128 protein-coding genes, 5 tRNA genes, 1 other RNA gene and 1 pseudogene (2 of these 135 only partly in view) are annotated in these 106,861 nt (G+C 65.4%); 60 read left to right on the top strand and 75 right to left on the bottom strand.

Annotation, left to right across the window (positions count from 1 at the left end; all coding sequences use genetic code 11):
* The 7 genes from AC4PTO_RS09960 to AC4PTO_RS09990 all read left to right on the top strand — a co-directional run.
* Positions 1 to 353 carry the final stretch of an ABC transporter substrate-binding protein gene (locus AC4PTO_RS09960; RefSeq protein ID WP_492728084.1) on the top strand. Its footprint begins 697 nt before the window's first position, so the window shows 353 of its 1,050 coding nt (coding positions 698-1,050); the start codon falls outside the window, past its left edge; it ends in the stop codon at positions 351 to 353.
* Positions 354 to 423: 70 nt separating this feature from the next.
* Positions 424 to 778, top strand: a transfer-messenger RNA (tmRNA) gene (ssrA, locus tag AC4PTO_RS09965).
* Between the two features lie 105 nt (positions 779 to 883).
* The gene (locus tag AC4PTO_RS09970; protein WP_492728086.1) at positions 884 to 1,312 is read left to right on the top strand and encodes a nuclear transport factor 2 family protein; all 429 of its coding nucleotides are present in this window, start codon (positions 884 to 886) and stop codon (positions 1,310 to 1,312) included.
* Between the two features lie 142 nt (positions 1,313 to 1,454).
* Positions 1,455 to 1,904 carry an SspB family protein gene (locus AC4PTO_RS09975; protein WP_492728088.1) on the top strand — a complete coding sequence of 150 codons (450 nt, stop codon included), beginning with the start codon at positions 1,455 to 1,457 and terminating at the stop codon, positions 1,902 to 1,904.
* 99 nt (positions 1,905 to 2,003) lie between these two features.
* Positions 2,004 to 3,395: a class II fumarate hydratase gene (gene fumC / locus AC4PTO_RS09980; protein ID WP_492728090.1), complete on the top strand. Its 1,392-nt coding sequence runs from the start codon at positions 2,004 to 2,006 to the stop codon at positions 3,393 to 3,395.
* Between the two features lie 74 nt (positions 3,396 to 3,469).
* Positions 3,470 to 3,649, top strand: coding sequence for a DUF4169 family protein (locus AC4PTO_RS09985; protein WP_492728091.1), 180 nt, complete (start codon positions 3,470 to 3,472; stop codon positions 3,647 to 3,649).
* Positions 3,646 to 3,888 carry a ribbon-helix-helix domain-containing protein gene (locus AC4PTO_RS09990; protein WP_492728093.1) on the top strand — a complete coding sequence of 81 codons (243 nt, stop codon included), beginning with the start codon at positions 3,646 to 3,648 and terminating at the stop codon, positions 3,886 to 3,888. Before AC4PTO_RS09985 ends, AC4PTO_RS09990 begins: the two co-directional genes overlap by 4 nt.
* Here AC4PTO_RS09990 and AC4PTO_RS09995 read toward each other — a convergent pair.
* The 4 genes from AC4PTO_RS09995 to AC4PTO_RS10010 all read right to left on the bottom strand — a co-directional run bounded on the left by AC4PTO_RS09995 (position 3,867) and on the right by AC4PTO_RS10010 (position 6,204).
* Positions 3,867 to 4,031: a hypothetical protein gene (locus tag AC4PTO_RS09995; protein WP_492728095.1), complete on the bottom strand. Its 165-nt coding sequence runs from the start codon at positions 4,029 to 4,031 to the stop codon at positions 3,867 to 3,869. The genes AC4PTO_RS09990 and AC4PTO_RS09995 overlap by 22 nt on opposite strands.
* A gap of 218 nt (positions 4,032 to 4,249) precedes the next feature.
* A complete protein-coding gene (gene olsA, locus AC4PTO_RS10000) occupies positions 4,250 to 5,089 on the bottom strand; it encodes a lyso-ornithine lipid O-acyltransferase (protein WP_492728097.1) in 840 nt (279 codons plus the stop codon).
* The gene (gene olsB, locus AC4PTO_RS10005) at positions 5,086 to 5,871 is read right to left on the bottom strand and encodes an L-ornithine N(alpha)-acyltransferase (protein ID WP_492728099.1); all 786 of its coding nucleotides are present in this window, start codon (positions 5,869 to 5,871) and stop codon (positions 5,086 to 5,088) included. Before olsB ends, olsA begins: the two co-directional genes overlap by 4 nt.
* 153 nt (positions 5,872 to 6,024) lie before the next feature.
* Positions 6,025 to 6,204: a DUF3553 domain-containing protein gene (locus AC4PTO_RS10010; protein ID WP_492728101.1), complete on the bottom strand. Its 180-nt coding sequence runs from the start codon at positions 6,202 to 6,204 to the stop codon at positions 6,025 to 6,027.
* Between AC4PTO_RS10010 and AC4PTO_RS10015 the strand changes: the two genes are divergently transcribed.
* Complete coding sequence (locus AC4PTO_RS10015; protein WP_492728103.1) at positions 6,203 to 6,847, top strand: histidine phosphotransferase family protein; 645 nt, start codon at positions 6,203 to 6,205, stop codon at positions 6,845 to 6,847. The genes AC4PTO_RS10010 and AC4PTO_RS10015 overlap by 2 nt on opposite strands.
* A 22-nt stretch (positions 6,848 to 6,869) precedes the next feature.
* On the opposite strand, the gene AC4PTO_RS10020 is transcribed toward AC4PTO_RS10015, so the two are convergent.
* The 5 genes from AC4PTO_RS10020 to AC4PTO_RS10040 all read right to left on the bottom strand — a co-directional run bounded on the left by AC4PTO_RS10020 (position 6,870) and on the right by AC4PTO_RS10040 (position 9,699).
* On the bottom strand, positions 6,870 to 8,135 hold the full coding sequence (locus AC4PTO_RS10020) for a glutamate-5-semialdehyde dehydrogenase (RefSeq protein WP_492728104.1): 1,266 nt from the start codon (positions 8,133 to 8,135) through the stop codon (positions 6,870 to 6,872).
* Positions 8,136 to 8,212: 77 nt separating this feature from the next.
* On the bottom strand, positions 8,213 to 8,440 hold the full coding sequence (locus tag AC4PTO_RS10025) for an RND transporter (protein WP_492728106.1): 228 nt from the start codon (positions 8,438 to 8,440) through the stop codon (positions 8,213 to 8,215).
* Positions 8,441 to 8,466: 26 nt separating this feature from the next.
* Positions 8,467 to 8,543 (bottom strand) — tRNA-Asp (locus tag AC4PTO_RS10030).
* A gap of 33 nt (positions 8,544 to 8,576) precedes the next feature.
* Positions 8,577 to 8,653, bottom strand: a tRNA-Asp gene (locus AC4PTO_RS10035).
* A gap of 107 nt (positions 8,654 to 8,760) precedes the next feature.
* Entirely contained in the window at positions 8,761 to 9,699 is a 939-nt protein-coding gene (locus AC4PTO_RS10040) for a pirin family protein (RefSeq protein WP_492728108.1), read from the bottom strand.
* A gap of 265 nt (positions 9,700 to 9,964) precedes the next feature.
* On the opposite strand from AC4PTO_RS10040, the gene AC4PTO_RS10045 reads away from it, so the two are divergent.
* The 4 genes from AC4PTO_RS10045 (at position 9,965) to AC4PTO_RS10060 (ending at position 15,564) form a co-directional block, all read left to right on the top strand.
* Positions 9,965 to 10,831: a helix-turn-helix domain-containing protein gene (locus AC4PTO_RS10045; RefSeq protein ID WP_492733598.1), complete on the top strand. Its 867-nt coding sequence runs from the start codon at positions 9,965 to 9,967 to the stop codon at positions 10,829 to 10,831.
* A 120-nt stretch (positions 10,832 to 10,951) separates the two neighbouring features.
* Positions 10,952 to 12,472, top strand: a complete 1,521-nt coding sequence (adh, locus tag AC4PTO_RS10050; RefSeq protein ID WP_492728110.1) for an aldehyde dehydrogenase — start codon at positions 10,952 to 10,954, stop codon at positions 12,470 to 12,472.
* A gap of 73 nt (positions 12,473 to 12,545) precedes the next feature.
* A complete protein-coding gene (locus tag AC4PTO_RS10055; RefSeq protein WP_492728112.1) occupies positions 12,546 to 12,974 on the top strand; it encodes a DUF779 domain-containing protein in 429 nt (142 codons plus the stop codon).
* A gap of 76 nt (positions 12,975 to 13,050) precedes the next feature.
* Positions 13,051 to 15,564, top strand: a complete 2,514-nt coding sequence (locus AC4PTO_RS10060) for a cation:proton antiporter (protein WP_492728114.1) — start codon at positions 13,051 to 13,053, stop codon at positions 15,562 to 15,564.
* Positions 15,565 to 15,648: 84 nt separating this feature from the next.
* Here the strand turns inward: AC4PTO_RS10060 and AC4PTO_RS10065 are convergent.
* The 5 genes from AC4PTO_RS10065 to AC4PTO_RS10085 form a co-directional block, all read right to left on the bottom strand.
* Positions 15,649 to 15,724, bottom strand: a tRNA-Val gene (locus tag AC4PTO_RS10065).
* A 90-nt stretch (positions 15,725 to 15,814) separates the two neighbouring features.
* Positions 15,815 to 15,889: transfer RNA gene (locus AC4PTO_RS10070), tRNA-Val, on the bottom strand.
* Positions 15,890 to 15,908: 19 nt separating this feature from the next.
* Complete coding sequence (locus tag AC4PTO_RS10075; RefSeq protein ID WP_492728116.1) at positions 15,909 to 16,358, bottom strand: HU family DNA-binding protein; 450 nt, start codon at positions 16,356 to 16,358, stop codon at positions 15,909 to 15,911.
* Between the two features lie 177 nt (positions 16,359 to 16,535).
* A complete protein-coding gene (gene lon / locus AC4PTO_RS10080) occupies positions 16,536 to 18,944 on the bottom strand; it encodes an endopeptidase La (protein ID WP_492728118.1) in 2,409 nt (802 codons plus the stop codon).
* Between the two features lie 186 nt (positions 18,945 to 19,130).
* A complete protein-coding gene (locus AC4PTO_RS10085) occupies positions 19,131 to 20,465 on the bottom strand; it encodes an ATP-binding protein (RefSeq protein ID WP_492728120.1) in 1,335 nt (444 codons plus the stop codon).
* Positions 20,466 to 20,507: 42 nt separating this feature from the next.
* Between AC4PTO_RS10085 and AC4PTO_RS10090 the strand changes: the two genes are divergently transcribed.
* Positions 20,508 to 21,386, top strand: a complete 879-nt coding sequence (locus AC4PTO_RS10090; RefSeq protein ID WP_492728122.1) for an MBL fold metallo-hydrolase — start codon at positions 20,508 to 20,510, stop codon at positions 21,384 to 21,386.
* Between the two features lie 70 nt (positions 21,387 to 21,456).
* Positions 21,457 to 21,531 (top strand) — tRNA-Asn (locus tag AC4PTO_RS10095).
* 430 nt (positions 21,532 to 21,961) lie between these two features.
* Here the strand turns inward: AC4PTO_RS10095 and AC4PTO_RS10100 are convergent.
* The 17 genes from AC4PTO_RS10100 to AC4PTO_RS10180 all read right to left on the bottom strand — a co-directional run bounded on the left by AC4PTO_RS10100 (position 21,962) and on the right by AC4PTO_RS10180 (position 34,063).
* Positions 21,962 to 22,516: a hypothetical protein gene (locus AC4PTO_RS10100; protein ID WP_492728124.1), complete on the bottom strand. Its 555-nt coding sequence runs from the start codon at positions 22,514 to 22,516 to the stop codon at positions 21,962 to 21,964.
* A gap of 315 nt (positions 22,517 to 22,831) precedes the next feature.
* The gene (locus AC4PTO_RS10105; RefSeq protein WP_492728126.1) at positions 22,832 to 23,050 is read right to left on the bottom strand and encodes a hypothetical protein; all 219 of its coding nucleotides are present in this window, start codon (positions 23,048 to 23,050) and stop codon (positions 22,832 to 22,834) included.
* 161 nt (positions 23,051 to 23,211) lie between these two features.
* Positions 23,212 to 23,580: a hypothetical protein gene (locus AC4PTO_RS10110; protein ID WP_492728127.1), complete on the bottom strand. Its 369-nt coding sequence runs from the start codon at positions 23,578 to 23,580 to the stop codon at positions 23,212 to 23,214.
* Positions 23,581 to 23,908: 328 nt separating this feature from the next.
* Complete coding sequence (locus AC4PTO_RS10115) at positions 23,909 to 24,322, bottom strand: hypothetical protein (RefSeq protein WP_492728129.1); 414 nt, start codon at positions 24,320 to 24,322, stop codon at positions 23,909 to 23,911.
* Complete coding sequence (locus AC4PTO_RS10120; RefSeq protein ID WP_492728130.1) at positions 24,319 to 24,663, bottom strand: hypothetical protein; 345 nt, start codon at positions 24,661 to 24,663, stop codon at positions 24,319 to 24,321. The genes AC4PTO_RS10115 and AC4PTO_RS10120 overlap by 4 nt, the downstream gene beginning before the upstream one ends.
* 124 nt (positions 24,664 to 24,787) lie before the next feature.
* Positions 24,788 to 25,207: a phage tail protein gene (locus AC4PTO_RS10125; protein WP_492728131.1), complete on the bottom strand. Its 420-nt coding sequence runs from the start codon at positions 25,205 to 25,207 to the stop codon at positions 24,788 to 24,790.
* The gene (locus tag AC4PTO_RS10130; protein WP_492728132.1) at positions 25,207 to 27,438 is read right to left on the bottom strand and encodes a phage tail tape measure protein; all 2,232 of its coding nucleotides are present in this window, start codon (positions 27,436 to 27,438) and stop codon (positions 25,207 to 25,209) included. Before AC4PTO_RS10130 ends, AC4PTO_RS10125 begins: the two co-directional genes overlap by 1 nt.
* Before the next feature lie 89 nt (positions 27,439 to 27,527).
* Entirely contained in the window at positions 27,528 to 27,818 is a 291-nt protein-coding gene (locus AC4PTO_RS10135) for a hypothetical protein (protein ID WP_492728133.1), read from the bottom strand.
* On the bottom strand, positions 27,815 to 28,273 hold the full coding sequence (locus tag AC4PTO_RS10140) for a hypothetical protein (protein WP_492728135.1): 459 nt from the start codon (positions 28,271 to 28,273) through the stop codon (positions 27,815 to 27,817). The genes AC4PTO_RS10135 and AC4PTO_RS10140 overlap by 4 nt, the downstream gene beginning before the upstream one ends.
* 287 nt (positions 28,274 to 28,560) lie before the next feature.
* Positions 28,561 to 29,088 carry a hypothetical protein gene (locus tag AC4PTO_RS10145; protein WP_492728136.1) on the bottom strand — a complete coding sequence of 176 codons (528 nt, stop codon included), beginning with the start codon at positions 29,086 to 29,088 and terminating at the stop codon, positions 28,561 to 28,563.
* The gene (locus AC4PTO_RS10150; protein ID WP_492728138.1) at positions 29,085 to 29,507 is read right to left on the bottom strand and encodes a hypothetical protein; all 423 of its coding nucleotides are present in this window, start codon (positions 29,505 to 29,507) and stop codon (positions 29,085 to 29,087) included. Before AC4PTO_RS10150 ends, AC4PTO_RS10145 begins: the two co-directional genes overlap by 4 nt.
* 54 nt (positions 29,508 to 29,561) lie before the next feature.
* Positions 29,562 to 30,017 carry a hypothetical protein gene (locus tag AC4PTO_RS10155; protein WP_492728140.1) on the bottom strand — a complete coding sequence of 152 codons (456 nt, stop codon included), beginning with the start codon at positions 30,015 to 30,017 and terminating at the stop codon, positions 29,562 to 29,564.
* Positions 30,010 to 30,444, bottom strand: coding sequence for a DUF6074 family protein (locus tag AC4PTO_RS10160; protein WP_492728142.1), 435 nt, complete (start codon positions 30,442 to 30,444; stop codon positions 30,010 to 30,012). The genes AC4PTO_RS10155 and AC4PTO_RS10160 overlap by 8 nt, the downstream gene beginning before the upstream one ends.
* A 279-nt stretch (positions 30,445 to 30,723) precedes the next feature.
* Positions 30,724 to 31,830: an AAA family ATPase gene (locus AC4PTO_RS10165; RefSeq protein ID WP_492728143.1), complete on the bottom strand. Its 1,107-nt coding sequence runs from the start codon at positions 31,828 to 31,830 to the stop codon at positions 30,724 to 30,726.
* A gap of 3 nt (positions 31,831 to 31,833) precedes the next feature.
* Complete coding sequence (locus AC4PTO_RS10170; protein WP_492728145.1) at positions 31,834 to 32,025, bottom strand: helix-turn-helix transcriptional regulator; 192 nt, start codon at positions 32,023 to 32,025, stop codon at positions 31,834 to 31,836.
* 95 nt (positions 32,026 to 32,120) lie between these two features.
* The gene (locus tag AC4PTO_RS10175; protein WP_492728147.1) at positions 32,121 to 32,804 is read right to left on the bottom strand and encodes a hypothetical protein; all 684 of its coding nucleotides are present in this window, start codon (positions 32,802 to 32,804) and stop codon (positions 32,121 to 32,123) included.
* Positions 32,801 to 34,063, bottom strand: coding sequence for a tyrosine-type recombinase/integrase (locus tag AC4PTO_RS10180; RefSeq protein WP_492728148.1), 1,263 nt, complete (start codon positions 34,061 to 34,063; stop codon positions 32,801 to 32,803). The genes AC4PTO_RS10175 and AC4PTO_RS10180 overlap by 4 nt, the downstream gene beginning before the upstream one ends.
* A 366-nt stretch (positions 34,064 to 34,429) precedes the next feature.
* On the opposite strand from AC4PTO_RS10180, the gene AC4PTO_RS10185 reads away from it, so the two are divergent.
* Positions 34,430 to 34,699: a hypothetical protein gene (locus AC4PTO_RS10185; RefSeq protein WP_492728149.1), complete on the top strand. Its 270-nt coding sequence runs from the start codon at positions 34,430 to 34,432 to the stop codon at positions 34,697 to 34,699.
* Between the two features lie 12 nt (positions 34,700 to 34,711).
* Here AC4PTO_RS10185 and AC4PTO_RS10190 read toward each other — a convergent pair whose 3' ends face one another.
* The 18 genes and pseudogenes from AC4PTO_RS10190 to AC4PTO_RS10275 all read right to left on the bottom strand — a co-directional run.
* Complete coding sequence (locus tag AC4PTO_RS10190; RefSeq protein ID WP_492728150.1) at positions 34,712 to 35,104, bottom strand: hypothetical protein; 393 nt, start codon at positions 35,102 to 35,104, stop codon at positions 34,712 to 34,714.
* 321 nt (positions 35,105 to 35,425) lie between these two features.
* Positions 35,426 to 35,617 (bottom strand): hypothetical protein, encoded by a 192-nt coding sequence (locus AC4PTO_RS10195; RefSeq protein ID WP_492728151.1) that lies wholly within the window; start codon positions 35,615 to 35,617, stop codon positions 35,426 to 35,428.
* The gene (locus tag AC4PTO_RS10200) at positions 35,617 to 36,024 is read right to left on the bottom strand and encodes a hypothetical protein (RefSeq protein WP_492728152.1); all 408 of its coding nucleotides are present in this window, start codon (positions 36,022 to 36,024) and stop codon (positions 35,617 to 35,619) included. Before AC4PTO_RS10200 ends, AC4PTO_RS10195 begins: the two co-directional genes overlap by 1 nt.
* Positions 36,025 to 36,048: 24 nt before the next feature.
* Entirely contained in the window at positions 36,049 to 36,228 is a 180-nt protein-coding gene (locus AC4PTO_RS10205) for a hypothetical protein (RefSeq protein ID WP_492728153.1), read from the bottom strand.
* A 9-nt stretch (positions 36,229 to 36,237) separates the two neighbouring features.
* Entirely contained in the window at positions 36,238 to 36,474 is a 237-nt protein-coding gene (locus AC4PTO_RS10210) for a hypothetical protein (RefSeq protein WP_492728154.1), read from the bottom strand.
* Positions 36,474 to 36,767: a hypothetical protein gene (locus tag AC4PTO_RS10215; protein WP_492728156.1), complete on the bottom strand. Its 294-nt coding sequence runs from the start codon at positions 36,765 to 36,767 to the stop codon at positions 36,474 to 36,476. The genes AC4PTO_RS10210 and AC4PTO_RS10215 overlap by 1 nt, the downstream gene beginning before the upstream one ends.
* On the bottom strand, positions 36,764 to 38,041 hold the full coding sequence (locus tag AC4PTO_RS10220; RefSeq protein WP_492728157.1) for a site-specific integrase: 1,278 nt from the start codon (positions 38,039 to 38,041) through the stop codon (positions 36,764 to 36,766). Before AC4PTO_RS10220 ends, AC4PTO_RS10215 begins: the two co-directional genes overlap by 4 nt.
* Positions 38,042 to 38,046: 5 nt before the next feature.
* Positions 38,047 to 38,283: a hypothetical protein gene (locus AC4PTO_RS10225; protein WP_492728158.1), complete on the bottom strand. Its 237-nt coding sequence runs from the start codon at positions 38,281 to 38,283 to the stop codon at positions 38,047 to 38,049.
* Complete coding sequence (locus AC4PTO_RS10230) at positions 38,280 to 38,555, bottom strand: hypothetical protein (RefSeq protein ID WP_492728159.1); 276 nt, start codon at positions 38,553 to 38,555, stop codon at positions 38,280 to 38,282. The genes AC4PTO_RS10225 and AC4PTO_RS10230 overlap by 4 nt, the downstream gene beginning before the upstream one ends.
* On the bottom strand, positions 38,552 to 38,767 hold the full coding sequence (locus AC4PTO_RS10235; RefSeq protein WP_492728160.1) for a hypothetical protein: 216 nt from the start codon (positions 38,765 to 38,767) through the stop codon (positions 38,552 to 38,554). The genes AC4PTO_RS10230 and AC4PTO_RS10235 overlap by 4 nt, the downstream gene beginning before the upstream one ends.
* Complete coding sequence (locus AC4PTO_RS10240; protein WP_492728162.1) at positions 38,764 to 38,946, bottom strand: hypothetical protein; 183 nt, start codon at positions 38,944 to 38,946, stop codon at positions 38,764 to 38,766. The genes AC4PTO_RS10235 and AC4PTO_RS10240 overlap by 4 nt, the downstream gene beginning before the upstream one ends.
* A gap of 104 nt (positions 38,947 to 39,050) precedes the next feature.
* Positions 39,051 to 39,302 carry a hypothetical protein gene (locus AC4PTO_RS10245; RefSeq protein ID WP_492728164.1) on the bottom strand — a complete coding sequence of 84 codons (252 nt, stop codon included), beginning with the start codon at positions 39,300 to 39,302 and terminating at the stop codon, positions 39,051 to 39,053.
* On the bottom strand, positions 39,293 to 39,853 hold the full coding sequence (locus AC4PTO_RS10250; RefSeq protein ID WP_492728166.1) for a hypothetical protein: 561 nt from the start codon (positions 39,851 to 39,853) through the stop codon (positions 39,293 to 39,295). The genes AC4PTO_RS10245 and AC4PTO_RS10250 overlap by 10 nt, the downstream gene beginning before the upstream one ends.
* A complete protein-coding gene (locus AC4PTO_RS10255; RefSeq protein ID WP_492728168.1) occupies positions 39,853 to 40,104 on the bottom strand; it encodes a hypothetical protein in 252 nt (83 codons plus the stop codon). The genes AC4PTO_RS10250 and AC4PTO_RS10255 overlap by 1 nt, the downstream gene beginning before the upstream one ends.
* A gap of 108 nt (positions 40,105 to 40,212) precedes the next feature.
* Complete coding sequence (locus AC4PTO_RS10260) at positions 40,213 to 40,863, bottom strand: hypothetical protein (protein ID WP_492728170.1); 651 nt, start codon at positions 40,861 to 40,863, stop codon at positions 40,213 to 40,215.
* Entirely contained in the window at positions 40,863 to 41,045 is a 183-nt protein-coding gene (locus tag AC4PTO_RS10265) for a hypothetical protein (protein ID WP_492728172.1), read from the bottom strand. The genes AC4PTO_RS10260 and AC4PTO_RS10265 overlap by 1 nt, the downstream gene beginning before the upstream one ends.
* Before the next feature lie 17 nt (positions 41,046 to 41,062).
* The gene (locus AC4PTO_RS10270; protein ID WP_492733691.1) at positions 41,063 to 41,554 is read right to left on the bottom strand and encodes a hypothetical protein; all 492 of its coding nucleotides are present in this window, start codon (positions 41,552 to 41,554) and stop codon (positions 41,063 to 41,065) included.
* A 3-nt stretch (positions 41,555 to 41,557) separates the two neighbouring features.
* Positions 41,558 to 41,674 (bottom strand): annotated as a pseudogene (locus AC4PTO_RS10275) (hypothetical protein); the annotation flags it as partial.
* Positions 41,675 to 41,769: 95 nt separating this feature from the next.
* On the opposite strand from AC4PTO_RS10275, the gene AC4PTO_RS10280 reads away from it, so the two are divergent.
* Positions 41,770 to 42,066, top strand: a complete 297-nt coding sequence (locus AC4PTO_RS10280; RefSeq protein ID WP_492728174.1) for a hypothetical protein — start codon at positions 41,770 to 41,772, stop codon at positions 42,064 to 42,066.
* Between the two features lie 5 nt (positions 42,067 to 42,071).
* Here the strand turns inward: AC4PTO_RS10280 and AC4PTO_RS10285 are convergent, their stop codons facing one another.
* Positions 42,072 to 42,752, bottom strand: a complete 681-nt coding sequence (locus tag AC4PTO_RS10285; RefSeq protein ID WP_492728176.1) for a DUF4145 domain-containing protein — start codon at positions 42,750 to 42,752, stop codon at positions 42,072 to 42,074.
* On the opposite strand from AC4PTO_RS10285, the gene AC4PTO_RS10290 reads away from it, so the two are divergent.
* The 37 genes from AC4PTO_RS10290 (at position 42,742) to lysC (ending at position 74,111) form a co-directional block, all read left to right on the top strand.
* Positions 42,742 to 42,933, top strand: a complete 192-nt coding sequence (locus tag AC4PTO_RS10290) for a hypothetical protein (RefSeq protein WP_492728177.1) — start codon at positions 42,742 to 42,744, stop codon at positions 42,931 to 42,933. The genes AC4PTO_RS10285 and AC4PTO_RS10290 overlap by 11 nt on opposite strands.
* Positions 42,934 to 43,173: 240 nt before the next feature.
* Positions 43,174 to 43,470, top strand: coding sequence for a hypothetical protein (locus tag AC4PTO_RS10295; protein ID WP_492728179.1), 297 nt, complete (start codon positions 43,174 to 43,176; stop codon positions 43,468 to 43,470).
* Positions 43,463 to 43,792, top strand: coding sequence for a hypothetical protein (locus AC4PTO_RS10300; RefSeq protein WP_492728181.1), 330 nt, complete (start codon positions 43,463 to 43,465; stop codon positions 43,790 to 43,792). The genes AC4PTO_RS10295 and AC4PTO_RS10300 overlap by 8 nt, the downstream gene beginning before the upstream one ends.
* Positions 43,785 to 44,894, top strand: a complete 1,110-nt coding sequence (locus AC4PTO_RS10305; RefSeq protein ID WP_492728182.1) for a hypothetical protein — start codon at positions 43,785 to 43,787, stop codon at positions 44,892 to 44,894. The genes AC4PTO_RS10300 and AC4PTO_RS10305 overlap by 8 nt, the downstream gene beginning before the upstream one ends.
* Positions 44,895 to 44,898: 4 nt before the next feature.
* On the top strand, positions 44,899 to 46,092 hold the full coding sequence (locus AC4PTO_RS10310; protein ID WP_492728184.1) for a DUF7146 domain-containing protein: 1,194 nt from the start codon (positions 44,899 to 44,901) through the stop codon (positions 46,090 to 46,092).
* Between the two features lie 58 nt (positions 46,093 to 46,150).
* The gene (locus tag AC4PTO_RS10315) at positions 46,151 to 46,456 is read left to right on the top strand and encodes a DUF6525 family protein (protein WP_492728186.1); all 306 of its coding nucleotides are present in this window, start codon (positions 46,151 to 46,153) and stop codon (positions 46,454 to 46,456) included.
* Between the two features lie 4 nt (positions 46,457 to 46,460).
* The gene (locus AC4PTO_RS10320; protein WP_492728188.1) at positions 46,461 to 48,527 is read left to right on the top strand and encodes a hypothetical protein; all 2,067 of its coding nucleotides are present in this window, start codon (positions 46,461 to 46,463) and stop codon (positions 48,525 to 48,527) included.
* A gap of 441 nt (positions 48,528 to 48,968) precedes the next feature.
* Complete coding sequence (locus AC4PTO_RS10325; protein WP_492728189.1) at positions 48,969 to 49,613, top strand: hypothetical protein; 645 nt, start codon at positions 48,969 to 48,971, stop codon at positions 49,611 to 49,613.
* Entirely contained in the window at positions 49,610 to 49,834 is a 225-nt protein-coding gene (locus AC4PTO_RS10330) for a hypothetical protein (RefSeq protein WP_492728191.1), read from the top strand. Before AC4PTO_RS10325 ends, AC4PTO_RS10330 begins: the two co-directional genes overlap by 4 nt.
* The gene (locus tag AC4PTO_RS10335; RefSeq protein ID WP_492728193.1) at positions 49,831 to 51,645 is read left to right on the top strand and encodes a hypothetical protein; all 1,815 of its coding nucleotides are present in this window, start codon (positions 49,831 to 49,833) and stop codon (positions 51,643 to 51,645) included. The genes AC4PTO_RS10330 and AC4PTO_RS10335 overlap by 4 nt, the downstream gene beginning before the upstream one ends.
* 1 nt (position 51,646) lies before the next feature.
* Entirely contained in the window at positions 51,647 to 51,889 is a 243-nt protein-coding gene (locus AC4PTO_RS10340; protein WP_492728195.1) for an Acb2/Tad1 domain-containing protein, read from the top strand.
* Positions 51,890 to 51,892: 3 nt separating this feature from the next.
* Entirely contained in the window at positions 51,893 to 52,162 is a 270-nt protein-coding gene (locus AC4PTO_RS10345; protein WP_492728196.1) for a hypothetical protein, read from the top strand.
* A complete protein-coding gene (locus tag AC4PTO_RS10350) occupies positions 52,162 to 52,437 on the top strand; it encodes a hypothetical protein (RefSeq protein WP_492728198.1) in 276 nt (91 codons plus the stop codon). Before AC4PTO_RS10345 ends, AC4PTO_RS10350 begins: the two co-directional genes overlap by 1 nt.
* Positions 52,434 to 52,586, top strand: a complete 153-nt coding sequence (locus tag AC4PTO_RS10355) for a hypothetical protein (protein ID WP_492728200.1) — start codon at positions 52,434 to 52,436, stop codon at positions 52,584 to 52,586. Before AC4PTO_RS10350 ends, AC4PTO_RS10355 begins: the two co-directional genes overlap by 4 nt.
* Positions 52,583 to 52,831 carry a DUF2312 domain-containing protein gene (locus tag AC4PTO_RS10360; protein ID WP_492728202.1) on the top strand — a complete coding sequence of 83 codons (249 nt, stop codon included), beginning with the start codon at positions 52,583 to 52,585 and terminating at the stop codon, positions 52,829 to 52,831. Before AC4PTO_RS10355 ends, AC4PTO_RS10360 begins: the two co-directional genes overlap by 4 nt.
* Positions 52,832 to 52,833: 2 nt before the next feature.
* Entirely contained in the window at positions 52,834 to 53,151 is a 318-nt protein-coding gene (locus AC4PTO_RS10365; RefSeq protein WP_492728204.1) for a hypothetical protein, read from the top strand.
* Entirely contained in the window at positions 53,148 to 53,672 is a 525-nt protein-coding gene (locus AC4PTO_RS10370) for a hypothetical protein (RefSeq protein WP_492728206.1), read from the top strand. The genes AC4PTO_RS10365 and AC4PTO_RS10370 overlap by 4 nt, the downstream gene beginning before the upstream one ends.
* A gap of 3 nt (positions 53,673 to 53,675) precedes the next feature.
* Entirely contained in the window at positions 53,676 to 53,864 is a 189-nt protein-coding gene (locus AC4PTO_RS10375; protein WP_492728208.1) for a hypothetical protein, read from the top strand.
* Complete coding sequence (locus tag AC4PTO_RS10380; RefSeq protein ID WP_492728209.1) at positions 53,861 to 55,537, top strand: portal protein; 1,677 nt, start codon at positions 53,861 to 53,863, stop codon at positions 55,535 to 55,537. Before AC4PTO_RS10375 ends, AC4PTO_RS10380 begins: the two co-directional genes overlap by 4 nt.
* Entirely contained in the window at positions 55,534 to 55,839 is a 306-nt protein-coding gene (locus AC4PTO_RS10385) for a hypothetical protein (protein WP_492728211.1), read from the top strand. Before AC4PTO_RS10380 ends, AC4PTO_RS10385 begins: the two co-directional genes overlap by 4 nt.
* Position 55,840: 1 nt before the next feature.
* A complete protein-coding gene (locus AC4PTO_RS10390) occupies positions 55,841 to 56,830 on the top strand; it encodes a hypothetical protein (RefSeq protein WP_492728213.1) in 990 nt (329 codons plus the stop codon).
* A 3-nt stretch (positions 56,831 to 56,833) separates the two neighbouring features.
* Positions 56,834 to 57,040: a hypothetical protein gene (locus AC4PTO_RS10395; RefSeq protein WP_492728215.1), complete on the top strand. Its 207-nt coding sequence runs from the start codon at positions 56,834 to 56,836 to the stop codon at positions 57,038 to 57,040.
* A 9-nt stretch (positions 57,041 to 57,049) separates the two neighbouring features.
* On the top strand, positions 57,050 to 57,277 hold the full coding sequence (locus tag AC4PTO_RS10400; RefSeq protein WP_492728217.1) for a winged helix-turn-helix domain-containing protein: 228 nt from the start codon (positions 57,050 to 57,052) through the stop codon (positions 57,275 to 57,277).
* A 204-nt stretch (positions 57,278 to 57,481) separates the two neighbouring features.
* Entirely contained in the window at positions 57,482 to 58,414 is a 933-nt protein-coding gene (locus AC4PTO_RS10405) for a phage capsid protein (RefSeq protein ID WP_492728219.1), read from the top strand.
* A gap of 60 nt (positions 58,415 to 58,474) precedes the next feature.
* The gene (locus tag AC4PTO_RS10410) at positions 58,475 to 58,933 is read left to right on the top strand and encodes a hypothetical protein (protein ID WP_492728221.1); all 459 of its coding nucleotides are present in this window, start codon (positions 58,475 to 58,477) and stop codon (positions 58,931 to 58,933) included.
* A 63-nt stretch (positions 58,934 to 58,996) separates the two neighbouring features.
* Entirely contained in the window at positions 58,997 to 59,593 is a 597-nt protein-coding gene (locus AC4PTO_RS10415; RefSeq protein ID WP_492728223.1) for a phage connector family protein, read from the top strand.
* On the top strand, positions 59,590 to 61,869 hold the full coding sequence (locus tag AC4PTO_RS10420) for a phage tail protein (RefSeq protein ID WP_492728225.1): 2,280 nt from the start codon (positions 59,590 to 59,592) through the stop codon (positions 61,867 to 61,869). The genes AC4PTO_RS10415 and AC4PTO_RS10420 overlap by 4 nt, the downstream gene beginning before the upstream one ends.
* Entirely contained in the window at positions 61,870 to 62,391 is a 522-nt protein-coding gene (locus AC4PTO_RS10425) for a hypothetical protein (RefSeq protein WP_492728228.1), read from the top strand. It begins immediately after the preceding gene.
* Positions 62,388 to 64,469, top strand: a complete 2,082-nt coding sequence (locus AC4PTO_RS10430; RefSeq protein WP_492728231.1) for a hypothetical protein — start codon at positions 62,388 to 62,390, stop codon at positions 64,467 to 64,469. Before AC4PTO_RS10425 ends, AC4PTO_RS10430 begins: the two co-directional genes overlap by 4 nt.
* Complete coding sequence (locus tag AC4PTO_RS10435; RefSeq protein WP_492728233.1) at positions 64,466 to 67,849, top strand: hypothetical protein; 3,384 nt, start codon at positions 64,466 to 64,468, stop codon at positions 67,847 to 67,849. The genes AC4PTO_RS10430 and AC4PTO_RS10435 overlap by 4 nt, the downstream gene beginning before the upstream one ends.
* On the top strand, positions 67,846 to 70,335 hold the full coding sequence (locus AC4PTO_RS10440) for a hypothetical protein (RefSeq protein WP_492728235.1): 2,490 nt from the start codon (positions 67,846 to 67,848) through the stop codon (positions 70,333 to 70,335). The genes AC4PTO_RS10435 and AC4PTO_RS10440 overlap by 4 nt, the downstream gene beginning before the upstream one ends.
* Positions 70,332 to 72,347, top strand: coding sequence for a phosphodiester glycosidase family protein (locus AC4PTO_RS10445; protein ID WP_492728237.1), 2,016 nt, complete (start codon positions 70,332 to 70,334; stop codon positions 72,345 to 72,347). Before AC4PTO_RS10440 ends, AC4PTO_RS10445 begins: the two co-directional genes overlap by 4 nt.
* Before the next feature lie 87 nt (positions 72,348 to 72,434).
* Entirely contained in the window at positions 72,435 to 72,788 is a 354-nt protein-coding gene (locus AC4PTO_RS10450; protein WP_492728238.1) for a hypothetical protein, read from the top strand.
* The gene (locus tag AC4PTO_RS10455) at positions 72,788 to 72,922 is read left to right on the top strand and encodes a hypothetical protein (RefSeq protein ID WP_492728240.1); all 135 of its coding nucleotides are present in this window, start codon (positions 72,788 to 72,790) and stop codon (positions 72,920 to 72,922) included. The genes AC4PTO_RS10450 and AC4PTO_RS10455 overlap by 1 nt, the downstream gene beginning before the upstream one ends.
* The gene (locus AC4PTO_RS10460; protein WP_492728242.1) at positions 72,919 to 73,548 is read left to right on the top strand and encodes a peptidoglycan-binding domain-containing protein; all 630 of its coding nucleotides are present in this window, start codon (positions 72,919 to 72,921) and stop codon (positions 73,546 to 73,548) included. The genes AC4PTO_RS10455 and AC4PTO_RS10460 overlap by 4 nt, the downstream gene beginning before the upstream one ends.
* A 103-nt stretch (positions 73,549 to 73,651) precedes the next feature.
* On the top strand, positions 73,652 to 73,939 hold the full coding sequence (locus tag AC4PTO_RS10465; protein ID WP_492728244.1) for a hypothetical protein: 288 nt from the start codon (positions 73,652 to 73,654) through the stop codon (positions 73,937 to 73,939).
* On the top strand, positions 73,887 to 74,111 hold the full coding sequence (gene lysC / locus AC4PTO_RS10470; protein WP_492728246.1) for an Rz1-like lysis system protein LysC: 225 nt from the start codon (positions 73,887 to 73,889) through the stop codon (positions 74,109 to 74,111). Before AC4PTO_RS10465 ends, lysC begins: the two co-directional genes overlap by 53 nt.
* A gap of 398 nt (positions 74,112 to 74,509) precedes the next feature.
* Here the strand turns inward: lysC and AC4PTO_RS10475 are convergent, their stop codons facing one another.
* The 4 genes from AC4PTO_RS10475 to AC4PTO_RS10490 form a co-directional block, all read right to left on the bottom strand.
* Positions 74,510 to 75,817: an FtsX-like permease family protein gene (locus AC4PTO_RS10475; RefSeq protein ID WP_492728247.1), complete on the bottom strand. Its 1,308-nt coding sequence runs from the start codon at positions 75,815 to 75,817 to the stop codon at positions 74,510 to 74,512.
* Positions 75,810 to 76,517, bottom strand: a complete 708-nt coding sequence (locus tag AC4PTO_RS10480) for an ABC transporter ATP-binding protein (RefSeq protein ID WP_492728248.1) — start codon at positions 76,515 to 76,517, stop codon at positions 75,810 to 75,812. Before AC4PTO_RS10480 ends, AC4PTO_RS10475 begins: the two co-directional genes overlap by 8 nt.
* Positions 76,495 to 76,920, bottom strand: coding sequence for a hypothetical protein (locus AC4PTO_RS10485; RefSeq protein WP_492728250.1), 426 nt, complete (start codon positions 76,918 to 76,920; stop codon positions 76,495 to 76,497). The genes AC4PTO_RS10480 and AC4PTO_RS10485 overlap by 23 nt, the downstream gene beginning before the upstream one ends.
* Positions 76,921 to 76,998: 78 nt before the next feature.
* Entirely contained in the window at positions 76,999 to 78,492 is a 1,494-nt protein-coding gene (locus AC4PTO_RS10490; RefSeq protein WP_492728251.1) for an alkaline phosphatase, read from the bottom strand.
* 533 nt (positions 78,493 to 79,025) lie between these two features.
* On the opposite strand from AC4PTO_RS10490, the gene AC4PTO_RS10495 reads away from it, so the two are divergent.
* Positions 79,026 to 81,407: a sensor histidine kinase gene (locus tag AC4PTO_RS10495; RefSeq protein ID WP_492728252.1), complete on the top strand. Its 2,382-nt coding sequence runs from the start codon at positions 79,026 to 79,028 to the stop codon at positions 81,405 to 81,407.
* 51 nt (positions 81,408 to 81,458) lie between these two features.
* Positions 81,459 to 82,070: a response regulator transcription factor gene (locus AC4PTO_RS10500; RefSeq protein WP_492728254.1), complete on the top strand. Its 612-nt coding sequence runs from the start codon at positions 81,459 to 81,461 to the stop codon at positions 82,068 to 82,070.
* A 105-nt stretch (positions 82,071 to 82,175) separates the two neighbouring features.
* Here AC4PTO_RS10500 and AC4PTO_RS10505 read toward each other — a convergent pair whose 3' ends face one another.
* The 3 genes from AC4PTO_RS10505 to AC4PTO_RS10515 form a co-directional block, all read right to left on the bottom strand.
* On the bottom strand, positions 82,176 to 82,508 hold the full coding sequence (locus AC4PTO_RS10505; RefSeq protein ID WP_492728256.1) for a PepSY domain-containing protein: 333 nt from the start codon (positions 82,506 to 82,508) through the stop codon (positions 82,176 to 82,178).
* Between the two features lie 175 nt (positions 82,509 to 82,683).
* Positions 82,684 to 83,349: a cytochrome b/b6 domain-containing protein gene (locus AC4PTO_RS10510; protein ID WP_492728258.1), complete on the bottom strand. Its 666-nt coding sequence runs from the start codon at positions 83,347 to 83,349 to the stop codon at positions 82,684 to 82,686.
* A gap of 4 nt (positions 83,350 to 83,353) precedes the next feature.
* Positions 83,354 to 83,659 (bottom strand): PepSY domain-containing protein, encoded by a 306-nt coding sequence (locus AC4PTO_RS10515; RefSeq protein ID WP_492728260.1) that lies wholly within the window; start codon positions 83,657 to 83,659, stop codon positions 83,354 to 83,356.
* 143 nt (positions 83,660 to 83,802) lie between these two features.
* Between AC4PTO_RS10515 and AC4PTO_RS10520 the strand changes: the two genes are divergently transcribed.
* Both AC4PTO_RS10520 and AC4PTO_RS10525 read left to right on the top strand, forming a co-directional pair.
* The gene (locus AC4PTO_RS10520) at positions 83,803 to 84,462 is read left to right on the top strand and encodes a response regulator transcription factor (RefSeq protein ID WP_492728262.1); all 660 of its coding nucleotides are present in this window, start codon (positions 83,803 to 83,805) and stop codon (positions 84,460 to 84,462) included.
* Positions 84,459 to 85,790, top strand: a complete 1,332-nt coding sequence (locus AC4PTO_RS10525) for a sensor histidine kinase (protein WP_492728263.1) — start codon at positions 84,459 to 84,461, stop codon at positions 85,788 to 85,790. Before AC4PTO_RS10520 ends, AC4PTO_RS10525 begins: the two co-directional genes overlap by 4 nt.
* A 35-nt stretch (positions 85,791 to 85,825) precedes the next feature.
* On the opposite strand, the gene AC4PTO_RS10530 is transcribed toward AC4PTO_RS10525, so the two are convergent.
* The 5 genes from AC4PTO_RS10530 to AC4PTO_RS10550 are packed head-to-tail and all read right to left on the bottom strand — an operon-like array spanning position 85,826 to position 90,227.
* Positions 85,826 to 86,590, bottom strand: coding sequence for an aldolase/citrate lyase family protein (locus AC4PTO_RS10530; protein WP_492728265.1), 765 nt, complete (start codon positions 86,588 to 86,590; stop codon positions 85,826 to 85,828).
* 11 nt (positions 86,591 to 86,601) lie between these two features.
* Positions 86,602 to 87,399, bottom strand: coding sequence for a 2-oxo-hept-4-ene-1,7-dioate hydratase (gene hpaH / locus AC4PTO_RS10535; protein WP_492733599.1), 798 nt, complete (start codon positions 87,397 to 87,399; stop codon positions 86,602 to 86,604).
* Positions 87,396 to 88,262: a fumarylacetoacetate hydrolase family protein gene (locus AC4PTO_RS10540; protein ID WP_492728267.1), complete on the bottom strand. Its 867-nt coding sequence runs from the start codon at positions 88,260 to 88,262 to the stop codon at positions 87,396 to 87,398. The genes hpaH and AC4PTO_RS10540 overlap by 4 nt, the downstream gene beginning before the upstream one ends.
* Before the next feature lie 55 nt (positions 88,263 to 88,317).
* Positions 88,318 to 89,826, bottom strand: a complete 1,509-nt coding sequence (hpaE, locus tag AC4PTO_RS10545) for a 5-carboxymethyl-2-hydroxymuconate semialdehyde dehydrogenase (protein WP_492728269.1) — start codon at positions 89,824 to 89,826, stop codon at positions 88,318 to 88,320.
* Between the two features lie 11 nt (positions 89,827 to 89,837).
* The gene (locus tag AC4PTO_RS10550; protein WP_492728271.1) at positions 89,838 to 90,227 is read right to left on the bottom strand and encodes a 5-carboxymethyl-2-hydroxymuconate isomerase; all 390 of its coding nucleotides are present in this window, start codon (positions 90,225 to 90,227) and stop codon (positions 89,838 to 89,840) included.
* A 99-nt stretch (positions 90,228 to 90,326) separates the two neighbouring features.
* On the opposite strand from AC4PTO_RS10550, the gene hpaR reads away from it, so the two are divergent.
* Positions 90,327 to 90,806 carry a homoprotocatechuate degradation operon regulator HpaR gene (gene hpaR / locus AC4PTO_RS10555; RefSeq protein WP_492728273.1) on the top strand — a complete coding sequence of 160 codons (480 nt, stop codon included), beginning with the start codon at positions 90,327 to 90,329 and terminating at the stop codon, positions 90,804 to 90,806.
* Positions 90,807 to 90,830: 24 nt separating this feature from the next.
* Here hpaR and AC4PTO_RS10560 read toward each other — a convergent pair whose 3' ends face one another.
* The 13 genes from AC4PTO_RS10560 to AC4PTO_RS10620 all read right to left on the bottom strand — a co-directional run bounded on the left by AC4PTO_RS10560 (position 90,831) and on the right by AC4PTO_RS10620 (position 105,051).
* Positions 90,831 to 91,631 carry an ABC transporter permease gene (locus AC4PTO_RS10560; RefSeq protein WP_492728274.1) on the bottom strand — a complete coding sequence of 267 codons (801 nt, stop codon included), beginning with the start codon at positions 91,629 to 91,631 and terminating at the stop codon, positions 90,831 to 90,833.
* Complete coding sequence (locus tag AC4PTO_RS10565) at positions 91,628 to 92,410, bottom strand: ABC transporter ATP-binding protein (protein WP_492728276.1); 783 nt, start codon at positions 92,408 to 92,410, stop codon at positions 91,628 to 91,630. Before AC4PTO_RS10565 ends, AC4PTO_RS10560 begins: the two co-directional genes overlap by 4 nt.
* Before the next feature lie 4 nt (positions 92,411 to 92,414).
* Complete coding sequence (locus tag AC4PTO_RS10570; protein ID WP_492728278.1) at positions 92,415 to 93,230, bottom strand: ABC transporter permease; 816 nt, start codon at positions 93,228 to 93,230, stop codon at positions 92,415 to 92,417.
* 3 nt (positions 93,231 to 93,233) lie between these two features.
* Positions 93,234 to 94,196, bottom strand: coding sequence for an ABC transporter substrate-binding protein (locus AC4PTO_RS10575; protein ID WP_492728280.1), 963 nt, complete (start codon positions 94,194 to 94,196; stop codon positions 93,234 to 93,236).
* Positions 94,197 to 94,602: 406 nt separating this feature from the next.
* Positions 94,603 to 95,511, bottom strand: coding sequence for an FAD:protein FMN transferase (locus AC4PTO_RS10580; protein ID WP_492728282.1), 909 nt, complete (start codon positions 95,509 to 95,511; stop codon positions 94,603 to 94,605).
* A 3-nt stretch (positions 95,512 to 95,514) separates the two neighbouring features.
* Positions 95,515 to 96,075, bottom strand: a complete 561-nt coding sequence (locus AC4PTO_RS10585; RefSeq protein WP_492728283.1) for a nitrous oxide reductase accessory protein NosL — start codon at positions 96,073 to 96,075, stop codon at positions 95,515 to 95,517.
* Complete coding sequence (locus AC4PTO_RS10590) at positions 96,072 to 96,893, bottom strand: ABC transporter permease (RefSeq protein ID WP_492728285.1); 822 nt, start codon at positions 96,891 to 96,893, stop codon at positions 96,072 to 96,074. The genes AC4PTO_RS10585 and AC4PTO_RS10590 overlap by 4 nt, the downstream gene beginning before the upstream one ends.
* Entirely contained in the window at positions 96,890 to 97,786 is an 897-nt protein-coding gene (locus AC4PTO_RS10595; protein WP_492728287.1) for an ABC transporter ATP-binding protein, read from the bottom strand. The genes AC4PTO_RS10590 and AC4PTO_RS10595 overlap by 4 nt, the downstream gene beginning before the upstream one ends.
* Positions 97,752 to 99,083, bottom strand: a complete 1,332-nt coding sequence (locus AC4PTO_RS10600; protein ID WP_492728289.1) for a nitrous oxide reductase family maturation protein NosD — start codon at positions 99,081 to 99,083, stop codon at positions 97,752 to 97,754. Before AC4PTO_RS10600 ends, AC4PTO_RS10595 begins: the two co-directional genes overlap by 35 nt.
* A 3-nt stretch (positions 99,084 to 99,086) precedes the next feature.
* Positions 99,087 to 101,027: a TAT-dependent nitrous-oxide reductase gene (gene nosZ, locus AC4PTO_RS10605; protein ID WP_492728291.1), complete on the bottom strand. Its 1,941-nt coding sequence runs from the start codon at positions 101,025 to 101,027 to the stop codon at positions 99,087 to 99,089.
* Between the two features lie 11 nt (positions 101,028 to 101,038).
* Entirely contained in the window at positions 101,039 to 103,228 is a 2,190-nt protein-coding gene (locus AC4PTO_RS10610) for a 4Fe-4S binding protein (RefSeq protein ID WP_492728292.1), read from the bottom strand.
* Positions 103,225 to 103,797, bottom strand: a complete 573-nt coding sequence (locus AC4PTO_RS10615; protein WP_492728294.1) for a hypothetical protein — start codon at positions 103,795 to 103,797, stop codon at positions 103,225 to 103,227. Before AC4PTO_RS10615 ends, AC4PTO_RS10610 begins: the two co-directional genes overlap by 4 nt.
* Positions 103,798 to 104,163: 366 nt before the next feature.
* A complete protein-coding gene (locus AC4PTO_RS10620) occupies positions 104,164 to 105,051 on the bottom strand; it encodes a LysR family transcriptional regulator (protein ID WP_492728296.1) in 888 nt (295 codons plus the stop codon).
* A 187-nt stretch (positions 105,052 to 105,238) separates the two neighbouring features.
* Between AC4PTO_RS10620 and AC4PTO_RS10625 the strand changes: the two genes are divergently transcribed.
* Complete coding sequence (locus AC4PTO_RS10625; protein ID WP_492728298.1) at positions 105,239 to 106,240, top strand: hydroxyacid dehydrogenase; 1,002 nt, start codon at positions 105,239 to 105,241, stop codon at positions 106,238 to 106,240.
* 12 nt (positions 106,241 to 106,252) lie between these two features.
* A protein-coding gene (locus AC4PTO_RS10630; RefSeq protein ID WP_492728300.1) for an RraA family protein crosses the window boundary here: on the top strand, positions 106,253 to 106,861 show its 5' portion. 72 nt of this gene lie beyond the right edge of the window; 609 of the gene's 681 nt are visible here — the first part of the coding sequence; its start codon is at positions 106,253 to 106,255; the stop codon falls past the right edge of the window.

Consider the following 106,861-nt stretch of genomic DNA (forward strand, 5'->3'; position numbering starts at 1 on the left):
GCGTCGCCTACCTTCAGGACGACGACTATCCCGTCGCCTTCCAGCGCGAGGCCACGGAAGGCTCGTCCACCTGGTTCTGCGGTTTCGTGAACCTCAAGGACGGCCCCGGCTCGGAAGAGAAGGTCTATGACTTCATCAACGCCTGGCTGCGCCCCGATGCGGGCCCCGAACTGCTGGATGCGATCGGCTATGGCCACACCAACACCGCCGCGATGGCGAAGGTGTCCGAAGAGGACCGCGTGACCGCCGGCCTGACCGAGATCTCGGCGCCGATCCTTGCGCAGACGCCGAACGACCCCGGCCTGCGCGAACGCCAGCTGGCCGAGTTCGAGAAGATCAAGGCCGGGTTCTGATCCCGACGGATCAATGCCCTGCACGATCACGACGCCCGGACGGAAACGTCCGGGCGTTTGCCGTTGCGGACCGCTTGCAGTCCCCCCGCCGCCTTCCTATATTCGAACCGTTCGGGTTCGCCCGGACTATGGGCATAAACGCGCTCGTAATAAACGGATCGGACCCGGGGGCGGTACCCGGCGGCTCCACCAAAATCCCTCGTTGGGGGCGAATGGGGCCGAAACAGGATCGACGAACGTCTAAAGGGGTTATGCTTTGCCTCGGTGAGCTACCACCGTTATCGGTGCAAAAGTACAGTTGCCAACGACAACCGTGCTCCGGTCGCTCTGGCTGCGTAAGCAGCTCGGGTAACCGAAACCTTAAGCCCTTACGCCTAGCAGCCTAAGGCGGGGCCCGCAGGAGCCTGGCAACAGAATCCTGCACCTTTCCCCGGTTTTTGCAGAACGCACTCTCGAATTGCAACGCGTTAACCCTGTCGCAACCCCTCTGTGGCAGCGTGTTCCCAGGCGATTGAAATCAGGGAAACGAAATGTCCAGCAAAACCGAGATGTTGCAAGACTGGTTTAACCGGGTCTGGATCGGCGGTGATCTGTCCGCGATCGACGACTTTTTTGCGCCCGCCCCCGTGGCAAGTGGCCTCATGAGCGGGCTGAACATGCAGCCGGCCGAATTCCGGGAGTTGATCCCGGCGCTGCAATACATGCTGACCCCACCAGAGATCACCATCGCCCGTGCCGTCGAAACCGAGGACTGGCTCTGGGTTCTTGTGATGGTGCGCACGAAGGCCGCACACAGCCAGAAACCGGTGGAGTTTTCGGGCCAGATGATGATCCGCTTCGAAGACCGCCGCTTCGCAGAGGCCTATAATCACTTTGACATGATGACCATGTTCGAGCATGTCGGCACCCTGCCCCCCGAGGCCATGGCCTTGTGCCTTTCCGGCGAACGGCTTAGCTGATCTTGTGGCTTCCGCGGGGCCATTTCCTTCGTCGGACGCCACTCCCGAGCGCCGGCGAACGGCGCAGGCACGGCAGGTTCGGCGCCTCTTCCCTTATGCAACGAATCCCCTATGCTGTGCGCGAAAGCGGGAAAGGGCAGCGATGACGCGCAGCATTGACTACGGCAACCTGATGCACCGTGCCATGCGCGGGCTCATCCAGACCGTGCTTGAGGATATTGCGCAAAACGGCCTGCCCGGCGAACACCATTTCTTCATCACCTTCGACACCCGCCACCCGGACACCCGGATCGCGGACTGGTTGCGCAACCGCTACCCGCAGGAAATGACCATCGTGATCCAGCACTGGTTCGAGGATCTCGACGTGGGCATTGACGGGTTCTCGATCACGCTGAACTTCGGCGACAGCCCCGAGCCGCTTTACATCCCCTATGACGCGATCCACACCTTCGTCGACCCCTCGGTCGAATTCGGGCTGCGCTTCGAGGCGCCCGAATACGACGAAGCGGAGGACGAGCCCGAAGACACCCCGGCCGAACCAGCCGAGCGGACCGAGGCGGAAGTGGTCAGCCTCGACAAATGGCGCAAGTAGCGGGCCGGGAACGGCCCCGGCGCTGTATACCTCCGCATACCGATTGCAAAATGGCCTTCGGCGTCTTATGACGCGCATGACATTTTCATGGAGGCCCCCATGTCCGCTACCCGTACCGAAACCGACAGCTTTGGTCCGCTTGAAGTTCCTGCCGACAAATACTGGGGCGCGCAGACGCAGCGCTCGATCATGAACTTCCCGATCGGCTGGGAACGCCAGCCGGTTGCGATCATCCGCGCGCTTGGCGTCATCAAGAAGGCCTGCGCGCAGGTCAACAAGGCGCAGGGCGACATGGAGCCCGAAATCGCCGAGGCCATCGCCGCCGCCGCGACCGAGGTGATCGAGGGGAAATTCGACGACAATTTCCCCCTTGTCGTGTGGCAGACCGGCTCGGGCACGCAATCGAACATGAACGCCAACGAGGTCATCTCGAACCGCGCGATCGAGATGCTGGGCGGAGTGATGGGCTCCAAGAAGCCCGTCCATCCGAACGACCATTGCAACATGGGCCAGTCCTCGAACGACACCTTCCCCACCGCGATGCATGTGGCCATCGGCATGATGGCGCGCGATGTGCTGCTGCCGGGCCTGCACAAGCTGCACGCGGCGCTGGTGGCGAAATCCGAAGAATTCAAGGACATCATCAAGATCGGGCGCACCCATACGCAGGACGCCACGCCCCTGACGCTTGGCCAGGAATTCTCGGGCTATGCCCATCAGGTCGCGCAGGGCATCAAGCGGGTAGAAATGTGCCTGCCCGACATCTACGAACTGGCCCAGGGCGGCACGGCCGTCGGCACCGGGCTGAACACCAAGAAAGGCTGGGACAGCCGCGTCGCGGCCGAGATCGCCGCGATCACCGGCCTGCCCTTCGTCACCGCGCCCAACAAGTTCGAGGCACTGGCCGCGCATGACGCGATGGTCATGTTCTCGGGCGCGCTGAAGACGGTGGCGGCAAGCCTCTTCAAGATCGCCAACGACATGCGGCTTCTGGGCTCGGGGCCGCGCTCGGGCCTGGGCGAGCTGATCCTGCCGGAAAACGAGCCGGGCTCGTCGATCATGCCGGGCAAGGTGAACCCGACGCAGGCCGAGGCGCTGACCATGGTCTGCGCCCATGTCATGGGCAATGACGCGGCCGTGGGCTTCGCAGGTTCGCAGGGCCATTTCGAACTGAACGTCTACAACCCGATGATGAGCTACAACGTGCTGCAATCCATGCAGCTTCTGGGCGACGCGGCGGGCAGCTTCACCGACAACATGGTGGCGGGCACCCAGGCCAACACCGCGCGGATCGACAAGCTGATGAAGGAATCGCTGATGCTGGTGACGGCGCTTGCCCCCACCATCGGCTATGACAACGCCACCAAGGTCGCCAAGACCGCGCACAAGAACGGCACCACGCTGAAGGAAGAGGCGATCAGGCTTGGCTTCGTGGACGAGGCCACCTTCGACCGCATCGTCCGCCCCGAGGACATGATCGGCCCCAAATAACCGGGGGCGGATTTCGGCAAAGGGCGGCGTCAGGCCGCCCTTTTCTTTTTGCGCGGTCCGGCTATCATCGCCGCATGAGCAAAGTGGTCAATCTGAACCAGGTCCGCAAGCAGAAGTCCCGCGCGAAGAAACGCGCGGAGGGCGATGAAAACGCTGCGAAATTCGGCCGCACGAAAGCGCAGCGCGACGCCGAAAAGCAGCAGGCGGAACGCGCGCGCGCCCATCTGGACGCGCATCTGCGGGACCCGGAATGAGCCGCCCGGCCAAACGCTCGCTCACGCTTGACGGGCACCGAACCTCGGTTTCTCTGGAAGATGCGTTCTGGCAAGCGTTCCGCGAGATCGCGGAAGAGCGCGGCCTTGGCCTGAACGCCCTTGCCGCCCGGATCGACCATCAGCGCGATCCGCAGACCGGCCTTGCCACGGCGATCCGGCTGTTCGTTCTGGCGGAATATCGGCGCAGGCTGGAAGATCAGCGCAGTTCAGGATCGTAAAGCGCGCTACGGATACGCCGGGCGCGCTCCAGCTCCGCCTTGTCCTGCTTGCGCAACGAAAGGCCCAACTCCTTCGAGAACAGCGAACGGATCTGCTCTTTCGTAACGCCGGAGGTTTCGGTCTCGGACGCCTCCTGCGTCATGTGACGACTCCGGCGCCAGGGAAGAAGGCTTCCCCGGTATCCGTTATTGGCAGCGCTTGTCTTGGCAGTATCCCGCATTCTCGTGCTTCCCCGTAGCGCGCCGCGGGCGCGGCAAGTTATCCACAAAATACTGACGTGAACGTAAACATCAAAGGGGAAAAAACGAAAACTTGCACCAGTTTTATGCTCTGGGTTGCAAATGCCGTAACGTCAACCCGTCAGGAAACCCGATCTGTGCCCAAGGATTCGTCAATCGCGGAACGCACGCATGCCTCGCACCAGGCCGCGAGCGCCTTGCGCGAGGCGAAATCCTGCACCCGCACCGGATCGTGAAAGACGATCTCCACCGCGCCCTGCCGTGGTGCGGCCAGCACCCGCAGAAGGTGCGGCCCGAAGGCCATGTCCCCCCACCAGCCGTAAAAGCGCGGATCCTCGCCCTTGGGCGCGTGATAGATCACCGAGACCGGCTGGATCTGCATCACCCGCTCGAGCCCGTGGTCATGGAAGGGCTGGAACAGCGTGGGTTTGAAGGGCAGCACCCGCAGCCCGTCGGTCGAGGTGCCTTCCGGAAAGAACAGCAGGTGGTGACCCGCGCGGATGCGGTCATGGAAAAGCTGCTGCTGCGCCTTCGTATCGGCGCGGGCGCGGCGGATGAAGACGGTGCCCGTCGCGCGCGCAAGCCAGCCGATCCCGGGCCAGGCCGCCACCTCGGCCTTGGAGACGAAATAGACCTTCTGGCAGGCATTCAGCGCATAGATGTCCAGCCACGAGACGTGATTGGCCACGACCGCCCCGATATGGCGCATCGGCCGCCCCGAGACCCGGTAGCCGATGCCCAGGATCGGAAAGGCCGCGCGGCAGACCGCCACGGTGATATGCGGCGTCCAGGGGCGGCGCAACCCGTGGATCGGACGCTCGATCAGCCGCACGAGCAACAGCAGGCACAGCCCGCCATAGGTCACGCTGCCAAGGACCAGCCCGCGCAGCAGGGCGCGCAGCACCCCCATGGGCCCGAGGGGGCGCGACGGGGGCGGCGGGGCCTCGTTCCAGGTGCTCATCCCCGGCCCTCGTGGCGGCGGGTGTAGAATTCGCGGTGCTTGGGGCTCATGGCCGAGGCATCCATCAGCAAGAGCACATCGGTCGTGTTAAAGGCGTGGTCGATATAGGCCCCCTCGCCCACGAAACCGCCAAGGCGCAGATAGGCCTTGATCAGCGCGGGCATCTCTTTCATCGCGGCCTTGCGATCAAGCCGATCGGCCGGCACCAGATCCATGCGCTGGAAATGCGCGGGCAGCGCGCGGGGGCGCAGATGCGGCGGCGCAAGGTGATGGTGATGCAGCCAGGACAGCGGCGCGGCAAGCGCCTGCGGGTCCGTGCCGTGGAAGGAGGCCACGCCGAACAGGATCTCGACCCCGTGGTCAAGCACATATTGCGCAAGCGCGTTCCACAGAAGGAACATCGCCGCCCCGCCCCGATAGTCGGGATGCACGCAAGAGCGTCCAAGCTCCAACAGCCGCCGCCCGGAGGCGCGCAGCGGATCAAGATCGTATTCGCCGTCGCAATAGAACCGCCCGAAGGCCGCGGCCCGCTCGGACAGCAGAAGCCTGTAGACGCCGACCACATGGTCAAGCGCCGCCGCGTCGCGCCGGGTATCGACCAAGATCAGGTGGTCATAGACCGCGTCGAATTCGTCCCGCTCCAGCCGCGCGGCATGATCGACGAAGGGCCCGTCCGCGCCCAGTTCCTCGACGAAGACGGCATAGCGCAGCCGTTGCGCGGCTTTCAAATCGCCCGCTTCGGTGGCCAAACGTATCTCGAAGAATGAGGTGTCGGGCGTCATCTGCCTGCTGCCAATATGGCCCTTCGGGGCTTCTTTCGGGGTTGTAGGCAACCCACATCCGCATTGCAACCGAAAGCGCGGCGCGGCCAGATCCACATATTCGCCTTGTGGTTGTATTTCGACTTCATTAGGAGCGTTGCCAGTAACTTTATTTTAATCTCGATCCTCGATCACCAATTGCAGCGCAACCCTGCGTCCGTCGATGACCTGCTTGCCCATATGCTCGAAATTCACCGTGATCCGATCCCCGATGCGCGATTGCACCTGACCGATCCCCCAATCCGGCGCCTGCGGGTTCCTGACCAGCATTCCGGGTTCCAGAAATTCATTCATGCCAACACCTTGCCTGGACCATATCATGCCCCTTGACCCGATTTCCCCGCCGCTGCCCGACGATCTGACCGGGTTGGTCGGGTCGCGCCTGTGCCACGACCTTATCAGCCCTTTGGGCGCCATCGGCAATGGGGTGGAGCTTCTGTCGATGTCGGGCGCGCGCTCCGGCCCCGAACTCGACCTGATCGCGCAGGCCGTGACAAGCGCGAACGCGCGGCTGAAGTTCTTTCGCGTAGCCTTCGGGCAGGCCACGGCCGACCAGCGGCTCGGCATGCCCGAGATCGAGGCGCTTCTGGCGGAAACCTATCGCGGCAGCCGGCTGGCGGTAAGCTGGCAGGCAACCGGCGATCAGGCGCGCCTGTCGGTCAAGCTTGTGCTACTGGGGCTTTTGTGCCTTGAAACCGCGATGCCATGGGGCGGAACCGTCACGATCGAACAAGAGGGGGCGAGCTGGCGGCTGACGGCCGGGGCGCGCAAAACAAAGCCCGACGCCGCGCTCTGGGCCGTGCTTGAGGGCGCGGCCCCGCACGCCCCGATGACCCCCGCACAGGTGCAATTCGCCCTTCTGGCGCAAGAGGCGCGGCGCCAGGGCCGCGTGATCGGCTGGGACGTGGCCCCCGAAGGGGCGCTGATCACCTTCTGACGCCGGGGCGCCGGGGTCCGGCTCAGGGCCGGATCGTGCCGTCCCCCGTCACCAGATACTTGAACGAGGTAAGCTGCTCGGCCCCGACCGGGCCGCGCGCATGCAGCTTGCCCGTGGCGATGCCGATCTCGGCGCCCATGCCGAATTCGCCGCCATCGGCGAACTGGGTCGAGGCGTTGCGCATCAGGATCGCGCTATCGAGATGGCTGAAGAAGCGCGCGGCGGCCGCATCATCCTCGGTCAGGATCGATTCGGTGTGGTTCGAGCCATAGCGCCGGATATGCGCGATCGCCCCGTCCACGCCATCGACCAGACGCGCGGCGATGATCTTGTCAAGGAACTCCTGCCCGAAATCGTCGGGGCCGGCCGGCACGGTGCCCGGAATGCGGGCCAGTTCGCCCTCGGCGCGCACTTCGACGCCCGCGGCCAGAAGATCCTCGATCAGCACCGCGCCGTGGCGGGCATAGAAGGCCCGGTCGATCAGCAGGCATTCGGCCGCGCCACAGATGCCGGTGCGGCGCGTCTTGGCGTTCAGCACCACGCGGCGCGCCTTGTCCAGATCGGCCGCGCCATCGGCATAGATGTGGCAGATGCCTTCGAGATGGGCGAAGACCGGCACGCGCGCCTCGGCCTGCACCAGCCCCACGAGTCCCTTGCCGCCGCGCGGCACGATCACGTCGATATGGGCAACCGCGCGCAGCATGGCCGCAACCGCCGCGCGGTCGCGCGTGGGGACAAGCTGGATCGCGGCCTCGGGCAGGCCCGCGGCGCGCAAACCCTCGACCATGCAGGCATGGATCGCACCCGAGGAATGGAAGCTTTCCGAGCCACCCCGCAGGATCACCGCATTGCCCGACTTCAGGCACAGCGCGCCCGCATCCGCCGTCACGTTGGGGCGCGATTCATAGATCACGCCGATCACGCCAAGGGGCGTGCGCACGCGTTCGATATGCAGCCCCGAAGGCATGTCCCAAGCGGCGATCACCGCCCCCAGCGGGTCGGGCTGGGCCGCGACCGCGCGCAGCCCCGCCACGATGCCGTCGATACGCGCATCGTCCAGCAGCAGCCGGTCGAGCATGGCGGCCGACAGCCCCTTTTCGCGGCCAAGCGCCATGTCGCGCGCATTGGCGGCCAGTATCCCGGCGCGCTCTGCATCCACCGCGTCGGCCGCCGCCTGAAGGCCGCGGGCACGCTGATCGGCTGGCGCGACGGAAAGCGCGACCGCGGCCGCGCGCGCGGCCTGCCCCATGCTTTCGATCAGCGTCTCGCTCGTCTCGGTGTCTTTCATCGCGGCCCCTCCGGAATCTCTGCCCCTGCTATAGCGGCGCGTGACCGGCAGGGGCAAGCGGCGTGGCGCGCGCGGGGTCAGGCGCGCCGGCGCAGCGCCTCGATCGCCTTGGCCGCGAAGAGAAGCCAGGGCAGCCCGTGCAGCGCCAGGTCGAACCAGTCGAGCGGGCGCACCAGCGCGCCCTGCGCCAGCAGGCGCAGCTTTTCCCAGACATGCGGCTCGGGCGTGAACGGCGCGAGCCCCAGCGTCAGCGCGACCAGCGCCGCCTCGGTCAGGCCGATGCGGTCGTAAAGCCTGCGAAGCATCGTGGTCCTTTCGGGAAAATCAAGACTGGCGCGGTTGACGGGGCTCGAACCCGCGACCCCCGGCGTGACAGGCCGGTACTCTAACCAACTGAGCTACAACCGCGCGGGTCTTGTAACGCCCGGGCGATCCGGTGGGTGGCGCGGTTGACGGGGCTCGAACCCGCGACCCCCGGCGTGACAGGCCGGTACTCTAACCAACTGAGCTACAACCGCATGTCCACCCACCCGGATCGCCGTCCGAGCGTGGAAAGCGTATTACGCAGCCCCGAAGGCGGCGTCAAGCGGGCGCGACATAAAAGTTTCGCGCCCGGCCGCGCCCCTCAGCGTTCGGGCGCGGGGATGAATTCCCGATCGTCGCCCGGCGGCAGGCGAAAGCGGCCATGCGCCCAGTCCCCCGCGCGCCATGCCTCTTTCGCCGCGTCGATCCGTTCGCGCGACGAGGCCACGAAATTCCACCAGATATAGCGCGGCCCCTCCAGCGTGGCGCCGCCCAGCATCATCAGCCGCGCCCCCGCATCGCCCGCATGGACCGAGATCGCATCGCCGGGGCGGAAGATCAGCATCCGCCCCGCCTCGAAGCGCTGATCGCCGACCCGGACCGACCCCCCCAGCACATAGACGCCCCGGTCCTCGTGATTGTCCGGCAGGGGCACGCCTGCACCGGGGGCCAGGTCGATATCGGCATAAAACATCTCGGAGGGCAGCGGCAGCGGCGCGCGCGCGCCCCAGGCCTCGCCCAGAACCAGCCGCAGGCGGATACCCTCGGCGTCAAGGACCGGCAGTTCCTCGGCGCCGACATGGGTGAAACCGGCCGCGCCATCCTCGGCGTCCTTGGGCAGGGCAACCCAGGTCTGGATGCCGAACAGCGTCTGCCCCCTGTCGCGCACCTCGCCATCGGTGCGTTCGGAATGGGTGATGCCGTAGCCCGCGGTCATCCAGTTCACCGCGCCGGGGGTGATCCACTGATCGCTGCCCAGACTGTCGCGGTGGTGCAGCCGCCCTTGCAGAAGATAGGTGACCGTGGCCAGCCCGATATGCGGATGCGGGCGCACGTCGATGCCCTGCCCGGTCAGGAACTCGACCGGGCCCATCTGATCGAAGAAGATGAACGGCCCCACCATCTGGCGGGCGACCGAGGGCAGCGCGCGGCGCACCTCGAAGCCGCCCAGATCGCGGGCGCGCGGCACGATCACGGTTTCGATGGCATCAACGGCATCGCCCTTGGGCAGATCGGGATCAAGCGCGGGGTTCCAGCTCATGGCGTCCTCCTGTCTGTTGAGGCACATCTAGGCCGCGCGGGGCCTTGCGTCCACCGGACCGCCCCGCGCATCCCCTGTGCGGGGGTGAACACGCGCCGATTGCAATGCGATGCCGGGCGTGGGTATCATTGAGGGACCACAGAGGATCCGGACCGGGAGAGAACGGATTTCCCTTGATCGCAAACATATCGAGAGGGTCATCGAAACCTCTCATTCCGACACGGCCCCTGCCCTGTCGAGGATCGCCGCATCCTGGCGGCGGTCGATCTTCAAGCACGGGCTTGACCCCGGCGAACACCGCGCCCCCGAACGTGTCGAGGAAACCGCGCTGAACGCACGCCGCGCCGAGATGGAGCAGTTCCTTCAGGTTGCCGCGCCCAAGCTTGACCAGCTTTTCGGCCTTGTGGGCAATTCGGGTTGTGCGGTCCTTCTGACGGATGCCGGGGGCGTCGTGCTGGATCAGCGCTGCGCGGACGGCGATGCCGAGGTGTTCAAGTCCTGGGGCCTGTGGCAGGGCGCGGACTGGAGCGAGGCCGCCGAAGGCACCAACGGGATCGGCACCTGCATCGCCGAAAACCGCCGCCTCATCATCCACCGCGACGAACATTTCCTGGCCCGCAACACCGGCATGAGCTGCATGGACGCCCCGATCTACGGCGCGGACGGCACCATCGTCGCCGCGCTTGACGTGTCCTCGGCGCGTGCTGACCAGACCGAGGCCTTCAACCGGCTGATCGCGGCAACCGTGGCGCAGACCGCCCGCCAGATCGAGGCCGACAACTTCCGCGCCTCGTTTCCCGGAGCGCGCATCATCTTTGCCGACAGCGACGATTCCGACGCGGCGATGCTTCTGGCCGTCGATCAGGACGATATCGTCGTCGGCGCCACCCGCGGCGCGCGCAAGGCCTTCGGGCTTGGCTCCAGCGGCCCGCTTGCGCCGCTGCCCGCCTCGGACATCTTCGGGCGCGGCGATGGCCCCTCGGGCTTTGAAAAGGCCGAACGCGCGGCAGTGATTCGGGCGCTGACGCGGGCGGGCGGCAATGTCTCGCAGGCGGCGCGGGCGCTTGGCGTGGGGCGCGCCACGCTTTACCGGCGCATGAACCGGCTGGGCATCAACGAAAGCGCGGACTGAGCTGTCTCAGATCTGAGACAGATGCCCATCCTCATCGTGTGCGGGCGGGCTGACATATCCGCAAATCCATTTCAGCATCCTTTCATCCGGTTGGAGGACCGGACATTGGGAGGATACCAGATGAACGAGATGACCCAGAAAGCGGGACAGTTTGCCTCGCCCTTCAAGACCCGTTACGACAACTTCATCGGCGGCAAGTTCGTACCACCGAAGAAAGGCCGCTACTTCGAGAATACCACCCCGATCACCGGCGCCGTCATCAACGAGATCGCGCGCTCGGACGCCGATGACATCAATGCGGCGCTGGATGCCGCGCATGCCGCCAAGGACGGCTGGGGCCGCACCGCGCCTGCCGGCCGGGCCGCCGCGCTGCTGAAGATTGCCGACATCATGGAAGCCAATCTCGAGCTGCTGGCGACCTGCGAAACCTGGGATAACGGCAAGGCGATCCGCGAAACCATGGCCGCCGACCTGCCGCTTGCGGTGGACCATTTCCGCTATTTCGCCGGCGTCCTGCGCGCGCAGGAAGGCACCATGAGCGAGATCGACGACGACACCGTCGCCTATCACTTCCACGAGCCGCTTGGCGTCGTGGGCCAGATCATCCCGTGGAACTTTCCGCTGCTGATGGCTACATGGAAGCTTGCCCCGGCGCTTGCCGCGGGCAACTGCGTGGTGCTCAAACCCGCCGAGCAGACCCCCGCAACGATCATGGTCTTTGCCGAGCTGATCGCGGAGGCCTTGCCGCCGGGTGTGCTCAACATCGTCAACGGCTTCGGGCTCGAGGCGGGCAAGCCGCTGGCACAAAGCCCGCGCATCGCCAAGATCGCCTTCACCGGCGAAACCACGACCGGCCGGCTGATCATGCAATACGCCACCGAAAACCTGATCCCGGTCACGCTGGAACTGGGGGGCAAGTCGCCCAACATCTTCCACAAAGACGTGATGCGCGAGGATGACGCCTTCCTCGACAAGGCGATCGAGGGTTTCGTGATGTTCGCGTTGAACCAGGGCGAGGTCTGCACCTGCCCCAGCCGCGCACTAATCCACGAAGACATCTACGACGCCTTCATGGAACGCGCGATCCGGCGCACCGAAGCCATCGTGATGGGCGACCCGCGCACCGGCACGACGATGATGGGCGCACAGGCCTCGTCCGAACAGCGCGACAAGATCCTCAGCTATCTCGATATCGGCCGCCAGGAAGGCGCCGAGGTCCTGACCGGCGGCAGCGCGGCCGATCTGGGGGGCGAATTGTCCAGCGGCTATTTCATCAAGCCGACGATCCTGAAGGGCCACAACAAGATGCGCGTCTTCCAGGAGGAAATCTTCGGCCCCGTCGTGTCGGTCACGACCTTCAAGGACGAAAACGAGGCGCTGGAGATCGCCAATGACACGCTTTACGGCCTTGGGGCCGGGGTCTGGTCACGCGATGCCAATACCTGCTTCCGCTTCGGCCGGGCGATCCAGGCGGGCCGCGTCTGGGTGAACAACTACCACGCCTATCCCGCCCATGCGGCCTTTGGCGGCTACAAGCAATCGGGCATCGGGCGCGAGACGCACAAGATGATGCTCGACCACTATCAGCAGACCAAAAACATGCTGGTCAGCTACAACCCCAACAAGCTCGGCTTCTTCTGAGGCCGGCCTGACCCGCGCGGGGCGGGGCATCCCCTCCCCGCGCGCCTTTCGCATTCGAACCCCGGAGGCCGGAATGGACGAAACCCCCATCGCCTGCGCAACCGGCGACGTGTCCGTTGCGCAAACCGATCCGGAGGGCCGCGTGGCCGCCACGCAGGCCGCGCTTGACCTGATTGCCGAGATCCGCGCCGAGCATGGCGAGATCATGTTCCACCAGTCCGGCGGCTGCTGCGACGGATCTTCCGCGATGTGTTACCCCAAGGGCGAATTCCGCCTGGGTCAGGGCGATGTCTGCCTTGGCACGATCGGCGGGGCCGAGGTCTGGATTTCGGGGCCGCAATTCGAGGCTTGGAAACACACGCGGCTGATCCTTGACGTGGTGCCGGGGCGGGGCGGGATGTTCAGCCTGGATAACGGGCGCGAGCGACGCTTCCTGACCCGTTCGCGCCTGCTGAATGCGGCCGAGATCGCCGCCCTGAAAGCCCCGCGCACCGGCGCCTGACCCTGCCTGACGAAAACGTCACCGCCATTATGAGCGTGATTTCCATTGCCCGGTTTTCGGCTTATGTTTCAGGGCAATGGATATCGTTCTTGTCACCACGATCATTGCATCGCTTTTTCTGGTCATCGGAATTGCCGAGCCGCTGGCCGCGCGTTTCCGTTTGCCCTACAGCGTGATCCTTGCCGCACTGGGCATCCTGATCGCCGTCGGGGCGACCTTTTTCCTTCAGACCGAGCTGACCGACGCGCTCAACCCCGTGGCCGAGGCGATCCTCGGCCTGCCGATCCGCTCCAACGTGTTCATCTATGTCCTGCTGCCGACGCTGCTGTTTCAGGCCACACTGGGGATGAACCTGCGGCGCATGCTGGACGACTGGGTGCCGATCCTGGTGATGGCGGTTCTGGCGGTGGTGGTGGCCACGGTCTTCGTGGGCTACGCGCTGTCCTGGACATCGGCGCTGCCGCTTGGCGCCTGCATGCTGATCGGGGCAATCGTCTCCACCACCGACCCCTCTGCCGTCGTTGGGATCTTCCGCTCGATCTCGGCGCCCAAGCGGCTGGCGCGGATCATCGAGGGCGAAAGTCTGCTGAACGACGCCGCGGCGATCGCGCTGTTCGGCCTGTTCATGGGCTTCGTGATGCTGGGCGTGCCCGATCCGTCGCTGCAACACGCGCTGTCGCAATTTCCGATGCTGATCGTGGGGGGCGCCTTCACCGGCTGGCTGGCCGCGCGGCTGGCGGCCTGGGTCATGGCGCTGTTCGCCCGATACGAGCTTGCCGTGGCCTCGATTTCGGTGGCGCTGCCCTACCTTGCCTTCATCGTGGCCGAACAAAGCGTGGGCGCATCGGGCGTGATCGCGGTGGTGGCGGCGGGGCTAACGCTGAACCTGACGGCGCCGGGGCGCCTTCCGCCGCAGGCCTGGACCAACCTGCGCGAGGTCTGGGACCTTCTGGCGCATTGGGCCGGGGCGCTGATCTTCGTGCTGGCCGCGCTGCTGATCCCGCGCCTGATGGAAGAGGTGCGCCTGACCGACATCGCGCTGATCGGTGTGGTGATCGTCGCCGCAGTTGCCGCGCGTGTGGTGATGCTGTTCGGCTTTCTGCCGCTTCTCAGCCTAACGGGACTGTCGCCGGCGGTCGAGCGCCCCTATCGCTACGCGATCCTGTGGGGCGGGCTGCGCGGGGCGGTGACGCTGGCCCTTGCCCTTGCGGTGACCGAAAGCTTCCGCGTGCCGATCGAGGTCAAGCGCCTCGTGGGGATTCTGGCCACGGGGTTCACGCTGTTCACGCTGATCGCGCAGGGCTCCACCCTGCGATGGATCATTTCCCGGCTGGGGCTCGACAGGCTGACGCCGATTGATCAGGCGCTGTCGAACCAGGTCGTCGCCGTGGCGCTTCAGACCGTGCGCGAGGACATGGCGCGCACCACCGAAAGCTACGACTTGACCCATGACATCGTGCGCAGCGAGGCCAAGCGCTTTGGCGCGCGCCTTGACGATGCCGTCCGCACCGCCGAGGAAGACACCGCCATCCTGGACCGCGACCGCATCACGCTGGGGCTTCTGGCGCTGACCGGGGCCGAGCGCGACACGATCCTGTTGCAGGTGCGTGAAAGGACGATCTCGGCCCGGCTGGCCGAACGGGCGCTGTCGGATGCCGACCGCCTGATCGAGGCGACCCGCGTGGGCGGGCGCAACGGATATCGCCAGGCCGCGCGGATCAGCGTCAGCTATGGGCGTGCCTTCCGTGCGGCGGCGCGGCTGCACAACCGGCTGGGCATCTCGGGGCCGCTGGCGCGCATGACCGCCGATCGCTTCGAGACGCTCTTGTCGCAGCGGCTGATCCTGCGCGATCTGGACGGCTTCATCGGCAACCGCATCCGCCGCATCCACGGGCGGCGCGTGGCCGATCTGCTTCAGGAACTGCTGGCCCGGCGGCAGGAGATGGTGGAAACCGCGCTGGACGGGCTGCGGCTGCAATATCCCGGCTATGCCGAAGAGCTGGAGCGCCGCTTCATCCGCCGCACCGCCCTGCGCATGGAAGAGCGCGAATACCAGACGATGCGCGAGGACGGCCTGATCGGGGAAGAGCTGCACACCGCGCTGATGCAGCAGATCGCGGCGCGCCGCGCCGCCGCCGAGGAACGCCCGCGCCTCGACCTTGCGCTGCAACGGGTTGAACTGGTCCGGCAGCTTCCGCTTTTTGCCGATCTGGGCGACGCGACGGTCAAGCGCCTCAGCAAGACGCTGGTCGCGCGCTATGTGAACGCGGGCGACGTGATCGTGCGCAAGGACAGCGCGGCGCGCAGCGTCTTCTTCATCGCCACCGGCGCGGTCGAGCTTGAGACCGCGGGCCAGACATGGCGGCTGGGGCGCGGCGAGATGTTCGGGCAGATGGCCATCCTGATGCACAAGCCGCGCCGCACCGAGGTTCGCGCGCTGACCCCCACGACGCTGCTGGAACTGGACGAAAGCCGCTTTCGCCGGTTGCTCAAGCGCAGCCCCATCCTTCAGGAAGAGGTGCGCAAGACGGCCGAGAAACGCAGGATTCCGCCTGACCTTCTGCTTGGCGTCGACAAGGGCCGGGGCTGACCGCCGGACCGGCCCGGAAGATACGAAAGCCGTTTCCTGGCAACGGGGCAAGGTTGCAGCAACGCACTGTAAAACCGTTGGAAATGGTGGGTGATGAGAGACTCGAACTCCCGACATCCTCGGTGTAAACGAGGCGCTCTACCAACTGAGCTAATCACCCGGCTGCGTGCTTCTATCCTGCCCGCCGCGTCCCGCGCAAGGGGCCATGAAAGAAGAAAGCGCGTCCCGGTGGACGCGCTTTCAGGAATGATGGTGGGTGATAAGAGATTTGAACTCCTGACATCTTCGATGTGAACGAAGCGCTCTACCACTGAGCTAATCACCCGGTAGCGGGGTATTTAGCCTTACTCTTCAGCCTCTGCAAGACCTTCCTCGGCGGTTTGTTCGACCTTTTTGGCGGGTTTCGCACCGTCGCGGCGGATCTTGACGATCAGGGTCTCGGCCTCGGCCTTGCCGACCTGCCGGTTCACACGGATCTTGCCAAGCGGCGACAGCGCAAGCGCTTCGCCCCTGCCAAGCGCCTCGCCCAGGATTTTCAGCGTCGCATCGGCAATCTCGCGCACATCCTTCTTGCGCGCGCCGGTCTCGGCGTGGATGCGGTCCAGGAATTCCTTCTTGCGCAGAACCAGCACCGCCCCCTCACCGGCGGGTGCAGGCGCCGGAGCGGCGGTTTTCTTCGGTTTCACGCCGGTTCCCGGTGCGGCGGCCTTTTGCGGCGGCTTCGTCCCGGCTTTGCTCGTTCCCTTGGTGGTGGTGCCCATCTGCGCCCTGTCCCGATGCTGCGGCATGGTCATGGCGGCGGCCGCCGCCCGATCATGCGGAAAAGACCGGCCGCAGACCTGCGGTCCGGCGCCCGGATGGTAGCAGCGCGACGGGCAATCCACAAGATCTTGGCATTGCGGCGATGGCGGACACGAAATGCAAACAGGCGCGCCATGGGGGCGCGCCTGCCGTTGTCATCCGCAAAGGCCTTAATGCGCGGTCGCGCCCTGCCCCGCATCGCCCGAACTCAGCGCGGCGGCGGCGGCGGCCTCTTCGGCCTCTTCGTCCCATTGCACCGGGTCGGGCATCCGCACCAGCGCACGGGGCAGCACCTCGCGGACATGGCTCACCGGAATGATCTCCAGCCCTTCCTTGACGTTCTCGGGGATCTCGGCCAGGTCCTTGGCGTTCTCCTCGGGGATCAGCACCGTCTTGATCCCGCCGCGCAGCGCCGCAAGCAGCTTTTCCTTCAGCCCGCCGATCGCCAGCACGTTGCCGCGCAGCGTCACCTCGCCGGTCATGGCCAGATCCTTGCGCACGGCGATCCCGGTCAGCACCGACACGATCGAGGTGACCATGGCGATCCCCGCCGACGGCCCGTCCTTCGGGGTCGCGCCTTCGGGAACGTGGACGTGGATGTCCACCTTCTCGAATTTCGGCGGCTTCACCCCGATCTCGGGGCTGATCGAGCGGACATAGCTCGACGCGGCCTCGATCGATTCCTTCATGACATCGCCAAGCTTACCGGTCGTCTTCATCCGCCCCTTGCCGGGCAGCTTCAGCGCCTCGATCTGCAACAGATCGCCGCCGACCGAGGTCCAGGCAAGGCCGGTCACCACGCCCACCTGATCCTCCTTCTCGGCCAGACCATAGCGGAAGCGCTTGACGCCCAGATATTCCTCGACCTTGGCCTCGTCGACCTCGACCGTCTTGTGCTTGCCCTTGAGGATCTCGGTCACCGCCTTGCGGGCAAGCTTGGCCAGCTCGCGCTCAAGGTTGCGCACGCCCGCCTCGCGGGTGTAGTGGCGGATCACGAAGTTCAGCGCCGCATCGCTCAGCGTGAATTCGCCCTTCTTCAGACCGTGGTTCTTGATCTGCTTGGGGATCAGGTGCTGGCGGGCGATCTCGCGCTTTTCGTCCTCGGTATAGCCGGCCAGCGGGATGATCTCCATCCGGTCCAGCAGCGGGCTGGGCATGTTATAGCTGTTGGCCGTGGTCAGGAACATCACGTTCGACAGATCGTATTCCACCTCAAGATAGTGGTCCACGAAGGTCGCGTTCTGTTCCGGGTCCAGCACCTCGAGCATCGCACTTGCCGGATCGCCGCGGAAATCCTGCCCCATCTTGTCGATTTCATCGAGCAGGATAAGCGGATTGGTGGTTTTCGCCTTCTTCAGCGCCTGGATGATCTTGCCGGGCATCGAGCCGATATAGGTGCGCCGGTGGCCGCGGATCTCGCTTTCATCACGCACGCCGCCAAGGCTGATGCGGATGAATTCGCGCCCCGTGGCCCGGGCCACAGACCGGCCGAGCGAGGTTTTCCCCACGCCGGGCGGGCCGACAAGGCACATGATCGGCCCCTTCAGCTTGGCCGAGCGCGATTGCACCGCCAGATATTCGACGATGCGCTCCTTGACCTTCTCAAGCCCGTAATGGTCGGCATCAAGCACCTTTTCGGCTTGGCCCAGATCCTTCTTGACGCGCGATTTCACGCCCCAGGGCAGGCTCAGGAGCCAGTCGAGATAGTTGCGCACCACCGTCGCCTCGGCCGACATCGGGGACATAGACTTGAGCTTCTTCAGTTCACCCTCGGCCTTGTCGCGCGCCTCTTTCGAGAACTTGGTCTGCTTGATGCGGTCTTCCAGCTCGGCGATTTCGTTCTGGCCTTCCTCGCCATCGCCCAGCTCGCGCTGGATCGCCTTCATCTGTTCGTTCAGATAGTATTCGCGCTGCGTGCGCTCCATCTGGTTCTTGACGCGCGACTTGATCTTCTTCTCGACCTGAAGCACCGAAACCTCGCCCTGCATCAGGCCATAGACCTTCTCGAGGCGTTCGGACACGTCCAGCGTTTCCAGAAGATCCTGCTTCTGCGCGACCTCAAGGCCCAGATGCCCCGAGACCAGATCGGCCAGCTTGTCGGCCTCGCGCGTTTCGGCAACGGCGGCCAGCGCCTCTTCGGGGACGTTCTTCTTGATCTTGGCGTAACGCTCGAACTCTTCGGCGACCGAGCGCAGAAGCGCCTTCACCGTCGCCTCGTCGCCGGGCAGTTCGTGCAGCAGTTCGGCCCGCGCCTCGAAATAGGCGGGGTTTTGCAGGAATTCGGTGATCTTCACGCGCTTCTTGCCCTCGACCAGCACCTTGACGGTACCATCGGGCAGCTTGAGCAGTTGCAGCACATTGGCCAGAACGCCCGCGCGAAAGATGCCATCGGTATCGGGATCGTCGACCGAGGGGTCGATCTGGCTTGCCAGAAGGATCTGGCGATCTTCGGCCATCACTTCTTCCAGCGCGCGGACCGATTTCTCACGCCCGACGAAAAGCGGCACGATCATATGGGGGAACACCACGATATCGCGCAGCGGCAATACCGGGTAGCTGTTCAGGAGGGTGTCGGTCATTCTCAATCCTCTTTAGCAGAAGGGCTCCGGCCCCGCACCCGCGGCAGCCCCCGGCCCTTCCCGTCAGCCCCATATCTAAGGGGGCGGCCGCACGGGTTCAACCATTGGCCTTTCATGCGTCCTTCACAATGCGCGCAGGCGCGGCGGACGGCAAGTCCCTTCGCACAGCAACAAGCCGGGCGGGTGCTAGCGGGGCAGGATCAACTCGACCTGGAGCCCCCCCAGACGCTCGCTTTCGGCAAGCCGGATCGCACCGCCATGGCCGCGCACCACATCGGCCGCAATCGACAATCCAAGGCCCACCCCCTGCCCCCGGTTCTGGTTGCGCGCGGGATCGAGCCGGGTGAAGGGGCGTAATGCCTCTTCGCGGCGCTCCTCAGGGATGCCAGGCCCGTCATCCTCAACCACGATCTTGCAGGCGCGCGGGCTGAGGATGACCGACACCTCGGCCGCCGTTCCATACCGCACCGCATTGCCGATCAGGTTTTCCAGCGCCCGGCGCAGCCCGTCGGGACGAAAGGTGACGAGGGCCTGCCCCGGCCCAGGGCAGTCCGCCAGCCGCACATTCTGCCCCGCGCGCTGCGCCCCCTCGATCACGTCGGCGACGAAGGCACAGGGGTCCAGCGCCTCGGGCTCGCCCGCGGCGGCGTCGGCGCGCGCGAAATCGAGGAACGCATCCACAAGGCGGCCCATCTCGGCCACGTCACGCTCCATCGCGGCCACATCCTCGTCCTCGGGCAGCATCGACAAGCCAAGGCGCAGCCGGGTCAGTGGCGTGCGCAGGTCATGGCTGATCCCCGACAGCATCAGCGTGCGCTGCTCGATCTGCCGCTCGATCCGGGCGCGCATGTCCAGAAACGCCGCCCCCGCGGAACGCACCTCGATCGCGCCCGACGGGCGGTAAGGCACCACGCGCCCCTTGCCGAATTCCTCGGCCGCATGCGCCATGCGCCGGATCGGGCGCAACTGGTTGCGCAGGAATATGTAGGCGATCAGCGTCATCAGAAGCCCCGTCGCCAGCATCAGCACGATCAGCTGATGCGGGTTGGTGGCCGACACCCGGCGCCGGTCGAACAGCAACTCCAGCGGGCCGTGGCGGGTCCGCATCACCAGCCGCACCTGGCCCGAGTTGCCCAGATCCACCGATTCCACATCGCTCAGCCCGTCGCGCAGGGTGGCAATCACCACGCGCCCTGAAAAATCGTAAAACGCCCGCCTGTCCCCCGCGCCCTCGCCCGCCGTCATCTCCGGCCAGCCGACCGACAGCCCCAAAGGCCGCGCGATGCGCGCCACCTCGGCCCGCGCCGAGGCCGGGTCGGCAACGGTATTGGCCAGGTGTTCAAGGTAATTCAGCTCGCGCAGCATGGTCGTGGTCATCTGCTGGGTCACCCGCTCGAAATGGCGTTGCAGGAACACCACCGAGACCACAAGCTGGATGGTCACCACAGGCAAGATCAGGATCAGCGCGGCCCGCCCGTAAAGCCCGCGCGGCATCATGCGTTTGAGCCAGCCGAATTTCATGCCAAAAAGCCTAGCGGCCCCCAAAGGCAGAGGAAAGATCATATGACATTGCGCGCCCCCGAACCCGGCCTGCGTGCCATTCTGGCACCCAACCCCTCGCCCATGACGCTGCATGGTACAATCAGCCACATCGTCGGGGAAGGCGATGTCGCGCTGATCGACCCCGGCCCGGCCGACCGGGCGCATTTCGATGCGATTCTCGGCGCGCTTTCTCCGGGGGAACGGATCAGCCATATCTTCGTCACCCATGCACATCTGGATCATTCGCCCCTTGCCCGCCCCCTATCCGAAGCGACGGGCGCACCGGTTCTTGCCTTCGGCCCGGCAAGCGCAGGCCGGTCGGAGGTGATGCAGGACCTGGCCGCGCGCGGCATGGCGGGCGGTGGCGAAGGTGTGGACGCGGCCTTCGCACCGGATGCCTGCCTGGCCGATGGCGACAGGGTCACCGGCACGACATGGGAACTGGAGGCGATTCACACGCCGGGACATTTCTGCAACCACCTCTCTTTCGCGTGGGGCGGCGCCGTCTTTACCGGCGACCATGTGATGGGATGGGCCAGCACCCTGATCTCTCCGCCCGATGGCGACCTGAGCGACTATTTCCGCTCGCTCGACCGGGTCGAGGCATGCAAGGCCCGCATCTTCTATCCCGCGCATGGCGATCCGGTCCTTGAGACCAGTGCCCGCATCGCCGCGCTGCGCGAACACCGGCAGACCCGCAGCCGGCAGATCCTTGAGGCCCTTGCGGCCGCCCCCGCGACCGCCGAAGCCCTGACACGCGCCATCTACACCGACACCCCCGCCGCCCTTCTTCCCGCCGCGCGGCGCAACGTCTTCGCGCACCTTGTTGAACTGACACAACAAAACAGGGTCCGGCCGCAGCGCGCACTCCACCCCGATGCGCCGTTCGAGCGGATATGACGGCGATGAAAAAAATCCTGCAAGACCCTCTGGACGCGCCGAATGCCTGCCGCTATACACCGCCTCGTGTTCCGGCGTAGCTCAGCGGTAGAGCAGTTGACTGTTAATCAATTGGTCGTAGGTTCGATCCCTACCGCCGGAGCCAAAAATCCTCAATATATCAAGGATTTGCAAGAAAAGCCCCTTCGGGGCTTTCGTCGTTTCTTGCTCGGGGTAACATCTGGGGTAACAGACGCGGTGGCGTGCGGACACCCATAGTTCCTACGCTCTCAAGCACGAATCTTGCAGAGATCCGCGCAGGACGATCAGCCCAGCAGGCCTGAAATGATCCGGCGGTTATTGGAAGGGAAAATGTCTGATTGACATGAGCAAGGGCTGTTCCCTCGCAAAAAAAGACCCCGCAGAAGCGAGGTCGTAATCATTGGATGCCTATTGCCCTTAGGCCGCTAGAGCAATGTTCTCGTTGCGATCATTCGATCCGAATAGCGACGTGCGCTTCAATGCATCGATACCTTGCGACCTGATAGCATCCTTAAACGCAACTTCAAAAGCTGCGTAAATCTGGTCGTATATGGTCATACGGTCTCTCCTGTGACTGCGGCAGGCAGTGATTTCAAGTCAAGATATAGCCATGCCCCTCGCATATTAACAGACTCAAATAGGGGAATGTTGCCTAAAGTCGTCGCGATAGAGCTAAAGAATGATATGTCAGCTGGGCTGCGAAGATGGAAGCGAACATGCTGAGCAGGTAGACCCGAAAAGGCGAGAGAAACAGCCGCCGCGAACGTCGAAGTGAGCGCAGTAGCATACTGCGATGCATCTAGGGTGCCGTAGTCATACTCTGGCGCAAGTAGCAGATGTCGTATGCGAAGGACCGGTTTTACATAGCCTTTGATGTTCGCTCGGTTCGCAAAGCAAACTGCATGACACCGTTTTTCTTCATCGAACAGTCCCATTGCCTTGGTCGATGCGTCCGAAGTCTTCGCCGTTTCGCGGAGCACCGGCAACGATGAGATGGCGTAATCGTCTAACGTGTCTCCGTTCGCTTCGCAGACTTCGGACCACTGCCGTTCCACCTGATCCCACAACCCTCCAGTGCTGGTAAGCTCACGTAGCTGTTTCTCAAACATCAATCTGCCTCGGTGATTCGGTATACATCTAGCGGGAATATCCTAAGAGCTCGTTAAGGACGAGGCCGATGCAACATCGCGCTGCACCGGCCCCTTGGTCCCCTGACGCGGGGTCCGGTTGGTCTGCCCCCGGTGTTTGCCGTGACAGCCTGCGCCGCATCCAGTTCGGATAGACCAGGGCCGCATGAGAAAGGGGGCCGAGACCGGCCCCCACGATTGTGTCAGTGATACAGGGCCGTCACCCCGCCGCGCCGAGCAGGATCAGCCCGAGCGCGATCAGAGACAGGGCGATAGACACCCACGCCATTCGCTTCGTCATGCTTCCTCCTTTCCGTTGCCCCAAGGGCGGAGGCCCGCCGCAACCGCAGCCATGGCAAGCGCCATCGACCTCTTGACCGGAACGTCTTCACCGGCAGCCGCTTGCCGCATCATCACCTCGGCCGAGGTGCGGGCGCACCCAACGGCCCGGACAATGTCAGCGGCATAACGAATGCCCGCCTCGTCCATCCAGTCTTGAAACTCTTGCGCGGTCACGGCAAGCCTCCTATGTTTGGAGAGTTGCCAGCCCCGTTGCAGCGGGGCTGGCTCTCCTTCCTATCACCAGTGGTGGATCATGTTTGCCACGAGGGCCACCACGGAAGCGAAACGAAAAAGGGCGCCTCGGCGCCCTTTTCTCTTTCCAGATTGTCAGACGATCAGGCGGCGGCCTGCATCTTCGCCAGCTCGAAGGACGAGCGGAAGATCGTCGCCAGCGCCGTAGCAGTGCCAGCGCAGTGATCCCCCATGGCGCCCTCATCGACCGTCCAGATCGCCCCGTTTATGGCTGCGACGCCTGCCAAGCTCGTGGGAGCGGTGCTGACCAAGCGCGCATATGCCGCGCTCTCGAGTTCGATTATCGCGTCACAGGCGGCGCTGTCGTCGACGCCCGCCAATGCCGCGCGCAGATCTGCCCAGGTCTTGAAAGCGACAAGCGCCGGATCATCGCCCTCAAGCGCGCGCACGTCCGCGACGGTCGGAAGGTCTTTGAGCAGGTCGGGCGAAGTGATAAGCGAACAGTCAGCCATGGTTGATCTCCTAATGATCGGTTGTGGTCAGGCCGCGTTGGGTGTTGCTGCACCTTGCGCGGTCGAATTATTTCTGTCACACATAAAACATGTCGTCAATATCTGTCACACAGAAAAAGCGGGGACGGCCCGCGACCGGCGAAACCCCTCGCGTCGGGGTTCGCCTGCCCGAAGACGTCCGCGTCGCCCTGGCCGCATATACTGAAACGCAGGAGCCGCCTCTCACCGTGTCCGAGGCAATCCGCGATTTGCTCGCCGAAGCCCTGCGCGAAAAGGGCTTCCTGCCCGATCGCTGAGCCCGCGCGGGGCCGTTGAGGCCCCGCCCCGGTCATTGCTCCTCGAGGAGGCGCTTGAGCCGCGTCAGGGCGGCGCTGAGCGCGTCAGACGCGGCGGCGTGCTGCGGGACCATGTTTGTAACCTTCAGGAGATCCTCGCCGGCCGCATATTGAGCGATCATCAGTTCACGGTGGCGCTCCATCTCTTTGCGCAAGAATAGCGCGCGCTCGTTGCTTTGGCGCGATTTCCGTTCGATCACCTTCGACTTCGAAATCGCGATGGCAACTTCGTGCGCGACGATCGCCCGCACCGCCGGCCCGGCCTCGATCTGGCCTCGTGCGATGGTCAGGACGCCGGATGCCGCCAGGCGCCGAAGCGCGCCCTCCGAGCGGCCGATCAGCTCGGCGAATGTGGAAAGGGGCACCGTGACCGGTGCCCCCCGATGACTGCCCCCCTTGGCCGTCATTTTCCGCCTGCCGCCTTGAGTTCGGCGTTCCAGCCGTCCTCGGCCGTTTCGCCCTTGGTGGAGCCCATCGGCTGAGCCCAGCCGCCGATTTCTTTTTCGGCCGCCGCGCGTTGTTCGATCGTCCGGTAGCCTTCCGGCGCCGCGCGCGGGACGTCGGCAAGCAATTTCACGATGCTTTCCGCGGAGACGCCCGCCTCGGCGAGCTTTCCGGCAAAATCCGCGGCGAAGGCTTCGCGGCCCCGCGCTTCGGGGCTGTCCATGACGGCGGCCATGGTTTGCCGGAATGCCGCGGCGCCCTCGCGGCGCGCTTGAGCAAGCGTCTCTGTAGTGGTCTTGGTCATTACGACCTCCCTCTCTTTGTGGGCCGTAGGCCCGGTTTCAGTTCGGCTTTCGTGGGTGATGATGAGCGGCGTTCCGTTTTTCTGTGTCATCAAGCTGTAACTTTTCGTCATCGCCATTTTCCTATCAGAACAGCTTGGAGATTGCGGCGATGTAGCCGCCGATACCGGGGGCGCGGGCGCGTTGCAGAACGATGTCCACGTCGATCTTCTTGCCCACGCCGGTTCGCGCCAGATAGGTGGACTTCTCGGTCACCTTCATGACATTGACCCAGCCGAGAAGCCCGCCGTCACCGCGCATCATGTATTGCGGCAGGCCCGTGTCGGACATGAGTTTCAGGATGGTAAGCGACGCCCCACCTCCGTATGCCTCAGGAAAGAGCATCGCCCGCACAGTCCAGACCTCAGGAGACGCCCCAACAAACTCGAGGGGCGGCATGGCGCCAACCACCGGCTTCTCCGCGAAGTCGGCGCCATAGGTATGGCCGGTCTCGTGCATGTTGAAGGGCAGCACTTTGAACCGGACAGGCCCGATCATCATCAACATCACATAGCTCCATGATAATCGGCCATGATGCCGCTCAGCGAGCGGCGCAGACGGTCCTCGATCTCTTGGATGATCTGATCCACGATCGCGCCCTCTTGGCCCGCCGCGGCGTGAATGACCGGAGATATGGTGATCTCCGAGATCGTGACGCCACCGCCGCCCCGCCCGGTAGGGTGGACATAGCCGCTCCGCGACGGTGTGAACGGCTCCGGCCCCTGCTCTCCGACGAGATAGGTTTTCCCCGCCGATACCGGGCCGCCCTTGGCCCGGGCGCCCGCGAAACCGGAACCCCCGGATGACGGCGCCGATGCGGCCCCGCCGGGCGCACGGAGCGTGCGGGAGAGACGTGTCGCCTGATCAAGGGCGCGTTCGATTGACGAGGTGTCGACCACCGGTTTGATTTCCGTGCCGCCCAGATCGGCAAGCGTGCCGTTGAGCGCCGTCGCCGCGGTCTCCGCCTTGGCCAGCGCCGCCTCGACTTCGGCAAGATCCTCTTGGCGCGCGGCCAGCTCGTCGCGCAACGGCATCGCCATCGCCGCAGACAACGGGCCATCGCCAATATTGGAAATTTTGTGTTCGATTTCGGCGATGTAATTGCGAAGGTCTGCGGCCTCGTCGCGCAGGCGGGCGATCTCGGCCGATCGCGTCTCGAGCGGCGCCCCGGAAGCGGCGGCGGCGGTTTCGCGGTCGGCCTGGTCTTGCCATTCCGCCGGCGTCATCGCCGCGACGCGGGCGGCAGACTTTTCCAGCGACTCGGCTTCATCCGAGTTCGCAGGTTTCGGCGCGAGGCCGGCATAAACGGCGGCACCAACAAGGCCGCCCTTGCCGAAGCCGCGCGCCAGAGCCGCAATCCGCCGCGACCTCGTCGCCGTCGTGGCCTCGAGCCCAGCCATGGCGGCTTCGGCCTTCGCGGCCCCCCGCGCAAAGCCTCCGCCCATTGCCCCGGCCGCCGCGGTCACCATGTCGAGCGAGCCGGCAAGCAGGCTGAGCGCGCCGCCCTTACCGAGGAGACCGACGAACCGTAGCGCGCTGATCGCGCCCTTGAGGGCGACAAGAGCGCCGACCGACATCATCACGTTGGCGACAAGATCGGGGTGGGCATCGACGAAGGCCGTCAACTTCTCGATGACAGGCGCGATACGGTCGATCAGATCCGAAAGAACCGGCAGGAGCGCGTCGCCGATCGTGACCGACAGCGCCCGCATCGTGTTCTGGAAGCGCAGCACCTTCGCGTCGAAGGTCTTGCTCCGCACCTCGAACTCCTTGAAGGCGGAGCCGGCGTATTTCGAGCGGTTCTCCACGAGGCCGAGCGAGCCGCGCAGGAGATCAAGGTTTGTCAGCAGCGGGCCGAGGGCCCGCGCCTCGTCGCCGAACAGGTCCGACGAAACGGACGCCTGAACCTCCTTCGGCAGCGAGGCAAGCTTCTCGATAACCTCAACCGTGGTCCCGACCGCGTCTTCCTGCATGCGCTTGGCAACGTTCGTTGCGTCGAGCCCGAGCTTCTTGAACGCTAGGCTCTGTCGCTTCGTCGCGCTGTCACCTTTCGTGAGAGCCCGGCCCATGTTTCGGAACGAGGTCGCGGCAACCTCGGACTCCGCGCCCGCCGCAATCATTGCCGAGGCGAAGGCCGCCGTCTCTTCGGCCGCAAAGCCGTATTGCTTCGACGTGGCGCCGACGCGCTTCATCACGTCAAGGATCTCGGCCGCGCTCGACGCCTGGCTGTTCGATAGATGGTTCATCGCGTCGGCCAGGAGAACCGTCTCGTCGATGGTCATCCCCATCCCGGTCATGATCTTCGCCATGCTCTCCCCGGCCTCGTCGGCCGAGATGTCGAACGCGGTCCCGACTTTCGCAGCCGCCCCCGTGAACCGGACAAGATCCTCGCCCGCGATACCGGCCTGACCGGCCGCCGCCGCAATCGCCGCAAGCCCCGTCAGGCTGACCGGGATTTCTTTCGAGAGGGCGACCAGATCGCCCTTGAATGCCTTGAGCGCTTCGGGCGTCGGAAAGTCTACGACCTTCCGAACATCGGCCATCGCGCTTTCGAACTCGCGCGCGGCCTGAACCGGCCCGCCGATCGCAGCCTTCAGCGCGTAATACGCGCCCACTGTATCGACGATGCCCATGCGCGCCTTTGCCAGCGCGGCGTCGTTCCGCACAATGGCCGCGTGAACGCGCTCCTGCATCGTCACGGCGCCGCCGCGGTCGCCCTCTTTGATCTTGCGGTTCATGCCGCCAAGAGACGCCGCAACCCGCTTCGCTGGGCCGCTCACGCGATCCAGAAGTTCAACGACAAGCTGAGACGTGCGGGACCGAGCCATTAGTGCGGAACCTCGCCCTGTCGCTGGCGGCGCTTCATGGAGTGAATTGCCGAAAAGGCCGCTTGGAGATCCGCCAGGTTGAGCTGCGATGCTGTGCCTGAAGGCAGGCTCGCGACGAGGTCAACCTCGGCGCAAATGAGCGCCATGGGCTTGACGCCGCGGCCGTTGGCCCAGATCTGGCGAATGCGGCGTCGCGTCTCATAGGTCAGACGAAGAACAAGCGCCCGAAGCGTGAAGTCGCCGTCTTCCGTGGCGACGGTGAGCGGCGCGGAAAGGGGGATTGTGGTCATAGCTTCGCGCCCACCTTCAACTTGCCGATCAGATCCGCGGCTGTCGCGTCGATCCGATCCAGTGCGGCGTCCAGTTCGCGCCGCAGCACCCCGGAAGTGGCATCGCCGAGGTCGAGCTGGGCAAACGGTGCGGTCTCGGCGCGCACCTGCGCGGTGACCGCGGAAAAGGCGCCGATAACCTCGTCCATTGCGATCAGCCCGCGGCGGCGTTCGGCCACTCGCTCTTCGATCTCGGTCGCGCGTGCAGCCAGGTGGCGCTCGCGCCCGGATGGAATGGCCTGGCGGGCCTTCGCCGCCTCGAAGTGGGCGGCCACCGCACGGATCACGTCTTGCGTCCGGTAACGGCCCCGCCCAACGCGTTGAATGCCATGATCGCGGGCAAGCGTCTGGACCCAGCGCAGGCTGCGCCCCGCAGCTTCAGCGACTTCAGGTCCGGTCATCGTGTATTCAGACATTCAGACCCCCAAAGCGAAAACGAAATGCGATTTTTTTCGGCAAAAAAACGGCCGAAACCCGGGAGCCGCGCGGCCCGCACCCGCCCCCTGCCGGGAACGGTCCCTTGACGGGGGGGGTGACGGCGGGGGGGGCACACAGAGCCCCCCGCCGCCGACGGGACGGGCGTGCGGTTCGCCCGTCCCTTGGTCGGTCTCGCCCGACCGGGCGCTGTTTCGCCGCTTCGCCGGAAAGCAGCAGCGGCGCATTTGCCGAGGCCACGTTACCTCGGTGATGGAACCAAGATTTTTCAAGGCGCTTCTGCCAAAACCGCGCGGGGGTCGGCGTCGGGCCGCCGCTGGACGGCCAGCCCGGCCTTTTCTGCGATGCGGATTTGACGCTCTTCCTCGAGCTCGAGGTCGAAGAGCGCAGCCGAGGCCTCGGCAATCTGCGCTGCGCGTTCGGTGCGGGCGATGCCCTCACGGTTGGCCAGCGCGCGGTCGATCCGGTCGACGATCAGACCGCGAATGAGGTCGCGGTCGGTCAGGACCAAGAGGCCGACGATGTCGCTGACGTGCGGGTCGCGCGGGCTGAAACGCGGCGCGCTGTCGCTTGCGAGGAGGGTGGAAATGTCGAAGGCGCTGCGGGCATTTTCTGCGAAGCGGTCAAGGCCGACGTCAACGGCGGAAAGCATCTCCTCACGAGAGGCCGGCGCCGCGCGCAAGGTTTTCAGCGTGGCCTGAGCGGCGGCGATCTTGGCTTGGATTGCCGGGACGGAATCGAGGGCGGACAGAGCGGCGGCGCGATCTTTGCCGCGAAGCTTTGCGAAGGCGGTCATTGGCGAAGCCCCCGGACAGACATGCGCGCTTCGGGATCGAGCGCATCGCCGACGACCGCGACCGGGAGCGGAAGGCGGTTCTCGCGGGCGAAGGTCGCGCAGGAATTGAAGAGTCGAAGCGCAGATTGGTATTCGGCCGACGTTTCGTCCGCGATGGCTTTGGCGCCCGGATATTCGGCCGTGATCTCGGCGATCCGCCTTTCGAGGGCGGCCGCTTTTTCGTCGGCCGCCTGGCGTGCCTCGCGGCTGCCGAAGCTCTCGCGGCCGAGCGCCTGCAGCTCGGCGCGGGCGCCCGCAACTTCCTGAAGGATGGAATTTTTCCGAGCGGTGGCGGCGAGCGCCGCCTCGCGGCAGCGATCGCGGATGTGCTGGAGATGGGTCAAGCGTTCCCGCGCTGCGTATGTGATTTGTCCGGTCATGTCGGCCTCCTTTCGGGCAAAGTGACCGATCCGGGGAATCGCGTCGCCTGAAATTCAATTCTGCCGGATTGAATTTCCGCGTTTCGAGCGGATGATCTCTCGAAGGGTTCGTTCCGAAATCGCGATGTTTGCGAGGTTGAGCGCGTCGAGGTCGCCGAGGATGTGTGCGACGTGCGACAGCGGGAAAGGCGAATGGATCGTTCGGACGCCGTCTGCATCGCGCGGCGATTTGAAGGCCCGCCAGGCGAGGCCGATCGCGTCCGAAAGATTCCGGACAGAGAGTTCGCCATCGGGGTCGATCAGGTCGACGAGATCGAGAAGCAACTCGTTCCGCCGTTCGATGCTGGCGCGCCGCCTGGGCGAGCATCCGCCCCGCGGGCTGGCGAGCGGCACCTGGTGGCGACGGATGCCCAGTTCCTCGACCGGGTCGAGGCCGGCCGCGACGATCTCGGGCAGGATCGTCGCAATCCTGAGCCGCAGGTCTGCGATGTCCGTTTCGAGGTCAGGCATCGCGGCTCCAACTGACGCTGGTCGCGATCAACGCGCTTGTGGCGGTTCGGCCGTCTTCCATCTGCCACCGGATAATCTGGGATGGCTCCCCGTCTTTTCGGGTATATGGCTCGATCCTGACCACCGTTGCGACTTGCCCTCGATAGTCGATCTCCGTCCCGACCTCAGGCGGCGTTTCGAAATGGATCGCGTAGCTTCGGGCCCTCTTGGCTTGCCGACTTTCGATCTTGCTGCGCTCATGGGCATCGGCGACCGCCTGCCGAAAGGTCGCGATCTGCTTGTCGATTGCATCTTGCGAAACACCGGCAGCGGCGAGATCGGCGCGCAGGCGCGCGCAGATCTTGCGCCAGCGCTTGGCTCGGCCGTGACGGTTTCTGCACCGGGCCAGCGCTTTTTCCGTCTGAACCGGGTCAGGTATTGCGGCCATATCGGGCCTCCCGCATGCCTAGGTCGGACACACGACGCCACCCCCCTAAAGGGGGGGTGTCTGTGTGTCCGCCTGTCCGGTGCTTCGGACACACGGCCCGGACACACGCGAAAAACCCGCGTGTCCTCGTGTGTCCAGCGTGTCCAGCTTTCCGGACACACGGGGATGGAAAACGGGCTTCCGGCGTGTCCGGCGTGTCCAGTCCGACGACGAACTGCGGACACACGCGAAAAATCCGCGTGTCCTCGTGTGTCCAGCGTGTCCGGAAGGCCGGCATCATCATGCACGGCCCCCGATGGAGATCACGCCGTCCGACACTACCTCGGCAAGCCCAAGGTCCAGAATCCGATCAACAGCACGAGCCGCCTCCTTGCGGCGCGCCTCGGCGGTTTTCCCGTTCAGCATGCCGCTATCGATAAGCGTTTGCCGCGCAGATTCAGTCGATATTTCGCCCGGCGACAAGAGCTTTGCCAGGTCGCGGGCCTTGCTATCGGCCGTCTCTCTTCTTGCGTCATTTATCGCCGCCAGGCACGGCGCTGCCAAATCCTGATCGCAGTCGAGCACCGCCGCCGTGACCGCCGCGCCCGTAGCGTCGCGTCCTATTTCGACGGCCCGCATCCGAAGCATCAGCTTATCGGCGGGCGCGTGATTGCGCTGTTTGACCGTTTCAACGGTCACCGCATCGCCTTTTCTGTCGACACGAATTTCGGTGTCGACGGCGGCGCGCAGGGCGCTAGAGCCGCGTGCACCACGCTCGGCGTCTTTGCCGGAATGGTGAACCAGCATCACATGCGCGCCGGTCTCGCGCCGTATCTTGTCGCAACCGGCGACAATCGACGCCATCGCGGAAGCTGAGTTTTCTTCAGCGCCTTCGGCGCATCTGGCCAACGTGTCGAAAACAATCAGGCTGGCGTCGAGGCCCGCGACGGCAGCGATGAAAGCGTCAACCGCGGTCGCATTGCTGAGCCGCACATGGCCCGCGACCATAAAAAAGCTCGCCTCCTGGTCGATCGCCGCTGCGATGCTTGGCGAATTGATTTCGATTGCCGTGGCGCGGTCACGAATACCGACATGATCTTCGGCGGCGACGTAGATGACCGGACCTGCGACAGTCTCAAACCCGTTCCATGCCGACCCCGCGGCAATCGCATGAGCCAGTCCCACGGTAGCCGTTGATTTTCCTGAGTTGCTTGGGCCATAGAGCACCGAAAGCCCGCCTTGATCGAGCCACCCACGAACCAGCGGAGCCGGAAAACGCCGCCGCCTGAGATCCCCACGCGGGATGAGCACGAAATTCCCGGCAGAGCCCGTTTCTGCCCCTTCGGCATAAGCAGCGTCAGGTGGCCGGTCGAAATCATCCGGCCCGAGTGAAAATCCGTCTGCCATGCATCACCGATCGCCCTGACGTTCGATGAATGCGTCAATTTCATCGGCACGCCAAAAGCGGCGGCGGTTGATTCTGATCGGCTTAGGGAATCCAAGATCAGGGTTTTGGGACCAGCGCCAAAGCGCCATATCCGAGACACCACCAAATGCCGCACGAACTTGCGCGGCGTTGAGGAGTTGGGTTCCGTTTTGCATCGTTGCCTCCGTTTATAACGAAAGCCACGTTGCGCCCATCGCCTCGCAAATTACACAGCGAACAACCCCACCGAATTTCAGAAATTTCGGGGCAATTAGCCGGGATATTGAGAAAGTTCCCGCCGAACATCGGCCATCAGGACTTCCAGCCATTTACGGGATCCGCGCGGGTCTTTGGTCTGATCGACGCCCTCAACGATCGATGCGAGAACATGGTCAACCCCGTCGCCAGAATGGCCACCGTTCAGCGTGAGACCTTGTGCCCGCCACAGTTTGCCGAGCGCGATCGCGAGGCTCACCTGTGGCGAGTGGTCGCGAAGTTTAGCCGCGACCCCACCTTTTCCCCGGACCTGAAGGCCGCCGACGGCGTCTTCAATCGCGTCGAGGGCGCGGCTGGCCTGATTGGCCGAAGCCGCGGCATCGCGCATGTGCGACTGTGCAAACGCAACTGCGCCCCAAACATTCTCGCCCAGTTCGTTCCTCCCGATTTGGACGGCACGGCCCAGGTTGTCGAGACCTGCGAGGGCCGCCCCCAGCTCGGCAGATAGCCGGGTGACATCTTTGCGCACCTGGTCGAGTTCGGCTTTCGAGAGGCTGGCCGCCATCGCCCCGAGATACTCAGCGACAATCGCGATCGGCGCACCGTCGCGATCCGCCAGGCGGCCAAGTTTCTCTCGCTGGGGCTCGCCCAGTGCGTCAACCGCCGCCGCCCAAAGTGCCCGGGCGCGGTCGATGTCGCAGACGCGATACGTCGCCAAAATGGGTTCACCATCCGTCATCTCGTTTTTCCGATGCGGACAACATTTTCGGCTTTTTCGCCGATCAATGACGCAACGAACGAAGCCCAAGCGTCCAGCGCCTGCCGCTTTTCATCAGCGTAGTCGTGCCGCTGGTATACAGCCACGATGCCGCCGCCCGTCCCGCTGATGTGGTTCAGGACGGCCTCGGTGACGCGCACGGGGATGCCAAGCCGAGCCATCCCGGTTGCCGCCGTCCTGCGCAGATCATGGAAGGTCCAGCGGGGGATCTCGACAGGTTCGCCTCGCTCTTTCTCTGCAATCTGTTCCATGGCAGCAGCAAGCGCCGCCCGCGCCTTGAAGAAACCGGAAACAGGGGAACGCCCTGTGGTGCTGAAGACATAAGACGTGTTGTGCCCCGGCGCGACGATCCGGGGCGAGGCGGCCAGAATGTCCTGCACGGCCTTTGACAGGGGCACATTGTGCGCCCTTGCGTTTTTCGTGCGTTCTGCCTCGAGGCACCAGAGATCACCGTCGATCTCGGCATCCGTCATGCGGGCCACCTCGTTCAGCCGCTGCCCGGTCAAGAGGAGCGCCCTACCAACCTGCCCCCATGGGAAACCCTCGGCCTCGCAGGCGGACCAGAACCAGCGAATTTCATCGTCGGACAGCACCCGATCGCGGCTTGTCTCTTTCGCAGCAGGCTTCACGCCGGTTGCCGGGGACATGGGCAGAATGTCCCGCTCGACGCACCAGTTGAGGAATCTCGACAGATAGGCGCGGACGCGGTTCGCCGTCACCACACGGCCGCTATCCGCGATGCCGTCGAGAAGGTCGATCACGTCGCGCTTGGCAATGTCGTGAATGTCCCGCTCGCCCCATTGGGCCACCACGAAGCGGTCAAGCTCGCGCTTCACCACGTCACCGGATTTCAGGCCGGCAAGGTGCCGCTTGGCGTATTGCTTGACCAAGGTCTTGACCTTGTCCCGCTCGGAAAGCTGCGCGTCGATCTTCGCTGCCTTGGTCGCCCTCTTCTCAACCGCAGGGTTCTTGCCGCGCTCCACCTTGTCGAGCGCATCAGATGCCGCTGCCCGCGCCTCGGCCAGCCCCATGAGCGGCCAGCGCCCTAGGGTCAGCTTCGCGGGTTTGCCACCGAACCGATAGCGCAACGCCCATGACTTCACGCCGCTGGACTGCACCACAAGGTAGAGGCCCGAAAGCGCCGGATCTGGAATCTCATACCGCTTCGCGGGGTCGGGTTTAGCGGCCTCAACGGCCTTGGTCGTCAGCGCCCTTGCCATAGTCAATTTGTCCTCTGGGGTAACACTGGGGTAACACTTTCGGGTGTATTGAAGCGTTACCCCGAGTTAGGAACATTACCTAACATGAGGCATATTTTCTTTATTTTCAAGGCCGATAAGGTGGATGGATAGTTTTACAAAGTTATGGCTCGTTACGGCATGAAAATAGACTGTTAATCAATTGGTCGTAGGTTCGATCCCTACCGCCGGAGCCATAACCTTCTGAAAATGCTACGAAAAACAGGACGCGCATTTAGCGTCCGTCCGTTGTCCGAGCGCGTCCGATCCGGACGGCCATGCGCAACGCCCCGCTGATCCGCAGAATCTCCATGCGCGCGGGGCGGTTGTTCGCTATAGGTTCTGATCATGTGGACCATGCGACCCTGTGTCATTGGCGGCCAGACTGCGCCCGGCGATTTCGTCGTGTTGCGGCGCGGGCAGGAGGTTGGCCGCGTGGTGCCGGCGCCGCACATTCCCGGAACCCTCCCCTATGATTGGTCGACCTGGACCTACCCGGCCGATAACGGCAAGGCCAATGACATCGAGGACGCATTGAGCCAGCTGCGCGCCGCGATCCGGCGCCGGTGGCCCGACAATGAAGAACGCGTGCCGCTGGCGGGCACGCGTCGGGGGTAGGTGTCGGGTCTTTCAGATACCTGTCGGGTCGCCGAAATGTTCGATGATCTTGGCTTCCAGACAGGCACGGGCGGCACCAAGCGTTGCAGGCCCGTGGAGCCACCGCCATTCATCATCAGTGACGATCCCGCCCGCCGCCTCGACTGAATAGGCGAATGCCATGGCCCACAGACTGGGAACAAACCCAAGGCGCAAGCGCAGATCACGCTCTCGCCATGAGTTATCTCCGGGAAGGTGATGCAGGCTGCCGAGAGGCGTGACTGGAAGCTCCTTCGCGGATGTCGCCCCGACCACAATGCGCACGCCGGGGCGCTGATACTGTGCTAGGGACAATGCGTCGTCAGGCGTCATAGTAATGTTCTCGATATCGTGCAGGAAGTGCTGCGGGTAGCTCAGTGTCGCCACAGCGGCCTCCGAGGTGGGGCTAGGACTTTGGCCTTGCAGCCGCCTTCATGCTTTCCATCCCGGATGGGCTCACCAAGAGTTGCCCACGCATGAATGGCTTCCCATCTGATGGATGGATGCCAGAGCTGCTTGCCAGAATGACGTACTCACCCTCACCGATAAGGCTCAGGAAATACTCCCACGCTTCCGGCGAAAACCGGCCCGGGGGGTCGATGTAAGCCCAACCGTCGGCCCTGTAGGTCTTGCCCGGTATGGGCTCACCAGGCGGAATGAAAGGCGAAGAAAAGGACTGGTGCTCGGCCATAGGCGCCTCCGGGGTAGTTAGGTGGACTGGTCTAGCGCCGCGCGTTGCAGCTGTGATCGGGCGAGGGTGCAGGCGAATGCTCCGAGCGCAAGGTTCGACGTGGTGATGGTTTCAGAGTTCGGCGCCAGTTCATCGAGCACCTTTGCGACAATCACCGCAGCGAGAGCTTCAATCTTCGCTATGTCGTCGTCGTCAAGTTTATCTTCCATCACTGCCCCTCCAGCCAATGCAGGCAGAGGTCGCGCGCGCCGTGTTTGGTGGAACCGGCCGGGATCGAGTAGCGGAGGCCGCCCCACCAGGTGCGTGCGCAGACCTGCGGCAGGGGCGTGTATTTGGCCGGGGCGTAGGACTGATCCGAGATCGCGGCAAGGCTGTAGGGGCGCGGCAGCGGGCGGCGCGGCTGTTTGCCGATCGTCTCGATCGGGGATCCGTCGCGGTCCGCGCGCGCGGGCGGCGTGGGCTGCGGTTCCGGGGCCGGTTCCGGAGCCGGTTCCGGCGCGGGCGCCGGGGCATCGGTGCCGGGGCCCGGATCGGCGGGGCCGCATTCGCCATCGCCGCAGGCCCAGGCGGGCGCGAACAGGATGGCCATGGCGGTGCCGAGCAGTAGCATTTTCATGTCAGGTGTCCCTCTGAGTTTTTGTTATTGGGATTGGTAATTGTGATTGATGGAGACGCTGGTGCAGCGGATCTCATGTTCCAGAGCCTGCTCGAAGACGGTCACCAGCTCGTCTAGGATGGCGATCTGATCGCGCGTAAAGACGCATTCGTCCCGAATGGTGGTGCGCGCCCGCTTGAAAATATCTCTCGTTTTCCAGTTCATCGCCGCCCCCTAGACCATCATCTGCGCCGCGACCTGGCGGCACTCGGCGCAGAGGCGGTGGTGGCGGCCCTGGCTGGGGAATTGGTGACCGCAGCACATGCAGGGGCGCGTGCTGCGCGCCTGGCGCTTCTCGAATGCCTTCGCGGCGACACAGGCTTTCGTGTAGCTTTGCTTCGGCAGGCCGATCCGCGCGCCGTTGTGCACCACCCACCAGACCTCGCCGCTGCCCCGGATCTCCACGGCCATCAGTGCACCTGGTCCTGCGTCTCGCACGCGCAGCTGTCGCCGCCATCTGCCTCGACCTTTGCGCCGAAGGCCGAGGCCACGCTTTCCAACGTGCGCATCAGGCAATACGGGCACATGCACCCGGTCTTCAGGTTCCAGCCCTCGGGCACACCATCGCCGCCATCGGTCAGCGCGCAGATGGTGATGGATTTGATGCGCACCCCCAGCAGCCCGGCGGTGCGCTCCAGGTTCTCGCTCAGATCGCGGGCGATCTTGTGGATTTCGGGGTTGTCGAACGGTTGCTTCCTGCTCATGCCTTTTTCCTTTTCGGCTGGTCTTCAGAGGGGTGTGCCGGCCGGCTGATCGACATGACGGCGCGGCTGGCGGTTTCAAAGCTGGGGGCCATGTAGATATCGGCCAGCAGCTGGTCGGTTGCGGCCGAGTTGCCCAGAACATCGGCCGTGTCGTCGCGCGACGTTCCGGCGGCGCGGGACAGCGCCCCGAATGACCGCCGCAGGTCGCGGAACTGGAGGGTGGCGAGGCTGTCGGCCAGGTCATCGGCGCCGGCCTTCGCGGCCGCCTCGATCGCGGCGTCGCGCGTGGCGCGGAACCGGTTTTGCCAGCGATCCTCGGCGCCCCGGCCGATGAACGGGGTGCCGTGCGCCTCGTCGATCAGCAGGGGTTCTGCCTTCATGGCCTCGGGCGTGACAGGCTGGCCGGGGTTGGCGGCGCGGATCCGCTGCTGCGCGGCCGCGATTGCGGCCTCCAGCACCGGCACGACATCAGGGTGCACGATCATCGCGCCCTCATTGCCCCGCTTGTTGCGGGTGAGCGCCCATGCCCACATGCGCCGGGGCCTGTTCCAACCCGTCAGCTGCACGTCGCGCCGCTGGAAATCTCCAGCCATGGCGCGCCGGATGTCTTCCTGCCGCTGGCCCTGGTAGAGGCTGATCACGATGGCCGTGACCACCGAGTGATAGCCCAGCCCCGTCGCTGCGGCGATCAGCGCATCCAGTTCCGTCCAGGTGACGACCCGGCGGCGGCCCTTGGGCACGGTCATGCCGAGCTTGGCGCAGGGGTTCGAGTTTTCGGGGCGCCAGCCGATCAGCTCGGCGTAGGACATCAGGATCGACATGTGGCGCAGGCGCGCGATGGCGGTGGCGGTGCTGCGTTCGTCCAGCAGCGCCTCATACCAGGCATTCATCGCGGGTTTCGTGAATTCGATCACCGGCCAGGTGCCCCATTTGCGTTCGATCAGCGCGAATTGCTTGCGGTAACTGGCCTGCGTCTTCTCGGCCCGGTCGCGGAACTTGCGCGAGCGGGTGTATTTGTCGATCAGCGCGGCGATCGAGCGGCCGGACGGCGCCGGTGCCGCGCGCCCGCCGCTGCGCTGCGCAGCCTCCAGTTCCTGGTTCAGCTTCTCGGCCGCGCGCACCGACCATGTGAGGCGGCGCGCATCGAGTTCGACGGCAGCAAAGCCAAGCGCGCGCGCGGCGGCCGAGGGTTCCCACCAGATCCGCACGGATCCATCGGCGCGGGCGCGCTGACGGACATACCGGGGGGGCGATTTGAGGGGCAGCTTGGTCATTTGGTTCAGTCCGGTTTCGTGTCGGCCTCGGGGCGGCAGTCAGTCACCTCTTCGACCGACAGGTTTCTAAAGCGACCGTCGAAAAATTCTTCTTCGGGCCGGATCCAAACCGCCCCGTCCCACAGACTGCGGTAGCAGATTACCGGGGTCAGATCGGCTTCCAGTAAGCCCTTCCCGACGATGCAATAGAGGCCTCCGCTTTTGACGTGCTGCCAAATCTCGCTTTGTTTGCCGGACGTCATGCGCGGCGTGCCTCGGCCAGCAGGGCCACCTTTCCGGCGCTGATCAGCGCGGGATCGATGGGGGTTTCGGTGTTACGCGGCGTGCCCTGACCTTTCAGCCAGTGCTCCACCTGGTCGCGGCGGTATTTCAGCGGCCGGCGCCAGTGCGGCAGGGGCAGCGGAAACCCGTGATCGTCTTCGAGCTGGATGCGGCGGCGCAGGAATGCGTCGGGCCCGGGCAGGCCCAGCAGGATCGCCACCTGCGCGGTGTCGATGAACGTGGGCTGGGTCATGCCGCGGCCCTCAGTTCACGGGCCGCGCGGGCCGCCCCGCGGGGCAGATCGGGGCAGGATACCCGCAGGGCCGCGTCCAGCTGGCGGGCGATGTGCCGCGTGGCGGGGTTGTCGCGGGCGGCATCGGCGATGGCCTGCACCTGATCAATCAGGGTCAGATGACCCATGACCGTGCGGGCAAGCTGCGCGCTGCTGGGGGGTGCGACGATCATTTGCGCCCCCCGTTTCTGGCGTCCAGCATGTAGCCGTAGCGGTCCATCGAGGGCGTGAACCCGTCGAGGCGGCGCAGATGCGCCTCGATCCGCTTTTGCCGGCCGATCTGGCGCAGGTAGAGCGCGACGATGGCGATGCAGATCACCACGAGCGCGCCGATGATGGAAAGCGTGGACAAGATCTGTCCCTCCCCTGATGGGCCGGCCTGTTGCCTGTGGCCGGCCGGTGAGTGGCGGGGCGCGGACGCGAGCAGCGGGTCCGCGGGGCAACCCCCGGGCAGGATCAGCCCGGCCGGGCCAGCGAGGGCGCGCGGCCGGGGGAAAGCGTGTCTTCGGTGCGATCGGCCACGATGCGGGCCATGCGGCCGCAGGCCTGGAGCAGCTGGCCGCGCAGGGCCGCGGGTTCGGTTCCCGCGATCTGGCGGCCTGAGCGTTCGATCCGCGCAGCCTCGGCCCGCATGGCGGCGCAGGCAGCGCGCCAGCCGGCACGTTCGGCCGCGGTCAGCAGTTCGGGCGGGATCGGGATCATGGGCATGCCACACCCTCCGCCCGGATATTGCCCCCCGCGACGATCAGGGACATCGGCAGGCCCACGGCGCGCGACCGCGCCCCCTGAAACGTCATGTTCGTGGGGCGCGCGCCCTCGATGCGGCGCAGCGCGGCCGTCAGCCCCTGCCCCGCCCATTGCGTGCCCTCGAAGATCAGCGCGAGGCTGGGAAGCGAGGCGGCCGATCCGACATAGAAGGTCTGCCCGTAGACGCGCAGGCCCACCGGGGCGAGCCGCGCATTGACGCGGGCATAACCGTCATGGACATGGGCCAGCGAATGGGCGCGCAGCACCCAGTCCTCGATCAGCATCGGGGCGCCGGTATCATCGGCCAGGTATTCCTGCCCGAGCAGGATGCCAAGCGCCTCTTTGCCGGAGCCGTCATCCATCCCGTGATCGCAAAGCTCGGGCGTGCCGATGATCCGGGCGCCGGGCGGCATGCTGGCGCGCACGGCGCGCAGGGCGTTCTGTTCGTCGCGCGCCGCCACACGCCATGCGCGGCGGCGGGTCTGTTCGGTCTGGACGGAATAGAGCCGCATCAGCGTGCCCCCGGCATCAGGATCACGTTGCCGGCGTCGGCCAGGTCACGGATCACGCCCATGCGGCGACGCCATTGCAGGCATTCTTCCATGATCGGCGCGGCGGTGAGCAGGAAAAGGGTGCCATCCTCGTCGCTGATCAGCCCGTCCTGGGCGGCGCGGGCGGCGGCGATCGCCTTTTCCAGCAGCTTGTCAGAGATCGGCCCGGCCGATGCGGGCGGCACGGCGGGCGCGGCAGTTTGATGGGCCATTGGGGGTAACTCCTGTGCAGAACCTGTGCACAAGAGTTAGGGGTGGCAACCTGCAACTGTCAACTTAAAATTTCAGTTATTCTTATTTTTTAAGCCGGAAGGCGTGGATCAATCCGGCATCGTGCCAAACCCCAAGGCAACAACCTCCGGCGCCTGGCCCATGAACATGGCTCCAACGGCATGCTGTTCGCCATGCGTCACAGCTATGCAGAAGGCGCGGTATATTTTCCCCCGAGCGTTACCGTTTCGCGCGAAGAGCCCCATGACCTCAGCCGCATCGAGAACTTCCAATAGCTGTGCCTCGACGCGAAGGCGGGCTTGAATAACGCGGCCACTGTTCTTTCCGCGCACCGAGCGGCGGTGACCGTGGCGGGACATCAAGAGCGCAAAGTCGCGATCTTCATATTCGAGGATGGGATCGTCAAATCCAAGATCCGCCATCATCTCTGGCTGCCGCATCGCCTGAAGAGCGGTGTCGATAAATTTCTGCGGCTGGGCATCAAGAAACATCATGCTGTGCAGGCCATTCCGGTCGAAGGCGGCGGCGCAAAACCGGGCCACCAGGTAATCGCCGACATGCCGACGCTCGTCATCGGTCATCGCAACATCGCGGGACACCAGCGTTATGGTGAAAAGCTTGTCGATGAGATCGCCAGACGGATAGACCACCTCGCCGGTGATGCGGTTCTTGACGTAGGTTTTCTGGCTCCAGAACTTGGTCCCGACCTCAAAATCGTCTGTTTTGAAATACAATGCCATCACGTCACCCAGTGCAGGATGGCCCAGTAGATCGGCCAGATGGATGCAAGAAATGCGTTGACCGGAAGGGCGATGAGCCAATTCCAGGCGCTGTAGACGTAGCCATCAAAGAAGGTGAGATAGATGAAAGTCGCCATCCCGCAGAGCGTGTAGGCGGCACCAAACGCACTTGATAAATTCATGCGAAAACAGTCCTTTGCTAAACTCTCCAGCTGGCGACGACCCTGCCCCGCACCACCACATTGACGCCATCGACCACATGCACGCGCCGATCATCCGGATCGGGCGAGGCCGCCACCAGGACGGGCGGTTCGAACCGGCGCAGCACGGTGACCGCGCGTCCTTTGGCATTGTCGTAGATCTGCGCCACCACCACGTCACCGGCGCGGGCGCGTTCGGCGGCCAGCGTGTCGACCAGCATGTAATCACCCGGCATGTAGCCCATCAGCGACAGGGCGGGTGTGCGGATCTGCCAGATATCCACGCCGTTGCGCGCGCCAAGCGCCTGCGCGATCGTAGGCACGGTGCGATCCTCGGCGCCCTTGGCGACCCAGGCGGCCACATCGCTGTCAGAAAAGCCCGGCGTCAGTTGGCGCGCCACGGGTTCATCGGTCACCCCCGCCTTTTCCAGGACGGTGGCGAGCGGCACGCCCAGGACCTCGGCAAAAGCCTTGGCCCAATCGAGGCTCATGCGCTGCTTGCCCGTGTAGATATGAGATACGTTGGACCGAGATCGGCCCATTCGCCGAGCAATGTCCTCGGCAGTTACGCCTGCGATTTTCTGCTGTCGCTTGAACCACTTATCATCCATGCGTGACAAGTAGTAACTCGCCGCCTTACTTTAATGTCGGTTTTTCTGAAAATTTCAGTTGCGGCGCATTCACTTCTCGCGCTAGATCTAGCGCCATGAGTGACAACCTGACACCAGTGGAAGTATGTGAGCGCCTGATCGGGCCCCTGCCCGAGCTGGAGCGGATTGTGGGCTACCGGCCCAAGGCCGCCTATGGCTGGCGCCGCGAGAGCCATTGGCGCGATGCCGGTGACATTCCGTCGCCGCGTCTGATGCGCCGCCTTCTGGCGCATTCGGCGGCGGGCAATCTGGGCCTGACCGCGGATCACCTGATCTGGGGCGCGTCGGAAGACGAGATCGCGGCGGTCCTGACCGCGCGCGCGGCCCCGGCCGGGCTGGAGGCGGCCGAATGAGCGCGCTAGGTCTCTTCGCGCGCAGCGCGCCGGGCCAGTGCGGCGTTCACCCGCTCGGGCAGCTCGAACATGTAGAGCAGGAACAGCCGTGTGAAATCCCGGCCCGCCGCGACATCCTCGGCGCTGGGATCTTCGTCTTCGTGCGCGGCGTCATTGCCGAGAAACCGAACCTCGTGCAGCAGGTCGATCAGGCCGGCCGGCAGGGTGCCGTTCATCACCTCGATGCGCCGGTAGAGGGTGCCCTGCCCCGCGGGATCGAGATGCCGCAGCGTCCGCTCGATCGTGGCGCGGTAGGCCATCGCAGCGGCAAGACCGAGACTACCGCTGGTGAACGCATCCTCTGCCTGCATGTAGGCCGAGCGCACCTGCGCGGGCAGGCTTTTGATCGCCTCGGGCGTCGGCCGGCGCGGAAACATACGGTGAATGACATATTCGCGCCGGAAGCGATTCATGTCGGCAGCGTGGATGTCCTCCGGGGAAGCCGCCTTCGCCGTGAGCGACCTGACCTGCAGTGCGACGCCTTGATGGCAGGCATTGCACGTCACGAAGACATTGCAGTTCAGGTTATTGATCCGCGTGATGGCCGCGACATCGGCCGCGATGTTCCTGGACCCGCAACCGGCATGGGGGCAATCAATGACAAGCTGTTTCGGCATGGACACATCCAATCTAGAGGTGCGTTTCATCAACGATATGCGCGATCGCGCGGCGTCTCCAGTCGAATTCTCGCGGCTGCTGCTGGACCGCTACGAGCGCCTGCCGGCCGAGCGCAGGCATCTGTTCGTGGTCGCGCTGATCATGGATGTGGCTGCGCAGGATGCGGTGCGGGATGCCCGTCTGCGCCAGATCTATCACCAGAAACCCTGAGGTCCGCACCCGATCCCACCCTGCAAGCTGGGGCGGTGTGCCTGCCGGGCGTGGGGCGCCCGGCGCTGGCGTGGCGGGACGTTTTGTCCCATTTGCCGTCCTGCCACGCCCTTTTCCAATCCAATTCCGCGCGCGCGAAACAGGCAGCAGACCGCGCGCGGACAGGGCCGGTGTGCGGCGGGCCAGCAGAGCCTGCGCCGTCACCGGCCCGACCTGAATTCCGGCGGCGGGGGTGACGCGATGGTCCGCCCCCACCCCGATCAGCGTATCCTGATGGCTGCCATGGCCGTGGCGATGCGCGCCCAGGTCAACGACCTGGACCCGATGGATGTGGATGCGCTTGTGGTCCAGGCGGGTCAGCTGCTGATCGAGGGCGATCCGCTGTCCCGCGCCGTCACCGGCTTTGCCACGCAATACATGGTGGTGCGCCGCGATCCCGAGGCCCTGGCCGAGGTGGGCCGCGCGCTGTTGCACGCGGTCGAGATCTGCGCGGTGCCGGTGCCGCCCGACCAGGACAGGGCCGATATCCATGGCTGATCGCGGCGCGCCCCCTTCCCGGCTGTCCTCGGCCGATCATGTGCTGATCCACGCGGTCGGATGGCTGGTCTGCAACCTGATGGCCGACGATCCGGACAATGCCGTGATGCTGGAGGCCGCGCGCGAGGCCCTGCCCTCTGTGACGCGCGCCCACCCGGTTGTCGCGCGGTTCGCGGCCGCGGCCGAGGACATCCTGTCCGCCGCACCGGGGCGTGAACGCAGCGCCGCCCGCAGCCGGGCGCGCGGGGCGGTCTTGTATTTCCACATGCGCCGCGCGGGTGACGCGCTGGAGGTTTTCAGAAGGGGGAACGTGGATGCCTGACACGAACCAGAAATTTGCCGATCAATGGCTGAGCGTCCAAGATGCGCTGGACCTGATGCACTGCCTGGGCGAGGCGCTGAGCCCAAATCGGCATTGTGTGCCGGCGGCATTCCAGGCCGTTCTGGGCTGGATGGCGGATAAGCAGATGCTGTGCCTGCCGGAGGTTCAGGCCTTTTGGGATCATGCGGCGTCTGCCGCCAAGATGCGTGTCGCCGTCCGCGATCACTATGCCGCCAAGGCGGAGGCAGAAGCAAATCACCCCGAAACCCAACAGGGCAAGGGCGATCCGGAGCCCCGCGCGCCGGAAGAAACTCACCCGGAACCCGAGCCGATGATAGGGCCGGCAGAGGATCCGGGTGCCGTGCCGGGTGCAAACGGCGCGGAGGTGCCGGTGGCCGCCGACAGTCCGGCCACCGGCACCGATCGAACCGCCCCGGTTGCCGGATCGCGCTGGAGCGAGGCCGAGATCGCCACGGCGCGGCGCATGCTGGGCGATGGGTTTTCAGGATCGGCCATCGCGGCCGAGCTGGGGCGCCCCCTGCCCGCGACCTATCAGAAGATCAAGAAGCTGCGCGCCAGCAAACCCATACCAGTGGGCCCGCGGGCCGCGCCTGTCCAGAAACCGGCCGAGCCGGCGGCACAGGGCGGCCAAGGCCCCATCAGCGCGGGCGTGACCCCCGCGCCAGAGACGGCCCCGGCCGCGCCCATGAACGGGCAGCGGGTTTCGCCCGCGCCGGCTGTCTCCCCTGCCGTGGACGCGGGCGCGGCAGGGCCTGGAACGCAACCGCCGGTGCAGGCCAGCCTGCAACAGCGCGTCAGCCCCCCCCCTGTCGCCCCGCATCCCGCCCGGCCCCTGTGGTGGCGCGAGATCGAGGCCACGCTGAATGCCCTGGGATACAAGGGCGGGTGGAGCGCGTCGGACGATCTGGCCCTGGCCGAGGGGCTGGCCAAGGGGGTGCCGCTGCCCATTTTGGCCGATCAGATTGGCCAGGAGCCCGCCGCCTGCAAGGCGCGGTTCATTGCGCTGACGCCGGACGGCGTGACGATCGAGGGGCAATCGCATCTGTTGCAGGTGCTGCGCCACCGCGCGGGGGCCATGTGATCCGATGACCGACCCCGCCCGCCAGACCGTGAGCATCGAGGAGATCAAGGACCGCCTGTTGGCGCGCCTCGATCTGCTGGTGCATCAGCTGGCGCCGCCCGCGAAGGGCAGCTACACCAAGGGCGGGCTTTACTACACGCTCAACCCCGGCCGGGCCGATAACAGCGTGGGATCGTTCGTCGTGCACATGTCCGGGCCAAAGGCGGGGCAGTGGATCGATTATGCCGTGCCGGGGCGCGAAGGGCGCGGTGATATCATCGACCTGTTCGGCCTGGCCTGGGGGATCGCCACGCCCGCCGGGCGGATCAAGGCCGCGCGCGAATGGCTGGGGCTGGACACCGAGGATCCCGCCACCCGCCGCGCCCGGGAGGCCGAGGCCGAGCGCCTGAAGCGCGAACGCGCGCGGCAGGCCCGCGATGCCCGCGCCCGCGCCGAGCATCAGCGGCGCATCGCCGAGGCGGTCTGGCTGTCGGCCGATGCGCAGATCCTGGGCACGCCGGTCGATGCCTATCTGGCGGGCCGCGGGATCGACCTGCGCGCCCTGCCCCATTTGCCCCGCGCGATCCGGTTCCACCCCGCCTGCCGCTATTATTTCGACGAGGAGCTGGTGGACCCGGAAACCGGCGAGGTGCGCCGCAACCGGGGCTGGCGGCCGTTGCCCGCGATGGTCACCGCGATCGCACGGGGCCCCAAGATCATCGATTGTCACCGCACCTATCTGGAGCCAGCGCCCGGCGGCGGCTGGCGCAAGCTGGCCGCCGAGGACGCGAAAAAGGTGTTTGCCGACTATACCGGCGGATCGGCGCGGCTGTGCGGCCAGCTGGGGCCGCGAGGCGGGATGCTGAAGCTGGCCCGCGCGCCGCAGGGATCGCGCGCCTTTGTGGCCGAGGGGATCGAGAACGCCCTGTCGCTGATCGCGCTGCGCGCCCTGGCCGGGCATCCGCCTGCATTCGTGGTGGCGGCCTGCATGGGGTTCAACCTGGCCCATGTCGAGCTGCCCGACGCGGTGACCGAGGTGGTGCTGGCCGCCGACAATGACAGCCATGAACACGGCCGGGCCACGCTGGATCGCGCGGTCAAGGCGCATCGGGAGCGCGGCCGGTTGGTGCGCGTCTGGCGCAGCGATGTGCCGGGCGAGGATCTGAACGATGCGCTGCGGCGCGCCCAGGCGGCCGATGCCGCGCGGCGCGCGGGCTGAAGCAAGGGTAGCCCCGGCATCAGACCGGGGCGCGACGGAAAGAGGGGCAAAGGGGCAAATGGGCAACGGATACGGATCATATCGATGCACGCGCGCGGCCGATCTGGCCGCGTTCGATCGGCTGCCGCCGCAGATGCGCGAGGTGCTGCGCCATACGGTGGCCGATTGGGGCGCCCCCCCCATCCTGATGGAGTTGCGCGGGCTGTTCGAGGTCACGGGCAGCCGGCGGCGCGCGATGCGGATCGTCATCGACGGCATCCGCCGCAGCGAGGCGGCGGACACCTATCGCTATTACGGGCCGCACCACCCCGAGGCCGACGCAGGCGGCAAGAAGCTGCGCCGCGCGCGCAATGCCGCGTGGTGACGCCATGACCGACAGCCCCCAGAGCAATGACGACTGGCTGAGCAACGCGGCCCCGCCGCCCCGGTCGCTCGATCCCGCGATGCAGGCCGCCCCGGCCCGCCCGATGCCCGAGCGCGCCAGGGCCAAGGACAAGCCCCCGGTGCAGCCGCTGCGACCCCTGGACGCCCTGGCGGCCGAGATCGAGGGCGCCCCGATCGCGGGCGCGCCGGATGACGATCTGCCGCCCGAACCGGATCCGGGGCCGGATCCCGGCCCCGACCCCGCATCCGATCAGGCCCCGCCGGATCGGCGCCCCGGCCGCCCCACGGGCGAGATCTGGGAGGGATGCCCGGTCAAGGCGCTCGGCGTCAACGGCGGCACGAGCTATTTCCTGGACGTGCTGGGCCAGCTGCGCGCGGTGGGCAAGCTGGAGCGGATGACGATCATGCACCTGTTCGGCCATCGCTATCCGGCGCTGTGCTGGAATTTTCCGCAAATGAACATGAAGGCCGATCCGCCGACCCGGAAACCCGGCAAGTTCGACGGTGACAGCGCCGCCGCCGCGATGACGCAGGCTGCGGCCGAGAAGGGCCTGTTCGATCCGGAGGGCGCGGTGCGCGGCGTGGGTGCCTGGACCGATGATGACGGGCGCCTGGTCTATCACCTGGGCGACCGGCTGATCGTGGCGGGCGAAGAGCGTGCGCCAGATACCCATCACGGCCGGATCTATCCCTCCTATCCGCCGATCCCGCACCCTGTCGCGGCCGGTGAGACGCTGATCGACCCGGTCCCGGCGCTAGCCGAAGTGCTGCAAACGTGGCAATGGGCCCGGCCGGATGTGGACTGGTTCATCTGCCTGGGACAGATCGGCGTGCAGATGATGGGCGGCGCGCTGGACTGGCGCCCCGCCTATTGGTTCACGGGCGGCCCGGGCAGCGGCAAATCCGCGCTGCAACGGCTGATGCTGCATCTGCATGGCGGCGAAAAGGGCCTGATCCAGTCAACCGACCCCACGGCGCGGGGCATCGCATCCCTTTTGGGCCAATCGACCCTGCCCGTGGCACTGGACGAGCTGGAGCCCGGCGACCAGGGATCGAGCAAGGAGCGCGACATCATCGTGACCGCCCGCGTGGCCGCCAGCGGCGGGCGTTGGGTGCGCGGATCCTCGGACCAGAAGGGCAGCACGGGGCAGCTGCGCAGCACGTTCCTGTTCAGCTCGATCCTGATCCCCGGCATCCTCAAGTCGCAGGATTTGCAGCGGATCATCATGCTGAGCCTGCGGCCGTTCCCCGAAGGGGCGAAGGCCCCGGACCTGCGGGCCGATCGGTGGCGCCGCGCCGGGGCCGCGCTGAAGCGGCTGATCATCGACCGCTGGCCTACATGGGCCGAGCGGCTGGAGCTGTGGCGCGTGTCGTTCGCCGAGGCCGGTATCGCCGGGCGCGATGCGGATAACTGGGCCACCACGCTGGCGATGGCGGACATGATGCATTCGGCCGCGATGCCCTCGGCCGAGGTGCGCGACGGATGGGTGGCCAAGATCGCCGCCGAGATCCGCAGCGCCACGCGCGAGGCCGGCACCGATGCCGACGAGGTGTTGATGCACCTGCTGAGCCAGCCCTACATCCTGGAGGGCGGGCGCGAGCAATACACGATCGCGCAGTGGCTCCAGGTGGCGGCGCGCCTGCCCTCGGCGCCCGACAGCCTGCTGCCCGGCTTCGCCCTTGACGATCAGGACCAGGAGCGGCGCGCGACGCTGGCCAATGCCAAGCTGTCCAAGCTGCTGATCAAGGTGATCCGGGACCGCGACGAAGTGCCGCGCCTGTTCGTGGGCAACAACAAGGCCCACGGCATCATGTCGCTGTTCCGCGATACGCAATGGGCCGGCGGCGCCTGGAAACAGTCGCTGGAGCGCGTGCCGGGTGCGCTGTCAGGACGCGACCGCCCGTCCCGAACCCTCGCTGGCATCGCCACGCGCGGCGTGGAGATCCCGTTCACCTCGATCCCCGGCCTGGCGTCCTTCCCGCAGGATCGGGACCGCCAAGAGCCCGCCGCCGCGCCCCCGATGCCCGCCGACTTCGAGGATTTCCACTGATGGCCCTGATGCGCGACCATGCCAATTTCGCCGCCGGTATCGCCCGGCCCTTGCACCCGCACCCGGTTTATCCGATAGTGATCGCGCGGGGATTTCCCGGATTTCGGGTCCGGGCCACGACACCACGACACATGTGTCGTGAAGCGTGTCGTGAAGATTTCCTAGCAATTTCAACACATTATGGTGCGTCACGACACCACGACACATTTTTCGCGCTCTCTCGCGTGTGTGCGCGTGCATGTGCGCGCGTGCGTGCGCGCACGCGTAGCGCATGCCCATATATGTGTCGTGGTGTCGTGAACGACCTTAAGATATTGATATATAAAGCGAAACTTCACGACACGCGCCACGACACCGAAAAAAGATGTGTCGTGACGCCCCTTAACCCTCTGTTTTCGCTGATCAATCTTCACGACACGCCCGAAAAGGGGGGATTTTGACATGCCCGGACCGCAATCCACGTTCGAGGAGCTGGCCCGCGATGCCGCGCAGCGGGTCGAGGCCGCGCGCGAGGCGGGCGAGCAGCTGACGTTCCTGCCTGACGAGCCGCGCCCGGGCGACAGCGCGCGGGCGGCGCGCGGCAAGGGCAAGGCCACGTCGCAGCTGCGCGAGTGGCTGGCGCAGCGCGGGTTCCGGATGCCGGAAGAGGCGCTGGTCGAGATCGCGGGCCTTGCCTCCAGTCAGGATGCGTTCCTGACCGCCCTGGCGCGGACCGAGCAGTTGCTGGCATGGGCGCAGGACGGCGCGCACGGGTATCAGGGTGCGCCCAGGGCGCCGAGCCTCGGGCAGCGGCTGGCCACGTTCCAGTTCGTCTTCACGGCGCAGCTGCGCGCGCTGGAGGCGGCGATGGCCTACGGCCTGGCCAAGCCGCAGGGCGACGGTGCGCCGGTGCAGCTGACGCAGGTGGTCGTCCAGGGCGCGCCCTCGGCCCCGGATCGGGGCGCGGAACCCGCCCGCGTGATGCGCGACGTGACGCCCGGCACGCGCCGGATCGGCCCGCCGCCGATGCCGCATGAAATCCAGCAAAAACAATCGGTTAGCGTTGCGCCTTCCGAGGGATCGGATGGCGAGGAACGGACGGAATGACTAAGCATTTGAAATCGCATGTGAAAAAACAGGTCGGCCAGTTGATTGAAAATCAACCGAAGGTGCCGCCCCGCGGCCTCGATCGCGCCGCCCTGGCGCGCATCGCCCGGCCCTCGATCGCGGCGGCCGCGACCCCCCGGGGGGTGGGTCCGCGCGAAGTCTGTCTCCCCCCGGCAGTGAGGCCACTTGCCTTTTTGAAGGCCCTCGGGGGTGCGGCATGAGCGCGAACCTTGACGCCGGCCAATGGGGTGCGGGGGGTGGGCTTTCCACCGCCCCGAACGAACCCGAGCCGGGTGCGGGGGGCGCGCGCGTCGATGATCTGATTGAGATGGACGCGAAACAGGCAATCGAGATGCTAGGTGCGGATCGCGGCGAAGGCAAGCTTGATCTGGATGCGCCGAGCGGCTTTCCCGGTCCGATGGCAGAGGCGGCCTATTGGTCCGATGCCACCGTGGTCGGGCTGCAAGGCCCGGTGGGCAGCGGAAAGACCACCACCCTGCTGAAATCCCGCATGCGCCGCGCCATGTCGATGCCGCGCTCTGTGATCGACGGCAAGCGCCGTTACAAGCTTCTGGTCGTTCGGGCGACCTATCGGCAGCTCTGGTCCACCACGATCCCGGATTTCCTGAAGGAATATCCGAAGGACTTCGGCGACTGGTCAGGCGGCAAGGGCGGGCCGGTGACCTTCACCATGCTGTTCGACGATGGCAGCCAGGTGCCGCCGCCGCCGGGACATCAGGGCGACTGGTCCGACGAGATCGAGTTCATCGTGGAATTCATGGCCTTCGGCGATGACATCCAGGGCAGCCTGCGCGGCTACCAGGCAACCGACATCTGGCTGCACGAGATGGATACCAACCCGATCGATGTGATCGTGAACGCGATCACCCGGATCGGCCGTCACCCAGGCCAGCCCCATTTCGCGGGCTATCCGGCATCCCTGCGGGTCTATCGCCAGTTGGTGGGCGATTTCAACGCGCCGGAGCCGGGAAACTGGTCGATCGACCTGTTCCACGACGAAGCCAAGCGCACCGATGCGCTGGACCTGCTGAACAAGCAGCTGCCGGACGGCGCCCCGCCCATCAGCATCGAGTTCTACCGCCAGCCCGGCTATGGCGAGCCGGGGTGCGAGAATCTGCGCAACCTGCCCCCCGGATATTACGAGGGCCAGATCGCCACCATGACCCTGCTGGGCCGGTCCGACCAGATCGACCGGCTGGTGCGGAACAAGATCGTGCACGAGCTGGCGGGCGTTCCCGTCTTCCGCCGCGAATTCAACCGCCGGATCCATGTGGCAGAGGGGCCGGTCGCCCCCTGGCCGGGGGTGCCGCTGCGGCTGGGGCTGGACCAGGGCTTCAAGGGCGCGGCCGTCATCGGCCAGGTGATGACCGAGGGCACCGGCCCGTGGCGCCGCATCTGGTGGCAGATCCTGGGCGAGCTGCATTTCCCGAACGACCGCCTGATGGCGCGGGTCTTTGGCGACCGGCTGCGCGAATTGCTGGAAACCCGCTGGCCGGGGGCGCGCATCGAGGCCGCCTGGGGCGACATGGCGGGCGAACAGGGTGCCAGCCAGGCGGCCGAGGAAAACGCCACCTGGAACCGGCTGGTGGGCCGGGCGGCCGGGTTCCGGGTGAGGCCCCAGAAGATTGGCACCAACCGCATCCAGCCGCGCCTGGAGGCCGTGCGCGCCGCGCTGGAGGCCCCGGTTGCGGCCGGCCGCGTGGGCCTGCTGATCGATCCGTCCTGCACCTTCCTGATCGCGGGTTTCGAGGCCCGCTATGTCTGGACCGAAGAGGTCAATGCCAGCGGCGACAAGCGCAAGGTGCCCGACAAGCGGCTGACCGAGGCCAACGTGATGGACGCGCTGCAATACATGCTGCTGTCCGAGGGTCGCGGCGACGGCACCGCGGCCATGAGTTTCCCCGAGAAAACCGGCCAGATCGGCCATAACGGCGGCCCGCCCCTTTCGGGGGAAGAGTTGGGCGGGCTGCGCACCGGGTATGACGTGCTCAACCCCTATGGAGGACTGTGAGATGATGACCAAAGGCGAATACCGCGTCGGGATCAATTTCAACCCGAGCGGCGACGATACGGTGGGGCAGATCAAGCGCAAGGCCGCCGATCTGATCGACCTGATCGACGGGATCCCCAGTTCCCGCGACACAGTGCGCGGAAACGAGGTCGGCCGCCTGAAGGCGCTTGCCCAGACCGACATCGAGGCTGCGGCGATGTGGGCGGTGAAGGCCGCCACCAAGCCCGAACCGGTGGAGGGCTGAGCGATGGCGAAGAAAACCACCCGCAAGCCCGCCGCCGTCGATCCCGACCGCCTGCGCCGCGTCGTGGCCAGCATCGAGGATCTGCACCGCACACATTTCACGGACCTGGTGCACCGGCTGGAGACCGAGGAAGGCATGAAGCTGGACAGCCGCCGCGACCCCGCCAGCTGCAAGATGCACGGGATCACCGCGACCAGCACCGCCGGCGTGCGCGGGGCCGTCACCAACTGGGCCGCGGCCGCGCGTCGCGCCCTGCTGTCCGGGGGCGCGTGATGGGGTTCTATCGCAAGAAGCCCACGGAGATCGAGGCCGAGCAGTTCGATGGCTCGCCCGCCTCGGTCGAGCGGATCATGACCATGGCGCTGGATTGTCGCGGCAACGCCGCCGTTCACGCCCAGGCCGGGATCCTGACCGTGGTGGGCGGGAACGGCCACACCAGCATCGTGACGCCGGGCTGGTGGGTTTTGCGCAACGGCCTCGATGCGCTGAGCGTGATGGCGCCCGACCTCTTCGAGGCCTGCTGGGAACCGATCGGGGGTGCCGCATGAGCGGCACCCTGCCCCCTTCGATCCATTCTGGCCATTATGGCGATTTGTCCGATCTGGCCTTTCACGCCGTGATCGCCAGCCTGCCCACGCGCGCCCGGCTTTTGCTGGGCGTCAGCCCCCTTCCCATCATCAGAGGATTTTACCAATGAGCATCCCTGCCTACAGCGTCGCGGCCGACGAGCTGCGCCAGTTCATCGAGCAATTCGAGACCTACGAGGCCGACAAGAAGGTGGCGACGGACGCGCAGGCCGATGTGATGGCCGAGGCCAAGGCGCGCGGCTATGACACCAAGGCGATGCGCAAGATCATCGCCATGCGCAAGCGCGACAAGAACGACCTGGCCGAGGAAGAGGCCGTTCTGGATATCTACAAATCCGCGTTGGGGATGGAGTGATCATGTCCGGCGGGGTTCAAGCCATCGCCGCCGAGCGGGCGCGGCAGATCAAGTTGGAGGGGTGGGCATCCGTTCATGATGATGTCCATGTTCGCGGCGAGATCGCTGGCGCAGCTGCGTGCTACTTGTTGCATGGCCTCGATGTCGGGCGCGTCGACCTGAAAGACAGGGTTCGCGCGCTTGTCATAGAGCTTTGGCCGTGGGCGGCGGATTGGTGGAAACCAAAGGATCGCCGCCGCGATCTGGTTCGCGCCGGCGCCCTGATCGCGGCCGAGATCGACAGGCTGGACCGGCTGGAAGCACGGGGAGGCACCAAATGATCAGCGCGCGCCCCTATGACGATATGGCGGCCTTCGCGGTCCTGCGCGATCTGGATGCCTTCGACCAGCTCGAAGCCGAAGCCGTGCGGGGGGCGCGCGCCACCCATCTGGCGATTTTCGCCGAATGGCGCGGGATGGAGCCGCACCGCGTGGCCAGCTGGGTTGTTCAGACCGCCGCCGGCACACCCTTCGCGGTGGTCGCGCTTGCCAATACCGGGCAGGCCGGGGTTGCCGGTGCGGCAATGTTGGCACGCGATCATGCCCGCTATCGGCGCGAGCTGGTGCAGCTGGCGCGGGCGATCCGCACCCGCATGCCGTCCTTCGCGGCGCAGGCCGGGATCCACCGCATCGAAGCGCGCGCCTGGGCGGATCATCCGCGCGCGTCGCAGTTTCTGACCATGGTGGGCTTCCGCCATGAGGCCGACATGCCCGGTTTCGGGCGTGACGGGCACGAGATGTTCCGGCAATTCGCCTGGACAGAAGGCCGTTCCGGTGCGGCGCAACCCCAAGAGAGGACCTGAAACATGTGTGTTTTCAAGACGCCCAAAGCGCCCGGGCCGCAGAAGATCGGCGCAATCGACAATTCCGAGGCTGTGCGCACGGCCGACCTTGAGGCCCGCCTGCGGCGCCGGCGCGCCGGTGCCGGGGCCAACGTGCTGACCAGCCCCTCGGGGATCCCGTCGACCTCCACGCTTGGCGGGGTGGCGCAATGAACGCGATGACCGATATGCGCACCGGCGCGGCCGAGGGCGGGGCAAAGGACAACCCCGCCGCCCGGGCCGCGATCGACCGCTGGTCCGAGCTGAAGGGCGAGCGCACCACCCATGAGCAGGATTGGGAAGATATCGCAGGCCTGATCCGGCCGCAGCGCGGGGGGTTCGGCCTGACCGATCCTTCGGGGCGGCGCCACGAAAAGCCGCTTTCGTCGGAGCCGATCATGGCCGCGAGCAGCTTTGCCGCCGGGATCTATTCCGGGCTGACCAACCCCGCGAACCGCTGGTTCGGCCTGGCCACCCCGGACGAGGATCTGAACGCCTGGCAGCCGATGGCGGAATGGAACGACATCGCCACGGCGCGGGTGCTGGCCAGCTTCATGCCGTCGCTTTCCAGCTTCTACCCTGCCACCTTCCAGGCCTATTCCGACATCGCGGCCTTCGGGAACGCGGCCTGCTACGACGAATTCGTCGACCGCGAGCGCAAGTTCATGGATGTGAGCCTGTCGCTGGCCGAGCTTGCCTGGGATATCGACGCCTGGGGCCGTGTCTGGGAAGTGGTGCGCAAGTTCCACCTGAAGCCGCGCGCGGCCGTCGCGCTGTTCCGCGACACGGGATCCCTGCCCCCGAAAATCTGGGAGCTGGCCGAGAAGGGCGGCAACGACAAGCTGACCTTCTATCACCACGTCCAGCGCAACGAGGACTGGACCCCCGGCCGGATCGGCCCGAAAGGCAAGCCGTGGCGGTCGGTCTATGCCTGCGAAGAGGGGTGCTGGCTGATCCGCGAGGGCGGTTACGAGGAAATGCCCTATTACGTTCCCCGCTGGGATGTGGACAGCGGGCATGTGATCGGCACGGGGCCGGGCTTCGTCGCGCTCGCCTCGACCCGCGTGCATCACCAGATGCAGGCCGCCACGATCAAGGCGGCGCAATACGCCGCCGATCCCACCTTCGGGGCCCCCGCGCGCGAAGACTGGCCGTTGCAGGGGCATATCCGGCCGGGCCATGTGGTTTACGGCGCGGTCAACATGCAGGGCAACCAGATGCTGCGCCCGCTTCAGACCGGGGGCGGCATCGGCATCACCATGGAAGAAAAGCGCGAGATCCTGCAAGCGATCAAGGACGCCTTCCATTACAACCTGATGACCGTGCAGGGCCGCACCGGGATCACGCCCGAGGAGACCCTGATCATCGAGGAAGCCCGGATGCGGAACTGGGCGCCGCATTCCGACCGGATCATGGAGGAATATGCCGCCCGGAAGGTCGAGCGGCGCTTCCGCCAGCTGTGGCGCGCGGGTCAGATCCCGCCCCCGCCGAAAGAGGCCGAGAACCTGCCCCTGGGCGTGCGCTACCAGTCGGCCGCATCCATGGCGATGAAGGCGCGTGAGGGGCTGGCGATCGTGCAGTTCCTGAACAATCTGGGGCCGCTGGCGCAGACCAGCCCGCGTTACCTGGACCGGCTGGATCCTGATACCACCATCGAGGCCCTGCACGAGGCCAGCCCCAGCCTGCCCGCGCGCATGCTGCGGTCGCGCGACGAGGCCAACCAGCTGGAGGCAGAGCGCCAGCAACAACAGCAGGCCGCCATGGCAATGCAGGCCGCGGGCCCGATGGCCGGCGCGGTGAAGGATCTGGCGGGCGCGCAGGCCGCGCTGGAAGGCGGTGCGATGTGAGGATCTTCGACCGCATCGGGCTGTTGCGCGCGCTGATCCCCGCGAAATCGGGGGCGGCCGACCTGGCCGCCCGCTGGAGCCGCGCGCAGGCCCGCGATCCGGAGCTGGCGCGCGACCTGATCCGGCTGGGTGGTGTCCTGACCACCCAGCCATCCACCTATGACGGGGGCGTGCCCCTTCCCGAACCGATCGACCCCATGCGGCTGGCCTATGAGGCCGGGCGCCGCGACCTGGCGGTGCAGCTGCTGGGGGCGATGACGACCACACCTTTCGAGCTGAGTTCCATGATGGAGGAAAACTGAGATGAACCGATATTTCCTGATGGCCCTGCGTGACCTGCGCGCCTTTGCCCCCACCGATGGCGCGGGCGCAGGTGGCGACACCGGCGCCGGCGGCGGTGATGCGGGCACGCCCCCGCCCGGCGCTGGCAATGCGGGCGCAGGGGCGGCTGCGGCCGCCTGGCACGAGGATGCACGCTTTGACGAGGGCATGCGCGGATACCTGTCGGCCAAGGGCGTCACGGCCTCGGCCGATCCGCTGGACGCACTGACGAAGCTGGTGGGCATCGGGCAGGCCGCTGACAAGCGGTTCGGCAAGCCGCTGGACAGCGTGATCGACAAGCCGGCCGAGGGGCAATCCGTGGCCGAGTGGCGGCGCGCGAATGCAGCGGCTTTCGGCCTTCCGGACAACCCGGATGGATACGAGATCGCGCGCCCCGAGGGGCTGAGCGATACCATTGCCTGGTCCGATGGGCTGGAAGGCAAGTTCCGCCAGCTGGCCCACGATCGCGGCTGGGGACAGGAAGACGTGGCGGCCGCGACCGAGATGTATGCGACCTATGTCCAGGACATCAGCGATGGCCTCGACCGCGATATCGCCCAGGCCGAAGAGCAGCTGAGCACGGAACTGCAAAGCCTGTGGGGGGCTGACTACAAGGTCAAGACCACCCGCGCACGTCAGGCGGCCAGTGCCCTGGCCGAGGCCGCGGGGCTGGACCAGGACGGGATCCGGTCAGTTTCCGCACTGCTGAATTCCGGCGACGGTGGCAATACCGCCGCGCTGCGCATGTTCGAGGCCCTGTCGCGCGCGATGGGCGATGACGTGGCGGCGGGGCTTGGGAAGGGTGCCGCGCAGCTTGGCATGGCCCCGGCCGAGGCGCAGGCGGCCTTCAAGACCTTCACCGCGCCGGATGGGGAATGGGCCAAGGCCAGTGCGGCCGGCGACAGCGCCACGATCGACCGCCTGCGCCCCGAGTTCAACCGGCTGGCCAAGCTGGCGGCCGGGAAAGGGTAAGCCATGCGATCCGACACGTTGGGCCGGATCGCCGCCGCCCGTGCCGCCATGCGCCGGCGCGGGCACGCGGCATTGCAACTGATGATCGGCCCCGAGACATGGGCCGATCTTCTGCGCGAAACCGAAGAGGCAGAGAGTGCCGAGGTCTTCGGCCTCCAGGTCGTGGAGTGCCACGATCTGGAGGGCTTTGTCGTGGTTCCGGTGGAGTAGGATGGGGTGATGCGCCGCTATCGAAACCCCGGCGAAGCCATCGGCGATCTGAACCGCGCCCGCGTGCGGGCGTGGTATCGCGCGCATCCGGGCTGCACGCAGAAGGAATGCGCCGAGGCGCTTGGCCTGTCGGTCATGGCTGTGAACCGCCATGTGAAGGCGATGCGCGAAGACTGGAAATCGGCCGCGGCACCCGCCCTTCCGGGGCGGTTTCCGTGGCCCGCCCGAGATACGTAAAGATTATTTATCTAAACAAGCCACAAAATCTGTGCATCTTCTGGACGCAGAAAGAAGGGCAACCCCTGCCGCATGTCGGCGCGGGTCCGGATGACCGCAGGAAAGCACTGCCGCGTAGGCCGCGTGATCGGCCAGGGCGGGTCCGGATGACCGGGCAACCCCTCCGAAAACTCCAAACCATCGTAGTTTTCACAGGAGGGCTCCATGCCTCTCGAAATGAACGTTGAGCAGCATCACCGGCTGCAATATTCCAACTCGGTCGAAATGGTGACCCAGCAGCTGCGCAACCCGCTGGTGGGTGCCGTCACGCAGGTGATGTGCAAAGGCGAAGCGCAGTCCGTCACCGATTTCCTTGACGCCGGCGAATATGCCTATGCCGAGGATCGCAGCCGCCGCAACCCGGAGATCCCGGTGACCGGCAGCCGCCGTTGGCTCGTGCGCCCCGAAAAGATCGAAAGTGGCCAATATATCGACGAAGAAGACAAGTTCGATACCGCCACCGATCCGACCTCGAGCTATGTGCGGGTGCACACCGCCCGCGTCACGCGCGGCGAGGCCGACCGCATGCTGGGGATCCGCAAGACGAATTCCGGCTATGCCGTGACCGATGGCGGCATCCTCGGCCGCGCCCGCGAAGGCAAGACGCCGGGCACCGGCACGGTCCTGCCCACCGGCCAATATGTGCCGCACGGGTCCACCGGCCTGACGCTGGACAAGCTGCGCGAAGCGGTGAAGGCGCTGAAGCTGGCGGATTTCGGCATCGATGGCGCGATGGATCCGCTTTATTGCGCGATCACGCCCAACCAGGAAGACGATCTTCTGGGCATCGCCGCGGCCAGCGGCGCGAACCTGAACACCTTCAACATCGAGCAGCTGCGGTCGGGCAAGCCCACGCCCCTGATGGGCGTGAACTGGATCCTGACCAACCGGCTGCCGCTGAAGGCCGGGGGTGGCGACCCGCGTCTCTGCCCCATCTGGTCGAAGCGCAACATCTTCGCGGGCTACTGGCAGGCGATCAAGGGCGACATGTGGAACGACACCTCGGCCAAGGGCCTGCCCTATGTCTATGTCTCGGCCCGGCTTGACTGCGTGCGCGGCGAAGACAAGGGCGTCGTCGTCCTGGAATGCGCCGAGTGATCTGACAGCCGGCGCTTCGCCGGCTGCCTTCATCCTGACATCTGACAAGGAGGGGCCGATATGCCCATCGTCAACACCAAGTCCGACCTGATCGCCGACTATCTGGCCGGTCAGCCCGCCGCGGAACCCGAACTGGCGCGCGGCCGCCCGATCGTTGCCACCGGCACGGTCGCCAATGCGGCCGACGATCTGAACGGGTCGAAATATCACCTGGCGGATCTGCCGGCCGATTGCCTGCTGGATCCGAGCACGGCCTTCGATGTGGAGAACTGGGGCTTTGCCGCCATCCGCATCGGCACCGAAACCGATGTGGACGCGCTTGCCTCGGTGCTGAAATCCGCCGGCAACACCGTGTCGCCCGTGGCCTTCGGTGACGCGAACCATGGCAAGCGCCTGTGGGAAGTCCTTGGCCTGGCCGAGGCGCCCGCGAACGGGATGATCGGCATCTACGCCCATGCCATCGCGGATGCGACCGGCGCGGGCAGCATGCCCTTCGCCATCCATTACATCTTCCGCTGATCGCGGATGCGACCGGTGCCGGGCGCGGTTGCGCGCCCGGCCCTTGCCTGATCCGGGGGTCCGATGCCAGAGCCGATTGCCACGTCCACCATCGTAGCCCAGGCGTTCCGGCTGATGGAGCTGGGGCCGATTTCATCTTTCGCGGATGATACGCCGCAGGCCCGCGACGCGGCCGAGCAATATCCCGAAGCCATGCGGATCTGCCTTGAGGCGTCCGACTGGTCCTTTGCCTCGGAGCTGGCAATGCTGCCCGAGGTGGTCGATCTGCCCGCCTCGCGCGTGGATCCGCAGCTGCCCTATACCTATGCCCTGCCGGGATCCTGTGTGCGCCTGCTGGAGGTGGGTGACGGCAAGATCGACTGGCGCGCCGACAAGACGTTCCTGCGCGCGGACGCGCCGGGCCCGATGCGGATCCGCTATACCGAAATGGTCAGCGACGAAAACCGCCTGCCCGCCACGTTCCGCGCCGCCGTGGCCTACAGGCTGGCCGCGATCCTTGCCCCCACATGGGTGGGTGCGCAGAACAAGGCCGCCGCGCTTGAGGACGGTGCGATGAGCGTGCTGGCCAAGGCCGAGCGCGTGGACGCCCGGCAGGCCAGCCCGCAACGCTATGACGGGGGCGACGAGACCGGAGATTGGGCGGCGGAGGCTACGCGATGACCCGCGCCGCCGTCGCCCAGCTGGCCTTTTCCTCGGGCGAGGTGTCGCCGCTTCTGCGCGAGCGGATCGACTATCAGCGCCACCAGACCGGGCTGGCCCGTGCGCCGGGTTTCATCCCGCTGCGCCAGGGCGGATTTACCCGCGCGCCCGGCACGATCATGCGCGGCGAGACGCGCAGCAACGCCACCGGCCGGCTGATCCCGTTCGAGTTCGCCAAGAACGACGCGGTGGTGCTGGAGCTGACGCCCGGCTGGATGCGGGTCTGGCGCTATGGGGCACCGGTGCTGTCCGGGGGCGTTCCCTACGAGCTGGCCAGCCCCTATGACGCGGACGATCTGGAGCGCCTGCAATGGGTCCAGTCGGCCGATGTGATCTATTTCGCGGATGGCGAGAAGCCGATCCAGAAGCTGAGCCGCTTTGCCCTGGATAACTGGCAATGGGCGGCGGCGAGTTTCGACACCGGACCCTTCCGGGTGCAGAACCTGGACGAGGCGCGCACCATCAAATCCAGCGCCGCCAGCGGCAGTGTGACCCTGACCGCCAGCTCGGCCACCTTCACGGCCGCCCATATCGGATCGCTGATGCGCCTGGAGGCCGACAATTACAGCGGCATCCCGCTGTGGACCGGGAATACCGACATCGAGCCCGGCCAGCTGATGCGCTATGACGGCAATATCTACGAGCTGATCACCGCAGGCGGCACGGATGGCGGGCCGATCGTGCCCGGCGGGCCGGTGCTGCCTGGGGTTGCCGGCAATACCGGCGTGAACCCGCCGGTGCATACCGAGGGGATCGAGATGGTCAGCCTCGATCCGGTGATCAAGTGGAAATTCGTCTCGGACGGCGTGGGGGTGGTGCGCATCACCGCTGTGGCCAGCTCCACCAGCGCCACGGCCACGGTGATCAAGCGCCTGCCGCCCATGCTGATCGACGTGCCGACCTATCGCTGGTCCGAGGGAGCCTGGTCCGATGTGCACGGCTATCCATCGGCGCTGGAGATCTACGAACAGCGCCTGGTGGCGGCCGCCACGCCGACCGAACCGCGCACGTTGTGGTTCTCGATCGTGGGTGATTTTCAGGACTTCACCCCCGGAAACGAGGCCGACGAGGGATTTGCCTATTCGATTGCCGGCAACAGTTCCATGAACCGGATCCTGTGGCTGAAGGCCGGCAGGTCGGGCCTGCATATCGGTGCGTTGGGCGAGGAATACTCCTCCCGCTCGTCTGACGGATCGAAAGTTGTGGGCCCGACCACCACGGCCTTCGGGCTGGACAGCTCGATCGGGTCGGCCGGGAATGTGCGTCCGATTTCCCCGGACGGGCGGCCGATCTTCGTGTCGAAGGATGGGCGCCGCGTGATCGAGATAGGCTATGACTTCCAGTCCGACAGCAACCGCGCGGCCGAGCTTTCGTTGCCATCCGAGCATCTGGGCGCCGACGGCTATCTGGAGATCGCCTGGCAATCGGCCCCGCAGCGCCTGGCGTGGCTGAGGCGCGGCACGGGCGAGCTGGCCGTAATGCTTTACGATCCGTCCGAGGATGTCCTGGGCTGGGCGCCCTGCCCTCTTGCCGGGGGCGCGGTCGAGGCCATGGCCGTGACATCGAGCGCGGACGGATCGAGCGATATCCTGATGATGATCGTGCGGCGCGTCATCGACGGCGAAACCCTGCGGTTCGTCGAAGAGCAGGCGATCGGCTATGGTGTTCTGGGGGGCAGCCAGCCGATTGCCGAGGCGGTGCACCTGTTCTGCGCAAGGATCTTCACGCCCGAGGTGCCGGCGGCGGAATTCGCGGTGCCGCATCTGGCCGGGGAAACCGTCTATGCCTGGACCGATATCGGCGAATATGGCCCGATCGACGTGCCAGAGGGGGGCACCGTCACCCTGCCGGTCGAGGTCGGCCGGGCGACCATCGGGCTGTTCGACACCACCCATTTCGTGGAAACGCTGCCCTTGCAGCCGATCGTGCGCGATGGCAGCGGCCTTGGCCGGCGCAAGCGCCTGACGCCGATGGCCGCTGTCGGCCTGCATCGCACGGCCGCCGCGCGGGTGGCAACGGTCGAATACGACTTCGCGCAGGCGCCGCGCGAATGGCCCGCGATGAATGTGATCCCGCGCCAGGTGGCGGCCGATCTGTCGCAGGCGTTCTCGGGAATGTCGCGCCTGCCCCTGACCACCGGCTACGCCAATGACGTTGCCGTGCGCTTCTACCCGGTAGGCGGCGCGCCCATGACGGTGACCGCGCTTGAGGTCTCCATAGCAGAGGCGGGCCTTTAGATGTGCGATTTCATCACCCCCGTGGTTTCGGCGATCGGCAGCGTCTTCGGTGGGGTTACCGCATCCGGCGCTGGTGCCGGCGCCGCGCTGCAATCGCTTGGCACGCTGGTGGGCATCGGCGGGACGCTGATGCAGGGCGTATCAGACTATCAGGCCGGCAAGGCACAGGCCCGCGCCCTGGAAGAACAAGCCGCGACCGAGGCGCGCCTGACGGCCGTCAAGGACAACCGGACCCGCGCGCAGTTCCGATCCGCCATGAGCGCGCAGATCGCCGAGCTGGCCGCGCGCGGGATCTCGCTGGACAGTCCCACGGCGATCACGCTGGGGCAGTCGGCCGCGGCCGAGATGTCGTTTGAAAGCCAGGCCATCCGTTCGGACGGCGACGCACGGCAGACCGAGCTGTCGGCCGCGCGGCGCGTGGCCCGTGGCCGCGCGACATCGGACCTGCTGAACGGGGTCTTCGATGCGGGCGGCAAGTTGCTGTCGGCCGCGCCGGAACTTTGGCCGGAGCTTTTGGCATGAGCCTGACGGTCCCAAAGGCTGGCCTGATCGCGGGCCGCGCGGCACAGCCCCAGATCGAGGCCTCGCAGGCGGGCGCCGCGATTGCGCGCTTTGGCGATGTGATGATGCAGGTGGGCACCGGCATCGAGAATGACCGCCTGGAACGCGAGATGGGGCGCAGCCGGCTGGACATGATGGAGGGGCTGAACACCCTTCGCCTTGAGTTCGAGCAGATGGGCGACCCCGACGCGATCGACCGGGAATTCGCACCACGATCCGAGGCGCTGCGCACCCAGATCATGGATGGCATCGACCCGAAGATCCGCGACAAGGCGGGGCTGGTCTTCGACGAGTTGCGCCAGAGCCACGGATTTGCCCTGGGCGCGCGGGCCATCGACCTGCGCCAGAGCGAACGCATGGCGGGGCTCATGCGCGCGACGGATGTCACGGTGCGCACAGCGGCATCTTCCGACCCGAATACGGCTGACGCCTATCTGGCGCAGTTCAATGATCACCTGGAGGCAGAAGTTGCCGCCGGCGTTATTTCACCGGAAGAGAAACAGCAGCGGTGGATGCAGGCACTGGCCGATGTCGATTCGGTGAAGGCGCAAAGGCTGCTGGCTGACGATCCGGCCGCCCTGGTCGCCGCGATCGAGAGCGGCGGGCTGGCCGGGCTGGATCCCGAGCGGGCCGAGAGCTTCCGGACCCGCGGCATCAGCGCGGTCAGCGCGGCACAGGCGAAAGAGAAGTCAGAGGCGGATCGGGCCGAGAAGGAGCGCGTCGCGTCCGCGCGCGATGTCTTGAAGGAAGGGATCGCCGTCTATGGCAAGGGGCGCGACTGGAGTGGCACCGAAGACGCCGAAGTCCTGTTGCAGGATCCTGCCATCGCAGCACTTCCAGAGGCACGGGAATACGCCCATGCGCAGCTGCTGCACCGGTCGAAACCGGGATTTTCCGCCCTGCCTTTGGCAGAGCAGCGCGCGCAACTGGCCGAAGCAAAGGCCCGGCCGATCGGCGAAAGCTTCGAGGCGGACCTGGTCGATGCCATGCAGGCATCGATCAGCGCCGCGGAAAAGGGATTTGCCCAGGATCGTTTCGCCTTTGCCGCAGAAATCGGCCTGAAGCCTGCCCCCGATCTGCCAGATCCGGAAGCGTCCGCCCCGGAAGACATGGCCCGCGGCCTGCTGGATCGAAAGCACTACGCGATCTCGTTGCGCGATGCGGGCTTTACCGAGGATCTCAAGTTCTTCAGCCCGGACGAAGCTGAAGCCTGGAAGGCCGCCGCAGACCCGGCCAAGAGCCCTGCCGAACGCACGCGGCTGGCTACGGCTTTCGCGGTTGCGATGGGGCCAGAAGCTGAGGATGCTTCGGTCGAAATCGGTGCCGATCCCCTGTTCACCTATGTGGGCGGCATGGTCGCGGCGACCGGAAACGCAACGCTGGCCCGGCAGATCTTCGAGGGGCAGCGTGCGCTGGACAGCCAGGACACGCGGATGCCTGCAGCCCCCATCCGCAGATCACAGTTCTTTCGCGATTTTTCAGGCGTCTTCGAGGACGGCACGGTCACCGGCCGCCATGATGAAGCGCCGCGCCGCGATGCCGTCATTGCCGCTGCGGACGCCCTTTACGCCTATCGGCGGCGGGGTGACCCGGACGCGGTGGACAATGTGCTGAACGAGGATGTGTATCGCCAGGCGGTGCATGAGGTCATGGGCGGCAGCGGGACCTACGGCACCCGAAGCGCGCGTGGCGGATTGCAGGAGGTGCGCGGGCACCTGACGCAGATGGCGCCGGGCCTGAATGCCGATGAGGTGGAGGACGGGCTGTCCATTTTGCGCGACCAGATCGCCGATCCGAGGCTTGGCGATACGGCGCTTTCCGACTTTTCGGCAACAGGAAATGTGCCAACCGCCGGCGGTCAGTCGCTGAACCCCAGCACCTTCGATGCGGTCAGCCTTCGCTGGGTGGATGGCACCGCCTACGAGCTCGTCGTTGAAAACCCTGCGACCGGCCGCTTCGAGGCGCTTTATGGTCACGATGGCATGCCATACCTGCTTGACCTGTCGAAGGTGACCGACAAGGGCGGGCGCGGGAAATGAACTGGCCCCTGAAATCCCGCGCCGAAAACGCAACCCCCGAACTGGACGGCCCCCTGCCCTCGTGGATGGATCAGTGGGTGGGCCGCGCAAAAGATTACTACATGGGAAGCGACAGCTGGCGTTGGCGCGAAGCCATTCAGGGCGGCGTTCACGAGGACATGTATCGCGCGCTGAACGGCAAGGACTTCAGCTCAGATCGCGGCGAAGTTGGCGAGGCGATCAAGAGCATGCCGGCAATCGGGGGCGCACCCCTGATGGATGCGGGCAGCGTCCGGCGCGCGCGATCGGCGGCCGATATGGACGCCATGTTCGAGCAGGTCCGCATCGGGCGACAGTTCGATCCGGATACATTTGGCGGCCTGCCGGCTTCGCGCGAGGAATTCGAGGCCGAGATCAGCCGCCGTCACGAAAAGGAAATCGCCGATAACGAAGCGATGCTGGCCCGCGGCGACAGCTTCATGGCGCAGTTTCTTGGCGGGATGACAGGTGCGCTGACCGATGAGTGGTCCGCGCCCTTCCTGGGCATCGGCAGTTCCGCCAAAAGCCTGGCGCGCGCGATGCTGGCGGAAGGCGGCATCAACGCCGCGCTGGAGGTTCCGCAGGTCATCAAGCAACGAAGGGTGGCCGAAGATCTTGGAAGGGAAGCACCCAACGCCGCCCTTCAGATCGGCGAAGCATTTGTCTATGGCGCGGGTTTCGCCGCGGTGCTTGGTGGCGGCGCGCGCGCCCTCGATTATGTGCTTGGCCGCCGGCAAGGGGAGGCTGCTGCACTGGCGGCCGAAAATGCCGGGCTGGATGGCCAGATGGCGGTCGATGCTGCGGAAGCGGCGATGCGGCGCGGCGAGGTGCCCGTCGCCCCACCTGTGGCGCGCGGCCTTCTGCCCGCCATCACGTCAGATGCACCTGCAAACTGGGAGGCCATCCGCGGCGGGATTTTCGCAGGCGAAAGCGGCGGCGACTACAATGCGCTCTTTGGCTACTCCAATCGCCAGGGCGGTCCATTTGCGCATGTGAAGCTGACCGAGATGACGGTCGACGAGGCAATCGCGTTTTCCGATCCGTCCGGGCCCTATGCGCAATGGGTCAAGGCGCAGATCGGCCGGGTTGCAACCCCGATGGGCGGGTATCAGATCGTCGGTAAAACGCTGCGCGCGGCCAAGCAGGCCTTGCGGCTTCGTGGCGATGAGGTGATGACGGCCGAGCTTCAGGAGAAGCTGGGGCAGTGGATCTATCACGCGCAGGGCACCGGTGCATGGGAGGGATATCGCGGCCCCAGTGCCGGCTTTGTTCCAACCGAACCTGTCGAATATCGTGGCCCGGTCGCAACTCCGCCAGGCCGTAGGCCATTCACCACGCGCTTCAATGAGGTAACCACGCCCGCCGGAACCCGGGTCGAGGTGCGCTATCGTGTCGTTGACCTGGATGATCTGAAGGCCGCCTCCGGCGATTTGCAGCCGCGCGACCGGACCCGCGCGGCAAGTGATCTTCAGGTAACCGAGATGGCCGCGCGGCTGGATCCCGCACGCCTGATGCCCGGCCCGGAAAGCGATCGCGGCGCGCCGATCGTCGGCCCGGACATGATCGTCGAGAGCGGCAACGGCCGGGTGATGGCACTGAGCCGTGCCGCATCGGAAAATCCGAGGGCCTATGAGGCCTATCTTGGAATGATCGGTGAAGAGTTCGACATTCCGGAAGGCGTGCGCAAACCCGTGCTGATCGCCGAGCGGGTCACGGATCTGGATGCCGCAACCCGTCGCAGCTTTATCCGCGAAAGCAACATCTCATCGATCGGACGTATGGCCCCAAGCGAGCAGGCCCGCCTGGATGCCGACTATCTAAGTGCCCGCAGCTTCGACGCCTATCAGCCAGGCAAGGGCCTGAACACCCCGGAGAACGCCGGTTTCGTGCGCCAGATGCTGGCGACGATGCCCCAGAACGAACGGGCCGCGCTGCTGACTGGTGACGGCCGGCTGAACATCGACGGGATCCGGCGCCTGCGGCAGGCGCTGTTCGCGCGCGCCTTCGAGGCGGACGATCTGCTGAAGATGGTGGCGGAAACCGAAAGCCCTGCCGTCGAAAGCCTGCTGCGCATGCTGGAAGATCTGGCACCGGACTGGGCCGCGTTCCGCACGATGGTCGAGGCGGGCTATGTCCGCGCGGAGTTCGACATCACCGATCAGCTGATGGAGGCCGTGCGCATCATCGCGCGCGCGCGGCTGGACCGGCGCGACGGGCAAAGCGTCATCGGCGCGATCCGCGACCGCCTGGCGCAGGAAGACATGTTCGGCGACCGCGACCCGATGATCGAGGCATTGCTGGATGTGTTCTACAAGCGCGATCGCGCGAGGCCGCCAGAAGCAGCCGGCGAGATCCTGCGCCGGTATGCGGCCGAAGCGACGGCCGTGGGGCGCGCCGATATCGACGATCTCATGGGCGATGCGGTGACGCCGGTGCAGGCGCTTGCGCGCGCCGTGGGCGGCCATGACGGCCGGACGCCCTACAATCCCGCCAGAATGCCCGATCCCGATCCGGAGCCGCCGGTTGCACCTTTGGGCGACATCTCGAAGATCGACCCGTCCAGGTTTGACGATGGCGCGTCCAGCCCCCCCGTAGAGCGCGCAAACGATGAGTTGCATGCGGACCTTCGGCAGGGGGTTGAAACCGGCCCATTCGGGCCGATCCATCGGGATCTGGTCGGCAAGCCGCAAGAGGCAATCGAGAGATTGCTCGCCGCCCGCGAAGGGGAAGCGATCGGCACCCTGACACACCCCCAGATAGGCGATCCCATCGACCTTATTTATGGCGAAGCACCTGCATCGGGGCGCGAAGGCTTCGGCCTTGCCAAGATTGCCGCCAAGCATCCGGAAGTCCTTCCAGACCTTCAGGGGTTTCTGTCGAGGCTGCGGATGGATGAGGCAAGATCCGGGGCAAACAGGATCCGCCTTTCGGATCCTGATGGGCAGGCCGTTGTCCGGCTTGATTTCGATGGCCGATCCAAGACCTGGCTGATGACGGCTTTCGAGAGGAATAGTATCGGCCGCGCCGCCACGACGGACACCGGCGCAGTTCGAGCCCTGGATGACACAGCTGGCCAGAGCGCCGATACCGCATTGAATATAGGCGCGCCTGAAGCATCCGGCAAGAGCCGCGGGGATCCTGAAGATCTGATGTCGCGCCTCGAAGACGAGGCCGACGCGGCTGCCCTGACGCTTTGGAAAACCCGTGACCGATGGGCCGGCCAGGATGCGGAGGAATTCAGCTTGACCGGAACCGAAGATGGGCCGCGGGCCACCGTTGCCGAAGTGCTGGATGATCTCGATCAGGATCAGGCGCTCATGACGGCGATGTCGAGCTGCATGCTGAAGGGGGTTCCGCGATGAATTTCGACGCTTGCCTGCGCGCCGCCATGCAGGCCGGGGCGGTAGATCCGGCCCGCGCCGAACTGGCCGAAACGGAATATCTCGATCTGGTCGAGCGCTACAGGCTTTCCGGGCTGGCCGAGCCAGATGCCCGCATCGCGGCCGGCGAGGAGGTGGTGGAGAGCTTCATGCAGCGCGCCAAGGCCCGCCGTCATGCAACCCTGCGTCAGCTTCAGGTGATCGAGCGCAACAACGCCCGCTACGGCATGGCCCATGAAAAAGACCCGGACCTGGTGCTGAAGGATCTGGAATTCGCCGAGAAGGAGATCCGTGGGCTGGAGCGACAGTTCATGGGGGGGATCAGCCAGTTTCTGCAAGATCACCGCACCGACATCCTTGGGCGCGTGCGCGATCGCGCCGCGCTGAAGGAAATCGTGCAGGAACTGCATGGCGAGAACAGCGGAAACGCAAATGCCAGACAGATCGCCGAGGCCGTCCTGAAGCAGTATGAACGCGCCCGGGCGCTTGCCAACAGCTTCGGCATGGACATCCGCAAGCTGGATGATTTCGGCGTGCGTCACACCCATGACGGCGCGAAGATCCAGCGCGCGGGCTTCAAGGAATGGTCGGATGAGGTGTTCGAGCGGGCCGACTGGAGCCGGATCGTCGATCACCGGACCGGAAAGCCTTTTGCGGTTGCCAAGGGTGCAAAGCCGTTCCGCGATGATGTCGAGCCGTTCCTGGATGAAGTCTACAAGAGCCTGATCAGCGATGGTTGGTCAAAGCGCGAAGCCAGCATGAGCATGGGCGCGGCCGCCCTGAAAAACGCCCACCAGGCGCACCGGGTTCTGCACTTCAAATCGGCGGATGACTGGATGGCCTATAACGATGCCTTCGGCGCAGCCAACCCGTTTGACGGGGTGATCGGGCATCTGCGCGGTATGGCGCGCGATATCGGCCTGATGCGCGCCTTCGGGCCGAACCCGACCGCCGGCCTTGAACATGCCGTCCAGGTCATGACCCGCGATGTGATGCGGGCCGAGGGAAAGCTGGGCGTAAAGGCAGCCCGCAAGATCGATCGAAAGGCCAAGAAGGCGCGGGTGATGCTGAAGATCCTGAATGGAACGGCAAACCGCCCTCATGACAAGGCCCTCGGAACCCTGATGGCGGGCACCCGCAACCTGCTGACCGCAGCGCAGCTTGGCAGCGCGCCCCTTTCGCAGCTTTCCGATCTGGTCTCGATGCGCATGGCCGCGCAGGCAATCGGTCTGAACGGAAGCTCGCCGGTCAAGCAGCTGTTCGGCGAGGCCCTGACCGGCCTGGACGCACAGAAGGCCAAGGACCTGGGCTTCATCATGGACACATGGTTCGACAGCTCGAACGCGCAGGCGCGGTTCATGGGGGACATCTGGTCGCCGGAAACGACCAGCAGGATTACCAATGCGGTGCTGCGGGCGAACGGGCTTTCATTCCTGACCGATCGCAGCAGGGTGGCGGTGTCCATGGCCTTCGGCAGCGATCTTGCTGATCTTGCGACCCAGAGCTTTGACCAGATCAACCCCCGCCTGCGGCGCTATATGGAGGGCCGTAATTTCACCGCCAGCGACTGGGACGCAATCCGCGCGCCAGAAGCGATCTATACCGATGCGCGCGGCGGCAAGCACCTGAACCCGACCTGGTTTCTGGAGCACAGCACCCTGCCCCGCGACCAGGTGGAGGATATCGCGATCCGCTTCGGCGCGCTTGTGCAGGATCACGTCGAGTTCTCGATCCCGTCAACCAGCCTGCGCGGCCGCGCTTCGATTGTCGGGGAAGCGCCGCCGGGATCGTTCAGCGGCGAGATGGCGCGCTCGTTCTTCATGTACAAGTCCTACGCGATGTCGGTGATGCACAACCAGGTCCGCCGCATCCATGAGATCGAGGGAACCTGGAACAGGTGGTCCTACGGCGCGAAATACCTGGCGATGATGACCCTGATGGGCGGGCTGACGATCCAGCTGAAGCAGACAGCCCTGGGTCGCGACCCCCGGCCGATGGATGATCCGGCATTCTGGGGCGCGGCCTTCATGCAGGCCGGAGGGCTGGGCATCTTCGGGGACTTCCTTTCCAGCTCGACCAGCCGCGCCGGCGGTGGCATCGCTCAGACGCTGGCAGGGCCCGTGTTCGGCGCAGGCGGCGATTTCGCCACCGCCATCGGGTCGAACGTCGCGCGCGCCGTGCAAGGCAAGGACACGATGATTGGGCGCGACGCGGTGAACCTGCTGCGTCGCTACAATCCGCTTGCCACCTTTCAGCCCCTTATCCCGGTGCCGACCAGATTGGCCTTTGACCGGCTGATCTGGGACCAGTTGCAGGTCCTCTTCGATCCGGACGCCGAGAAGATGTGGCGCCGGCAAGATGCCAAACTGAAGAAAGACTACCGCACCCAGTTCTACTGGAAGCGTGGCGCCGCCGCCCCTTCCCGACTGCCTGACCCCATGAACGCCCTTGGAGATCTTGCGCGATGACGACCGAGCTTTACACCCCGTCCCCGGCCTATGAGGTGCAGGGGATCGGCCCCTACGCGGTGCCGCACCCCTATGTCGCGGGATCGCTGACCGTCGCGGTGATCCTTGAGGGTGAGCGCATCGCCCTGTCGGATGCGGATTTCACCGCCACGCCCGCCTCGACGGAGGGCGCGGGTGACATCACCCTGACGCCCGCCCGGGCGGCCGAGCTGGATGGCGGCACGCTGCATGTGCGCCGCGTCACGCCCGTGCAACAGGGCTGGGTGGGCCTGCTGGGGGAACGGGAACGGGGGCTGGAGGTGCAGCTGGACCGCATGACCATGGCGGTGCAGGAATTGCAGGATCAGATGCGCGGCGCCCTGCGCGTCGATGGCGACCTCGACCCGTTCGTGATGCAGGCCGGCCGGCTGGTCATCGCGGATGAGAATGGCAACCCCGCGCCCGGCCCGGATGCGACGGACATTGCCGATGCGCAGGCCAATGCCGCCGCCGCCCTTGCCGCGGCCGAGGCCGCCGCAGCTTCTGCCGCGGCCATCGGCCTGCCGCCATTCGATGACGTGGCGACCCTGCTGGACGACGAGCAGCTGAGCTACACCCCGGGCGCCTATGGCGTGGCCCCCGGCGATTTCGTGCGCACCCGCGACGAGGGATTTGCCTTCATGGTGGCCGAGGCGGATGCGGTCGATCACCACGCCGCCACGTTTGGCGGGGTGAAGCTCTATGTGCGCCCGTTCCGCAATGCTTTTGCCACGCGCGCGGCATTCATCGCGGCGATCGCGGCGGGCCATGTCTGGGCCGATGGCACGGTGGTGACGGCCGGGGGCCACGCCTATCTGCGCGTGCCCGGATCCACCGATATCGCGGATCTGCCGGGCTGGTCCTGGTATGGCCCCGAGACGTTCTGGCACCACGGCGGAAACCATGGCGATCCGGACCTGCCCACCCGCGTGACGATCCGCCATGTGCGCAGCGGCGGCCAGGTCTATGACGTGATCGAGATCAAGAACCCGCGACCGCAGACGTTGCGCAAGGAACCCGGCGATAATTTTGACCCTCTGGATGGCACGCAGGATATCGCGGAACTGCGCGCGGTGGCCACCGAGCGGGGGCATCAGATCGTCGCAAACTGCGATGCGTCATTCCACGTTGGCGGAGGGAGATATGTGTCGTCGGGCCTGCAAATCTTGGACGGTGTTGCAGTCCAAGATTTCGAGGACAGCGATTACCGCAGGGAAGCGGCGATCATGTATCGCGATGGGCGGCTAAGGGCTGGCCGCTTGTCTGACGGTCTGACGGCGCAAGATTATGTGGATGCCGGTGCCGTGTGGTCTGCGGGCTGGGGGTGGTTGCTCGTGGTTGACGGGGTGGGCCAGACCCCGACCGGAACCCTCGCGACTACAGTGTCCGCCCGGTCTGTGCTGGGCCAGCGTGCGAATGGCGACCTCGTGCTCATTCAGGTCGAGGGTAAGACCGGGGTCTACGGCATCACTGCGGCTGATCTGGTTACTCTTTGTTTGGCAGAGGACCTGCACATCGCCATGAACCTTGATGGTGGTGGCAGCACGCAGTGCTGGTGGAAAACCGCGTATTCGATGCCGTCATCGGACGATACACCGAGGACACTTGCGGGTTATTTGGTGGTCACCGCCCCGAGCATACCGGACTACGATACAGGAGACATCTCCATCCCCCTTTCTGTCGGGCAGACCGGACTATGCACGGTGAGGCAAGTAGGCGCGGACATTGGTATCTCGATCAACATATCCGGAACATTCCCTCTGGAAACGTATACGGCGCTGACCTCATCCCTGCCCAAGAGATTTTTCCCGGCGGGCGTGATGGATGCGCGCGCCGCAGGAAGCGGGGCGGGTTATAACCTAGTCTCTCTCGGTATGCCGTCTCCACTTACGGGGGAGATTTTCGCACGCCCAAAGCAGGCCGCTGAAACGCTGGTGTTTGGGCGCATTACTTATCGGGCCAGATGGTCGTCGGCAGCGGCGCAGCCGCTGTGACCGGCGCCGCGGCCTATGCCGACCCCCCCTACATCCTGATGACCCGGGCGTGATCGCCCGGCCGAACGACCAGCGGAGACGAGCAGAATGAACGAGAACGATGCAACGATCTGGGGCGAGATCTGGCGATCTGCAGCGGCAAGCGCAACGCTTGCTGCTGCGGCATGGGGCGCGGCGGGCGGCGCAACCAACGCGCTGATCATCAAGGTTCGTACGCGCGAGGCCATTCGCCAGATCGCCCTGGGTGCGCTGACGTCGGCGGGGATGGGCACCGGGTCTGGCGCCGTGATCGCGCACTGGCTGGACCTGCCGGCCGAGGTCATCCCCGTGTTTGGTGCGGGCGGGGCTGCATCGTATTTCGTCGGCGTGTTCGGCCCCGCGATCATCGAGGTGGTTCTGTCCCGCATCGGATCGGGACGCTTGCCTGGGGAGGGTGGATAATGCGCGCGAAAGTCCCTGTCATTCGCCGGGACAAGAAATGTCCCTGGGCCGATTTCTGGCACCGCATCCGCGTCGGTCTGATCGTCGCGGTGCTGATCGTGCTGCTGCAACATCTCGCGGGGTGCACCACATGACCACATACGAAATTCGCATGCTTCAGGCGCGCTGCGCCGCGCTTGGGTTCTGGCCCGGGCCGATCGATGGCAAATACGGCCCGCGCACCCGCGCGGCCGAGGCCGAGGCGCGGGCGGCGCAGAAACGGCGCGGGCGGCCGCTCATCCATCCGTCCGGCATCAGCATTATCCGCTGGCACTGGACCGGTGGGGCGCACACGGCCAATGCGACGGACCGCCGCGCCTATCATCGCCTGTATCAGGGCGACGGCAGCGTGATCGCGGCCCACCCGCTGACTGCGCATCTGGCCCACACGCGCTATGCCAATGACGGTGCGATCGGGCAATCGCTCTGCGCGATGCGGGAGGCTGTCGAGCGGCCGTTCGATGCCGGCCGGTCACCGATCACCGAGGTGCAGCTGGATGCGATGCTGATCGATAGTGCGCGGTTCGCATTGGAATACGACATCCCCGTTTCGATCTGGTCGACGCACAGCCACGCCGAGGTGCAGCCGACGCTGGGGATCGCGCAGCGCCAGAAGTGGGATATCTGCTGGCTGCCCGGCATGGCCCGGCCCGGCGATCCGATCGAGGTGGGCAACATGCTGCGCGACATGCTGCGCGCCAAGTTGAGGGCGATGGCATGAGCCTGTTCTGGACCGTGGTCGCAATTCTGGCCGCCGGCGCTGCCGGGGTCGTGATCGGCATCGTGGCGGTGGCGCTGCTGATCCATGCCGGGCTGCGGCGGTGATGATCAAATACCTGCTGATTTTTGCCCTGCTGGCGGCGCTTGGCCTTGGGGGGCTGTCGTGGCACCTGCAATCGCGCAACGCCCGCCTGTCGGCCGCCCTGTCGGCCGCTGAGGCGCAGGTGGCGTCCTATGCCAGGACGGCCGAGATCCACGCCGCCCATATCAAGCGGATGGCGGCCGAGGCCGAGGCCTGGGCCGACATCGAGCATGACCTGAAATCCATGGAGGGCCGCGATGCGCCGCTGTCTGATCATCTGCGCCGGGCTGCTGGCCGGCTGTGGCCCTGACCCTGCGCCGGATCTGCATATCCCGCCTGATCTACTCCAGCCGGTGGCGGGCTGGACCGGCCCGACGCCGCAGACCGAGGGCCAGCTGATCGACGCCGCCGCCGCCGAAAAGCGTGGCCGACAGCGGGCGAATGCCCAAATCCGCGCGATTGCGGAGATCGTAACCCATTGATATGAAACGGACCAGAAAACCCATCGCAGCAACCTAACCAATTGAAATCACTGATTAACATGCTAACTGTTAATCAATTGGTCGTAGGTTCGATCCCTACCGCCGGAGCCAAAATCTCTTAATACGATCAACGGCATAAAAGTCTCGCAAAAGCGAGATCTTTGTCGTTTTCGGGGGCCTCCTCAACAACTCTGCCACATTCGGACTTCTACAATGGAAAATGCCGCGCCCGAAGGCACGGCCCTGTTGTCGATATGGGCGGCGGTGGGCGGGGATCGAACTCAATGGCACAGCCATCATCGACTTCCACGACACGGAAGAGGCACGCTCGTTCGCCGGGATTGGCGCTGCCGTAACACAAGAAGCGCATAACACAATGAAACAAATGAAAGATTAAATCAGCCTCGAAGATCAACCAACAGGCGCCGCCGGATCGCGGCCCATGCCGGCAACAGCGCAAGCAGAAGCGTGAGGCTGATGAATCCGGCGACCAGGTGCACCTCGTTCCAGCCAAGCCGGGCGGTCACCAGAACATCGGTCCGGCTTGTGATAACGGCCGAAAGAAGCCGCGCCGCGCCCCAGCCAAGCCCGAGCCCTATGCCCGCCCCCGCCGCGATCAGCACCGCGCAATAGCTCCAGACCACGGCGAAGACGAAGCGCCCCGGCGCACCGATCGCGCGCAGGACAGCAAGACTGCGCGCGATCAGTCGCATCAGGATCATCAGGCCGATCAGTACCGACAGCGTCACCAGAACCTGGCTCAGCACCGCCAGAAGGGACATGGCGCTGCGGATCTCGCGCATCAGTCCGTGAAGCTGCGCCAGCACCGTGCCGGGAAAGAAGGCCATCATGTCCTTGCGGGTGAATTGCGATTTCAGCGCGTAATTGCCCCAGACCTCGCGGGCGCGCACCAGAACCGCGGGGGTGCCGGGAATCTGGTCGCTCAGGAAAGGCGGGCCGATCCGCGCATCGCCCGGCGCATGGCCATCGGGCAGCCCGTGAACCGCCCAGACCCCTTCGACCGGCACGAGGATGGCGCGATCCCACGGGCTTCCGGTCGGCGCTATCCGGCCGGTCACGCGGTAGGAAACGCCGTCATGCGCGTCATGTTCCGCAGCATCGGCTTCGCCATGAACGGGGCTGAACGAGGCCCCTGGCGCCAGCGGCGCATAGGCGCCGACCACGGCCTCGTCCCGCGTGGCGAAAAGACGGCCTTCCGCCAAGGGGCCCGCCAGATGGGTCACGAATTGCGCCGTGGTGCCGACGACCGGCGCACCCTGATAGCTGTCGCCAAAGGCGATAGGGGCCGCGAAATCGACCCCGTCGGCCCCGGCAATCTCAGCATACTGAGCGCCGGAAAGAAGCGCCATGTCAGAGGGTTGCAGATAGACGGCGGCCAGCATCGCGGTCAGCTCGCTGCCTGGCGCGGCGACGATTAGGTCGAACTTCCCGGCCGCCCGCGCCGAGCCCTGCCGGAGCCCGCGTTCCTGCGCGACAAGGCCGGTCCCCACCCCGACCGAGACCGCGATCAGCAGCACGAAAAGCGCATTCACCGAAGCGAAACGGCGCAGCATCGCCCGCACCAGCGCCCGGGGCGCAAGGCCCCGCAGGACGATGGCACCCGCCAGAACCCCCGGCGCGACAAGGAGCAGCGCGACAAGGGCGTCCTGCATGCCGGGCGACAGGGCGCGCCACATCTCAGTCATGGCTGTCCTCGACGATGCGCCCATCGGCAATGACAAGGCAGCGATCCAGCCGCGCGGCGAAGGCCGGGTCATGCGTGACGGCGATCAGCGTCCGCCCGTCCGCGCGCGCAAGCCGCGCAAGATCGGACCCAAGCGCATCGGCCGCCGCGCGATCAAGGCTTGCCGTCGGTTCGTCGGCAAGGATCACCGGCGGCTCGCAGGCAAGGGCGCGCGCCACCGCGATGCGCTGCCGCTCTCCGCCCGAGCAACTGGCCACGCTGCGCGCGTCCAGGCCCCCAAGCCCCAGCCGCGCAAGCCAGCCCCCGGCCCGGGCGACAAGGGCTGCGCGCGCGGGCCGGGGCGCAAAGGCCGCCGCAAGTGCGGCATTGCCCAGTGCCGAAAGCTCTTCGAAAAGGTGGTAATCCTGAAAGACCAGGCCAAAGCTGTGCCGGCGGATCGCCGCGCGCCCGGCCTCGTCCAGCGCGGCGATATCCTGCCCGCCCCAAAGCACCTGCCCCTCATCAGGCGGCAAAAGCCCTGACAGCACATGCAGAAGCGTCGACTTGCCCGCGCCCGAGGCCCCCATCACCGCAACGGACTGCCCGGCGGGCACGGCCAGGCGATCCAGCGCAAGAAGCCCCCGCCCCCGGCCCGAGCGCACCCGCACCCCTGCGGCCAGAAGATCGGGGACCATCAGCTCAGGCCCGCGCGAAGGTGGCATCGGAAAGACGCACCTTCGAATAGAAGCCAAGCTCGGGATCGACATGATCGCCCAGCTCAAGGATCCCTTCGGCCAGGATGGGCACGTTGAAGGGCACGACATCGACGATCCGCCGGGCATAGACGGCCAGGATGTCGTCGGGCCAGGGCATGCCCGGCTCGCAGAAGGGGCAGACGGCCATGGGACGGTTGGTCAGCACGAAGAACACCGATTCCGCCCGGAGCGGCGGCGCCATGAACCCCGAGACAGCGATCCGCTTGCCCATTGCCCCCTGCGCAAGATCGGAAAAGCTCAGATCCTTGTTGTAAAGTTCGCGCAGCCGCACCGGCCCAGGCGTTGCGGCGCGGGCCGCGCGCGCAATGGCCAGAGCGGGCATCAGGGCAAGGATCTGGCGGCGGTTCATGGCACTCTCCGTCAAGGTATCGGGCAAACGGGCATGGGCCCCGGATCGCGCCGGGGCCCACAGTCACACAGGCGCGCCTTATTCGGCGTGCACGGCGTAGTTCATGACGTGGAAGATTACGTTCTGCTCGATCACGCCGCCGAACAGATGCGCCCACGGGCCGCGCGCATAGACCGCCACATCCTCGCCCGAGTGGGTTTCAGAGGACATCGGCACAAGCGCCTGCTGGATGTAGTCGACATCCGTGGCCTGATCCTCGCTCAGCTCTGGACGGCTACCCGCATAGCTGCCGTCAGCCTGCTGAACCAGCACCGAACCCACACCGTTTAGGAAGCCCGCCACGGTATAGGGCTTGCCGTCATCGCCCAGATTAGGAACTCCGGAATGCTCGACACCCTGCTCGTTCTCGGCCATGCACAGTCCCAGGATATTCGAGCCGCGCCCGCAATATCCGTTGAAGGCAAGGGCATGTTCGTGATCGGCCGTAACGATGATCAGCGTGTCTTCGGCATTCGTCATTTCGACCGCCTTTGCGATCGCATCAGCGAAGGCCTTGCCGTCGCTGACGGTGCGGTAAAGGTTGCCGTCATGGTTGGCATGGTCGACACGGCCGCCCTCGACGGACAGGTAGAAGCCCTGCTCGTTAGCCGACAGCGTCTTGATCGCGGCCTCGGTCATCTCGGCCAGCGACGGCTCGCCCGTGCGGTCGACCTCGTATTTCATGTGGCTCGATTCAAACAGGCCGAGGATCGGGGCATTGCCCCCCTGGGCGAGCGCGGCAAAATCCTCTTCGCCATAGACCACTTGGGCGCCGATCGCGCGAAGCTCTTCGGTCAGGTCGCGGCCATCGGTGCGCTTGCCCGCCTTGCCTTCCACATCGGTCACGCTTTCGGGCAGGAAATGGCCGCGCCCGCCGCCAAGTGCCAGGTCGATCACGCCGGCCTTCATCTGCTCGGCAAGCTGGTCGGCGATGTCCTTCTGCGTGCAGCCTTCGGGAAGCGCGGAATTGTCTTCCCAGTCGCGGCTGACGGTGCGGGCATAGACCGCGGCCGGCGTGGCATGGGTGATGCGCGCGGTCGAGATCACGCCGACGGACTTGCCCATCTCGCTCACGATCTCGGCGAAGGTTCGGGTTCCGGCTTCCGCCCCCGCGGCGCAATCGCCCACATTCACCGTATCGAGAATGTTGATCATGCCGTTCTTCGTCTTGATGCCGGAATTCATCGCGGCCGCGGTCGGGGCCGAATCCGGGGTCTGGCCGTTCGACGAATAGGTCTTGACCAGCGCGACATTGGGGAAGGCCTCATGCGGCTGGACATAGTCGTCGCCCAGCCCCCCGGCCTGCTGGCCCGAGAACAAGCGGATCGCGTAATTGGTGCCCACACCGTTGCCATCTGCCGTGAACAGGATCACGTTGCGGGCCTTGCCGGTGACCGGCTGGACCGCAAGGCGCGCGGCGATCGTGTCCTGCGCCGCCTTGAACCAGTCCGATCCCGCCTGCGGCAAATCCTGCGCCGAGGCCCCCGAAACGAGCGTCAGGGCAAGGGTGCTGGAATAGAGAATCTGTTTCATGGTCTGTCTGTCTCCTGAACCTACCGGGGGCTGGCTTACGAGAGGCAGATGACAGTTGGGTTACATGCCGCCAAAAAGTTTCCAGGCCTTCGCCGGACGGGTCGAACGAACAGCCCCAAGAAACCCGGAACTTTCAAGGAGATCGTCAACGCATTGTTTTGAAAATAAAAAACCGGCGTCGCGGATGAAACTCCACGACGCCGGCCGGTTCGCTTTCTGGCCCGAACCATCGCCAACACTCAATACTCGTTACCAACACGGGAAGAAAAGGATTGGGCGGAAATAAACCGGATAATCTTTACTGGCCCTTTGTCTCACGAAAGTGGACGACCTGTGAATTCGCAACATTACCTAGGCAAATCTGCCTATTGCGAGGAAGCAATGCGTGCTTTTCAAGGACAATCTGGCCCTTTTTCTGTTACCGTGCCTGCGGAGCGGCGATCACCCGGCCTCAAATCGAAGACAGCGACGCGGCGTGCCGGCCGATTCCTCCCCCCGGCCGTCAGCGGTAAATGACGGAAGAGACGACAAAAATGCTGGGAATGAACAAGTCGCTGGGGATGGTGATCGCCATCTGCCTTGCCGGGCTTCAGTTTCTTGCGGTTCTGGCTGTGGTGTTTTCTTCATACATCTCGTCGGAACGTGCGCTGATCGGGCATGCGCGCGATCTTTTGCATGACGTTGGCGTCAACACGATCGAACATTCGCGCTGGTTCCTGCGGCCGGCCAAGGACGCGGCCGAGCTGGCCGCGCGGCTGGCCGAAAACCAGGTCATCGTCAGCGAAGACCTGAGTCAGCTTGAACAGTTCCTGTTCCAGCAGTTGCGCCTCGCCTCTCAGTTCTCGGGCCTTTACTATGGCGCCGAAGACGGCAGCTTCGTGTTCGTCATGCGCAGCCCTGACGGCCCCGGACCGTTCCGGACCAAATTCATCTCGACCGAGAACGGCGCGCGCAAGGTCGAACTGGTCTGGCGCGACGCAGATTTCCGCATCGTCGAGACCCGCCGCGACGACGCGGACCCTTACGATCCGCGCACCCGCCCTTGGTTCGTTCGCGCCAAGGACACCCGCGAGACGGTCTGGACGGATCCCTACATCTTCTATTCGTCGCAACAACCGGGCATCACGCTTTCCGCCCCTGTGCAAAACACGACAGGCGAGGTGAAGGGCGTGGTCGGCGTGGATATCGAGATCGGCATGATCTCGCATTTCCTGGCAAGGTTGCAGATCGGCGACCGGGGGCGCGCGCTGATCATCAACCGCAACGGCGACGTGATCGCCCATCCGCTCATCGACCTGATCCGCACGACGAATGTGGACGGTACCCTTCGCTTCGTGAACATCGCCGATTTCGACGATCCGGTGGCGCGCACGGCCTTTTCGGCCATCGCCGCGGGGGGCGGACAGGTCGGCAGCGAGGCGCCTTCGGAATTTTCCTACGAGGGCGAGCAATATGTGACCGCGATCCTGCCCATGCCCGGCGAAATCCTACCCTGGACCATTGCCGTCTACGCCCCGGAGGACGATTTCACCGCCGCGATCAAGCGCAACCGCGCGATGAACATCTGGATCGCCGCGGCGGTCGCGCTGGTCACCGGGTTGATCAGCCTCGCCCTTGCCAACGCGATCCACAAGCCCTTCCGCGATTTCGCGCTGCGCTCGGCCATGCTGTCGCGCGGCGAGATCGACCCCAACGAAAAGCTGCCCCGCACCTATCACGAACTTGAGCGGGCCAACGCGGCACTGTCCGAACAGATCGTGGCGCGCCAGCGGTCCGAGGCGGAATATCGTCAGACCTTCCGCCTTGCCCCGCAGGGGGTGGCCCATGTCGTGCCCGGCAGCGGCGCGTTCATCCGTGCCAACGAACGCTTCTGCGCCATTTCAGGCTATAGCGCGGGGGAACTGGCACATATGCACCTGACCGACCTTGCCGCCCCTGAGGATCTGCCGGTCTGGCGCTCGGTGGCGCTCAAGGATGCGAGCGTGGCGGTGCATCGTCAGATCCGCTGCCGGCGCAAGGACGGAGAGGTAATCTGGGTCTCGATCAACGCCATCCTCATCCACGGCCAGGGGCAAGAGCCGCTTTATACCGTCGTGACGATGGACGACATAACCTACAAGAAGCGCGCCGAGGGGCAGATCCGGCAGCTCAGCCGCGAACTGTCGCACCTGTCGCGCGGCAACACGATGGGGCAGATGGCCGCCGGCCTCGCGCATGAGCTGAACCAGCCGCTGACCGCAATCGCACAAAACGCGGATACGGCACTGCATCTGCTGGGGCAAAAGCCAACCGATGTTGCCGAACTGAACGAAATCCTGTCGGAAATCTCGCAGCAATCCTTGCGTTCGGGCGAGATCATCCGCGCGTTGCGCGGTTTCATCATGCGCGACGAAGGCGCGCGCATCGCCTTCGATTTCGGCATGCTGCTGACCCAGACCATGCTTCTTGTGCAGGCCGAGGCGACCGAGGCCGGCGTCACCATCGAAACTACGGTGCCGGCCGACATGCCCATGCTTGAAGGCAACCGCGTGCAGGTTGCGCAGGTGCTGGTCAACCTGTTGCGCAACGCAATCGAGGCAATGTCGACAGGCGTTGACACCGACAGGCTTGTCACCGTGCGCGCCACCGCACACGGCAGGCAGGCAATGATCGAGGTCGAGGATAACGGCCCAGGAATCAGCCCCGACATCGCACTTTTTACCCAGTTCGACACCTCGAAACCCAATGGTATGGGGCTGGGTTTGTCGATCTGCCGCTCGATCGTCGAGGCGAATGGCGGCACATTGATCCATGACGACAGCTATGTGGGGGGCGCACGGTTCTGCTTCACCCTGCCCGTCGCCAGAGAGGCGCGTGACGTGACGGAACACCCTGAAACGAAAGAACATCTGGCAGAAGGCGCAGATGCCACATAATACCAAGGGGGAACAGGATCGCACCACGGAGGAGGAGGCCGCGAAGAATCCATGCCCGACAGCCCACTTACCATTTTCCTGGTCGATGACGACGATGCCATCCGCTCCTCGCTTTCGCGCGCCCTGAAAACCCGCGGCTTCGATGTCGAGGCGCATGCTTCGGCGTTCTCGTTTCTCGAATCCTATGGCGGCTCGCGTCAGGGATGTCTGATCCTCGATTACGGCATGCCGGGGATGGACGGGCTGGAATTGCAGGCACGGCTGAACGAGCTGGGGCATGATCTGTCGATCATCTTCATCACCGGGCATGGCGGGGTGCCAGAGTCAGTTCAGGCGATCAAGGGCGGTGCCGTCGACTTTCTGGAAAAGCCGTTTTCCCAGGCCATACTGATCGAGCGACTCGAGGCCGCCTGCGCACAGATACGCGAATCCCGGCAGCGCACTGCGGACGCGCGCGCGCGCCTTGCCCGCATCGACCGCCTGACCCCGCGCGAACGCGAAATCGTCGATCATATCGTGGCCCATCCTTCCGAGATTTCCAGCAAGGCGATTGCCGCGCGCCTTGGGGTCAGCCCGCGCACCGTCGATCATCACCGCGCCCGTATCCTTGAAAAACTCGGGGCAAGCTCGCTGGTCGAGGTTCTTGCCATGGCAACCCGCTAGGCGCCCTGCCCCACCTTGCACCCTGTCCGCGCGGCTTGGCCGGTTTTCAAAATGAAACGGGCCGGCGCTTGCTGCCGGCCCGTGATCCTGTCGCGCGCCTTCGGGTCAGTTCGGCGCCTCGGTCAGGGGCACGACCGACGGCGCCGGCGCCAGCATCGGCGCCCGATAGGCGAACTTCTTGATCTTGGCTTCGACCACCTCAAGGGTTTCGGGGTCGATCTTGGCTTTCACGACATTGCCACCGGGGTCGGTCGCAAGAACCTCATAGCAGCCGTCGTCAACTTCCATCTCACGCAGGGTCCAGTCGTAATTCCGTGCCAGCTCGATCACGGCATCCCAGGATTGCGGCTGCGCGGTCGGCCGGCAGTCAACGCCGGCAAGCGCCGCCCCGGCCGGAAGGGTGGCAAGAAGGGCAAGGGCCACAAGCTTCGTTTTCATGGTGCGAACTCCTCTGATCGGTTTTTCCATGAAAGGACATTGCGCCCCGAACCTGATCGCGCACTGACGCGCCGCCACTTTCCCCGTCAGCCTCCGGTCAGCTTTGCGGCAAACAAAAAGGCCCCGCCTTCCGGACGGGGCCCTTGCCGGGCAATCTACCTTGCGCCTTGGCCGGTCAGGCGATGTCGTCCGGCCCCGGCGCGTGCTTGGTACCGGTCACCATGGCGCGGGCCAGGTTTTCACGATGGCGGAAGGATGCCAGCAGGACGCCTCCGACATGCAGCGCCACAAGCACAAGGGCAAATGTAGCCAGGGCTTCGTGCACATCCTCCAGCGCCTCCATGCCTTCATCGTCGTCCCTGTCGTGATCGTCCATTCCATCCGCGAAAGCAGGGGATACGGCTTGCGGAAGCTCTGGCACCAGCGAAAGCCGCGTCGGCTCTTCCAGCAGCCAGCCGGTCAGCGCGGTGCCCGCGAGCGTCAGCAGCAATACCACGACCATCACCGCACCCGCCGGGTTGTGCCCGATATAGCGCCGCTCGCGCCCGCGCATCATGTCGCCAAGATAAGACAGCGTCACGGCCGGGCCGCGCAGGAATTGCGCAAAACGCGCGAACCGGCTGCCGACAAATCCCCAGATCAGGCGAAAGGCGATCAGCCCCGCGACGGCATAGCCCGCAAGCTCGTGCACCGGCTGAACCTCATCGGCCGACAACCACGCGACGGCAAAGGCCGTCACGAGGCCCCAGTGAAAGACGCGTAGCAGCGGATCCCAGACCCGCACGCTACCCACCGGGCCGGACAAATCCGCGGGGTCTGCATGTTTCATCGTATCAGTCATGGTTTCACCCCTTATCATCGCGGCGGGCGCGATCGTCATCATCGTCATCGTATTCGACCTCGATCACGGCCAGCGTGCCGGGGTGAACCGTCACCTCGATCTCGCGTCCGTCCGTGTCGGTGCCCTTGATCTCATAGCAGCCATCGTCGATCTTGATGCGCCGGACGGTCCAGCCGTTTTCACCGGCAAGCTGCGCCACGGCCTCCTTTGGTTGCCAGTCGGCCATGGGCACGAAACAGTCGTCGTCGGCAAGCGCCGCCCCTGCGGGAAGGATCGAAAGAAAGGCAAGAATTGTCAGCGACTTCTTCATGGCGCAAACTCCGGGTTGCGGCGGGTTGAAGGACGTTATGCACGGCGAACCTGACGGGATGCTGAAGCGCGCGGCGCGGCACGATCAGCTTTGCGTCAGCCTGGATTGCCAGGGATGCGCGTCAGGACAAGGAAGGGAATACGATGCGGATCCTGCTGATCGAGGATGACACGGTTCTGGGCGCCGCCATACGCGACGAGATCGCGGCAGGCGGCCAGTCGGTCGATTGGGTCACGCGGCTGGACGCGGCGGGGGATGCCCTTGCCGGTGCGGCCTATGATCTGGTCCTGCTCGACCTGATGTTGCCCGATGGGCGGGGCATCGTGTTCCTTCGCGCGCTGCGGGCACGGGGCGATGTGACGCCGGTCATCATCCTGACCGCGCTTGATCAGGTGTCCGACCGGATCGAGGGGCTGAATGCCGGGGCCGACGATTATCTGGTGAAACCCTTCGACCTGGCCGAGCTGACGGCGCGGATCGGCTCGGTCGCGCGGCGCTACAGCGGCAATCCCAACCCGATCGTGATGCACGGCCCGCTTGCCATCGACCTGTCCGCCCGCACAATCCGCCGCGACGGCCGCCCCGTGCAGCTGACCGCGCGCGAATGGGCCCTGTTCGAGGCGCTCCTGACCCGTCCGGGGCAGCTTCTTTCCAAGGCGCAGCTTGAGGAAAAGCTTTATGCCTTCGACGCCGAGGTGGAAAGCAACACCATCGAGGTCCATGTCAGCCGGCTGCGCAAGAAGCTGGGTGCGGCGGTGATCAAGACCGAACGCGGGCTGGGATACCGGCTGGGGGCACCATGAGAATGCCGCGCAGCCTTCAGCTTCGGCTGGGACTTTCGCTTGGCATTCTGCTAAGCCTTCTGTGGATCCTGGCGGCCACCGTCACCGCGGTGGCGATGCGTCAGCAGATGGACCGGATCTTCGACTCGACCTTGCAGGAGGCCGCGCAGCGCCTGCTTCCGCTGGCCGTCGTCGAGATCGTCGGGCGCGAGGACGAAGGCGTGACCCAACGCCTGGCCGATCTGCGCGAACATGACGAGTTCCTCACCTATATCGTGCAGGACGACAGGGGCCGCGTCCTGCTGCAATCGCACAAGGCCGATCCGGCCCTGTTTCCCGCCTGGAGCGGGCCGGGCTTTCGCACCTCCGCCACGCATCGCCTTTATGGCGAAGAGGCGCTTCAGGGCACGATCCGCCTGACCATCGCGGAGCCGCTGGATCATCGCGCGGCGGCGGCGCGCGATGTGCGCCTGCGCCTGTGGCTTCCGCTTCTGGTCGTGATCCCGGCCGCGTTGCTGGTGATCGTTCTGGCCGTCCGTTCGGGCCTTGCGCCGCTCCGGCGTTACCGCGACCGGCTTGCCGCCCGCTCGCCGCTGGACCTGACCCCGATCCCCTGCAAGGATCTGCCCGTCGAGGCCGCCCCGGTCGGGGCCGCGCTGAACCTGCTGCTGGCCCGCCTGAAATCCGCCTTCGAGGCCGAGCGCAGCTTCGCCGCCAATGCCGCGCATGAGCTGCGCACACCGCTGGCCGGGGCCATTGCGCAGGCGCAGCGGCTTCAGGCGGAAACGCAGGACGCCGATGCCGCACAGCGCGCGGCCGAAATCGAGGCCTCGCTGAAGCGACTGACCCGGATGGCCGAGCGGCTGATGCAGCTTGCCCGCGCCGAAGGCGGGCGGCTGCGGCTTGGGCACAGCGCGGATCTGCGCATCGCCGCCCGGCTGATCGTGGAAGACATCGAACGCGCCGCACCGGGCCGGATCGCGCTTGGCCTGCCCGCGCAGCCGGTGATGTCGGATCTTGACCCCGACACCTTCGGCATCCTGTGCCGCAACCTCATCGAGAACGCCCTGCGCCATGGCGCCCCCGACGGGCGGATCGAGGTCGCACTAGGGCCTGACGGCACATTCCGCGTCAGCAATGACGGCCCTGTCGTTGCGACAGAGATGCTTGACCGGCTGACCCGCCGGTTCGAGAGGGGAAGCACCGCAAACGCGGGCAGCGGGCTTGGCCTTGCCATCGTTGCGGCCATCGCGGAACGGATCCCGGCGCCGCTTGTGCTGCGCTCCCCCCGGCCCGGAAGCCCGTCGGGCTTCGAGGCGGAACTGGTTCTTCCGACCGGCACGGATTGATCCTCCCGGACCGCCCTGCCCCCTGACGGATACCGTCAGCCAGAAAGCCCGTTTCGCATTGCCCGCAGGCCGGCATTCAACGCCCCGACATCCGAGCCGATGGCCAGAAACTCGACCCCCATCTGCCGATAGCCACGCGCTAGGGCCAGATCGCCGGTCAGGATTCCCGCGGCCTTGCCCGCCGCGCGGATCCGGCGCAGCGCATCGACCACGCGGGCCTGGACTTCCGCCGCACCGGGGTTGCCGATATGGCCCATATCCGCCGCAAGATCGGCGGGCCCCACGAACACGCCGTCGACACCGTCAAGCGCCAGGATCCCGTCCAGCGCCTCAAGCGCGGCCAGGCTTTCGACCTGAAGCAGCAGACAGATCCCGTCATTGGCCTTTTGCAGGTAATCCGTCACGGTACCGTAAAGCGAGGCGCGCGCCAGCGATGCCCCGATCCCCCGGACACCCATCGGCGGATAGAGCACCGAGCGCACCGCCTCGCGCGCCTGCTCGACGCTGTCGATCATCGGCAACAGCAGTGTTTTGGCACCAACATCCAGCGCCTGCTTGATCAGGGCCCGGTCGTCGCTGCGTAGGCGGACGACCGGATGCGCGGCCGACCCGATGGCCCGCAACTGCGCCAGAATATCGCGCAGGCCGTTCGGGCCGTGTTCGGCATCAATCACCAGCCAGTCGAAACCGGCCTGTGCGCAAAGCTCGGCCGTGGTGGCCTCGCCAAGCGACAGCCAGAGGCCGATCTGGGTTTTCCCCGTCCTGAGATCGGCCTTGAAGGCGTTTTCCGCTGCGTCCATCGGGTTTTTCCTTACGCAAAATCCAGTGAAACCGCGCCGAACCTGCCGAAATCGGCGTGAATCCGGCTGCCGGGCGGGCATTCGATCGGCGGAATGAAGGATCCCGACAGAACGATCTGGCCGGCCTGCAATTCCTGGCCATAGCCCGCCATGCGCCGGGCAAGCCAGACGATGCTTGTTGCCGGATCGTCAAGAACCGCCGCCCCAAGCCCCGTGGCTTCGACACGGCCGTTCTTCTTCACGATGGACCCGATCCAGCGCAGGTCGACCTCGGCCGGATCGAAGCGTCCATCCCCAAGGACAAGCCCCGCATTCGCCGCGTTGTCGGAGATGGTATCGAAGATCACGCGCGGCGCGCCGGTATCGGCATCGACCCGCGTGATGCGGGTATCAAGGATTTCAAGTGCGGGGGTCACGAATTCGGTTGCGGCCAGAACCTCTTCGCGGGTGGCATTGCCCGAAATGCCCCGGCACAGCACGAAGGCGATCTCGGCCTCGATCCGGGGCTGGATGAAGCGGCCGCGCGGAACCGTCGCCCCGTTCCCGAACAGCATGTCATCGTAAAGCACGCCGCTGTCGGGCGTTTCGATGCCAAGCGCCTCTTGCATCGCGCGGGAGGTCAGACCGATCTTCCAGCCGACGATGCGCCGCCCCTCGGCCAGCTTGCGCGTCATCTGCGCGGACTGGATCGCGTAGGCGTCATCAAGCGTCATGCCCGGAAAGCGGCGCGAAATCAGGCCGATCTGACAGCGCTCGCGCTCGGCCCGCAGCAGATCGGCCGCGGCGGCTTCCGCATCCTCGCGGCTCAGCACGCTTCGTCCTCCACACCGTTGACGAGGCGGCCGATCCCTTCGGCCTCGACCTCGATCACGTCTCCGGGCCTGAGCCAGACCGGCGGTTCCTGCCGGGCACCCGCCCCGGTGGGGGTGCCGCACAGGATCACGTCGCCCGGCACCAGCGTGGTGAAGGTCGAGACATAGCTGATGATGTAACGGAAATCGAACATCATGCGGCTTGTCCGGTCGCGCTGACGGACCTCTCCGTTCACGCGGGTCACAAGTTCGATGTCGTCGATCTGCGCGCCATCGGAGAACGGCACGAGCCAAGGACCGATCGCGCCGGAACGATCCCAGTTCTTTCCCTGGGTGACGTTGAACTTGGCGTGATGGACCCAGTCGCGGATCGTGCCTTCATTGGCAAGGCTGAGCGCGGCAATATGGTCATAGGCCGCCTCGGGCGCAATCCGCCGGCCGGGCTTGCCGATGACGATCACGATCTCGCCTTCGTAATCAAGCTGTACGCTTTCCGGCGGGCGGATCAGCGGCGCGCCGTGCCCCACGAAGCTGCGCGGGAAACGCACGAACATCGAGGGGTATCTGGGCTGCGGCTGGCCATCCTTGTATTCGGCATTGCGGTCGGGAAAGTTCACACCGATGCAGATCAGCTTCTCGGGGTTGGCGATCGGGGGAAGCCAGGTCACGTCATCGGCCCGGTAGTCGGGCTGGCGCCCCTCGGCGGCAGCCGAAAGCTCTGCCAGGGCGCCGGCCTCGACCACCTCGCGCAGCCCCGCAAAACGCGCGCCGAATTCGGCGGTCAGGTCAACGATCCCGGCGGGCGTAACAACGCCATAGCGATCCCGTCCATCGGCCCGGAAGGCGGCGATAGGGTTCATTCTGTATCTCCTCAAGTCAATGCGCGGATCGGGGACCCCCCGGTCCGCCATGGTCTCAGCCAAGGTTCGGGATCTGGCGGGTCTGGGTCGGCAGGCAGACATTCACCTGCTCCATGTAGAATTCGAAGGACCAGTCGCCGCCATCGCGCCCGACTCCCGAGTTCTTCATGCCGCCGAACGGGGTGGGAAGGTGCCGGACGTTGTCCGAATTCACATAGATCATCCCAGCATCCAGCCGGTCGGTCATCCGCAGCGTGCGCTCCAGATCGTTCGACCACAGATAGGCCGAAAGCCCGTATTGCACCCCGTTGGCAAGTTCGACCGCATGCGCCTCGTCGCGGAAGGGGATCGCGGTCAGAACCGGGCCGAAGATCTCTTCCTGGGCGATGCGCATGTCGTTCGTCGCATCCGTAAACAGGGTCGGACGGACGAAGCAGCCCTTGTCGCCCAGCTTCTCGCCCCCAGTGGCGATCGTCGCGCCTTCGGCACGGGCGATCTCGAAATAGGACAAGACCTTGCGCTCGTGTTCGGGATGGATCAGCGGCCCCACCACCGTCTTCGGATCGAGCGGATGACCGACGACGATCTTCGAGGCAAGCTCGGCCACGCGTGCCGTAAATTCGGGATAGATGCTTTCCTCGACCAGCAGCCGCGAGGACGAGGTGCAGCGCTGACCGTTCAGCGAATAGATCATGAAGGCCGCGCCCTGCACCGCCCGGTCGATATCGGCATCGGCAAAGACGATGCAGGGGTTCTTTCCGCCCAGCTCGAAATGCACGCGCTTTAGAGTGGGGGCGCATTGCCCCATGATCATCGCGCCGGTGCGGCTTTCGCCGACGAAGGCCACCGCCTTGATCCCCGGATGTTCGGTCAGCGCCTTGCCCGCATCCTCACCGAACCCGTGCACGAGGTTGAGAACCCCTTTGGGCAGGCCGGCGCTTTCGGCGATCTCGACCAGAAGCTTCGCGGTCAGCGGCGAGAATTCCGCCGCCTTGTGGACCACCGTGCAGCCGCAGGCCAATGCCGGAGCAATCTTCCAGGTCGACAGCATGAACGGCGTGTTCCATGGCGTGATCACCCCCACCGGACCGATCGGACGGCGCGAGGTGACGTTGAGCTGCCCCGGCGCGCGCAGCGTCTTGCCGTCGCGGGCCTCGGGGGCCTTGTCGGCATAGAAGCGGAAGTTTTCCGCCCCGCGCAGGGCCGCCTTGGACATGAAGCGGATGGCCTGCCCGGTATCCATGGATTCGACCAGGGCGATCTCGTCCGCATTGGCCTCGATCGCGTCGGCGACGGCATGAAGGATGCGCCGCCGCTCCGCGCCGGGCAAGGCGGCCCATGCGGGAAAGGCCTCGGTCGCGGCGGCGACGGCCGCGTCGATATCCGCTGCCCCGCCCCGCGCGACCTGCGCCAGAACCGACCCGTCTACCGGCGTGGCGGTCTGGAACCACTGCCCGTCCCGCGCGGGGACCGATACCCCGTTGATATGGTTGAGCACACCGTCCTTGCGAAAGCGCGCCAGATAGCCCTCGGCACGGGCAAGATTGTCTTCGAAAGCAGTCATTGCGATCCTCGTCAGAGCTTGCCCTTCAGGCGGGCATGGATGGGGTTGTCTTTCCAGCTGAGATCCGGGTCGATCTCGCGGATATAGAGGGACAGGGCGAAATGCGCCCCGGAAAGCGGCCCGGCCAGAACCTGCTGGGCAGCCTTGAAGATGGCGGCGCCCGCGGCTTGCAGATCCGCCTTGCTGCGGCCCGCACCGACCGAAAGGGTCATCGCCACGAAACCGTTTTCGTCCAGGCCATCGGCAACCATGCAGGCGGCGGCCGGATAGGCCCGCACCCGTATGCCCGCCAAGGGGAACAACGGATCGGCGGCCATCGCCGCATGCGCGGCGCGGCAGAGTGCCGCAATCTCGACCTGGGCGGCCAGATCGGGCGCGTATTCGATCACGAGATGCGGCATGTCTCCTCCATTTTTGTTAACATGTTAATTTAATACCTGACTTGTCAAGCGACAAACTTTATAACATGTGAACTAATCCCCCGAAGGCAGGAGGACAGATTGGATACCCCAAAGCACGAAGCGCCCGGACAGACCGGATTCGAGCTTGCCCGCACGCAGCGCACGCTACCCATTGCGCTTTTGCGCGCACGCGAGGCGGTGATGGAGCGCATGCGCCCGATGCTGCACGCCCACGACATCACCGAGCAGCAGTGGCGGGTAATCCGCGTGCTGCGTGAAGAGGGCGAACTTGACGCCACCACCCTTGCGGACCACGCTTGCATCCTTGCTCCCTCGCTCACCCGGATCCTGAAATCCCTTGAAAGCCGAAACCTGTTGCGCACGACCCGCGACAAGGCCGACGGGCGGCGCGTGATTGTCGAATTGACGCCCGAAGGCCGCTCACTCATCGCCTCTGTCACGCCGCAAGCCTCCGAGATCTACGCCGGGATCGAAGAGGTGATGGGGCCGGGCCGGGTCGAACATCTGCTCAACGAACTGGAATTCCTGCTGTCCCGGCTTGGTCCGCGCGGGGGATGACCCTCCCCCGCGCAAGCGCCCCTGCTATTCGACCCAGGAGGTCATGCGCCGCTCCAGATGGCTGACGCCCTGGTTGATCACCACGGCGATGATCATGATGAAGACCGACAGGGCCCAGACCGACGTAAAGTCGAACTGCTTGCCGAACCGTGCGGCCTGCCCGCCGATACCGATCAGCGCGATGAACATCTCGCCATTGACCATGCCCTTGACTGCGCGGCCCACGCCCATGCGGATCCCGGCAAGGATCAGCGGGAAGGCATCGGGCAGGACGATGCGGATCAGCGCGGTCCAGCGGCTGGCGCCGTAACCCGCGGCCATCTCAAGCAGCGGCCTGTCGACATTGCGCACGGCGGCGGCGGTGTTGATGATGATGATGAACACCGCATAGATCACCACCACGCTGACCCGGGTTGCAAAGCCAAGCCCGAAGATCGCAAACAGGATCGGCGCGAAGATCAGCCCCGGAGTGAACATCATCGCATTGACATAGACGTCAAGCGCCGAGTTCACCCAGGTGAACACCCCCATCAGGAAACCGACCACCAGGCCGATCGCCAGGGCGATGGAAAATCCCAGCGTCAGCGAGCCGAGGCTGGCCAGCAGATGCGGCGTCAGCGATCCGTCAGTTAGCAGCTCCCACAGCCGGGCGATCACCGTCGAGAACGGCGGCAGCCAGAATTGCCCGGCGATGCGGCCGGCCAATTCCCAGATCAGTGCGATGACGGCGATGCCGCCCCAGGTGGAGCCGAAGCTGCGCAGCCTGCGCCACGCGGCCGCACCGGCGCTTTCGGTTCCGAATGTCATGTCACGGGCCATGGTCATGCCGCGCTCATCTCGTGCATCTGGCGCAGGCGGTGCCAGAGGTATTCCTTCAGCTCGGCGAACTCGGGCGACCGCTCGACCGCCTCGGGGTCCCTTGGCCGCGCGAATTTCACGTCGATGACCTCTTCGATACGGCCCGGACGGTTTGACATGAGAACGACCTTGTCGCCCAGCAGGATGGCCTCTTCCATGTCATGCGTGACAAAGATTACCGTCCGCTGATCCTTCTGCCAGATCCGCAGAAGCTCTTCCTGCATGTAGCGCCGGGTCTGCTGATCGAGCGCGCCGAACGGCTCGTCCATCAGCATGATCGGCGTATGCACGACCAACGCGCGGGCCAAGCCGACGCGTTGCTGCATCCCGCCCGAAAGCTGCTTTGGATATTTCTCTTCGAAGCCGCCAAGCCCGACAAGATCAATGGCCGCGCGCGCCTTCTCGATCCGCTGCGCCTTCGGCTCTCCCCGCATTTCCAGCCCGAACGCCACGTTCTGAAGAACGCTTGCCCAGGGCATGAGCGCGAAGTTCTGGAAGACGATGGCGCAGTCGAGGTTGGGTCCGCGCACCGGCTTGCCGTTGACCTGCACCGATCCCGACGTGGGCGTGACCAGCCCGCCGATGATCCGCATCAGGGTTGTCTTGCCGCAGCCCGAGGGGCCAAGGAATGTGACGAATTCGTTCTTCCGGATGGTCAGGTTCACATCCGACAGCGCCGGCGTCCCGCCCTGCCCTTGCGCGTTGTAGACGTGCGAAAGATCGCGCACTTCGATCATGGATGACATAGGTTCATTTCCATCTGATAAGGTGGCGTTCAAGCGCCTGCATGGCGACGGCAAGCACGACCGCTTCGATGACGACAAGGATCGTCGTCGCATAAAGAAGCCCCGCCTTGAAATCACCGCGATAGTCGAGAAGCAGCGCGCCGATACCGACCGGAAGCATGATCAGCTCGACGATGACCATCCCCGCGAAGGCGCGCCCCAGTCCGATGCGCAGCCCCGCGAACACCGCCGGAATTGCGCCGGGGATCAGGATGCGGAACCAGACCTGACGCTCTGATGCACCAAAGCTGCGCGCCATCTCTACCAGGCTGCGGTCGACCCTGCGCGTGCCCGCGCGCACGTTCGTGGTGATGAAAACCCAGGAAAACAGCACGATGATCACCACTTTGGGCGCCTGCCCCATCCCAAGCGCCACCAGAACCACCGGGATCAGCGGCGCGATCGGCAGCGCAAGAGCAAGGGCCGTCACCGGGCTGAGCATCTGGTCGATGACCTTCCAGCGCGCCATCGCAAGACCAAGCGGCACCGAAATCGCCACCGAGACCACGAACCCTATGATCAGGGGCACGTTGCTGATCCACAGCGCGGGCCAGATCTCGCCCGTGACAAGGGTCGTCTCGTAAAGCGCGCGCAGGGTTTCGGTGAAGGTGGGGATCAGGATCGAGTCCGCTGCCCTGGCACCGAACTCCCATGCCGATGCGAACAGGATGAAGGCGACGATCCGGCTGATCGCCGCAGACATGCCCGAGATCGGCTTGCGCAGTTCCAGGACACGCCGCGGGGAAGCGGCGCGCCCGGTTGAAGTATTGGCGAACGCCATGGCTTATTTGCCCGTGAAGGAGAAATCAGCAACCGTGTCCGGCGTCAGCTTGCCAGGCTCGGCCTTGCCGGCGGCCTCATAGAAGGCGATCGTGTCGGCAACCTGTTCCTGGCTCAGCCCCTCGTTCAGCGGGAACATCTGGGCCTCAGCCAATGCGGTATAGACATCGGCAAGCTTCGCGGGGTCGATTTCCTTCAGGTGCGGGGCCGCCTTGGCAGCGAATGCGGCGGGGTCCGCGTAGATCGCGGCGAATTCGGCATCCAGCGCGGTCACGAACGCCTCGATCGCGGGGCGGTCCTCTTCCAGCTTGCCGGCGCTTACCACGATGGCCTGGGTCAGCAGCGTCGGCTGTTCGTCGACCAGCATGGCAAGGATATGGGCGCGGTCATCCTGGCCGCCAGTAATCGCCATCCAGTCCTCCAGCCGGACGATGGTACCCTCGATCTGCCCGTTAAGCAGCGCGGCAACGCGGTTGGCCGACCCGGAAAGCACGATGATGTTCGGCTTCGCGTCGGGACAGGTGCTTTCCATGTAGCGCATCAGATGCGCGGTCGTGGTGCTGCCGGTGCTGTGAATGGCAACGATGCGGCCGTCAAGGCCGTCGCAATCCGCAATCCCCGGCGCGGCAAGGATCATGAAGTCGTTCCGGTTGTTCTTTGCAACCATCTTGAGGTCCGCACCGGCCAGATCGGCCGCGAAGGCGGTGGCCGGCCCCATGGCCGCGATCTGGACCTGCCCGTTCAACAGTGCCTGCGTCAGGATGTCGGGGGAATCGAATTCGATGACCTCGGTGCTCCAGCCCTGGGCTTTCAGCGCGTCGAGGGCAAGCACTGCGGGCATGTCGGTCGGGCCGCTTCCCCCGGCAAACCCAAGCGCGATGGTCTCGGCCGCCGCGCCCTGGGCGCCGCCGAGAATGGTCGTTACGACACAGGCCACAAGTCCCTTGCGGCTAATCCAGTTCAGCATTCTTTCCTCCCGTTGCTCGGCCAATCGCCCTTGCCGGGCCGATCCTCCGCCTAATAATTTAACATGTTAATTGTATCGTTTTTCACCTGTCAAGTGGGTTGTGAAGCCACCACCATACATTGGTGAAACTGCGGTTTTCGGGGTCCATGCAGGCGCCCGCGCGCCGCTTCGGGAGTTCGGCTGCCAAAGCTATCTTGCGATGATGCGAGAGGAATTTTCGCGTGGAATCCGAACGGACTACCGGCCCGATGCGCGCCTTTCGCGAGCCGATAACCGGCACGACATCGCACCTATGACGGATATGCCGGGCGCGCGCCTTGCGGGAGCACCAGGCGCCCCGGGACGGTTATCGGCAACGCCGCCCGGTCGGAGTCGAGGCCGACACCTCTGTCCCGCAACCTCCGGATCAGGCAGAGACGGCGGATTCGAGCACGACGCCGGCAAAGCCGTCGCACATCCGCGCGATCTCGTCCCGCGTGAATAACAGGCATCCCGCCGTGGACAGCGCGTCGGCAAGCGCCGCCCGGGGCGCGGAAATCGTAATCCCCCTCCATGCTGCCGCGGCAGGCCTGCCGCTGCGCGGATCGAGGATATGGCTCGTGCGGCCATCGCCGGCAAAGGTCATCCCCAGCGGGGCCGAGGTCGCAAGCGCGCGGTTCGCCAGTTCCACCGCCCCGCCCTGTTGCAGGGCCACATGCCAGGCGCCGCCCTGCGGCGGGCCGTCCAGCGCCGCCATTTCGCCCGTGTCGATCAGCACCGATTCCAGCCCCTCGGCCCGCAGCAGGTTGGCCACGCGATCGGCGATCAGCCCCTGTGCGATCCCGTTCAGCGTCAGCGCCATGCCGGGGCGCAGCGCGATCGCCCTGGCCGAGCGTTGCACCCCGCCCCAGCCCGTGCGCTCCAGCGCGGCGGCGCGCTTGGCCGGGGTCAGCTTCGTGCCGTTCTGCGCCGCTTCGGCATAGGCCTGCCACAGCGGCTGAACCGTGGGGTCGAAGGCGCCACCGCTGCCCCGATGCACCGCATCGGCCAGCGACAGGCATTCCAGAAGCTCGGCCGGCGGCGCATCAAGCCGGCCTTCGCGGTTAAGCCGCGCAAGCGCGGAGTCGGGCTGATACAGGCTGAAGATCGCCTCGAGGCGGCGGATCTCGGCCATGGCACGCGCGGCGAACATCCGCGCCTCGGGATGGGCCAGCCGCAGCGTCACCTTCGCGCCAAGCGCAATCCCGGTTTCGACATGAATATCGGCGGCACGCGCGCCAAGGGGTGCCACACTGGCCGCGGCGGCAATGGTCAGGAAACGGCGTCGGTTCAGCATCGGTTATCCTCCGGCCTTCTCGGACAGCGCCTTCAGGCGGTCCAGATATTCACTGTCATCGGTATCGTCGCCCGGAACCGGCGCGATCACCATGGCATCGGGAATGGCGGCCAGCTCCAGCACGCGGCCACCCTTTTCGCGGACAAAGGCCGCGGCATCCTCTTCACGGGCAAAGGGAACCAGCTCGGGCGCGCCCATGCCGCCCTCGATCCCCGCCGCACCCACAACATAATGCGCCGAGGCCGCGTCGATCCAGTTCTCGGCCCCCGGTTCAGCCCAGGTCGCGCCCGGCGCGCCCATGTCATTGACCCAGATGGCCAGGATCGGGTGGCTTTGTTCGGGCAGGCGTGCATAGGCGACCGCATCGCGGACCTGCGAGAAAAACAGCGGCGCGCCCGGCAGCCCCTCAAGATGGACCTGCGCCTTCGGCCCCTCATGCTCCAGCAGGTTCATCTGGCAATAATGGCCCACCGCCTCGGGCGTAAGCGCCACGGGATCGACGGCCTGGGTCAGCTCTTCCTTGCACCCGGCCAGAAGCAGAACGAATATCAGCGCGCGTTTCATGGTGTCACCTTTCGGAATGCAAGCACGGCCAGCAGCACCGTGACGAAGGGCCAGGACAGCATGGCAAGGAAGGATTGCCAGACCGGAATCGTCGCCGAGGCCCCGCCGATCCCCGACGCCGCCCCCATCGAGGCCGAGGCCGTCAGGTTGAACAGGCGGAACGCATCGGCCGGGTTGGCCAGAAGCGCGAAGGGGAACGCCGTGCTTGTGAACCAGCCGCCGCTATCGGCCACCACGGCCGCCAGCAGGCCAAGATCGTAAAGGACGACCAGCCCCAGCCACAACCCGATCGCCAGCCCCGCCGCGGCCGAGGGACGGCGCGCAAGCGAGGAAACCGCATAGCCCGCGCCCAGGAAGGTGGCCCCCAGCAGGACCGAAGACCAGCCAAGCCGCCACAGCGCGGGAAGCCCGGCGACCGCCGCCCGGTCGCCCGAGACGGTCACCGCCGCCGCCAGCCCGTATCCAAGCGCGACCGCCAGCGCCAGAATGGCCAGATGGGCGAGGAACTTGCCCAGCAGCACCTCGAGGCGCGCGACGGGATAGGTCAGCAAAAGCGGCAGCGTTCCGCGCTCCACCTCGCCGGCGATGGCATCGAAGCTCATCAAAAGCGCGATCAGCGGGATCAGATAGACCGCAAGCGAAGTGAGCGAGGCCACAGTGACCGACAGGGCATCGGCGCCGATGCCCCCGGTCGGGGCGGACCCGGCCAGCGTCAGGACCAGCGAGAACACCGCCATCAGCAGCAGCGCAATGGCGACCCAGCGGTTGCGGACAGAGATCCGAAGCTCTGCGAGGGCGGTGGAAAGGATGCGCCTCATTGCCCGTCCCTCCGGCTGAAATGGCTGTAGATATCTTCCAGGCTGGGCGGCACCACGTCGAGGTCGGCCACCTTGTCGCCAAGGCCGGTGATCTGGCCCAGCAGGTCGAGCTTTTGCGATTGCGGGCAACTGATCTGCAACCGCGTGTCAAGCTGGATGGCGCCGGGCAGCCGGCGGGCGATTTCCGTGGCATATCCGTTGCGGGCCATGACATGCATCGTCACCGGCAGATCCGCCTGACGCCGCAAATCACCCAACCCGCCCTCGGCCACCAGCCGCCCCTTCGACAGGATCAGGATGCGGTCGGTGCGCGCCTCGACCTCGGTCAGGGCATGGGACGACAGCAGGATCGAGGCGCCTTCGGCCGCAAGATCGTCCAGCAAGGCATAGAAATCACGCCGCGACACCGGGTCGAGCCCCGATGTCGGCTCGTCCAGCACCAGAAGGCGCGGATGGCCGATCAGCGCCTGTGCAAGGCCGACGCGTTGCCGCATCCCCTTGGAATAGGTTCCGATCCGCCGCTTGGCAGCCTCGTGCAGGCCCACCCGTTCCAGAAGAGGCAGCGCCTGCGCCTTGTCCTCGCCCCGCAGCGCGAGATAGTGGCGCAGCTGCTCCTCGCCGGTCAGGGCCGGATGGAAGGCGGCGTTTTCGGGCATATAGGCCACCTGGCGGCGAGCCTCGGCCGACCCCGGCGCGGTTGCGCACACTTCGACGGTGCCTTCGCTTGCCGGCAGAAGGCCAAGGATGATCTTCATGATCGTCGATTTCCCGGCGCCGTTATGGCCCAGAAGGGCCACCCGCTCGCCCGGCGCGACCGAGAAGGACACATCGCTCAGGGCGTTCACCCCCGGAAACCGCTTAGTGAGACCCGAGATCTTCAAAGTCGATGTCATCTTCAGTGCCTTTCGCCCAACGTCCGGCCACGGCGGCTTCCTCGGCGGCCAGATCGTCGGGAACGGGAATGGTTTGCGCCTGCATCAGGGGGTGGCTGTCGACCACCCCGCCCGGCAGGATCGCAGGGAATGAGGACTGGGACCAGCGCACAAGCTGCACCGCCGGCGATCCGGTCAGCAGGGCCGCGGCGGGCTGCGACCACAGGATGTGGTCCATCAGGTCGTTCGGCCGGAACACGCCATCGGCGATGCCGTCGCCGTTCAGATCGAAGGCGGGATGGTCCGACCAGAAATTGCCGCGCCCCTCGAAGCTCCATTCGACATGACGGGTTCCGACATATTTGACCTGCTCTCGATTGCGCAGAAAGGCGTTGCCGGTCAGCACGTTACGTTCCGATCCTGCGGTGAAGTGGATGCCGATCCCGCAGTCCTGGAAACGGTTGCCGAAGATCAGGTTCTTGTGCGCATTGTAGATGAACAGGCATTTCTCGGTGCCGCCGCGCACCAGATTGCCCGAGACATCGGCGCTGTTGGCATAGTTCAGCATCACGCCGTGGCTTCGGTCGCCCAGACTGAGATTGTCCTTCACGACGATCCGGTCCGAGAACATCATGGCAAAGCCCAGATGGTTGCCGATGCTGACATTGCCCAGAACTTCCGAGTCGTTGGTATACATGTAGTGCACGGCAAAGCGCAGGTCCCGAAAGACGTTGTTGCGAAACACGTTCTTGCGCGAGGCGTTGGCAAAGATGCCGTCGCGCCCCCAGCGGACCGAGTTCCCCTCGATCAACGCGCCGGGGCTGTTCCACACATAGATGCCGTTGCCGCGGTCGTTCAGGCGCGGGTTGAGCGTGCCCTCGATGGTATTGCCGATGACGCGGGCATCGCGGCCGCCATGCACGTCGATGCCGTGCAGGTTGCCCAGAACCCGGTTGTCGCGCACCAGCGCGCGGTCTGCGCCCTTCAGGATCTTGACGCCTGCGTCCAGATCCTGCCCATTCAGGCCCGAGCCGGTCACCGTCACCCCTGCCAGCGTGACATCGGGTGCGGCGATGGTGACGACCGTGCCCTGCCCCAGCCCGTCGATCACCGCCTCTTCGCCCCCGCGCAACGTCAGGCTGCGGTCGATGGTGATCGCGCCGGAGTAGCGTCCGGGCGCAAGGAGCAGCGCATCGCCGGGGGCCGCCCCGGCGATGGCTTGTTGCAAGGTACCCGGCCCCGGTTGCACCGCGACCTCCACCGCCCCGAGGGGCAGCGGAAACAGCAGCGCAAGATAGAGGGCCAAGCGCATCAACATGACTTACACGTCCCGCGGTTCCACGAACATGCGGCCGCGCATCTCCATGTGGAGCGCGTGGCAGAACCACTGGCAATAATACCAGTAGACGCCGGGCTGCCCCGCGATGAAGGTGACCGAAGAGGTGGCCTGCGGGCTGACCTCCATGGCGACGCCGTGGTTGCCCATGGTGAAGCCGTGGGTCAGGTCGTCGATGTCATCGAGGTTGGTGACGCAGACCGTCACCTCGTCGCCTTCCTTCACGGTGAAGGACTCGAGGGCGAATTGCGGCGCCTGGCTCGACATGTAGACCCGCACCTTGTTGCCGTCGCGGATCACCGTGTCCTGCCAGTCGTCCAGATCGACGCCATCGGCTTCGGCCTGCGCGCGCGTATCGGCCCACATCGGGTCGTCGCGGTTCCAGACCGACAGCGGGTTCACCTTCGAGGCGTGGACCAGGATCGAGTCGTGCGGTTCGGCAAAGGTCGGACCATCATGCACCAGGGTCAGCTTGTCGCCCTCGATCAGGAAGACCTGCTCGTTCTCGGGCTTCAGCGGGCCCACGTTCAGGAAGCGGTCCTTCGAGAACTTGTTCATGGTGATGTAGTATTTCGCCGCCGCGTCCAGCGTCTCGCCCTCAGCGGTCGAGTTGTGGCCGGGCTGGTAGTGCACGTCCGACTTGGTGACGATCGGGTCGACCTCTTCGCCGGCATAGGCGCGCACGGCCTTCTCGATGTCCCAGACCACGACCTGGCTGTCGAGGAACAGCGTCGTGTAGGCGCGGCCCTGACCGTCGAAGCAGGTATGCAGCGGCCCAAGGCCCAGTTCCGGTTCCGCCACGACGACCGAGCGCGGATCGGCGCCGTTGTAGAACACATCGTCCAGCTTGCGCACGTCGATCACCGATACGGTCGGCGACAGCTTGCCGCCGATGCACAGGTGGATCTTGTCGGGCGCCATGTTGCAGCCGTGCGGGTTGTTCGGGATCGGGATATAGCGGGTGTAGTTCTTGTTCTGGCCCTTGCGCCCGTCGATCACCTTCACGCCGTTCAACTCGATGAAGTCGCCCGCCTCGATACCCTTCTCGATCTCGGCAATGTTGTAGACGACCACATGGTCCATGTCCGCCGCGGTCATGTCCGCGAGGCTCATCCCCATTTCCGAGTTGTAGCAGGTCGAGAAGGCGTATTTGCCTTCGTAGTCGGCGTCGGTGTTGTCGAGGTTTCCGCTGACCATCACCTGCCATGCCACGGTCATGTCATCGGCATTCACGGCGGTGTAGAAGTTCACATATTGCGACGGATCGTCGAGGATCTTGCCGTCGTTGACCATCGGCACCTCGTCCTCGCCGTTGGCAAAGACATAGTTGGTGCGCGGCCAGCGTTGCGGGCGCAGACCGTGGATGCCCTTGGCGTTCGGGATCTCGATGATCTTGTCACATTTCATGACATCGCAACGCACACGGGCAACACGGGTGTTGGCCTTGTCGTTCATGAACAGGAAGCGCCCGTCATAGCGGCCTTCGGTGAAGGACATGTGGACGTGGTGCAAATCGCCGTTGCGCGGGAATTCAAGCCCGTTGGCGGCAAGGTAGTTCTTCGTCTTCTCGGTCAGGCCCTCGGTGAGGATCTTCTTCGACTCGTTGGTGATGCCCCAGCCGGTGGCCGAGCAGATGTTGAACACCGGCACGCGCATCAGCTCGCGCATCGACGGCACGCCCAGGATGCGCATTTCGCCGGTCTGGCCCGAGGACCAGAAGCCGTAATATTCGTCAAGCTGGCCCGGTGCGACATTGATCGCCTCGGTCGCGGCACGCGCGGCGCCGGCGCCCGCCAGCGTGGCGGCCCCGATGGCACCCCCGGTCAGGGCGGCGCGGCCGCCCAGCGTGCCGGCAAGCGCGGCACCACCGGCCGTGGCCCCCAGAAGACCGCGGCGGGTAATCCCTAGATTGCGTCCCTCAGACATGATTTGTCCTTTCATTCAGCAGGTTGGGGTTTGGGTTGGTTGGGATGCCCGGTCAGGTCGCGCGGCACGGCAGAGCCGACGCTTTCACGACGCTTCATCTTCTTGATGACGACCGGGCAGATGGTCTTGGACTGATACAGCACCTGGCAATGCAGGCAGTTCACACATTCATTCGGATTGATCTCACCCGTGGGGTGGATCGCCTGGACCGGGCACTGATGGGCGCAGGTCTGGCAGGGGTTGCCGCATTCACGATAGCGCTTGAGCCAGTCGAACATGCGCAGCCGCGCGGGAATGGCCAGCGCCGCCCCCAGCGGGCAGAGATAGCGGCAGTAGAACCGCTCCACGAACAGTCCGGCCACCAGAAGGGCCACAGCATAGGCCACGAACGGCCAAGCGCGGACGAACTTCAAAACGATCGCGGTCTTGAAGGGCTCAACCTCGGCCAGATGCTCGGCCTGCTCGATCGACATCAGGCTGACGCCGAACAGGCCAAGGAAGATCATGTATTTGATCGGCCACAGGCGTTCATGCAGGCCCCAGGGCAAGGTCCATTGCGGGACATGCAGCGCGCGGGCGATCCGGTTGGTCAGTTCCTGAAGCGCGCCGAACGGGCACAGCCAGCCGCAATAGGCCCCCCGCCCCCAGAACAGAAGCGCCGCCGCGACCGCGAACCACAGGATGAAGGTCAGCGGGTCCAGAAGGAAGGCCTGCCAGCTGAATCCCGACACAAGCGCCCCGAACAGCGCCATCAGGTTCACGACCGAAAGCTGGGCGTTGGCATACCAGCCAAGGAATACCAGCGTCACGGTCAGAAAGCCCATGCGGAACCAGAAGAACGCCCGCGCATTGCGCGTGGCCAGCGACTGGAAGAAGAAGATCAGCGTCAGCACCGTCAGCATGGCCGCCGTCACGGCAATGGCGGGCTTCTTGTCCGCCCAGATCCGCTTCCACAGCGCCTGATGCGCGGCGCTTTCCTCTTGCCCGGTCACCTCGGCCACACCGGCCGGCAGGTCGGGCGCGGGCGCCGCGGGAAGCGCGCGCAGATATTGCTGCGGCAACTGATAGCCCAGATCGAAGGTGGTAAACAGCTTTTCGATCGGGCCGACATCGCGGTGCACCAGCAACTGTATGCGGAACGGCTTGGCCGGGTCGAAGCCGGTATCGGCGGGGATCTTGAACAGGTCCGCCTCGTCATAGGCGGGCGCGTCGGCGGGACTCAGCCCCACAATCCGCTTGTGGCCGCGGTCACGGAACCGCACCGAAACATCGTCCTGGATCAGGACGATACGGTCGAAGATGCCCCCGCGCACATAGCCCGACCCCTTGAAGCTGTAGAGGCCGTGCCCGATGATCGCCACGGCATGCTCGCCCTCGGCCAGCCAGTTCGACAGGTTCTTTGCCTCGGCATCGCCCAGCAGCGCCTGTGCGATCGCGGGATGCGAAACAAGCGCCGCCTGCATCTCGATGAAGGTGGTTTCCGGTGGGTCGGTCAACGCGCGCGCATCGGCACGGGGATCGCCCAGCGCGGCGAAAGCCTCGTTCACCTGCCCCACATCCAGCGTCAGACCGCGCAGTGTGCCGTCGCCTTGCATGGTCATCCAGTCGGAAGGAGCGGCGGCATCCGGGTTAAGCTCGAACCGCGGGCCGCTATCGGGCGCATCGGGCACAAGACCGCCCAGGCCCAGCGCCCGCGCAACCTTCAGGCCCGACCGCACGATGGAATCGTCGATCACCATCACCGTGACGGTCGCGCCGGAAATGATGTCGAGATCATGCGCCGTACCGCCCGATTGCGCCTCGGCCACCAGATCGAGCCCGGCATAATCGGCCACAAGCGCCTGCATCTTGGAATCGGGGATGCCGATCAGGACGATAGGTTCGGAATGCTTGACAAGCTTTACCCCGATGACACGCGCATCGGCACCCACGGCCACAAGTGTGTGGATCGGCTTGCCGGAGTAGCCGGTGGTCGAAACGAAATCCGACGTGATGAAAGCCCAGCCGACGATCTCTCCTGCCTTGAGGATCGGGGCAACCGGCACATCGTCGCGCAACGGGCCATAGGAATCGGCCCCCTCCACGATCGACGCGGCAGGCACTTCCTTCAGGAAACTCGGGAGAACAGGTTCCGCCCGGCCCGGCATTGCAGCCAAAAGCACAAGGGCGAGAGAAAGGAACAGTCTGGTTATCAGGTTCATCGAGCGACCTCGTTTTTCGCCCGATGCTTGTTCCCAATGTCGATCCGCTGAACGGAATTCCGGAGATGTTCAGCGATACCGATCTTGTAGATCTGCTTTTGCGCCCCAAGGGCACGCAGAACAAGCTCAGCCACGACCCCCGATGGGGGGCCGCGCGGCAATGGGAAAGCCTGGGCAAGAGAGACAGGTTCAGGGTCGGAAGGCAGCGACGACACGCGCGGGCGGGCTTCGGGTGCGCGCAGCGTAGTGACCGCATCATTCAGCGCAAAGGGCGGGAAAGAAAAGCAGTCAAGGCATTGCGAGCAATGTTTCGAAGGCTCTGCCGGGCTGCCGTTCGCATCCACCGCAAGGGTGTAGGTTCCGTATTCGCTGCAGATCACCATCGTCAGATTGTCGGTTGCGGCAAGCGGTCTGGCTTGCGCGGCCAAGCCATACAGACCCACTGAAAGCAGGTTGATCATGAACAGGCATAGGCGCAATGCGTGAACCATACCCGTGTCGTAGTGGACCCGGCACCTCGACCATTTGACAAAAATCAATCGTGACGAGATTTGTTGAAGAAACCGCATGTCGGGGCTTACCTGATGGATACGGAAAAACAGACGAGGGCTTAGCTAACGCATCAAGGCCCAAACGAACGACTGGAAACCGACTGAACCGTTGCGGCACACGCAAACACCGGGTTGCACCGAAAAACTGGTCTGCTCCGATCATGCTAGAGGGTTGGGCGCAGCGTTTCAAGCTTGATCCCCGCCGCGCTGCAGCGTGCGCGACAAAAGCCCGTCCAGAACGGAGCTCGCCCGCTGCGGCCCAGTCGGGGCCAGTTGTCATCAATTGAAAATCAAGGGCCTACCGCCCGCACCGACACGAAACGCCTTCCCGAACCGCCATGCCGCGATGGCAGGAATGGCCGTGTCGGCACCAAGGTCCGTGCGCTATCCGCGCGGCACTCCATGGGGGCCGCAAAGCTGCGCCAGAACGTCGTGGATCCGGGCAATGATCTCTCCGCGCGGAGAGACTGCGCGCTCCACGATGCCGATCTGGCGCGTCAGTTGCGGTTGGCCGAAAGGAAGCCGCGCAAGCCTGAAATCCTCGGGCTCCTGCAAGGCCACATGCGGCACGACCGAAATCCCGAGCCCCTGGCGCACGCAGGTCACGATCGCCCCGATCGTATCAATCTCGGCGATGTCTTGGGTCACGACGCCAAGGCGCGACAACTCGGTATCGATAAGGTTCGCCAGCGGGACGGCGCTGCGGAAGCGGACATAGGGCCGGGAATTCAGCAAGTGGATCGGGTCGGTCGATTCGGTCCCCTCCGGCGCGATCAGCCACAGGGGTTCCCGCAGAAACGGACTCCAGCGTAAGGCGTTGGGGATGCCGACGTGTTCGGCCACCACGGCGGCGTCGATTCGTCCGGCCGCAACATCGGCGATCAGCGTCGAGGAGAGCGAGATCCTGAGATTGGTCTTGAGAAGCGGGTATTGAAGGCGCATCTGGACGATCGCCCGTGGCAGAAGGTTCAGCGCGCTTGAGCGGACCGATCCCAGCATCAGCGTGCCCGCAATCTGATCGCCGCGCAGGCTGGCCTTGGTATCTTCTTCCAACTGAAGGATATTCTTTGCGACTTCAAGCACCTGCACCCCCTGCGGGGTCAGCTTCGGGGGCCGGGACGAGCGGTCGAACAAGGTGGTGCGCAACTCCTGCTCCAGCGCGTTGATCTGCTGGCTGACGGCCGAGGGGGTCAGGCCGACGATCCCCGCGGCCTGTGCGAAAGTGCCGTGCGAGGCGATGGCAAGCAGGGTGCGAAGCTGTCGGGTATCCATAACAAATCCAGTTTTTCTTAATATACGAACCAGAATTTCGCGTTTTTGTGAAGAGCCTCTGTCTGATATCAATGTCTGAACCGGAGGACTGCCGCGATCTGCTGGGAGGCTGATCGACGCATTACTGAAACATCCTGAACAACATCGGCGCGCTTTCGTTCCAAGGCGCGCAACGGAGACCTGCGCGATGAGCAAGACGATCCTGGTGACCGGGCCCGACCTCGACCCAAGCGCGACCCGGCTTGTGGCCGAGCACGGCTATGAGGTGGTGCACACGCCCCCCTATGCCGACAGCGATGTCATTTCCGACTATATGGAGCGGACCCAGGCCGTGGGGATCGTTTCGCGGATGGGCCGGATCGACGCCAGCGTGATGGATCGCGCACCCCAACTGCGTGTCATTTCCAAGCATGGCGTGGGTGTCGACAATATCGACCTGGCCGCCGCCGCCCAGCGCGGCATACCGGTTCTGGTGGCAACCGGAGCAAACGCGGTATCGGTGGCCGAGCACGCAATTGCGCTGATGCTGGCCACGGTAAAGCGCCTCCTGCCGCTTGACGCCGGCCTGCGGCAGGGTCGCTGGGAAAAGCCGGGCTTTGCCGGCCGCGAGCTGGCCGGTGAAACACTGGGCCTGATGGGCATGGGCGCCATTGCACAGGCGACGGGCCGGATGGCACGGGGACTGGGCCTGAACCTGGTGGGATATGACCCCTATGCCTCGGACGAGGTTTTCGCGGCGTACAGCGTTCACCGCTGTGCCAGTTTCGAAGAATTGCTCCGGCAATCGAACGTCCTGAGCCTTCACTGCCCCCTGAACGACCAGACCCGCCAGATCCTGAACGCCGAGGCGATCGCGCGGATGCCAAAGGGCGCGTATGTCGTGAACACTGCACGCGGAGGCCTGATCGACGAGGCCGCCCTGCTGGAGGCCCTGCACAGCGGCCAGCTTGCCGGTGCGGGCCTCGATACCTTTGCCGCCGAGCCGCCCGCCGCGGACCATCCCTTCTTCGCCGAGCCGCAGATCGTCATGACCCCGCATATCGGCGGCGTCACGCGGCAGGCAAGCGCCCGTGTCGGCGTGGAAGCCGTGCGCGGCATCTTTGAACTGCTTGAAGGCAAGCCGCTGCCGCCCGAACGCATCGCCAACCGCACGCTTCTGGATGCGGCCCGAACGACCCCGACCCAATAGGAAGGACTGAACATGACCGTCGGTTTCCGCATTCTCGCCCGCCCCCATGCCGCGCCGAAGGCGCTGGTCGACGCCTTTGCAAGGTTGCCGGTCGCCAATGTTTCGGATTCGATGTCGCGCATGGCGGCGGCCGGACCGTCGCTGCGTCCGATGCATGCCTCGGGCGGGATGGCCGGCGTCGCGCTGACCGTCGTCTGCCGCCCGGGCGACAACCTGATGCTGCACAAGGCCATCGACATGGCGGTGCCGGGCGATGTGATCGTTGTCGATGCCGGCGGCGATCTGACCAACGCGCTGATGGGCGAGCTGATGCTGGCCTACGCGGTCAAGAAGGGCGTGGCGGGCTTCGTGCTGAACGGGGCGATCCGCGATGTCGATGCCTTCGTTTCGACCAACCTTCCGACCTATGCGGCCGGGGTCACGCATCGTGGCCCCTACAAGGACGGTCCCGGCGAAATCAACGTACCCGTTGCGCTTAACGGCATGGTGGTCAATCCCGGCGATATCGTGATCGGCGACAGCGACGGCGTACTGGCCGTGTCGATCGCCGATGCCGAAGACGTCCTGAAAAAGACCCTGGCCAAGCAGGATGCCGAAACCCGGCAGATGCAGGCCATCGCA

This window comes from Rhodobacter maritimus, assembly GCF_058747975.1.

Bases quoted from the DNA above. Each gene is read 5' to 3' on its own strand.
- AC4PTO_RS09970 (WP_492728086.1), top strand. From the start codon at position 884: ATGTCCAGCAAAACCGAGATGTTGCAAGACTGGTTTAACCGGGTCTGG.
- AC4PTO_RS09975 (WP_492728088.1), top strand. From the start codon at position 1,455: ATGACGCGCAGCATTGACTACGGCAACCTGATGCACCGTGCCATGCGC.
- fumC (WP_492728090.1), top strand. From the start codon at position 2,004: ATGTCCGCTACCCGTACCGAAACCGACAGCTTTGGTCCGCTTGAAGTT.
- AC4PTO_RS09985 (WP_492728091.1), top strand. From the start codon at position 3,470: ATGAGCAAAGTGGTCAATCTGAACCAGGTCCGCAAGCAGAAGTCCCGC.
- AC4PTO_RS09990 (WP_492728093.1), top strand. From the start codon at position 3,646: ATGAGCCGCCCGGCCAAACGCTCGCTCACGCTTGACGGGCACCGAACC.
- AC4PTO_RS09995 (WP_492728095.1), bottom strand. From the start codon at position 4,031: ATGACGCAGGAGGCGTCCGAGACCGAAACCTCCGGCGTTACGAAAGAG.
- olsA (WP_492728097.1), bottom strand. From the start codon at position 5,089: ATGAGCACCTGGAACGAGGCCCCGCCGCCCCCGTCGCGCCCCCTCGGG.
- olsB (WP_492728099.1), bottom strand. From the start codon at position 5,871: ATGACGCCCGACACCTCATTCTTCGAGATACGTTTGGCCACCGAAGCG.
- AC4PTO_RS10015 (WP_492728103.1), top strand. From the start codon at position 6,203: ATGCCAACACCTTGCCTGGACCATATCATGCCCCTTGACCCGATTTCC.
- AC4PTO_RS10010 (WP_492728101.1), bottom strand. From the start codon at position 6,204: ATGAATGAATTTCTGGAACCCGGAATGCTGGTCAGGAACCCGCAGGCG.
- AC4PTO_RS10020 (WP_492728104.1), bottom strand. From the start codon at position 8,135: ATGAAAGACACCGAGACGAGCGAGACGCTGATCGAAAGCATGGGGCAG.
- AC4PTO_RS10025 (WP_492728106.1), bottom strand. From the start codon at position 8,440: ATGCTTCGCAGGCTTTACGACCGCATCGGCCTGACCGAGGCGGCGCTG.
- AC4PTO_RS10040 (WP_492728108.1), bottom strand. From the start codon at position 9,699: ATGAGCTGGAACCCCGCGCTTGATCCCGATCTGCCCAAGGGCGATGCC.
- adh (WP_492728110.1), top strand. From the start codon at position 10,952: ATGAACGAGATGACCCAGAAAGCGGGACAGTTTGCCTCGCCCTTCAAG.
- AC4PTO_RS10055 (WP_492728112.1), top strand. From the start codon at position 12,546: ATGGACGAAACCCCCATCGCCTGCGCAACCGGCGACGTGTCCGTTGCG.
- AC4PTO_RS10060 (WP_492728114.1), top strand. From the start codon at position 13,051: ATGGATATCGTTCTTGTCACCACGATCATTGCATCGCTTTTTCTGGTC.
- AC4PTO_RS10075 (WP_492728116.1), bottom strand. From the start codon at position 16,358: ATGACCATGCCGCAGCATCGGGACAGGGCGCAGATGGGCACCACCACC.
- lon (WP_492728118.1), bottom strand. From the start codon at position 18,944: ATGACCGACACCCTCCTGAACAGCTACCCGGTATTGCCGCTGCGCGAT.
- AC4PTO_RS10085 (WP_492728120.1), bottom strand. From the start codon at position 20,465: ATGAAATTCGGCTGGCTCAAACGCATGATGCCGCGCGGGCTTTACGGG.
- AC4PTO_RS10090 (WP_492728122.1), top strand. From the start codon at position 20,508: ATGACATTGCGCGCCCCCGAACCCGGCCTGCGTGCCATTCTGGCACCC.
- AC4PTO_RS10100 (WP_492728124.1), bottom strand. From the start codon at position 22,516: ATGTTTGAGAAACAGCTACGTGAGCTTACCAGCACTGGAGGGTTGTGG.
- AC4PTO_RS10110 (WP_492728127.1), bottom strand. From the start codon at position 23,580: ATGGCTGACTGTTCGCTTATCACTTCGCCCGACCTGCTCAAAGACCTT.
- AC4PTO_RS10115 (WP_492728129.1), bottom strand. From the start codon at position 24,322: ATGACGGCCAAGGGGGGCAGTCATCGGGGGGCACCGGTCACGGTGCCC.
- AC4PTO_RS10120 (WP_492728130.1), bottom strand. From the start codon at position 24,663: ATGACCAAGACCACTACAGAGACGCTTGCTCAAGCGCGCCGCGAGGGC.
- AC4PTO_RS10125 (WP_492728131.1), bottom strand. From the start codon at position 25,207: ATGTTGATGATGATCGGGCCTGTCCGGTTCAAAGTGCTGCCCTTCAAC.
- AC4PTO_RS10130 (WP_492728132.1), bottom strand. From the start codon at position 27,438: ATGAACCGCAAGATCAAAGAGGGCGACCGCGGCGGCGCCGTGACGATG.
- AC4PTO_RS10135 (WP_492728133.1), bottom strand. From the start codon at position 27,818: ATGACCACAATCCCCCTTTCCGCGCCGCTCACCGTCGCCACGGAAGAC.
- AC4PTO_RS10140 (WP_492728135.1), bottom strand. From the start codon at position 28,273: ATGTCTGAATACACGATGACCGGACCTGAAGTCGCTGAAGCTGCGGGG.
- AC4PTO_RS10145 (WP_492728136.1), bottom strand. From the start codon at position 29,088: ATGACCGCCTTCGCAAAGCTTCGCGGCAAAGATCGCGCCGCCGCTCTG.
- AC4PTO_RS10150 (WP_492728138.1), bottom strand. From the start codon at position 29,507: ATGACCGGACAAATCACATACGCAGCGCGGGAACGCTTGACCCATCTC.
- AC4PTO_RS10155 (WP_492728140.1), bottom strand. From the start codon at position 30,017: ATGCCTGACCTCGAAACGGACATCGCAGACCTGCGGCTCAGGATTGCG.
- AC4PTO_RS10160 (WP_492728142.1), bottom strand. From the start codon at position 30,444: ATGGCCGCAATACCTGACCCGGTTCAGACGGAAAAAGCGCTGGCCCGG.
- AC4PTO_RS10165 (WP_492728143.1), bottom strand. From the start codon at position 31,830: ATGGCAGACGGATTTTCACTCGGGCCGGATGATTTCGACCGGCCACCT.
- AC4PTO_RS10170 (WP_492728145.1), bottom strand. From the start codon at position 32,025: ATGCAAAACGGAACCCAACTCCTCAACGCCGCGCAAGTTCGTGCGGCA.
- AC4PTO_RS10175 (WP_492728147.1), bottom strand. From the start codon at position 32,804: ATGACGGATGGTGAACCCATTTTGGCGACGTATCGCGTCTGCGACATC.
- AC4PTO_RS10180 (WP_492728148.1), bottom strand. From the start codon at position 34,063: ATGGCAAGGGCGCTGACGACCAAGGCCGTTGAGGCCGCTAAACCCGAC.
- AC4PTO_RS10185 (WP_492728149.1), top strand. From the start codon at position 34,430: ATGTGGACCATGCGACCCTGTGTCATTGGCGGCCAGACTGCGCCCGGC.
- AC4PTO_RS10195 (WP_492728151.1), bottom strand. From the start codon at position 35,617: ATGGAAGATAAACTTGACGACGACGACATAGCGAAGATTGAAGCTCTC.
- AC4PTO_RS10200 (WP_492728152.1), bottom strand. From the start codon at position 36,024: ATGAAAATGCTACTGCTCGGCACCGCCATGGCCATCCTGTTCGCGCCC.
- AC4PTO_RS10205 (WP_492728153.1), bottom strand. From the start codon at position 36,228: ATGAACTGGAAAACGAGAGATATTTTCAAGCGGGCGCGCACCACCATT.
- AC4PTO_RS10210 (WP_492728154.1), bottom strand. From the start codon at position 36,474: ATGGCCGTGGAGATCCGGGGCAGCGGCGAGGTCTGGTGGGTGGTGCAC.
- AC4PTO_RS10215 (WP_492728156.1), bottom strand. From the start codon at position 36,767: ATGAGCAGGAAGCAACCGTTCGACAACCCCGAAATCCACAAGATCGCC.
- AC4PTO_RS10220 (WP_492728157.1), bottom strand. From the start codon at position 38,041: ATGACCAAGCTGCCCCTCAAATCGCCCCCCCGGTATGTCCGTCAGCGC.
- AC4PTO_RS10225 (WP_492728158.1), bottom strand. From the start codon at position 38,283: ATGACGTCCGGCAAACAAAGCGAGATTTGGCAGCACGTCAAAAGCGGA.
- AC4PTO_RS10230 (WP_492728159.1), bottom strand. From the start codon at position 38,555: ATGACCCAGCCCACGTTCATCGACACCGCGCAGGTGGCGATCCTGCTG.
- AC4PTO_RS10235 (WP_492728160.1), bottom strand. From the start codon at position 38,767: ATGATCGTCGCACCCCCCAGCAGCGCGCAGCTTGCCCGCACGGTCATG.
- AC4PTO_RS10245 (WP_492728164.1), bottom strand. From the start codon at position 39,302: ATGCCCATGATCCCGATCCCGCCCGAACTGCTGACCGCGGCCGAACGT.
- AC4PTO_RS10250 (WP_492728166.1), bottom strand. From the start codon at position 39,853: ATGCGGCTCTATTCCGTCCAGACCGAACAGACCCGCCGCCGCGCATGG.
- AC4PTO_RS10255 (WP_492728168.1), bottom strand. From the start codon at position 40,104: ATGGCCCATCAAACTGCCGCGCCCGCCGTGCCGCCCGCATCGGCCGGG.
- AC4PTO_RS10260 (WP_492728170.1), bottom strand. From the start codon at position 40,863: ATGGCATTGTATTTCAAAACAGACGATTTTGAGGTCGGGACCAAGTTC.
- AC4PTO_RS10265 (WP_492728172.1), bottom strand. From the start codon at position 41,045: ATGAATTTATCAAGTGCGTTTGGTGCCGCCTACACGCTCTGCGGGATG.
- AC4PTO_RS10270 (WP_492733691.1), bottom strand. From the start codon at position 41,554: ATGAGCCTCGATTGGGCCAAGGCTTTTGCCGAGGTCCTGGGCGTGCCG.
- AC4PTO_RS10280 (WP_492728174.1), top strand. From the start codon at position 41,770: ATGAGTGACAACCTGACACCAGTGGAAGTATGTGAGCGCCTGATCGGG.
- AC4PTO_RS10285 (WP_492728176.1), bottom strand. From the start codon at position 42,752: ATGAAACGCACCTCTAGATTGGATGTGTCCATGCCGAAACAGCTTGTC.
- AC4PTO_RS10295 (WP_492728179.1), top strand. From the start codon at position 43,174: ATGGTCCGCCCCCACCCCGATCAGCGTATCCTGATGGCTGCCATGGCC.
- AC4PTO_RS10300 (WP_492728181.1), top strand. From the start codon at position 43,463: ATGGCTGATCGCGGCGCGCCCCCTTCCCGGCTGTCCTCGGCCGATCAT.
- AC4PTO_RS10305 (WP_492728182.1), top strand. From the start codon at position 43,785: ATGCCTGACACGAACCAGAAATTTGCCGATCAATGGCTGAGCGTCCAA.
- AC4PTO_RS10310 (WP_492728184.1), top strand. From the start codon at position 44,899: ATGACCGACCCCGCCCGCCAGACCGTGAGCATCGAGGAGATCAAGGAC.
- AC4PTO_RS10315 (WP_492728186.1), top strand. From the start codon at position 46,151: ATGGGCAACGGATACGGATCATATCGATGCACGCGCGCGGCCGATCTG.
- AC4PTO_RS10320 (WP_492728188.1), top strand. From the start codon at position 46,461: ATGACCGACAGCCCCCAGAGCAATGACGACTGGCTGAGCAACGCGGCC.
- AC4PTO_RS10325 (WP_492728189.1), top strand. From the start codon at position 48,969: ATGCCCGGACCGCAATCCACGTTCGAGGAGCTGGCCCGCGATGCCGCG.
- AC4PTO_RS10330 (WP_492728191.1), top strand. From the start codon at position 49,610: ATGACTAAGCATTTGAAATCGCATGTGAAAAAACAGGTCGGCCAGTTG.
- AC4PTO_RS10335 (WP_492728193.1), top strand. From the start codon at position 49,831: ATGAGCGCGAACCTTGACGCCGGCCAATGGGGTGCGGGGGGTGGGCTT.
- AC4PTO_RS10340 (WP_492728195.1), top strand. From the start codon at position 51,647: ATGATGACCAAAGGCGAATACCGCGTCGGGATCAATTTCAACCCGAGC.
- AC4PTO_RS10345 (WP_492728196.1), top strand. From the start codon at position 51,893: ATGGCGAAGAAAACCACCCGCAAGCCCGCCGCCGTCGATCCCGACCGC.
- AC4PTO_RS10350 (WP_492728198.1), top strand. From the start codon at position 52,162: ATGGGGTTCTATCGCAAGAAGCCCACGGAGATCGAGGCCGAGCAGTTC.
- AC4PTO_RS10355 (WP_492728200.1), top strand. From the start codon at position 52,434: ATGAGCGGCACCCTGCCCCCTTCGATCCATTCTGGCCATTATGGCGAT.
- AC4PTO_RS10360 (WP_492728202.1), top strand. From the start codon at position 52,583: ATGAGCATCCCTGCCTACAGCGTCGCGGCCGACGAGCTGCGCCAGTTC.
- AC4PTO_RS10365 (WP_492728204.1), top strand. From the start codon at position 52,834: ATGTCCGGCGGGGTTCAAGCCATCGCCGCCGAGCGGGCGCGGCAGATC.
- AC4PTO_RS10370 (WP_492728206.1), top strand. From the start codon at position 53,148: ATGATCAGCGCGCGCCCCTATGACGATATGGCGGCCTTCGCGGTCCTG.
- AC4PTO_RS10375 (WP_492728208.1), top strand. From the start codon at position 53,676: ATGTGTGTTTTCAAGACGCCCAAAGCGCCCGGGCCGCAGAAGATCGGC.
- AC4PTO_RS10380 (WP_492728209.1), top strand. From the start codon at position 53,861: ATGAACGCGATGACCGATATGCGCACCGGCGCGGCCGAGGGCGGGGCA.
- AC4PTO_RS10390 (WP_492728213.1), top strand. From the start codon at position 55,841: ATGAACCGATATTTCCTGATGGCCCTGCGTGACCTGCGCGCCTTTGCC.
- AC4PTO_RS10395 (WP_492728215.1), top strand. From the start codon at position 56,834: ATGCGATCCGACACGTTGGGCCGGATCGCCGCCGCCCGTGCCGCCATG.
- AC4PTO_RS10400 (WP_492728217.1), top strand. From the start codon at position 57,050: ATGCGCCGCTATCGAAACCCCGGCGAAGCCATCGGCGATCTGAACCGC.
- AC4PTO_RS10405 (WP_492728219.1), top strand. From the start codon at position 57,482: ATGCCTCTCGAAATGAACGTTGAGCAGCATCACCGGCTGCAATATTCC.
- AC4PTO_RS10410 (WP_492728221.1), top strand. From the start codon at position 58,475: ATGCCCATCGTCAACACCAAGTCCGACCTGATCGCCGACTATCTGGCC.
- AC4PTO_RS10415 (WP_492728223.1), top strand. From the start codon at position 58,997: ATGCCAGAGCCGATTGCCACGTCCACCATCGTAGCCCAGGCGTTCCGG.
- AC4PTO_RS10420 (WP_492728225.1), top strand. From the start codon at position 59,590: ATGACCCGCGCCGCCGTCGCCCAGCTGGCCTTTTCCTCGGGCGAGGTG.
- AC4PTO_RS10425 (WP_492728228.1), top strand. From the start codon at position 61,870: ATGTGCGATTTCATCACCCCCGTGGTTTCGGCGATCGGCAGCGTCTTC.
- AC4PTO_RS10430 (WP_492728231.1), top strand. From the start codon at position 62,388: ATGAGCCTGACGGTCCCAAAGGCTGGCCTGATCGCGGGCCGCGCGGCA.
- AC4PTO_RS10435 (WP_492728233.1), top strand. From the start codon at position 64,466: ATGAACTGGCCCCTGAAATCCCGCGCCGAAAACGCAACCCCCGAACTG.
- AC4PTO_RS10440 (WP_492728235.1), top strand. From the start codon at position 67,846: ATGAATTTCGACGCTTGCCTGCGCGCCGCCATGCAGGCCGGGGCGGTA.
- AC4PTO_RS10445 (WP_492728237.1), top strand. From the start codon at position 70,332: ATGACGACCGAGCTTTACACCCCGTCCCCGGCCTATGAGGTGCAGGGG.
- AC4PTO_RS10450 (WP_492728238.1), top strand. From the start codon at position 72,435: ATGAACGAGAACGATGCAACGATCTGGGGCGAGATCTGGCGATCTGCA.
- AC4PTO_RS10455 (WP_492728240.1), top strand. From the start codon at position 72,788: ATGCGCGCGAAAGTCCCTGTCATTCGCCGGGACAAGAAATGTCCCTGG.
- AC4PTO_RS10460 (WP_492728242.1), top strand. From the start codon at position 72,919: ATGACCACATACGAAATTCGCATGCTTCAGGCGCGCTGCGCCGCGCTT.
- AC4PTO_RS10465 (WP_492728244.1), top strand. From the start codon at position 73,652: ATGATCAAATACCTGCTGATTTTTGCCCTGCTGGCGGCGCTTGGCCTT.
- lysC (WP_492728246.1), top strand. From the start codon at position 73,887: ATGCGCCGCTGTCTGATCATCTGCGCCGGGCTGCTGGCCGGCTGTGGC.
- AC4PTO_RS10475 (WP_492728247.1), bottom strand. From the start codon at position 75,817: ATGACTGAGATGTGGCGCGCCCTGTCGCCCGGCATGCAGGACGCCCTT.
- AC4PTO_RS10480 (WP_492728248.1), bottom strand. From the start codon at position 76,517: ATGCCACCTTCGCGCGGGCCTGAGCTGATGGTCCCCGATCTTCTGGCC.
- AC4PTO_RS10485 (WP_492728250.1), bottom strand. From the start codon at position 76,920: ATGAACCGCCGCCAGATCCTTGCCCTGATGCCCGCTCTGGCCATTGCG.
- AC4PTO_RS10490 (WP_492728251.1), bottom strand. From the start codon at position 78,492: ATGAAACAGATTCTCTATTCCAGCACCCTTGCCCTGACGCTCGTTTCG.
- AC4PTO_RS10495 (WP_492728252.1), top strand. From the start codon at position 79,026: ATGCTGGGAATGAACAAGTCGCTGGGGATGGTGATCGCCATCTGCCTT.
- AC4PTO_RS10500 (WP_492728254.1), top strand. From the start codon at position 81,459: ATGCCCGACAGCCCACTTACCATTTTCCTGGTCGATGACGACGATGCC.
- AC4PTO_RS10505 (WP_492728256.1), bottom strand. From the start codon at position 82,508: ATGAAAACGAAGCTTGTGGCCCTTGCCCTTCTTGCCACCCTTCCGGCC.
- AC4PTO_RS10510 (WP_492728258.1), bottom strand. From the start codon at position 83,349: ATGACTGATACGATGAAACATGCAGACCCCGCGGATTTGTCCGGCCCG.
- AC4PTO_RS10515 (WP_492728260.1), bottom strand. From the start codon at position 83,659: ATGAAGAAGTCGCTGACAATTCTTGCCTTTCTTTCGATCCTTCCCGCA.
- AC4PTO_RS10520 (WP_492728262.1), top strand. From the start codon at position 83,803: ATGCGGATCCTGCTGATCGAGGATGACACGGTTCTGGGCGCCGCCATA.
- AC4PTO_RS10525 (WP_492728263.1), top strand. From the start codon at position 84,459: ATGAGAATGCCGCGCAGCCTTCAGCTTCGGCTGGGACTTTCGCTTGGC.
- AC4PTO_RS10530 (WP_492728265.1), bottom strand. From the start codon at position 86,590: ATGGACGCAGCGGAAAACGCCTTCAAGGCCGATCTCAGGACGGGGAAA.
- AC4PTO_RS10540 (WP_492728267.1), bottom strand. From the start codon at position 88,262: ATGAACCCTATCGCCGCCTTCCGGGCCGATGGACGGGATCGCTATGGC.
- hpaE (WP_492728269.1), bottom strand. From the start codon at position 89,826: ATGACTGCTTTCGAAGACAATCTTGCCCGTGCCGAGGGCTATCTGGCG.
- AC4PTO_RS10550 (WP_492728271.1), bottom strand. From the start codon at position 90,227: ATGCCGCATCTCGTGATCGAATACGCGCCCGATCTGGCCGCCCAGGTC.
- AC4PTO_RS10560 (WP_492728274.1), bottom strand. From the start codon at position 91,631: ATGACCATGGCCCGTGACATGACATTCGGAACCGAAAGCGCCGGTGCG.
- AC4PTO_RS10565 (WP_492728276.1), bottom strand. From the start codon at position 92,410: ATGTCATCCATGATCGAAGTGCGCGATCTTTCGCACGTCTACAACGCG.
- AC4PTO_RS10570 (WP_492728278.1), bottom strand. From the start codon at position 93,230: ATGGCGTTCGCCAATACTTCAACCGGGCGCGCCGCTTCCCCGCGGCGT.
- AC4PTO_RS10575 (WP_492728280.1), bottom strand. From the start codon at position 94,196: ATGCTGAACTGGATTAGCCGCAAGGGACTTGTGGCCTGTGTCGTAACG.
- AC4PTO_RS10580 (WP_492728282.1), bottom strand. From the start codon at position 95,511: ATGCTGAACCGACGCCGTTTCCTGACCATTGCCGCCGCGGCCAGTGTG.
- AC4PTO_RS10585 (WP_492728283.1), bottom strand. From the start codon at position 96,075: ATGAAACGCGCGCTGATATTCGTTCTGCTTCTGGCCGGGTGCAAGGAA.
- AC4PTO_RS10590 (WP_492728285.1), bottom strand. From the start codon at position 96,893: ATGAGGCGCATCCTTTCCACCGCCCTCGCAGAGCTTCGGATCTCTGTC.
- AC4PTO_RS10595 (WP_492728287.1), bottom strand. From the start codon at position 97,786: ATGACATCGACTTTGAAGATCTCGGGTCTCACTAAGCGGTTTCCGGGG.
- AC4PTO_RS10600 (WP_492728289.1), bottom strand. From the start codon at position 99,083: ATGTTGATGCGCTTGGCCCTCTATCTTGCGCTGCTGTTTCCGCTGCCC.
- nosZ (WP_492728291.1), bottom strand. From the start codon at position 101,027: ATGTCTGAGGGACGCAATCTAGGGATTACCCGCCGCGGTCTTCTGGGG.
- AC4PTO_RS10610 (WP_492728292.1), bottom strand. From the start codon at position 103,228: ATGAACCTGATAACCAGACTGTTCCTTTCTCTCGCCCTTGTGCTTTTG.
- AC4PTO_RS10615 (WP_492728294.1), bottom strand. From the start codon at position 103,797: ATGCGGTTTCTTCAACAAATCTCGTCACGATTGATTTTTGTCAAATGG.
- AC4PTO_RS10620 (WP_492728296.1), bottom strand. From the start codon at position 105,051: ATGGATACCCGACAGCTTCGCACCCTGCTTGCCATCGCCTCGCACGGC.
- AC4PTO_RS10625 (WP_492728298.1), top strand. From the start codon at position 105,239: ATGAGCAAGACGATCCTGGTGACCGGGCCCGACCTCGACCCAAGCGCG.